Source organism: Brevundimonas sp. BAL450 (assembly GCF_015767455.1).
GTDB lineage: Bacteria > Pseudomonadota > Alphaproteobacteria > Caulobacterales > Caulobacteraceae > Brevundimonas > Brevundimonas abyssalis.
In genome coordinates this window covers 112,822-224,992 of sequence record NZ_JADWOW010000052.1, presented here as the reverse complement: position 1 = coordinate 224,992, position 112,171 = coordinate 112,822, and the positions used below count along the sequence as shown (strand labels likewise).

Genomic DNA, 112,171 nt, shown 5'->3' with positions numbered 1-112,171 from the left:
GAACTTCTTCGAGCTCGCCGTCGCCGTGGCCATCGGCCTGTTCGGCCTCAACTCCATCGCGGCGCTGGTCACCGTGGTGGGGGTGCTGGTCGAGGTGCCGGTGATGCTGTCGCTGGTCTGGTTCGCCAACCGCACCGCCCACTGGTTCCCGGCCGAGGAGACCGCGATCCGCGCCCCCAGGCCCAGGGCGCGCGACTGAGACCGTGTCCGGATTTCGGACTCCGGACTCAGAAAAACAGGGTGCGAATTGTCCGAAATCAGTCTGAAACCGGCCCCGCACAAGGGCTGGATTTCGGACTCCGGCCTCCGGAAAAACAGGGTCTGAATCGTATCAAGAGTATCAAACCGGCCTGACCCGCCCGGGGCGGAGGGCTGGATTTCGGACTCCGGGGGCCGAAAAAAAACACCGTCTGAATTGTCTGAATTGTCTGAAATCGCCCTCCACGGCCTGATGCTCGCCGGGGCATTATAGGGGCGTGGGAGGCAGGGGGATGAAATCGTGCGGACGCCGCCGTGTTGACGGCCGGGCAGGCGCTTGCGCTGGAGATGGAGGGCCCAGGCCGGGTCCAGATCCAGATCGAACTGGGCCGCCGCCATGCGCGCGCTGGTCCGGTCCTCATGGAACAGGGCCTGCACCCGGGCGATGCGCGGATCCAGCGGCCGCGCGTGCACCCCGAATGGACGAAGGCCGGCCGCAGGTCGGCGTCCGTGGGCGGCTCCTGGCCATGGTCGATGGTCGTATCGTCCCGCATGGCCCCCTCGCCGCCGCCCTGACCCGATGTTCCACCCGCGCGCCGCCGGGGCAAGGGGACGGGACCTGACGGGGGGATGGGTTTCAGACTCCGGGGGGATCAAACAGTTAGTTTTTTTGAGCGCCCGCAAATCTTTGCGGCGCTATCGGAGTCAGCGCACCGAGCGCAGGCGTAGCCGCATTTTGAAAAGCTAGTCACAGCCTGTGGAAAAGAACTCAAGAACAAGCGTGCGACGCAGACAAATCGAATCATCGATCAACTCGCAAGATTCATTGCGAAGAAGATGGCGTGCGATTCAGTCTGTTGACTTGATTCGTCTTTTTCCCTAGCGAAATACCCCCTTGCGATCTGCCCTTAGTTGATTCAACATCTAGGGGTTCAATCCAAGGACACCACAACTTATGGACATCGTGGACCTACTCCAGAAATCGCTAGGTCTCCTTTTGATTCCCGTGGCGATAGCAGCTTGGTGGACCGGATTCCGCCTTCTAAAGGGCGATGACGCCACATTTGCGCAGATCAAAGCTACGTTCCCCCGATCTGTGGATATCTTGTTGGGGCGGGTGAATGAACATCCGGAGTCTCGCCCCGACGAGCCCACAAGCGATGGAGTCGTAAGCGTTCGGCGTCGTGGGAAAACCATTTGGATTCTCAACCGTAAGATGTCAGATGAGCAGTATGATCGGTTGACGCGCTGAAGTAGCCGGGGGGGCCATGCGCTACACGGGTTGGGTGCCCAACATCCTGGGCCATATGTCGTTCAGTATGATCGGCAAAGCCAACGGGACAGATGACCGCGATAAAAATCTCCTGAGCGCCCGCCGTTCGAGCGCTGGATTTTCACGGCTTATTGTGTGCCAGAGGGAGAGGAATCTCTCAGACAACCTGCTGTTTGCTCGCATGGATGGGTTAGTCTCGGATCTCGATCACTCTTTCCGATTTACCTTGACGGCCTACACCACCCGAGATTCAGACGATGATATGGGCGTCCTGACTGGTTGGGCTACCATGGCGCACTTGGATCAGCCGATCCCCTCGATTCCCACTCGTGAAGAGCTTCGCTTTGGCGGTAAACCTGTTCTCCGCTCGTATCAGCAGGCGCTCATCGAAGGTAGCAGGTTTGCCGTAGCATTTAGAATGCTCCGGTGTGGTCGCGTTAATTTTAGGATCACCCAACGCTTCAGAAGCCAAATTGTATTGATATCAGACGGAAAAAGAATTCGAAGGATAAATGGACTTCGGGCTCTCTCTGCGCAGTGATTCTATTTTATTCGAGATGTCAGCCACAATCACTATCACCACAGTAAGAATACGGACAACATTACATCCGTCTGGGAAGATCGGCATGGTCTTTCTCGAGGCCGGTGGGTTAGGGAAACGTTATACGAATTATACAAGCGTGTCCTTCTTCTAAGGTCCGTGAAGCATGCTAAAGCTCAAGAAAATGCTCTAGGAATACTGGCGTATGCCGACGCGTTTGAGAGAAATATTGCATCTAAGTTCAGGGGCCGATCAGGACACTCTTTTATCCCCGAATATGATGGCATAGACATAAGAAATTCTCTGAACGTCACTCTCGAAGCCAAGCGACGTCTGAGAATTCAACACAACGTAGCAGCAGCAGTTGTCCCAGCTGTAACCGTCGGTCTATTTGCTGCTGCGAATATTTTATACGGAAGTGCGCCGCAGGATTCTATAGTTGGCTTATCTATTGGGATCCTTAAGTCCAACATTGCTTATATAGGCGCCATGTGGATCGGAATGGTTTACTTTACACTCGCGGTAACTGGCATCATCCCGTCGCCAAGTCATCTTTGGCCCATAAAGCAAATTGCGCAGGTAGCGAGTGTGAAGGGGCGGAGAGGTTCTTCCGCTATTATGATATTAATCGCCGTTATCATTTCCGTGTATATATTTATTCTGATTAGGTAGGCTGGTAATTACGAGTAGTGGATATGTTAGTTTCTATTTATGGGCGTTTTAAAGCACGAAGTCTGCTGACAAGAGATGCATATTGATAGACTGCCTTAAGAAGTTCTTTGGCCAGCTCGATTGCTAGTTCAGCTTCGCTTTGGCCGATGTCATCATAAATTCTGGCTTCTATGTGCGCCGCATCGTTTCCCAAAAGCCTTAGTTCGTCTGCGGCTTCTAGGAGTTCCTGAGGAAGGACGATTGTTTGTGACAATGCGAGCAGCCGTTTTTTAAGGTCGCTTCCCTTTGCACCGCGGTCCGCGCAGAGTTCTTCGAGAAGCCTGCGAACCATCAATGTTGAAGCTCGATAGGCTCCATTTGAATGGCATTTAATCGCTTCTTCCAGAGACCGTAATATACTCTCGGGCAGCTCGGAGGAGTCAAAATCGATAGTCTCGGAAGGAAAGCTCGCGTAGAGTGTCTTCCTTTTTATAATGACAAAAACTAAACTTGAGCAGTCCGTGTTTGGGCACCGCCGTACCCCAGCAGACCAATCTACGCCAATTTTTCCGCCTCCAGGAACGCCACTCTGGTACTCAGAGGTTAGCCATTTTACATCATTGACCTTACTGAAACCTGGGAATACGCCGACATGGCGACAAAAAGGACAACGCAGACTTACGCCGTAGGCGGGTAGGCCCTCCGCATCCGGAGAAAGTCGATGGCTGATCATAGTCGTCTCCGGGCAAATCAAGTGGCCACCATCAGAACTTACTATCGATCAATTTTGAACCATAGATCGCAACTGTGGCGCGTTGGATTTCCATTTTGATTGCGGCGGTGACCACGTAAACGATCCGCTGGCCGCTCTTGGGACCCAACACGCCAAACCGCCGCTCACCCTCTCTCGTCGCCCCCCCCACATTGCTCCCCCCGCCCCGCCGCTGTATGGCGCCTCTGAACCAACCGGGGGTGATCCATGTCTGCTCAAGCCAATTCCATCGTCGAGGCGCGGTTCAGTCCGAAGCTGAAGGTGTATTTCTGGATCAGCGGGGCGTTGATCCTGATCGCGACGGTGGCGGGGATTCTGCTGTTGCCGTTCTGGGTGATCCTGGGGGGCTGGTGGGCCTCGCGGTATCACGCCTCGCTGTCGTGCCGGCTGACCGAGCGCAGCGTGGTGGTGGGCAAGGGGGTGTTCTTCAAGCAGGAGCTGACCATTCCCCTGGACAAGATCCAGGACATCTCCATCCGCGAGGGGCCGCTGCTGGGCGCCCTGGGGCTGCTGAGCCTGCGCATCGAGACGGCGGGGCAGCGCAGCGCGGCCACGGGCCAGTCCGAGGCGGACCTGATCGGGCTGATGGACGCGCGGCGGGTGCGCGACCAGATCCTGGAGCAGCGGGACCGGCTGGAAGAGCGGGGCTTTGCGGCGCCGGCGGCTGTGGCTGGGCCGGCGGCGGACGGGGCTGATGGGGAGCGGGCGGTGCTGGGGGAGATCCGGGATGCGCTGTTGCGGATCGAGGCGCGGTTGGGGGAGAAGGGTTGAGACCCTTAATCGAGCTGGATTGATCCGAAGATTCAATGATCCGTCACCCCCGGGCTTGTCCCGGGGGTCCACGGCGGATGCGGTTCCGGAACGCGCCCGGTCGAGCCGGCCGTTCAGTCCTTCTCAAGCTCGCGCCTGAGGCCGCAGTGGATCCCCGGGACAAGCCCGGGGATGACGGGGTTGTGGGAGCCGACCCTCACCCTGCGCGCGCCCCGGTCGCTTTCAGCGACCGGCCCCTCCACCGCTTCGCGGTCCCCCTCCCCTGCGACGCAGGGGAGGATTAAAAAAGGCCCCGGTGAGGGATCACCGGGGCCTTTTCTATTCAACGATCAGAAGGATCAGTCGCGACGGCGGCGGCCGCGGTCGCCGCCTCCGCGGTCGCCACCGCGATCGCCGTCACGCTTGGGACGGCCGCCGGTGTCGTCGGACAGGGGGGCTTCACCCCGTTCGGCGCGCTCGGCGTTGATCTTGTCGGTGATGTCCTCGCCGGTCTCCTGATCGACGACCTTCATCGACAGCTTGGTCTTGCCGCGATCGTCCATGCCCAGGAACTTGACCTTGACCTCTTGCCCCTCGGTGAGGACGTCGGCCGGGTTGGCGACGCGCTCCAGGGCGATCTGGCTGACGTGGACCAGGCCGTCCTTGGCGCCGAAGAAGTTCACGAAGGCGCCGAAGTCGACCAGCTTGACCACCTTGCCGGTGTAGATGGCGCCGGGCTCGGGCTCCGACGTGATGGACTGGATCCAGGCCTTGGCGGCGTCGATCTTGTCCTGCTCCGAGGCGGCGATCTTGACCGTGCCGTCGTCCTCGATGTTGATCTTGGCGCCGGTCTTCTCGACGATCTCGCGGATCACCTTGCCGCCCGTGCCGATCACTTCACGGATCTTGTCGACCGGGACCTTGATGGCCTCGATCTTGGGGGCGTAGGCGCCCAGCTCGCCGCGCGGGGCGTCCATGGCCTTGGCCATTTCCTGGAGGATGTGCAGACGACCGGCCGAAGCCTGGGTCAGGGCCTGCTTCATGATCTCCTCGGTGATGCCGGCGACCTTGATGTCCATCTGCAGGCTGGTGATGCCCACTTCGGTGCCCGCGACCTTGAAGTCCATGTCGCCCAGGTGGTCTTCGTCACCGAGGATGTCGGACAGGATGGCGAACTCGCCGGACGGCTCCAGGATCAGGCCCATGGCGATGCCCGAGACGGGACGGATCAGGGGCACGCCCGCGTCCATCAGCGCCAGGGAGCCGCCGCAGACGGTGGCCATGGAGGACGAGCCGTTGGACTCGGTGATCTCCGACACCAGACGGATGGTGTAGGGGAAGTCCTCGGCGGTCGGCAGCATGGGACGCAGGGCGCGCCATGCCAGCTTGCCGTGGCCGATTTCGCGACGGCCCGCGCCGCCCATGCGGCCGGTTTCACCCACCGAATAGGGGGGGAAGTTGTAGTGCAGGAGGAACTTCTCCTTGTAGGTGCCGGCCAGGGCGTCGACGTACTGTTCGTCCTCGCCGGTGCCCAGGGTGGCCACGACCATGGCCTGGGTCTCGCCGCGGGTGAACAGGGCCGAACCGTGGGTGCGCGGCAGGACGCCGACTTCCGAGACGATGGCGCGGACCTTGTCGAGGGCGCGGCCGTCGACGCGGTGGGCGTTCTCGATGATGTCGCGGCGCAGGACGTCGGCTTCACACTCCTTGAAGGCGGTGGAGAATTTGCCGGGCTCGACGCCGTCGGGGTTCTCGTCCGAGGCGACCAGGGCCTGGGCGGCCTTCTTCTTGGCGGTGTCGACGCCCGAGCGGCGGTCGTACTTGCCGGTGTGGGCGTAGGCGGCCTTGATGTCGTCGCCGACCAGCTTCTTGATGGAGGCGACCACGTCCGAGACGTCGTCGGCCTGGAAGTCGAAGGGCTCCTTGGCGGCGTGCTCGGCCAGCTCGATGATGGCGTCGATCACCGGCTGCATGCCGCGGTGGGCGAACATCAGGGCGTTGAGCATGATGTCTTCCGACAGCTCTTTCGCTTCGGATTCGACCATCATCAGGGCGTCCTGGGTGCCGGCGACGACCAGGTCCAGATCGGACGTGGGCAGCTGCTCCAGGGTCGGGTTGAGGACGTACTCGCCCTCGATGTAGCCGACGCGCGCGGCGCCGATGGGGCCCATGAAGGGCACGCCCGAGATGGTCAGGGCGGCGGAGGCGGCGACCATGCCGACGATGTCGGGGTCGTTCTCAAGGTCGTGCTGCAGCACGGTGATGACGACCTGGGTCTCGTTCTTGAAGCCCTTGACGAACAGGGGGCGGATCGGACGGTCGATGAGGCGCGAGACCAGGGTCTCCTTCTCGGTCGGCCGGCCTTCACGCTTGAAGTAGCCGCCCGGGATCTTGCCGGCGGCGAAGGTCTTTTCCTGGTAGTTCACGGTCAGGGGGAAGAAATCCAGGCCCGGCTTGGGGGCGCGGCCGTAGACCACGGTGGCCAGCACGACCGTCTCGCCATAGGTGGCCAGCACGGCGCCGTCGGCCTGGCGGGCGATGCGGCCCGTTTCCAGGGTCAGCGGGCGCCCGGCCCAGTCGATGGTCTTGCGTTTGATGTCGAACATTTTTTCTCTTTCGTGTCCCGCGGGCGAATTCCGGCGGGGGCGGAGCGTCAGGCTTTGTTTCAGTCCTTCGGTCCCGAAAACCCGGCCAGCGACGTCGCGGACCGGGCGGGTTGAGTGAGGACCGGCATGGCCCTCGCGTCATGGAGGCGTTCAGCCCCCGGCCGCCTTGCGGCGGATAAGAGAAAGGGCCCGCACGCGGGCCCTTCCGTCACCTGAACCCTAGCGGCGCAGGCCCAGCTTTTCGATGAGGGCGGCGTAGCGGCCTTCGTCGGTCTTCTTGAGGTGGTCCAGAAGGCCACGACGTTGCGACACCAGCTTGAGCAGGCCGCGACGGGAGTGGTTGTCCTTCTTGTGGGTCTTGAAGTGGTCGGTCAGGTTGGCGATGCGTTCCGTGAGGATCGCGACCTGGACCTCGGCCGAACCGGTGTCGCCCTCGCCGCGGGCGTTCTCGGAAATGACCTCGGCCTTGCGTTGCGCCGTAATCGACATCGTAGTCCCTTTCTTTGCCCTATCGCTCGGCCTGCGAGGCCTCGCTGCTTGAGGGCGTGGGGTGTCTTTCTGCGCCGCCGTGGCGGGGCTTCAGGACAGATTGAAAACGCGGTCGGGTTCGAGTCGACCGGCCCGCATCTGACAGAGGGCGACCAGGGTTCCGTCCTCGAACGCCGAAACGGTTCGCGAACCGGACTTGAGCCGGTCCTTGAGCGTTTCGACCTGTCGGGGAAGCAGAACGATCGGCCGTCCCTGCCGAAGCGAGAAGGCGTCCGATCCAGTCACGGCCAGGTCCGGGATGTCGTCCAGAGCGGTCGCGACCGGAAGTAGACCTTCCAGGGCGGCGCCCCTATACGCCAAATCCTCCAGCATTTCCAGCGTCACGGCGTTTTCCGCGGCAAACGGCCCCACCCGTTCGCGGCGCAGGGCCGAGACATGGCCCTCGGCGCCCAGCATGACCGCCAGATCGCGGGCCAGGGAGCGCACATAGACGCCCTTGCCGGTGCGGGCGGTGATCTCGACGTGGTCGGCGTCGGGGGCGTCGGAGACGGCGATCTCGTGGATGGTGACGGGGCGGGCCTTGAGCTCCACCTCGACGCCCTCGCGGGCCAGATCATAGGCCCGCTGGCCGTACACGCGGATGGCGGAGAAGATGGGCGGGACCTGCTGGATCTCGCCGGAGAAGGCGGGCAGGGCGGCCTTTACGGCCTCCACCGAGGGCCGCACGTCCGAGCGGGCCGTCACCGCGCCCTCGCGGTCCACGGAGGCGGTGGAGACGCCCCAGCGGATGGTGAAGCGATAGACCTTCTCCGCGTCCATCAGGAACGGCACGGTCTTGGTGGCTTCGCCGAGCGCAATGGGCAGGACGCCGGAGGCCAGCGGGTCCAGAGTGCCCGCATGGCCGGCCTTCTGGGCGTTGAACAGGCGGCGGATGCGGCTGACCGCCTCGGTGGAGCCCAGCTCGATCGGCTTGTCCAGATTGACCCAGCCGTGGACCGGATCGCCTCTCTTTTTCCGCGCCATCAGTCTCTGGGGCCTGCCGCGCCGTCGTCCTCATCGTCAGACGCTTCGATGTCCGCGCGGACCTTCGGGTCGGCGAACAGCTGCTCCATGTGGCTGGCGGCGTCGAAGCTCTCGTCGTGGCGGAAGCGCAGGTCGGGGGTGAACTTCATGTCGATGCGGCGGCCCAGCACGCCGCGCAGGAATTTGGCGTGGGTGTTGAGGGCGTCGATGATCTCGGTCACGTGGCCCGCCGTGGGGGCCGCGTCGACGCCGGCGCCGAGGGGTTCGACGAAGCAGGTGGCGTGCTTCAAGTCCGGCGACATGCGCACCTCGGTCACGGTGACCGAGACGCCGGTGAGCGCCGTGTCGTGGATGTCTTCCTCGCGCAGCACCTCGACCAGGGCGTGACGGATCAGCTCGCCCGCGCGCAGCTGGCGCTGGCTTGGTCCCTGGGGGGTGGCGTTGCGGGTGTGTTGCTTGCGGCCCATGAGCGCCTCCTTGACGCGCTTGCCGGGGATCGAACCCGGCGGGGGTAACGGGAGGGGGCGCGGTCTAGTCCCCTGAGGCCCTGATGTCCAGTTCCGAGGCCCGGCGGGCGGCGCCCATGACCTCGGCCGAAAAGAATGTCCGGGCGGGCCGGACGGACACGCCGCCTGCATTCAGCACCTCGGCGGACCAGTGATTGCACAGGCGCAGGACCGAGAAGGTCTCGTGGCTGGCCAGGAAGACCGCGTCGTCGCCGGGACGCCCCGCGGCGATGCGGGCGCGTCCGTTCTCCAGCGCCAGGGACGCCTCGATGCGGTCGGCCAGGGCGTCGAAGGCGCGGGGGGACAGGGTCAGGCTCTGGCGGCGGTCCTCGCCCCACGCCACGGCCGGGTCACGACGGTAGGGGTCCAGCATGACCACCGACGGGTTGCCGGGCCGCAGGAAGGCGCGGGCGCCGTCGGGCAGGCGGTGATGGATGGGGCGCTGGTCCACATAGAAGCGGGCGTCGCCCCAGCCCACCAGCACCCATTGGCCGGGCGGCAGGGCGCGCACCGCCTCGGCCAGGGGCCCGCCGCGCGCCTCGAGCCAAGCGCGGGGCAGGGCGATGTCGGTGTGAAAGCCGTTGTCGAGAATGTGGAGGACGGCCCCTTGCCCCGGCGCGGCGGGGGACAGGGTCGGGTCGCCCGGCCGGGTCCAGGTCAGGAGCGCGGCGATAAGGCCGATCAGGGCGGCGAGGGCGACGCCGCGCATGGCCTATTGCGGACGCGGGGCGCTGGAGGCGTCGCTGTCCGCCGGGGGAGCGTCGGTTCCGGCCCATTCGCCCCGGAATTCATAACGCAGCGGCGCGCAGTGCCGGAAGCGGCCGTCGGCCCAGCGGCCCACGGCGTGCAGGGTCAGGGCGCGGGGGCCGCGGATGCGGCTGGAGACGAACCAGGTTTCCTGGGACCCCGGGCACAGGGCGTTGGCCAGGGCGCGGCCGTCGCCCTCGGGCACGATGCGATAGACGGTGCGTTCGCCCGCGCCCTCGGGCAGGGCGTCGATGACGCCGCCGGGGCCGCCCCGCTCCAGGGCCGCCGAGCCGCGCCCGGCGGTGGAGAACAGTCGCCGGATGCTGATCCCGCCCAGGAAGCCGCGCTCCATCTCCAGCGTGATGCCTCGCGTCAGGCTGAGGGTCAGGGGATCGGCGGGGTCATAGGCGTAGAACAGGGTCTCGGCGCGCGCCGGAGCGGCGGCGGCGAGCAGGGCCAGGGCGGCGAGGGCGGCGACGCGTTTCATGGCTTTCAACATCCTCGACCCTTGTGGCGGGAACAGGACCATAGCCGCTCATCCCGGCAACCCGGGATGAGCGGCCTTGAAACCCTACTCCAGCGTGCGCTGGATGGCCTCGACGGTGAAGCACTCGATGAGGTCGCCTTCCTTGATGTCCTGGAAGCCCTGGAAGTGCATGCCGCACTCCTGGCCCGACGGGACTTCATTGACCTCGTCCTTGAAGCGCTTGAGCGTCGTGAGGGTGCCCAGCTCCAGCACCACCACGTCGTCGCGGATGATGCGGACCTTGGCGCCCTTGCGGACCACGCCTTCGGCCACCCGGCAGCCGGCGATCTTGCCGGTCTTGGAGATGTCGAACACCTGCAGCACCTTGGCGTTGCCAAGCCAGGTCTCGCGCTGGATCGGCGCGAGCATGCCGGACAGCACGCCCTTCAGGTCGTCGAGCAGGTCGTAGATGATCGCATAGTAGCGGATCTCCACGCCTTCCTTCTCGGCCAGGTCGCGGGCCTGTTTCGATGCACGGACATTGAAGCCGATGACCGGCGCGCCGGCCGACTTGGCCAGGGTCACGTCGCTCTCGGTGATGCCGCCTGCGCCGGCGTGGACGATGCGCGCACGCACCTCCTCGTTGCCCATCTTCTCCAGCGAGCCGACGATGGCCTCGGCCGAGCCCTGCACGTCCGCCTTGATGAGGACGGGCAGCTCGGAGACCTTCTTGTCCTGAAGCTTGGACATCATGTCGGCCAGGGAGACGGCGGCCGGAACGGTGGCCTTCTCGCGCTTCTTGCGGGAGCGGAACTCGGTGATCTCGCGGGCGCGGGCCTCGCTCTCGACCACGGCGAAGGGCTCGCCGGGATCCGGCGCCTCGTCCAGGCCGAGGATCTCGACCGGGGTGGAGGGGCCGGCCTCGGCCAGCTGTTCGTTGCGCTCGTTGAGCAGGGCGCGGACCTTGCCCCAGGCGGAGCCGGCCACGACGATGTCGCCGCGACGCAGGGTGCCGCGCTTGACCAGAACCGTGCCCACGGGGCCGCGGCCCTTGTCCAGCTTGGCCTCGATGACCACGCCTTCGGAGCGGTGCTCGGGGTCGGCCTTCAGGTCCATCAGTTCGGCCTGAAGCAGGACGGCGTCCATCAGGCCGTCCAGATTGGTGCGGTTCTTGGCGGAGATCTCCACCACCTGGGTGTCGCCGCCCAGGCTTTCGGCCACGATCTCGTGCTGCAGCAGCTCGTTGACCACCTTCTGCGCATTGGCGTCGGGCTTGTCGATCTTGTTGACCGCCACGATGATCGGCGAGCCGGCCGCCCTGGCGTGGCTGATGGCCTCCGCCGTCTGGGGCATGACGCCGTCGTCGGCGGCCACCACCAGGATGACGATGTCGGTGACATTGGCGCCGCGGGCCCGCATGGCCGAGAAGGCGGCGTGGCCCGGGGTGTCCAGGAAGGTGACGCGCTGGTCGTCCTTCAGGCGGACCTGATAGGCGCCGATGTGCTGGGTGATGCCGCCGGCCTCGCCGCCCGCCACGTCGGTGGTGCGCAGGGCGTCCAGCAGGCTGGTCTTGCCGTGGTCGACGTGGCCCATGATGGCCACCACCGGCGCGCGGGGCGTGGTGGCGTCCTTGTCGGCTTCGTCGGACAGGAAGCCCGTCTCCACGTCGGAGTCCGAAACCCGGCGCACGGCCATGCCGAACTCGTCGGCCACCAGCTCGGCGGTGTCGGAATCGATCACGTCGGTGATCTTCATCATCAGACCCTGACGCATCAGGAATTTGATGATGTCGACGCCGCGCACGGCCATCCGGTTGGACAGCTCCTGCACGGTGATGATGTCGGGGATGACCACTTCGCGCGGACGATTGGGGGCATCGGTGGAGCCGCCCTTGCGCTTTTCCTTCTCGCGTTCGCGAGCCCGGCGGACCGAGGCCAGCGAGCGGATGCGCTCGGCCGCGTCCTCATCGCCTCCGGCCAGGGCCTGGATGGTCAGGCGGCCTTCGCGACGCTTGGGCTCGCCCTTGCCGCGCGACACCGGCTTGGTGTCGCGGCGATCCCGGTCGTCCTCACGGGCGCGGCCGAAACCGGCGCCGGGGGCGCGGCTGGGCCGGGCCACTTCGGGCGTGGCGGGGGGCTGGTTCGGGGCGCCGCGCGCGGCGGGGGCGCCACGGCCCTCGGAGCGGTTTGCGCCGGGCGCCGGCCTGGGCGCCAGGGCGGAATAGCGGACGGTCTTGGTCGGCGCCGAGGACGGCGCGGCGGACGCGGGGGCGTCCGGGCGGCCGCTCATGGCGGCTTCGCGCGCGGACTGGCCGCCGAAGGCCGGCGGCTGGGGCCGTTCGCGCGGTGCGTCCTTGCGGGGCGCGCGCTGGCCGAAATTCACCTTGGGCGCGCGCTTGGGCGGCGCCGACAGGTCGGGCTTGGGCGCGGCCGGGGCGGCGGCGGGAGCCGGGGTCGGAGCCGGAGCCGCTTCGGTCTTCGCTTCAGCCTTGGGCGCGGCAGGCGCGGGCACGGCCTTCGCTTCGACCGGAGGGGCCTCGGCGGCCTTGGGCGCGGGCGCCTCGACCGGCTTGGCGATGGGCGCTTCGGCGGCGGCTTTCGCCGCGGCCTCGGCGTCCTTGCGGGCGGCGGCGTCGCGGGCGGCCTTCTCCTGCTCGGCGCGGGCCTGGGCCTCACGCTCGGCGCGTTCACGATTGGCCAGCTCGATGGCGCGGCGACGGGCCTCCATCTCCTCGGCGGACAGACCGCCGGGGCCCTCGGCGCGGGGCGCGGAAGGCGGCGCCGACGGCGCGGCGGGCGCGGGCCGGTTGCGGGCCACGTCGAAGCCCTGCGGACGCTGGACGCCCGGCGAGGCGCCCACACGGCGCTTGGTCTCGACGACCACGGTCTTGGACCGGCCGTGGCTGAAGCTCTGCTTCACCGTGCCGGTGGACACGGAGCCCGCCTGGCGCGGCCGCAGGCTCAGCGGCGCGCGCGGTCCCGTCGTGGAGGGGGTTCCGCCTTGCGGCTTGCCGTCGGTCTTGTTGTCGTTCTCGTCGCTCATCCGGTCGCTTTTACTCGCGGCGGTCACCCGCCCATTGGTTCAAAAAACACAAACAGCCGTGCGTGGTCTCGCTTCCCTCTCAGGAAACGGAACCGCGCCCGTCGAAGGCTCCCGCTGGCCCGCTCTCAGTCGCAGCGTCGGGCCGGTCCGAAGACCCGGCCTGACGCCAGTCCTGGGGTCGGAGCGGTCGAAATCCCGCCAGTCGCCCGACCTCCTGGGTCCAGCGATCAGCCCGCCCGCCCGCAAGCAGGACGCTATGTATCGCATTTTCCAGCCCCAGGGCCAAACCCAAATCTTCGACCGTGAAGGCGCCGCAGACTTCCGGGGGCCTGGGCTGGCGCGCGGCCAGGGCCAGAATCTTGCCGCGGCCGTCCGCCGCGCCGTCCGACGCCTCGATCACCCAGGCGGCCTGGCCGCCCCGGATCGCCGCCGCAGACTTCTCGAAGCCCGAGATAAGCGCGCCTTCGCGCCGCGCAAGACCCAGCTGGTCCAGACAGCGCCGCACCAGCAGCCGTTCGATCTGGTCGGCCAGGTCGGGCGCGGCCTTGAGGGGCGCCTTGGCGGCCCGGGCGAACAGGCCCTTGGCGGCGGCGGTGGAGACCGAAGCGCGGTCCGCCGCCACCCACAGGCCCCGGCCCGGCAGCTTGCGCGCCAGGTCGGGCACCACCGCGCCGTCCGGCCCGGCCACGAAGCGGATCAGGCGTGATTCATCCATGACCTCGCGGGTGACGAGGTCGCGGCGTTCACGCTCCGATGTGGCTGCGGCGAGACCCATGGACGGCTGCGGCTCCCATCACGCGTCGCGGGGTTGTTCGGGGTCTTCGGCGAAGACCTCCGCGTCGCCCTCGGCCGGCTCGGCCTGTTCGACACCCTCGTCGCCCTCGGCTTCGCCAGCGTCGTCGGCCTCGCCCACGGGAGCCTGGCTTTCGCCGCCGAACACGGCCTCGGCCTCGTCATAGGCTTCTTCCTCGTCGGCCTCGGGCTCCGGCTCGGGCTGGGGCAGCTCGGAGGCGTCGATCCAGCCGGCGGCCACGCGGGCCTGCAGGATCAGCATTTCGGCGTCTTCCTGCGGCAGGCTGAAGCTTTCCAGCACGCCCGGCACGCGCACGCGCTCGCCGTTCTTCACCTCGAAGCCGCCGCGGATCTCGTCGGTGGCCAGATCGGCCAGATCCTCGACCGTCTTGACGCCGCCTTCGCCCAGGGCGACGGCGATGGGCAGGGTCACGCCGGGGACTTCCAGCACGCCGTCCTCGACGCCAAGCTCCTTGCGCTTGTTGTCCAGCTCCGCAGCCTGGCGGCTCAGGTAATCGTTGGCGCGGGCCTGCAGCTCCTCGGCGGTCTCCTCGTCGAAGCCCTCGATGTCGGAGATTTCGTAGGCCTCCACGAAGGCCACGTCCTCGACGGTGGCGAAGCCTTCGGTGACCAGCAGCTGGGCGATGACCTCGTCCACGTCCAGGGCGTCCTGGAACAGCTGGGTGCGTTCGGCGAACTCGCGCTGGCGGCGTTCGGAGTCCTGGCTCTCGGTGATGATGTCGATCTGCCAGCCGGTCAGCTGGGAGGCCAGACGCACGTTCTGGCCGCGACGGCCGATGGCCAGCGACAGCTGCTCGTCGGGCACGACCACTTCCACGCGGCCGGCTTCCTCGTCGAGGACCACCTTGGCCACTTCAGCGGGGGCCAGGGCGTTGACGATGAAGGTGGGCTCGTCGGGGTTCCACTGGATGATGTCGATCTTCTCGCCCTGCAGCTCGGCGACCACGGCCTGCACGCGCGAGCCGCGCATGCCGACGCAGGCGCCGACGGGGTCGATGGAGCTGTCGTTGGAGAGCACGGCCATCTTGGCGCGCGAGCCGGAGTCGCGGGCGGCGGCGCGGATCTCGATGACGCCGTCGTAGACCTCTGGCACTTCCTGGGCGAACAGCTTGGCCATGAAGCCCGGATGGGCGCGGCTCAGCATGATCTGCGGGCCCTTCACCTCGGGGCGCACGTCATAGATGTAGGTGCGGATGCGGTCGCCGATGTTGAACACCTCGCGCGGGATGGACTGGTCGCGGCGCATGACGCCCTCGCCCCGGCCCAGATCGACGATGGTGTTGCCGTATTCCACGCGCTTGACCGTGCCGTTGACGATCTCGCCCACGCGGTCCTTGAACTCTTCGTACTGGTTGGCGCGCTCGGCCTCGCGGACCTTGCCCATGACCACCTGGCGGGCCATCTGGGTCTGCACCCGGCCGAAGTCGAAGGGCGGCAGCTCCTCGACATATTCCTTGCCCACCTCGGCCTCGGGGTCGCGCTTCTGCGCGTCCGTCAGGCGGACCATGGCGGAGTCGTTGAACTCCTCCAGCTCGTCCTCGGGCTGCCAGTCGTCCTCGACCACGGTCACGTGACGGGTCAGGGCCAGTTCACCGGTCTTGGGATCGATCTTGGCGCGGATATCGTGGTGCGCCCCGTAGCGCGACTTGGCGCCCTTCTGGATCGCTTCCTCGATCGCCTCGATGACGATCTCCTTGTCGATGTTCTTCTCCATGGCCACGGCGTTGGCGATGGAGAGCAGCTCCATGCGGTTGGCGGAGATTCCGGTGACAGCCATCAGGCTTCGTCCTCTGTTTGGTCAGGTTCGGGTTCGCCGCGAGCGCGGCGGATTTCCTCGCCCCGCTTGAGCAGGGCGTCGGTCAGGATGAGCTTGGCCTCGGACAGCCAGGCGAAGGGCAGAAGGGCGGTGTCGTCCTCGTTCTCGAGATCGACGGCCACCAGGGGATTGGCGCTGTCGGCGTCCTCGACCCCGGCCAGCAGGCCGCGGAAACGACGACGACCCTCGACCATGCGGTCGGTTTCGAGCCGGGCCTCGTGGCCTTCGAACAGCTGGAAGTCGATCAGGCGGGTCAGCGGCCGGTCGATGCCCGGCGAGGAGACCTCAAGCAGGTACTCGCCGGCGATGGGATCGGCGGCGTCCAGCACCTCGCTGATGGCCCGGCTGAGCCGCGCGCATTCCTCGACCGAGATGTCGTGGTCGCTGGGCCGTTCGGCCATGACCTGCAGCCGACGCCGCAGTGTCCCGCCCATCAGGCGCACCCGCACGACGTCCAGCCCCAGCGTTTCCGCGATGGGGTCCAGAAGCTCGATCAGCATGCGGTCTTCGGCCGTCTTCGCCCGCAAGGCCATGCACTCCAATAAAAAAGCGGCGGACCCTGCGGCCGCCGCTCCGAGAAGCGTCGTCCGACGCCCGTCGATAACGATGTGAGCGGCCGTATAGGCCAGTCCCGGGCGGTTGTCACCCCCACCGGCCGGTCCCGAACAGGGGAGTGATGCATCGCCGTCCGCCTGTGCTAGATTTTTCCCGGGAGGCGGCGCGGACGCCGCACAGGGACTGGAGAGCGTGTCATGCGCATGATGATTCTCGCGGCCGTCGGGCTGTCGGCCGTGGCGACCGGGGCGGTGACCCAGGAATGGACGCCGCATCAGGGCGAGGGCCTGAGCGCGGCGGCCCAGGCGCGCTGGCCGTCCGGCGCGATCCTGTTCGCCCGCTGCGATGCGGGCCAGCTGGCCCTGCTGGCGCCGCTGGCCGCGCCGATCGAGGGTGATCTGGTCCGCGTCGAATACGGCTTCGACGGCGCCGATCCGGTCGGGGAGAGCTGGTCCGTCTCGGGCGACGGCCGCACCGTCTTCGCCCGCAACCCGGGCCGCTTCGCCCGGGCCCTGATGGGCGCCTCCAGCCTGTCCCTGCATGTGGCCGGCGACAGCGGGCCGAGCCAGAGGTTCAATCTCGACCTGTCCGATCAGGCCGAACCCCTGGCGCGGACGCTCACGGCCTGCGGCGAGCGGCTGCAGGACCCCAGCGATGCGCTTCCGTTGATCACCAACCCCCAATGGGCCCAGCGCCCCAACGCGGCGATCATCCGCAATCTCTATCCGCTCGAGGCCGCCGCCGCGGGGCAGAGCGGTGTGGCGCACGCCGCCTGCGTCGCCCGCTGGGATGGGGTGCTGGAGGACTGCCGGCTGCTGTCCGAAACGCCCCGGGCCCTGGGCTTCGGCGAGGCCACCCTGGGCGCCGCCCGTCATCACCGGCTCGAGCCGGTCGCCCCCCAGGGATCGGACCCCCGGCGCGGCCTGGTGCACCTGTCGATCCGCTGGCAGGTGGGCTGACCACGAAGAAAGCAGATGCGCGTCCGGCTCTGTTCCGCTAGAGGAACCGCCGGACGCGGGCGTGGCGGAATTGGCAGACGCGCCGGACTCAAAAAGCGGTTTCTCTACCCTGCGGCAGCCTGCCGCACGTGGTTCGGTTTTCCGCCGACGGCACGAGGGTGTGGGGACACTGCTCTGTGGCTGTCCGAAGGCGGTTGAAACAATTCTAGGTGCGCTATAGGAGCAGAGCGCGCTAACGCCTGTGCGGGTGTGGTGGAATTGGTAGACGCGCTGGACTCAAAATCCAGTTCCGAGAGGAGTGCCGGTTCGACCCCGGCCACCCGCACCATCGCTACTTCGGCAGACCGCCCGCCTGGCAGTTCAACCATTGTGGTGGGGTACCAATGCCGACTCGCCGAAAGGTCACCAAGACCGATCTGGATCAGTCGGTCATCCTGCTCCTTGGGTTCCTTGAACGAAACCGAGGCGAGGGAATTTTCAAATACCCTTTCGGATATTCCTACCCGAAAAACTGCTGCGAGAGCGTAGCTTTGATCCTCACTTACCTGCTTGAGGAGAAATACCGACTCGACAATGTTCGCATCATCAGGGGATCGAAACCCTGTGGTTACGAGCATCATTTTTGGGTCATGGCTGGCGACTGGATCTATGATCTTACCGCGCAACAGTTTGCTGGTCAGCAGCCAATCGTAGGCGTTCTCTCCCATCCCTTTCTATTGGACGAATTTCCTGAGTGGGCCCTGGCGACGGATCGAAGCTTCGTTGAGCGAGATGAGGTAATCTCGTTGTTTCGATACGGCATCATCCCGTTCTAGTTTACCATGCCGATGGACCGGACGGGTCGCATTGGATCCCACATCAAGGCAGCTAGCCGGTCGGGAGTGTGCTTATCGGGAAGGGATGGCCGTGATCCGGATGACGAGCCTCTTGCTGGTTGAAGAACGCCTGCTCGAAGCAGACTATTTCGCTGGTCGCCTCGCTCGACAAAAGGACAGCGCGCGCTACGGCTACGAACTGAACGCGTTCCTCTCCGCTGCGCGAAGTGTCACGTTCCTGCTTCAAAAGGAATTCTCGAAGGTAGAAGGGTTCCAGGCTTGGTGGGCTGGCCAGCGCGACCTGTTGGCAAAGGACCCCGCCGCAAGGTTCTTCCTGGAGCTTAGAAACTTTTCCCAGAAGCAAGGTCGCGTCTCGGTCATCGGCGGCGGTATGCGGCGGGCGGGTCGGACGCACTGGACTTGGCGTTTTGCCGGGACGGTCGATCCCGTCCCGCCCAATCTGCTCCATCGCGATGTCGTGGACTGCTGTCGGGAACATCTGGCGAAACTGGCGACGATCGTCTTGAGGTGCGTGGAAGCATTTCCTTGGCATGCCTGTCCGACATTGGCCCTGACGCCCGAAGGCGTCGATGCGCTCGGCATCTCTCCGGACGAGATCGACGAAGCATTGGGCCTGCCGCGCGGTTGGACAGAGATCAGCTCGTTGACACCCGACGAACGAATTCGGCTCTTGCGGGATCAAGTCGATGGGCTCGATCTTGGGGCGCTGCGAAAACTCGCAAACTGGAAGCCCCGGCCATCGACGATCGAAGGCGGCGCCAGCGCTGTTCTGGGTGATAAACTTCTGGTGACGCTGGTGGAGCGATTAGAAAACCACGGGACTGATCTTGGCACCGACGCCGGTTCTGCGAAGCTTAGTCGCCCAGATCGTCGCGCATGACCCACAGCCTTGGTCCCGACCGCACCGGCAAGACCACGTCGGAATTTACGCTGGCGGGTGGGTTCGCCCGCCGGGGACGGCGCAAGCCCCTATTCTGTCTCTACTGCGGCCGCCCAGCGGACACCTATGACCATGTCCCGCCCAAAGTGCTGCTGGAGACGCCCTATCCGCCGAACCTCAGGATGGTTCCGGCCTGCCAGCCGTGCAACGGGGGCTGGTCGTCCGACGAGGACTATGTAGTCACCGTACTCGCCTACATAGGAGCGACCTCACGGCTACAGGCAAAGGCAATGGAGGGCGGCAAAGTAGATCGGTCTCTTGTCGGCGCTCCCCTGTTTGAGGATCGCTTGATCCGGTCGCTCTCGGTGACTTCGGATGGAGAAGTGGCAATCAGCGTGGAAATGGACCGGATCGCGACCGTTACCGAAAAAATCGTCATGGGGCTGCACGCCTTGAGGTACGGTCGCGGTCCTGAGCCCGAGGCTTTCTCGTGCATTGCTGTCGTTGGCCCCGGAAGGGAGCCGCCTCCGGCGCTTCGGGCCGCCCTAGGGAATTGGCCGGGCATGAAGCCCAAGCGCTGGACGACGGTTCAGGCTGGCGTCTTCGGTTTCGTGTTCGTGAGAGCCCCGAGCGGCGACGCACCTCTCTGGTGCGTCATCAACCTGCACGAGACCCTAGTCGTCGTCGTTCGGTGCCCAGCCCCGGTTGTCCGCACGGGCGGCCGGCTTGCGAGCCCGCCATGGTGAGGGCACGCGCACCGAGACGACGGGGGCCGGTCGCTGCGAAGTTGCGGCCCGCATCGACCATGGCCAGTATTCAAGCCGCCCTCGGTCGCCTGGAACACGCGATCGCGGCTGGCCACCATCAAACTCGTTGCCTTCGTCGGTGGAGTGAGTTCATCCGCGAGCGGGATGACCATCGTTGCGTCGACTGTCATTCGACCGAGAATCTTTCCGCCCACCACATTTGCCGCAAGACCTTCCTGCCCGAGGCTGCTCTTGAGACCGGGAACGGCATCACCCTTTGCCGTGACTGTCATCGGGAGGTCCACCGGGGCTTCAACGGACGGCCCGACATGCAGGAGCCGATGGACGCCCAAGGCGGCGAAAAGCTGCCGGCCATGGAACGGCTCTACTGCATCCTCGATCAGGACGCGGTCGAGCGGAACACCTTGGACCCTGCCCTTTACCAGTTGAGCGATACCGTTCTCGGTCGCTTCAAGCGTCTTCAGGGCTTCGCCTCAAACACCGATTTCCCGGGACCTCCAGTTCGCCAAGCGTATCTGATCTGGGCCCAAGCCAGCCCCGGGGTGCGGGAGGCCGTAGCCAGAGCCAACGGGCTGACGCTGCCCAAGGAGCCGCTCCTGCCTGGCGATATTTATGTCGAGCGTATAGACGAAGAGGGCGAGCGTACTGGTGGCACGATCCTGCAAAACCCGCGCTGGCGATGACAGGGTTACCGGCGTTCTGTGCCGACAACGGCACGTTGAAAGAAGGTGATTGTTTACCGATCCTTCTCACTCCACAGTGCGTGTCGTGGCCAAGCTTGAACGAAGCTTGAGATTACAATCCGTCTCGGACCTGCATGATCGACCAGATTTCCTTCCAAACAGCGGCCAGGACCGTCGATCACCTCGGGCGTGAGCAGATCGCGGACACGCCGACCGCCGTCTCCGAGCTTTGGAAGAACGCGTACGACGCTTATGCGCGGGACGTAGAACTCAACATCTACGACGGCGAGACTCCCGTCGCATCGATCCTCGACAATGGCCACGGGATGAATAAGGCCGAGTTCGTCGGTCGATGGTTGGTCGTCGGGACCGAGTCTAAGGCTACTGGTACCGCAACACGGCTGGAGGACAGGCACGGGCTCAGGGAACGTCCTCGTCAAGGGCAGAAGGGCATCGGCCGACTTTCGTGCGCCAACCTCGGGCCAATCCTGCTCTTCACTTTCGAAGCGATCCAGCGGTGATTTCGTCGCTTCCCTGATCGACTGGCGACTGTTCGAAAATCCCTTTCTTACGCTTTCCGATATTCGACTTCCGGTCGTTGAATTCGCCAAGCGTGGTGATCTCCTGCCGCTCCTTCCAGGGCTCGCGACGCAGCTTCTCGAAAACTTGAATGGCGGCGCGGACGCGGACCATCGGGCGAGGGTGGTCGAGGCTTGGAAGTCGTTCGACGCGCTTTACGTCGAAGAGGCCCGACTGCAGACCGCTTCACGCGTCGAAGCGCCTTCGAAGTCCATCATTGACGCCCTCAAGAGACTCCCATTTGAGGAACGTCACCTTTCCCGGTGGGAGGTTTGGTCGGGCGCCAGCCCGCACGGAACGGCGCTGCTTGTTTCAGGCCTGAACTTCGATCTCCGGGTGCAGGTTGCGGATCGCGTGCTGGACTCAGCGGCCCGGGGCGCGAAGGATCGACTTTACGAGACACTGTCCGGCTTCGTAGATCCTTTTGCGGACCCGGAGCACCCCGAACTCAACGCCGTCAAACCTGAGTTCAGCTATGCCGTGAGAACTTGGCGAGGTGATCGCGACTCTTTCGTGTTGGGAACGGAGAAGCACTTCGATCGAAAGACGATCGAACCACTTGAGCACCATATCGAAGGGCGTATCGACAGCGACGGTATATTCAGGGGGCGCGTGAAAGCCTTCGGCGAGTGGCTTGGGGACGCCTGCGTCATCGAGCCGCCAGCAGACCTGTCAATCGGAACGCGAGCGGACACCTTGGTCGGCCCTTTCGATCTGTTCATCGCTTCAATGGAATTCACCAGCGCGAACACGACGCACGCGCCAGCTCAGTTCCAACTTTTCCGTGACTTGGCGGAGAGGTCGGCGGGCTTCTTGATGTACCGCGATGGCCTGAGGGTGATGCCCTACGGTCGTCCCGACAATGACTTCTTCGAAATCGAATCCCGCAGGTCACGAAGCGCAGGTCGGGAGTTCTGGAATCACCGTCAGATGTTCGGACGCTTGGCGATCAGCCGCGCGCGCAATCCCAACCTGAAGGACAAGGCCGGCCGCGAAGGTCTGCTGGATAACCGGGCGGCCAAGACGCTTAAGGAAATTGTGTCAAATATCCTGATGGTGTCCGCCCGTCGCTATTTCGGGTCGGCGTCGGAAATCCGGAAGGACTTACTCCCCGAAATTCGGGACGTGAACGCTCGCCAGAAGGCCGCCGAGGCTAGGGAAAAGCTCCGAAAGAAGCACCACGCAGCGTTCCGGACGAAGCTCCTGCAGTCCGTGAAGGAGGCTCCGGTTCTGGGCGCGGACGTTCACCGTTTCGCGGTGAACCTGAATCTCGACCGCGAACAGAGCGTCATCAACGCCCAAGCCGCTCTAGAAACCTTCCAGAATCGGTTCCTAAAGCTTCAGCTGGTCGAAGCGCCTCGCCCCTTGGGTTCGCTGGAGGACAGCTATAAGCGCTATCGCGAGGAAATGGGCGTCATTCACGCTGAGCTAACGGTGCTTGCGGACCGCCTCCAAGACTACCTGGCGAGCGTCAAGTTGGACGAGCCGGAACTGGTGCTGAAACGCCAGATCGACAGAAACTACCTGTTGGTGAAGGAGAGAATCGATGTCTGGCAGTCCGAAATCAAATCCCTTCAAACGGCGGAGCATAACCGCATCGGGGAGATCATCGCTCGGCGCAGGGGCGCATTCTCGGAACTCGCATCGCCGCTGTTGCACCGCCTGAAAACTGGCGACCTATCGCTCGCAGAGGCGACGGATTTCGTCGAGAAGCTGAAAACTAGGCTCGATCGCGAGAACTCGGAGATTCTCGTCCCCTACATTGGTGCATTGGAGAGCCTGCGGGACAGCATCGACCTTCACAACCTAGCGACCGCCGGCATAGAAGAACTGTCCGAACTGCGTGTCGAGCTAGATAGACTCAACAGCTTGGCTCAATTGGGGATTGCAGTTGAAATCGTCGGCCACGAACTACAGGCGTTCGACGAAATCATCGCGACCGGACTGAGGAACCTGCCCGAGGAAATCCGCACCTCCCGCGCGGCGAAAGACATAGAGTTTGGGCACGAAGGCCTGACCGACCAGCTGCGGTTCCTATCGCCCCTCCGTCTTGCTGGACAACGAGTGGACCGCTGGATCAGCGGCGCGGAAATTCGCGACTACATCTCCGAGTTCTTCAGCCTCACGCTTACGCGCAACAAAATCCGGTTGGTATCGACTGACGCATTTTCGGCGTTCCGGGTTTTCGACCAGCAGTCCAGGTTGTTCCCGGTGTTCATCAACCTCGTGAATAACGCCATTTACTGGGCATCCCTTGGCTCTGAAGAGAGCAGCAGGGAAATTTTACTGAGCGTCGTCGATGGACGGATCGTGGTGTCAGAGAGCGGACCCGGCGTCACTCCGGAGGATGTCCAACACCTTTTCAGTCTCTTCTTCACCAAACGTGCCCGAGGCGGCCGGGGTGTCGGGCTATATCTCAGCCGGGCCAACTTGGCCGCTGGCGGGCACCGGATTTCCTATGCCACCGATGCCCACTTCAAAGTCCTTCAAGGGGCGAATTTCGTGATCGAGCTTCGTGGGGCCGAATTCGCATGAGGACTAGCGAATATCAGGGGTTCATCCGCAAAGCATTCGTGGACCCTCTGCGTTCAGTGCTGATTATAGACGACGACTATCCAACCTATGAGGAGGTCTTGGCCCCTCCAAATGCGGCTGAAAAGGCGGTGGCGGCGGCGGCTGGGCTGTCAAAGAAATGGGAAACGCAGCCCGAGAAAATCCGCAAAGTTCTGAAGCGGTTTCGGCGATCGACGCCTCCACTTATCGTAGACATCCATGACGGCTCGAACGTGAAGGCGGAGGGCGACAATGAAGTCGTCCTCCATCTGCATCAGTCGGACCTGCTCGTACTCGACTATGAGCTGGACAAGACTGCAAAGGGCGACGGCACGAAGGCGATCGAGATAGTTCGCAACGTGCTGAAGAACCAGCAGTTCAACCTCGTGGTGCTCCACACCAGCGAGACGCTCGGGAGTGTGTTTGAGGAAATTCGGGCGGGCCTTCTTCACCCCCTCCCGGGCTTGATGACGCCTGACGTTGAAGCCGCCGTCCTAGAAAAGATCAGCCTCGCTGAAGTCGACACTCCCGATATTCTGGATCAGCTTAGCAGGACGCTGACCGAAGCTCATTACCTCTACTTCCGGCTCGGCGGAGGCGCGTGGCCGCTGAAAGAAAGACTGGAGCGTCCCCCAGTCGAGCCGTTTGAGAACTTGGCGACGCAGGCGGGGTTCATCGACCCAGGACACGTAGCCGAGCTCGCGCGATACATCTTCAAGCAGCGAGAAAACGAACTCCTGCCTAAGATGTTCGACACGCGCCTGCCGAACATGGAGTGGTCCCTAGGGGAGCGCCCGTGGATACGAACTGATACGGGGTTCATTGCCTTCTCGGCTAAGCAGCAGGAGGAGGATCTGATAGAAGAACTCGTGCTTGCCTTAGCCGACTGGGGACCTCCCCCCTCTCGTCTTTTTCTGGCCAAGCTGCGCGCCAAGATGGATCAGGCTGGCGTGCTTGCCGAAACGAAGGCCCTAGGGAACAAGGACGTTCTGGCGCACTGGTACAAGCGTCTTCTCGACGCGGAGGAACACGAGCGGGCGTTTCTGATCGGGGAGGCCGTCGGTCGCCATTCCGATCTTCTAATGGCTGACCTATTGCCCAGCGTCACCAAATTCGCTGCCCAAATGATCAAAGCAGACGCGAAATCGAAACGAGCCAACGCGTTGTGCCGCGAATATTTCGACGTAGACCTGAGCAACAACGCTGCAGTGGTAAAAGCACGCGCGGAGCACAACGCCTTCGTTTGCAGCAAGGCGGTCGAGGGCAATCATCTGGCCACCGGCCATGTCTTTGAGGCGGAAAACCGCCTTTGGGTCTGCCTCACTCCCCTTTGTGATCTCGTACCGCGTGACCGTAAGGATCGCTTCGGGAAGATTGGCGACCGGATGCCCTTCGTCGCAGTCCGGCTAGAAGAGGTCGTCGGACGTACTCCCAAAAGAATCCAGTCGAACCGGTTCGTGGCCCTGAAACTTGATGGGGAGGTGCGGTTCTTCTGCATCGGGAACGAGAGCGACGAGTCATCCACGCCCCACTGGTTCAACCTGTTTGCATTCGATGGCGGCAGGTTCACTGGGAGTCGCAGATTTCGATATCAGCGCGTTGAGATGAACGCTAAGCAAGAGCTCGTAGCGAAGGTCCATAGGGCAAAGCTGGTGTCCCAGCTGCGCTACGAGTACGCACTGAACTTCATGCATAAGCTCGGATCATCGATGACTCGGGTCGGGTTAGACTTCGCCGGATGAGCAAGCGGTTTGTCATGCAGGCTGAAGCGCAAATAGTCTCGAACTAATGCGTCTCTAGTTCGAGGCCCGCTCCCGCGCCTTCGCCGCCTGGATCGCTGCGGCGATCGGCTTTAGCAGCACTACCGCCAGATCGACAGGAACCGCATTGCCGATTTGCTGACCGGCGGCCGTCAATCCACCGACGAAGGTGTAGTTTTCTGGAAAAGTCTGAATGCGCGCCGCTTGTCGTGCCGTGATCCCATGGTTTTCGGTCGGATGGACGAAGCGCCCCTTGGACGGGTTGATGCAGGCGGTCGTCATAGTCGGAGCTGGCTTGGCGGGATTGATGCGGCCGTAGACATCCTTATGCCCACTATGCGCTGTGTGGCACGGCAGCACCCGGTTGGACTGCGACCGACTTCCGCCGTTTGCGGGCGTAGACTCGAAAACGCTGGTCAGTGCAGGGCCCGACTTCATGTGAATGTCTAGGGCATCGCCTTTGTCTGCTGGAGCGAACGCATCTTTGCAGTCGCGCCATGGCAGCCGGCCGTTGCGGAGGGCGTCGGGCGTGGTGGGCGCGCAGTGCGTCGGAGCGGGGGGCCAGGAGAGCGTCAATGGACGCCCTCGGTCGATGCCCAAAATAAAAACCCGCTTGCGCGACTGAGGCACTCCATAGTCGGCAGCGTTCAGGACGACTGGCGGCTGGACGGCGTAGTCAGCCTTTTCCGCGAGGTCGAGAAATCCTTGTAGGAAGTCGCGATGCCGGGACCAAGTAAGTCCGGGAACGTTCTCCACAAGGAACACTCGGGGGCGAACTTCCCCGACGTACTCGAAATAGCGGGCGAGCAACTCGTTGCGGGGGTCGCCGACTCCGGCATCCTTGATGCGGTGTGTCGAGAAGCCCTGACACGGCGGCCCACCAATGATGAGATCGCACCCACCTGGGTCCAGTTTCCAACGCGTCAGCGCTGTTGCCGGAGAAACTGTCCGAATGTCCTCGTCGATAACCTCGACCGCCGCCCCGTCCGGCCGCTGGATATTAGCTCGGTATGTCGCCGCCGCGTGTTTGTTGAACTCCAGCGCACCGCCGATAGATATTCCAGCGCCGACGGCGCCAGCGGAAAATCCTCCGGCACCAGCGAACAAATCAATGGCTACTATTTCAGGGAGGATGACCGAGGCAGTGCCATCCGGTCGATCAATCTCCAAATCCGGCAGGTAACCTGACGGCGCTGAGCTGTCTCCAGCGTACATTCGCCCTCCGCCCCGAATCGATTGGCTCGATTAGACACACACGTCGGCGATTGCAACCAGTGAGGAAATGTCACCTTGGATTCGCAGCGCTGGCGATTGAGGACATCGATCGAAGCTAAATGACTGGTTGATCGAAAAGAGACGCAGGAGATCAGCGCAAGAGCGAGGAAGGATCACTGCTCTCGGGCAGGAGCGTCCAAGCCTCAAGGTCGTGGCGAGTATAAAGGACTGTACCGCCTGCTCGGCGGAACGCTGGCCCGGAGCCCCGGCTGCGATGTTTCTCAAGCGTCCTGGGAGAGATGCGCAGGAGCGCCGCGGCCTCGGGTGTCCGCAGGAAGTGAATTTGCTCTGAAAGGCGATCGGACACGGGCTGGCGCTCCTGCACCCACAACCTGCATCAACGCCAGAAATCCTGAGACCCGCGCCTCTCCCACCGCAAGATTCCGGACCGGAGTTGAACTGACCGCAGTGGCTGGCGATCTCCCCAATCGGAGTTTGTCAGACAATGCTGGCGCAAAGCCTATCCTGCCCTAGACCCTCACCAACGTTCAGGAGCGGGTAGTCGCGCGGCCATCGACCGCCCGGCACAGCTGCACGAGCGCCGCCGCGAGGCGAGCTTCAGCCACCTCTCGGTCGAGGCCTAGATGCTCGACGATCTGGTCCAGGGACATTCCGGTGAAGCGCTTGAGCACGAAAATGTCGCGGCACTCGGGCGGCAGTTCCACGATCGCTCGAACGAGAGCCCGGCGCTCCCGTGCTTTGGGGTCTCGCCCCAAACGCCGCCAGAATCGAAGCGCCCGGTTTCTCACAAGTCCTCCGCTCCTTTCTCCATCCCCATCGCGGCCTCGACCGCGTCCAGAAGCTCGCAGATGACGCCATCAGCAGCATCGGGAGAGAGCGGCAGGTCCGGCGTGACCGAGCCTGCTCGAAGAGCGCCTGAGGCGTACAGCGGCCCGAGGACGGCGGCGAGTTCGGCAATCCCATCCGGCACGCCCCGAAAGCCGACCATTCGGACGCACCTGAGCGCCTTGCTCAGGTCATGGCGAAGGTGGGTCCGGTTCCAGTCGTCGGACAGCCCGCGATGGAGGAGGAAGGCTTTGAGACCGAGTTCGATGGCGATGGCGGAGTGATAAGCTGATCTGGCGCCGACACGATCCTCATCGGTCCAGGCCATGGCGTGGAAGGCGCGGGCGTTACGGGCAAACGCCTGAGCAAGGCACCGGTCCGGTCGTCGGCGGCGAGAACGGTTGATGCTGAGCTTGCTCAGCCTGTCGAGGTCGCGCGCGGCTCTTTTGATGAGCTCGTGCACGATGCGGTTTTCTTCCGAGGGCAGGAGGCGCTCCGCCACCTGCAAGTTGGCCGCGACCTCGCCGAGGTCGCGGCTGGGGGTCTTAGGCAGACCCCGCAGCCATCGGCGCCGGCGTCGATCGATCACACGGAGCCGTGCCTCAAGCTCGGAAAGCCCGCTAGCCCGTTCCTCCTCGGCGCGAGCATCCTCGGATAGCGCAAACCAGCCCGGCTGACGTTCGAGTTGACGGTGGATTGTGGACCACGCGTCCCACTGGCGGCATCGCTCATCGTCAAGCGCCAGCCATCGTCGGTGCCAAGTACCTCCAGCCATGTGTTCATCTCCATGGAGAGGCCGCAGGCGCGCAGCATTCAGGCCAGCGTCAGGGCTTGGCTGCATGACTCGGCGCTCGGAGTGTGTATTAGTCTTTCAGTATCATGCATGACTCCTTTCGTCAAACTAAAAGAGTCGTCTGCGCTACTTTTGGTATCATACCATGCTAACGGCCGCCCAAATTCGTGCCGCCCGGGCCCTAGTCGATTGGAGCGGCCCTCGCCTCGCGTCAGAGGCTGGCGTGTCGCTGCCGACTATCCGCCGCATGGAAAGCGCGCTGGGCCCGGGCCGAAGCTCGGCGGAGAACGTCGCGGCCGTCCAGAGGGTTCTCGAGAGCGCGGGGGTGGTCTTTCTTACTGCCGACTCCCAAGGCGGACCCGGCGTCCGACTAAAGGCCTGACTCCTCAGCATTCCGACGCGTCCCCGTCATGACGGCGGCCGCCTCGGTGACCCGCGTCGATAAGTTCCGCTTCGGCATCGCCCGCGACGGTCAAGCCCTTACATCGTCCTGGCGCGCGGCTGCCCGCAAAAGCGACTTCTATGTCGGCGACAGTCGCCTGATGGCGCACTGCAAGATCAGCTTGCACGCTAGCGGATGGTGCCGGTTCGCGTTCGCTCCGGCTTTGGCCGAGAAGTTCACGCCGGAAGACGGAGTCGCTCCGGATCGCGCCAAAACCAAGTGGAAACGGCCGAGAACACCAGATGCTGGCGTTCTTCATGTGCTGTCCCTGCTATTTCCGACAGACCTGCTGGCTCCGATCGGCCCGATCCCGCCTCAAACGGCGACAAAACGAGTTCACTGGCTGCCTCCGGCACCCCCCGGCCAAGCGCTGGAACTAGGTTTTTTCTATACGCGCGAAGCTCCGGAACGCGCCATGATGCGGTTTCAGGGCGTCGCCATTCCGATTGTCACTACGGACCTGGGCAACGGTGAGCATGTCGTGATTGCGGCGCGCATGGCGCCGTTCAACGTCGCCCCTATCGCCGCCCTGCGGGCACGCCGGTTCCAGTCTCTGAGCCCTACGGTGGACCAATTGTCTCCTGGCGAAAGGCTCGACGATTTGGGCGCTTTTCTGGTCAACGATCCTGACGTTGACGGCCGACTCCAAATCGTAGTGGTCGGAGGCCTTTCATTGGTCCGAAACGAGGAGGCCAAATAGGGCGCGGCAGAGCTCATCGCGCAGCGACGGCGAAGCCCCCCTTGAAGCGACGCCGAAGGTCTGGCCCACTCTCATTTCACGTGAGGCCGCGCGGCCGCCTACCCGTTGCTTCGACTTAACCCCAGTCTCCACATGCCCGTTCTCTCGCGCCAAGCGCTCTACGACCTTGTCTGGAAAGAGCCAGTCCGTACGGTCTCCGCATCGCTCGGCCTTTCGGATACCGGCCTCAAGAAACACTGTGTGGCGGCAAACATCCCGGTTCCCGACCGGGGGTACTGGGCTAAGCTCAACGCAGGCAAGGCCGTTGTGCGCGTCCGGCTGCCCCTCCGGGCTCCCGGAAAGGCGGAGTTCATCCAGATCGGTGCGTCATCCCGATCCTGGCCTTACGACCCTGTGGCGGAGCTTGCCCAACCGCTCCCCGAAGTCCCGAATTTCGACGAATCGCTGGAGCACGTCCATGCGAGAGTTATCAAACAAGTCGGCAAGGTCCTCCGTGTCCGGGATCTCTCGTCGCCAACGGCTGTCGTACGCAAGCTGATCGACGCCGACGCGAAACGGCGCGTCAAATACCAAGCTTCCAGCTTTGGCTGGGACCTTCCGATCTTTGACTCGCCGTTCGAGCAACGCCGGCTGCGAGTGCTGGATGCGCTAGCCGCCGGGTTGTCGCGCCAGAGCGCGAAGATGGATGTCACCGGAAAAGCGGGTCGCGATCTCCGTGTGAAGGTCGGCGATCAATGGCTGCCGTTTAGCTTGGATCATCCAGCGGCCAAGCCGGATCGGTGGGGCGAACATCAGGTCCAGGCCGGTCCGGTCGGCCCTCTGAAGTTCGAACTGAAGCCGCGTTGGGACGAGGGCGTGCCCTGCCGGGTGTGGGCTGACGAAGAGGGCAGGAAGCTCGAAGATCAACTGACTGAGATTGTCGCCGCCGTCCTGCTCACCGGCGAAGCCGAATATCGCAACCTCGCGCGGGCCGAACACGCTTGGGCGATCCAACGACGCGCCCAGAACGAAGCTGAGATCATCAAGCGGCGCGCTGAAGCAGAACAGCGGGAGCGGGAGCGTCTGGAGCGCGAGGCCAAGGAGCGCAGGGAACTGCTATTCTCGCAGGCGCACGCCTGGCGCACCGCAATGGATATAAGAAGCTTTGTCGGTGCGGCTCTGGAGCAGGGTGCGTTGGAAGGCTCCGGTTCGCTCAACGAGTGGAGCGATTGGGCGTTAAGCGAAGCCGATCTTTTGGACCCCGTTAAGCAGGGAGTGCTTCTCGTCCCGGGTGATTTAACGCGTTAAATTGGTCGACGAGAATTTGCGGCGAAAAATCTCAATGATGCATTTTCCTAACGCCGAATCGGTTTGCGATTAAATGAGCAAAGCGCCGTAGCGTGGGATTTGACGACGTTCGTAGAGCGATCTTTGAGCTAGCTTTTAAATAGCCAATCGCTGCGTCACACGGATTAGCGATAAAATTGGAGATCGTTGGAAACGATCGCTTTTCCAACGCTGCGATCGTGCAATGCGTTGTGCGCTTAAATGGGCTTACGCCCAGAACGGCAAATAGCGCGCGTAACGACGAGATTCTCCGCCGGTCGCATCGAGCTTTATAAAGCCAGCCTCGATCGTAGCCGCGATAATTTGCGAGACAGTGGCCAACTTGGCTTCTCCCAAGCCAAACCGTTCGCGCAACGTTTGGTTGGTCATCCGCTGCGAGAGAACATATTTTAGCACGCAGTGCTGATAGCAGGCTCGGATGCGGCCCTCGCGATCCATCTCATCAAACGGCTTCTGCCCATAAATCGTTGCGACCGTTCTGCGATGCGCAGCTCTGAAATCAGGCGCCGGAAGTTGATACCGTTCTGCCAGGTCAACGACCCGATCAATGCCGCTACTGCGCTCTTCGCAGATCGACATACGCCGCATGAGGTCTGCCAGACGTTCATTGCGAGACTGATAGCCGTCGATAAATCGCTCGACCGGGACGACGGGCTCGCCGGGGTTCGAAATTTCTAGCCGGTTGGAATACACCTCGATCATCGGGGACATGCCGCTGATCGAAAGGTCTTGGTGCACAAGGGCGTTGGCGATCAGTTCACGAACGGCGTGTTCAGGGAGCAGTTTCACCTTTTCGCGTAGCGCATGCTCAATGACCTCGTTCTGGGGTAATTGAGCCATTACGAAATCGACGAGCCCTTGGAAGCCTACGGCGTAGCCACGCTGTCCAATCTGGTCGATCCGGGTATTTAGCTTCGAGGGTCCATCATAAACGAGGACTCTCGGTGCCTTCCTCGCGAGATCGGGAAACTGATCGAGTCGCTTCGCAAGCAGCAAACCGCCAAGGCGGCGGATCGACAAACCGCTAGGTTCGCGATCAATCAGGCGCTCCTGGACAAGCTTCTCCAGAACGCCTTCCTGCGATGTTGGATAGGGCAGTTTCAGCAGCTCAAAGAAGGTCTGGGTGTCGAGCAGCTCTACGACCTGCGCCGCATCCAATCCGGATAGCGAAGGTTGCTCGACCCAATCCGGTTGGCCCTCAGCGAAGATGGCTCTCAATCGATCGGGGGACATGGGCCGCAGGCTCTCGCCGGAACGCATGAGGTATTTGCCATCGACGTGGTGGGCGGACCCGCGAGGGCGGGGTGGGATAGCGAAGACGACAATCCTTCCATCTTCATGATCGACGACTTCGATCTCCACCCGGAAACCAACAGCCATGAAAAGTTTGTCTGCGGTGTCGACGATGTTGGGAAAGGCCTGACTGCCCACCACCGACCGGGGCTTGGCGTCGGAGACACCCAAGACAAGGTGACCCCCGCCCTCGTTGGCGATAGCGACGCAGTACTCCTTCAACCTCTCAAAGTTGAAGGAGGCCTTGGCTTCCTTGAACTCCAAGGCTTGGTGTTCGGTCGGCTCCTGCCGCCAAAGATCGATCTGCGCCGCCGTGATCGCCATATGCCTCTGATAGCGGAAGTCGCCCGATCGGCAATCTCCTATTGGTTCGCTCAATACAGCCTTCGAAGGTTACCCGCTGTCTGACCATGCCGGCACTGTGCGATCCATGCCTCCAGATCGGGGAGCGCGTAGCGAACCGCCTTCCCGAACTTGTAGAACGCCGGGCCGGTCCCCTTGGCGCGATAGCACTCCAGCGAATGCGGGCTGAGCGCAAGAAATCGCGCGGCCGTTTCTGTGGTCACGAACGGAATCGGCCCTAGATCATCGACCATGACGGCGCGCGAGATGATATCCGGAGAAGGCCAACGGCTTTTAGCCATGAGCGACTCCCGTCGAAGGATTGCGGGTGGACCGCAATTTTCCCGCGCGTCTGAGCGGCCGGTATGCGCCGAAGGCGGTCTTAGGCGGCGGTAGTGAAAGCGCGGGTCTCCTCAGGGATGTCATCTCACGGTCTTGGGTAGGCGTGGCTTGGCTGATGTCCCGACGAAGGTCGGCGACCTGGTCTGCTGCGGCCCGGATCGCTTCGTCCTCAGGATGGACGTAGCGCATGAACATCGCGACGGTCTTATGCGCCGTCAAAGCCATCCCGATCTTGGCGGGCACACCGGAATTAGCGATGTCGGTCGCGGCGCGATGGCGGATGGCGTGGGTGCCATAGTGCCGGACGCCCGCTCTTTGGAGGATGCGCGCCCAGCCGCCGGAATAAGTATGTTCCGGCATGGGCGCCTTTGGGTCGAAGATCGCCGGGATCACGAACGGACTGCCGGTCAGACGCGGAGCTCGATCGAACAACGCGATGGCTTCGCGGGTAAGCGGCTTGGACATGCCGCCTGTTTTGCTGTCGGGCCAGACCACCCGCTTGCGGTCGTAGTCGATCCATTCCCAGCGCAGGCCAAGAATCTCCGAGCGGCGAGCGGCGAAGGCGAATTGGAGCCGAATGGCGAGCAGGATGAAAGGATGCTCAAGTCCCTCTCGCTCGGCTTGGTTCATGTAGGCGAAGAGCCGACGCATTTCGTCGTCGGTGATGAAGGTGGTCCGGGCGCGCTCGGGATACCGCGGCACGTGTCGGCAGGGGTTTGATCCGTCCGGACGGTAGCCCCAGACCTCCGCCATGTTGAATATCTTCCGGAGTAGCGACAGCAGGAGATTGGCCGCTCCGGGGGTGGCCTGCATGGCGCCGATCAGGTGGGCGATGTCAGGTCGGGTGACATCCTGCACCTTCATGGAGCCGATCTTGGGATTGATGTGGCCCCGGATGCGCTGGCGATTGCCGCGGATCGTGCTCGGCCGGTTCCTGGGCTCGGAATATTCCCGCATGAAGCGTTCGCAGAGGTCCTCCACTGTCGGGGAGCGACGGTGTTGCATCCGCTCTCCACCTGGGTCTGCGCCTCTGCGCACATCGGCGAGCCAGTCGCGGGCGACCGCGCGCGCCTGCTCCACGGTCATCTCGCCGAAACGGCCGATGGCCGGCTTGCGCCTGCGCCCTTGGACGGTGGTATGGGCGAGCATAAACACCTTGCCACCGGCTGGCGTGACCTTCAGCAGGAAGCCGGGGGTCAGCGTGTCTCGAATCTCGTAATCCCGGTCTTGCGGCTTGGCCGCTTCAACGAGGGTTTTGGTGAGCTTGGCCTTGGACATCGGACCTCCATTCAGGTCCGTTCCAGGCGCTCGACAGGAGCGGCCAGAAAGCGAACCACATCGTAGAGAAGGCTGCGATCTCGCAAGGCGATGTTCCGGATTGTCTACCCGTAGCAGTCACTTGGCGTAGAATCGGCGGCGATCTCGTAGAGGTTCGTAGACGATTTCCGCTTGCTCAAAATCCGGTTCCGAAAGGAGTGTCGGTTCGACCCCGACCGCCCGCACCATCTATGCCCATAGGGCTTTTGTCAGTTCCGTCCCTGGAACGACCCGCGAACGTCGCGTGATCCTGTGTAAATCCTGTGTAGTGACGTTTCACGCCCTGTTGCGGGTCAGGGTCCGTTCAAGCGCGGTCATGGCGTCGTCAACGTGGGGATTGCTGACGTGGGTGTAGCGAAGCACCATTTGGATCGTCTTGTGGCCGCTGATCTGTTGAACCGTCGCCAGCGGCGCGCCCTGCTCAACCAGTCGGGTGATGGCCGTGTGACGCATGACATGGGGCGTGTAGACCTTCGGGTTGAGGCCAGCCGCGATGACGGCGCGCTGAAACGCCTTGCTGAATTTCACAGTGTGTTCCGATCTTGAACGGCTGTGTCGGGCAGGAAAAATCCATCCTTCCTTGTCGTCGCGCTCTTGCCTGACCTGCCTCAGTGTAGCGAGGAGGCTCGCGGTCAGCGGTTGATGCCGCATCCCCGCCTTTGCGTCCGGGATGAAGAGCCTGCGCGTCGTCCAGTCGATCTGATCGAACCTGGCTGAGGTGATCTCCGAATGTCGCATGGCGGTGTTCAGGCCGAACTCCACGAACAGCCAGAGGTCAGGGTGAGGGTCCAGTATTGCCGCCTGCCGGAGGGCAGCAATCTGATCGTCCTGAAGGGTCACGATCCGCCCTTGGGGCTCGTCCAGTTTCGGGATGCGGCACGGCACCTTCGCCAGGCGCTTCCGACGGACGGCAGTGGTCAACATGTGGCTAAGGGTGGCGAGGTCGCGGTTCACCGTTGCCGGGGATGAGCCCGCGTCCAGACGTGCACGGATGTATCGACCCACATGCTCCTCACTTAGGGTCTCGATGATTCGGTCCCCGAAGTAGGGCTTCAGGCGTTTCTTAATCTGGGGGCGCTTGCTCATCATGTTCTTGCCGTTCGTGTCCTCCATCTCCTGGAGATACCAGTCGGCGAGTTCGCTAAAGCGAAGCTGCGTTTTTCGCCCCGCAGGCAGTGACGAAGTCCCGAAGAGGATGTCGGCCTTCAAGGCTTCGATCCTGGCTTCGCACTTCTTGATCGTCCATCCTTCGCTGGAGAGGCCGAGGACGCGATGGATGCGCTTGCGATGGTGCATGAACTCCACTGTCCATCGCGTATCGCCTCGCAGCTTCTCTGCGACGATCCCATTCTCTCGGATAGATTGGCCGGGGGGCAGCTGGGCGATGGCTTGCGGCGTCAACTTTTGGAAGCGCCCTGCCATCAGATGGCGATTTCGCTGATCACGTCGCGGGTCGACTGGTTAGCTCCCAGCCGGGCGGCATTGATCGCGGACAACGCCGCTTGCCTTCTTTTGAGAACGGCGACCAACTCCCGGTCCAGCGCGTCCATGTCATCGGCGGGGATGTCGGCTTGGCGCTCAGCGTCGGTGCGGGCGTCAAGTCGTCGCGCGCCCGCCTGATCTTCACGCTCTCGCTTTATTCTGGCGATCTCGTCGTCCAGTTCTGCAACTTCTCGAAATTTCTCATCTCCGACGGGAACAGGGAGGACCTCCTGCGCCCATTCCAGCGCCTTGATGAGGCCGAAGTAGACAAAGGCGCTATCTTTGGTTCCCGCGCCGCCTTCAGCCTGTGAAAGGCGTCGCCCGATAGACAGCACGGTGTCCAGAACCGCCTCAAGATGGTGGAGTGAGCCGTCAGAGCCCTGCAGGCCCCTTACCAGCAGGAGTTCGGCCTCCTGACTAATGGACCGGCCAGCACGTTCCGCATGATCCTCCAGTGCGCGACGTGTCTCCACGGTGATGCGCGTCGTTAGGACTTCAGACTTGTCTGACAGTGGTCCTCTCCGCCGCCCTTTTCCCTTGTCCGCCATGCTCGCCTCCAGTTTATGACTTCATATTGAATACATGAGACTTGACTGCCGGGGCAACCCCTCGCATGATGGCTGCATGTTGAAGTCATGAAAGGAGGCGCGGTGAGCGGAGTAGGGTTTGAGCGGGCAGCCGTAAGGATGACCCCAGACGGGAGATTGACTCGTTCGGAAGCGGCCAAGTTCATTGGTGTAGCTGCACGGACCTTGGCCAACTGGCGGTCAAAGGGGGTCGGGCCGCGCCAAATTAAGGTTGGAGGACGGGTGTTTTATCGCCTCGACGACCTCCAGGTGTTCGTCGACGAATGCGGGGCGGCCTGACATGTTGCAACCAGTTGCAAAGGCTGGATGCTCGCGCACCATCGTCGGCACGGTCATGCCGTCGGTCCGGCCATTTGGGGCGAGACCTTCTTGCCGCTTAACGCCAATGGTCGAGGATCGAGCCGTCGATCTGGACGGTGATCTGCTCCAGCCCTTTGCACAGGAAGACCTTGGTGAAGGGTTTTCGTGCGTTGGAGCCACGAGACGCCTTGATGCGCCAGCCGCCCTTCACGTGCTCCCGGACCTTTACCACCATCGGGTGGGCCTCGAGGTCCAGACGCTTGACGACGTCCTCGTTCATCTTCAGCGCACCAGTCAGGCCGTCGAGGGAGGTGGGCTGGTTCTGCATCTCAGACACCAGCGACAGCGCCTGCGTGAAGAACGCCCGCAGGTGCGAAGGGTGGGTGCCCGTGATGTGCATGTAGGCCGCGCGATCCCGGAGGTCCTTGAACGCCTTGGAAGCAGGCGTAGACAGGATGCGTTCGATTTCCGCCCTAGAGGCGGGTTCTCTGTCTCGAACAGACGTCATGGTTCACCTCCGAGCACAGCGGCCACAAGAGGCGTGTTATTCACCGCCAGCACCTCCTCCGGCCAGAGCATGTCGGAACGACCTCGTGCGACGCGGCCGTCGTGGGTCAGAGCATGGCAAGTTAAGTCGCCTTCAGCGCCGACGGCCGCCACAACGGCCAAGTCACCTCGCATGAAGACGGGTTGGTCGGCGGAACACCTGTCCGAGTAACCAACAACCACCACGACCTGGCCGTCCCGCATCGCTTCATCCTCCATGCCCGTGACCATAGGGGGAGGAGACAGGCTTGTCAAAGCTGAATTCGGCTCAACTATTTGATAAATAAGGTGAAACATACACATGAAGGTGCCGAACGATATCCGTCTGGATGCGGAGAATGGAGGCTTGGACATTGAAGCCGTCCGCCGCGAGGCTCGTGACCGCCTCAAGCGGTTCCAGAACGAGATCGAGAACAGACTTGCGGCGGCCGACCTCAGAGGTGCGAGACACAAACTGCACAAAATGATGCAGAACCGGTCCGTGCGGCTTCAGGCTCTTATCCTGGCGAATGCGAGAGTGCCCGCGCCGGAGCGCCTCGACCTCGTCGATCTCAGAGGGCTCATTGACACAGTCAAACCGATGACGCGAACCGCGTCCCCGCAGGGCTTCGCCATTGAGAAATCTGATGGTGGCCGTCGTCCCGCATTCATGTTCGGGTTGGAGGATCGGGCCTGCGCCGTCCTGATCCGCGAAGCCCTCAAACCTTTCGCCCGCGCGCACCCTCGGTGGGCCTGTCATCCTGCACAGGTTCTGTTGAGCGGTGGGTTGCCCGCCGCGTGCGACCATCTCCGCCAGTCCTTGAACGCGGCCCCTTCCGGGGCAGTGTTCGTGCAGATCGACGCGAAACGGTTCTTCCCGTCAATCGCATGCGAAGGACTGGCGGGGATGACCGGACTTCCACCCGAAGTGATCCATCGGCATCTGTCGGTGAAGCACATGGATGTCCGGGGAAGACGCTCTCTCCAAAGTGCTCTCAGTGTGAATGAAGGCATTCAGAGGGGTGAGACACCCGCGCCATCTGGCGTGGGGCGTGAAGAAGGAGAGATGGCTCTGGGCGGTATCGCCACCGGCTCAGCGGCGTCTTCTCTCGTGGCCGAAATGGTGATGGGGCATATCCTGCGAGATGCGGGCAGCTTGCCGGGCCTCATCGCCTTGATCGTTTACTCCGACAACATCGGGGCGGTGGTCAGGTCACGGGAGGAGGCGCTTGCAGTTCAGGCAGCCGTCCTTGTTGCGTTCAATCGCTCCAGGGCAGGGCCATTCTCCGCCAGCAAGGTCTCGATCAAGGACGTTGCAACCGGTTTCAACTTCCTCGGCTACCGATGGCGACGACAGGAAGGCACGGTCCATGTTGAACCGTCTCGGCTGCGTCACGAGCGTTGGGAGATGGCATTCGGCAACGACCTCATGTTCGCGTTGTCGGGTGATGATGCTGCGGCCTTCGACCACCTTCGGAGTAGGCTTCAGGGCTACGCACACAGTAAGTCGGCTTGGGCCGGTCGGAGCAAGTTTGTGGCGCGGTGGGAGGGTCGCATCACCGACTACGAGAAGCTGGTTCGTAGACGGGTAAACACTTTGGGGTGGAGGACCGAGAGCTGCCTTTAGCAGCCTTTGAGGCTCGACGTGGCTGTTCTGCGACAGGCGGCCGCCCCCCCCGAATCCTACTGTTAGGCAAACTCGTCCGCAGAAAGCCTAGCCTGCTCCAGCACTAGTTCGATGGCATGAGGCTCCAGATCAGGCGGGTAGCCGAACTTGCGGAGCAACTGCTTCACCTGTCGCCGCATGTCCGCCCGGACACTCTCCTTCCGAGTCCAGTCGATGGTAACGCTGGCACGGATGCGCCTAGCGATCTCCTGAGCGAGCACGCGAAGCTGATCATTCCCTAGCAAATCCATCGCGCTCTTGTTCTCGGCGAGCGCGCAGTAGAACGCATACTCTTCATCGCTCAGCCCCAACGCCTGCCCCCGGCCCACCGCATCGCGCATCGACTTGGCCAAATCGATCAGTTCCTGGATCACCTGAAGGCTGTCCACGGCGCGGTTGTGATAGCGGGCCATGGAAGCTTCGAGCCGATCTGAGAAGCGGCGGGCCTCGGCAGCGTTCTTCCGTTCACGGCCCTTCACCTCGCCCGCTAGTAGTTTCCTAAGCGCCTCGATGGCGAGGTTCTTCTGGTCCATCTTCTGGACGTCGGCCAGGAACTCGTCGGACAGCAAGCTGATGTCGGCCCGGTCCATGCCCGCGACCCTAAAGACATCGAGAATGCCGTCAGCGACCACTGCGCGGGAGAGAAGCTGGTTCAGGTCGTGGTCGATCTCGGCCGCATCCTTACGACCTCCCGTATGCTTGATGAGGTTGGCCCGGATCGCGGTGAACAGTGCAATGTCGTCTCGCAGCCGGGCTGCTGTTTCGGTGCCCCCTGCCAGTGCAAAAGCCGTCACCATCCGAGCCGCCATGTCGAGATAGCGACGTCTGCCGTCTTTGACTGACAGGACGTAATCGATGCAGTCGCGCAGGACTTTCAACTTGCCCGCCGGTCCTTCAGTGAAGAAGGTCCGCCACCGCACGTCGTTGAGCATGGCGATGATCGCCTCATGCTCGGCCAGCAACAGCCGCGCCGCCGCATCCTGATCAACGCCAGCCTTCTGCTGATCGCGCGCGCTGAAGGTGGCCAGCGCAGCCTTCAACTCCGCGCCGATGCCGAGGTAATCGACGACGAGACCGCCCGGCTTGTCGCCGAAGACGCGGTTCACGCGCGAGATCGCCTGGATCAGCCCATGGCCGCGCATCGGCTTGTCCACGTAAAGGGTATGCAGGCTCGGCGCGTCGAACCCGGTCAGCCACATGTCTCGGACGATGACGAGATCGAACTCCGAGGACGGCTCCTTGAACCGGTCGGCCAGCTTGCGCAGACGTCCCTTGTTCCGGATGTGCGGCTGATACTCCGGCGGATCGCCCGCGCTGCCGGTCATGACGACCTTCAGCATCCCTGCCCCATCCTCTGATCCGGCCCAATCAGGGCGTAGCGCGACGATGGCCTCGAACAGAGCAACGCAGATGCGACGGCTCATGGCGACGATCATCGCCTTGCCGCCTCCCATCGCCTCTCGCCGCTGCTCGAAATGCTCGACAATGTCGGCTGCGATCAGATCCACTCGTTCGTGAGCCCCGACCAGAGCCTCAAGCCGGGACCATCGTCCCTTATGCTTCTCCGCCTCGGTGGTCTCCTCGGTTTCGAGCACCGTATCCGCGCCTTCGTCTAGTGCGGCCTTGGCCTCCTCGTTCAACCGAAGCTGGGCCAGCCGGGCCGTGTAGTAGATCGGGACCGTAGCTCCATCCTCGACGGACTGGGCGATGTCATAGGTGTCGATCTGATCGCCGAAGACGGTCTGTGTATTCCGGTCGGCGGTCTCGATCGGCGTGCCAGTGAAACCGATGAAGGTGGCGTGCGGCAGGGCGTCTCGGATGTGCTGGGCAAAGCCGCCGGAGGTCAGGACGGCGGTCTCTCCCCGCACCGTCACTCGCGACACGAAGCCATACTGGGTCCGGTGGGCTTCGTCAGCGACCACGATGATGTTCCGGCGGTCGGAGAGTTCAGGAAACGACGCCTCGCCCGCGACCAAGCCGAACTTCTGCATGGTCGTGAACACGATGCCGCCCGACGCTCGCCCAAGGGCAGTCCGGAGATCATCGCGGCCATCGACCGCCGACGGTGTGGTGGCGAACAGGTCCGGATGGGCGCAGAAAGTGTCGAACAGCTGGTCGTCCAGATCATTGCGATCCGTGACCATTACGACCGTCGGGTTCTCCAGTTCCGGCGCGCGCTCCAGGCGGCTGGCGTAGAGCGCCATGGTGAAACTCTTGCCCGACCCAGTGGAGTGCCAGACCACGCCAGCCTTGCGATCCCCGGTCGGGCGGGACGCCGCGATGGTCGCGGCCATGGCTTTTCTGACCGCGTGGAACTGGTGATAACCCGCGACCTTCTTGGCCTTCGCTGCGCCGTCCTTCACCTCATAGGTCTGCCCCAGCGCCGCGAGTTCGAGGAAGCGGGACTTGTCGAACACCCCCCGGATGAGGATATCCAGATCGAGACCGTCAGCGAGGTCTTCGCCGTCGATGGTCCGCCACGGCGTGTAGCGGTCCATTCCGGAGGTCAGAGCGCCGATCTTGGCGTCCAGTCCGTCGCTGATCACCATCACTGCGTTGAAGCGGAAAAGGGCCGGGATGCGCTCGCGGTAGGTCTGAAGCTGATTGAAGGCGCTGCGCATCGTCGCCTGATGGTTGGTCGGGTCCTTCAGTTCGACCACGCCCAACGGCAGACCGTTGACGAAGGCGAGGACGTCCGGACGCCGTTCGTCCTGTCCGACGATGGTGAACTGGTTCACCGCGAGGAAGTCGTTGCGCTCCGGATCGGCCAGATCGACGACCTGAACCTTCAGCGTCCGAGCGTCTGCGCCCTCGCGCACCTCGACGTCCACCCCGTCGCGCAACAGGCGCAGGAAACGTCGGTTGTTCTCCAGCGGGTCCTGACTGGCGTCGGCGGCAATGATCCGCGCGGCCTGGTCCAGCGCCTCGGGGGGCAGGTCTGGATTGATGACTTGAAGCGCCTGCCGGAGACGACCTTTCAGAACCACTTCGCGATGGTCCGCACGGCCGCCGGGCGCGTCCGGCGCGAGGTATGAACCGTGCATGACGGACCAGCCCAGATCGCCGAGCCATCCGAGCGCGGCCTGTTCGACATGATCTTCGTAGAACGCCTTGCCAGCGGACGAGGAGCCGGTCGGATAGACGAAGTCGCTCATGGTCTCCCCCTTGCCAGACCCGCCGCTATTCCGCCGCCGCCTCACCCAACGCGCCACTGACGGCAGTGGGGGGGCGTTCGACCTGCCAAACCTTGGCGGCCAAGTCGGTCAGCATTTTCGCTCGACGCTTCACGGCGTCGCGGTCCCACTTGTCGAATGGGGTGAACGTGGAAACGGCCCGGTCGATGGCAGTGTTCTTTCCAACCTCGACGACCTGCGAGATCGACCTGGTCAGCAGATGCTGGCTGCTCGGATAGACCTCACGCTTAAGGGGCCTCAAATGCATCAGGTCCCCGTCCGGAGCAGAGTAGGGCTTGTTCCCAAGAGAATGATTGATGGCCGCCTCGGCCAAGGCGAGGTTGCCGACCGACCAGATCACCTCCGGCTCGTCCGCCCCTGGTCCAAAGGCTGCGCGGACCTCATCGCGAGGCGTCTGAGGCGTGATGTGCTCGATATGGTTGGCGGCGCTGTCGCAATAGCGGCTCAACCACACGTGGCCCTGCGACGTCGCGCCGAACCCCGCCTGATCCACGGCCTGCGTCAGCCTTGCCACTAGGTATCGCTGTTGGAACTTCCGTAACCCGTTAACGCGCATAGCCGGAAACTCCCGATGGAACCGCTCGGCCAGTTCCTGCCGACGCTTGTTGAAGGTCGAGGCTGAGAAGGGTTCATACGCCTCAAGCGTCTTGATTTCTGCGAGCCGTTGCGCCCAAGCGGGGAACAGAACCTCGAACTCACGGTAGTTTTGTCCCGTGACGAGGAAGGCGAACATCAGGTTCTCCGCATCGCGACAGACTGCCGAGAATACTTCATCAGGCAGATCGCGCGCGGCGAGCAGCAAGATCATATGCTGCCGCGTCGCTTTTCCGGCCAATAGCTGCACCGCTTCCATGGCGGGATGAGGTTTGCCGTTCACATCCCGCCCGCTCATGAAGTTGAGATAAGCGGTGGCGGCCTCATTCAGGCTGTCTACAAATCCTGCAGGGTCCGCCGCATAACCGACCTTGCCTTCGTTCTTCAGCAGCCAGGAATAGAGTTCGTCCTCACGTAGCTTTTGCTCGCCATAGGCAGAAAGAATGACGTAGCGGAGGAAGCGGAGAGGCTTTTCACCTGCCCCGTGCAGGGCATCGATCAGCGTCTTCCAGCCGACCTTCAAGGCGTCGAACTCCGACTTCTGGGCCTTCATGAAGAGAAGGTTCTTCAAGAGGTCCATGGCGTCGAGACCGACACCACGATCATTGATTGTCTCGAAAATTTTCAACGCCCGCGCCAGACTGTCGGTCCGCACGCGGATCAGCTTCACCCGGTTATTGAGATAGCCGAAGAACTTGCGCAGCTCGATCACGTCGTCTTTGAACTCCTTCTCGTAGAAGGCAGTCGCCGTGTCGTAGGCGGTCATGATGTTGGCCATCGAACGGGTCCAGGTCTTTGGCTCCGGGACCTTGCGCTCCACCAGACCCGCCAGCAGTTTGCCCGCGTCCTTGTATTGGAGGTCGAGCCGGACCTCGAATGTCTCCCGGCCTTGATCATCTACCTTCTGCGTGGCCAGCAAGGCGTCAACGGCGGCATGTTGCGTTTCCCCGAGGGCCTGAAGGCGATCCCGATAGGCGCACAGGATCACGAACAGCGTCGTCATCCGTTGCTGCCCGTCGATCAGATCGAGACGACCTGCCGCTCCAGTGCAAGTGACGATGGACCCGACGAAATAGTCGGTGTCGGGGGCGTCAGCCTGTTCCGCTCGAACATCATCCAGAAGCTGCCTGATCTGGTCTTCTTCCCACACATATTCCCGCTGGTAGTCGGGGACTGCATAGAAGTCCTTGAGCGCATCACCGACGCTGAGGTCATTGCTCTCGATAGTCGCCATCTCTTCGGCCCCTCACGACGCTCTGTCTTGGCTCGCATCCCGCGTCGGCTGAATGTGGCGTGCGCTTCCTTGACCCGGAGTGAAGCTGGCGTTGCAACCGGTTGCAACTTCACGTGTGGGTTTTTGGCTCACCGATTCACGCCTAACCGACTTGTGGATCACATTTCACTTTTTGTGAGAAACAAGCCGCGTTGTATAGCGTGGGTGATCCTCAAAACGCCGGACGCCCCTCGGCGAGATTGAGGAGTTCGGAGAAGGCGAACACCGCCGCCCGGCGGCCAGCGGCGGGACGCACTTCCCGCAATAGCCCGTTGTCACGCACGATACGCAGGATGCGGGTCGCCGTGGGGCGGGGAATATCGGCGCTTTCCACGAAGTCAGAGGACTTGAAGATCGGACGCGAAAACATCCAGTCCAGCGCGCGAACCGCATATTGCGAATGGGTGACGTCGGCGATCCAGTCCTTCCGGACCCGGTAAAGGTCCAAGATCGCGGTCGCCTTGGTCTGGTTGGTCTCGGCCTGGGTGATCAGCCCGCGCAGGAAAAACTCGCACCAGCCGGTCCAGTCGCCGTCGCGAGAAATCGCCAGCAGACGGTCGTAATACTCGTCCCGATGGCTCTCCAGATATTCGCTGAGATAGAAGTTCGGGCGCGTCAGCAGCCCCTCGCTGAACAGGAACAGCGGCACGATGAGGCGACCCAGCCGCCCGTTCCCATCAAGGAAGGGGTGGATCGCTTCGAACTCGGCGTGGAGCACGGCCAGTTGGACCAGCTTGTCCGGGATGGCCGGGGCCTCAGCGTGCAAATAGGCTTCCCACGCGTCCATGGCCTCCGCCAGTTGATCGGCCCCCACCGGAACGAACCGCGCGGTCTCGACCGCGCATCCCTCTGGACCGATCCAATTCGGGATGCGGCGATACTCGCCGGGGTCCTTGTTGCGTCCCCGCACGCCCTGCATCAGCACCTCATGGGTGCGCTTGATCAGCCGCTGTGACAGGGGCAACTCGTCCATCAGCCGCGTCGCCTCGGCCAAGGCCGCGCGGTAGTTCAGCACTTCGCGGATGTCGGCCTTCTTCGGCGTGCTCTCGTCCGCCGCACCGTCTTCGGCCTCGAACTCCAGCACCTCGCCGAGCGTCGCCTGCGTGCCTTCGATCCGGCTGGACAGAACGGCTTCCTGCGTCGTCAGGGGAGACAGCAGGACATTGGGATTGGGAACGCCATGCAACACGCCTTCGTAACGAGCGATGGCGGCGTTGGCCGGACCGATCAGGGGCAGCAGCCGGGGCCAGTCCAGATCGGGTGGGGGAAAGCCTCCCTGGTGATAGAGCACGGGCATCAGGCGACCTCCTCCAGCATCGCCTCTGCGTCCTTCACCCGGATCGCGCCGGACATCAGCTTCGGAAGTAGAAGGTCACGAAGCGCCGCCAGAGTGCGCGACTGTTCTCGGAGGCTGGTATGAAGTTCCCGCATGGGAGACAACACAGACGCTAGTTCATGCTGGGATGCCGGAAAGACTGGCATCGACATTCGTCGTTGGTCTTTCAACGACACATACGGAGCCATATCCGTTTGACCAGAAACCAGGTCAATCTGCACCAGCAGGTCGCGGCTACACATCCAATGAAACAGGATCAGGGGGTGAACGGCGACATGATCCAATGAACGCCAGAAACACACCTGCGGCGAATATATGAACGAAGGGGTTGTGGATTCGACCCTGGCGAAACGCCCCACCGTTCCTTTGGAAGTAAACGCAACGTCACCCGCCATAGACCTCTTTCGTCCCGCCTTCCTAACCGCCTCGGCTCCCAACATCTCAGCGGACCCGACGTCAAATCCCCCATTCAACTGAGCGGCTCTAAGGAACGGCAGGCCGTCGGGACCGAAGTCTCGTGATTGCGCACGAAATCCATCTCCAATTTCGACCATCGACCGCCCTTCGAGATCGGCGATCAAGGCCCGAGAGCCACCCACCAGATTTGCCTTTGCCCACTCGTCGAAGAGGCTTTGAGCCAACTGACTAATGGTTCCGTTGGTGCGGCTGTTGGCTTCGATTTTGTTGTCGATAGCGCCGAGCAGGCCCGAGATCGCCTTTTGCTCCTCCAACGAGGGAAGAGGGAGTGGAAACGACGGAAAGTCCTTCAACGCGAGGCGGTCCACCGTCGCGCCGGGGATCGTTCGACTCCGCAGTAACTCCTGAAAGGCCGGAGACAGATAGGTATAGAGAAAGAAGCGCGGATCGAGGCGTGAGCGGTCGGCTCGAACCAGGCCCATCCGCCGTCCCAGGCAACAATTCAACCCGTCCGGTATAAGCGCGGCTTGGCCCAGTCGCGTCTCATAGGAAAACACGACATCGCCCGGCTCCGGCTTGACCCTTCGGGTCCATTTCTCGAACACCTCTGGCGTCACGTGCCGTGTTTCAGAGAGGACAATGCGACCCTCCTGAAGGGCGCTAATGCCGAGAAAAATCGGGCCCGTATCGACTGTCTCGGGGGTTGCGTGAGGACCGTCAAAGACCTTCGCAACCTCGCCAATTGTTACGCTTGGCCAGCTATGCATTGTCGTTCAACCGCTCAAGCTGGCGTAAGATGTCCCCCGATAGCCGTTCCGCCTCAGCGAACTGCCGCGTGAGATCGCCCTTCAGGTTCATGAAGCTAAAATCGAACGGCTCAGATGGCTGTTCATTCTGGGCCGTTCCGACATATCGACTGGGCGTAAGCACAAAGCTGCTATCCGCGATCTCTTGGTTAGGCACTGAACGACAGAAACCCGCCTGATCGCGGTAGTCGTCTCGTCCTTCACGCCACGCGTGATAGGTTTCGGCCACCTTTCCTATGTCTGACTCATTGAAAACCCGCAGCACGCGCCCTTCCATCTGGCCAAGTTGACGGGCGTCGATGAAGAGAGTTTCGCCGCGTCGATCTCGCAGTTTCAGGTCTTTGAGGATGCCGTTGGACTTGTCCCTTGCCAAGAACCACAGACAGACGGGTATCTGCGTCGTGTAGAAGAGCTGATTGGGAAGGGCCACCATACAGTCGATCAGGTCGGCCTCGATCAGCGCCCGCCGAATTTCGCCCTCGCCAGACTGGCTTGCGCTCATCGAGCCGTTTGCCATGACGAAGCCCGCCAGGCCATGAGGGGCCAAATGGTGAATGAAGTGCTGTATCCAGGCGTAGTTAGCGTTGCTGGTCGGGGGTGGTGGACCATACTTCCAGCGTAAATCGTTTCTGCGCCGTTCGCCGCCCCAGTCGCTATCGTTGAAAGGCGGATTGGCCAGGACGAAGTCAGCCTTCAGGTCGGGGAACAGGTCGTCGTGGAAGCTATCGGCGTTGCGGGCACCCAAGTTCGCGTCGATGCCCCGGATGGCGAGGTTCATCTTGGCCAGTCGCCAAGTCGTGGGATTGCTCTCCTGACCATAGATCGAGATGTCGCCCAGACGCCCGCCGTGGGCTTCTACGAACCGTTCCGACTGCACGAACATGCCGCCTGATCCACAGCAGGGGTCGTAGACCCGGCCCTTAAAAGGTTGGAGCATCTCGACCAGCACATTGACCACGCAGGCGGGGGTATAGAACTGTCCTCCGCTCTTACCCTCCGCCGCCGCGAAGCGACCGAGGAAATACTCGTAGACCCGGCCCAGGACGTCCTGACCGCCGTTGGCTTCGGGCAGTGTGTCGATGTCGGCCAGCAGGTTGATGACCCCGGCCAGGCTGGTCTTGTTCAGATCGGCGCGGGCGTAGTTCTTCGGCAGGACGTCCTTCAGCGAGGCGTTTTCCCGCTCTATGGCATACATGGCGTCATCAACGATCTGGCCGATCTGCGGCTGGGGGGCGTTTGCCTGAACGTGCGCCCAGCGCGCCTCCTTGGGCACCCAGAAGACGTTGTCGGCCAGATACTCGTCGCGATCCTCCGGATCGGCGTGAGGCGTCTCCAGAACCTTGGCCCGCTGACGCTCGAAGCGGTCGGAGATGAACTTCAGGAAGATCAGGCCGAGGACAACGTGCTTGTATTCCGCCGCGTCCATGTTCGAGCGCAGTTTGTCCGCCGCCGCGAACAGCGTGGCCTCGAACCCCAGTTTGGTCTTGTTGGACTTCTCGCCCCCGTCCTTGCGCGGCCTGCCCCGAGCCATCGTCTTATCCCCCGTCACGCGAAATGCACTGGCCGGTGGTTTGCAGGCGGCCGACCCCGGTGGTCAAGGACAGACCGTGCCTTGGCTCATTCGGGTGCAGGCACCGGCGTGAAGGTCGAGCCGACCCAGTAGCCGATTTCGGCGTCATCGGGCGTCTCCAGCGTGTAGTAGGTGTATTCGCTGCCCCGATACCACTCATATTGAGAGCGCCGAAAACGCATCGGGGAGAGCACAGGGCGGACGCTCTCCTCGAACCGAGCGATGTTTCGGTTCGCGGCGAATATCCCCGCGATGAAGCGGATCGTGCGATTGCCACCGCCTTGGACGATGATGTCCATGTCGTTCTCCCAGACCGCTTGATCCTTGATCGCTCCATAGCCCGCGCGCATCGCCGGGAAGGCTGCGGTCTGCTTCTGAACCATTGTCCGCCGCAACTCCGCCATGGCCTCACGAACCTGCGGGTCAGAGGCGAACGCCTCGCCATCGCGCAGCAGGCGCGCGGCAGTGTTCAGCGTCTCCAAATTCAGGTTGATGACCAGTTCGGTCTCGGGCCTGCCTGTGAACACCGCCTCGACCATCGGAAGGGTCTCGTTCAGCCGCGCGATGTAGCCGTTGATCTCGCCCCTTACCCTCGCGTCCTCGGCGGCGGCGGTCGCGCGGTCAAACAGGGGACGGAGAGAACCTCCCTCCGCAACGTCTTCGCGTAAGCGTCTGTCGTCGAGTTTGCGCAGCGCGGAACGAGTGCTTTCGACCGTTCCTTCACTGATCAGTCCTTCGATCTCAGCGACCTGTTCGGCGCGGTCCTCGGCACTATCAGCACCACGAGATTCGGTCTCTGTCCCGGCACCTGATCCTGTCTCAGCAGGTAATCCGACGGAGGTGCCTATTACCGCGAACACGAATGCAACCACGAACGAGGTCACGGGCGGAACCCACATTGGCATGTAGAAAGTGGCCCTACGCCGGATCAGGCTGACGACAGGAGGCAGCACGGCCAACCCCGCAATCGCGAGACCGATCCCCAAGATGGGAGAGCCGCCCGACGGGTCAGAGACAGCCCCGACCAAGCCAATCAGGATCAGCAACACCCCGATGATCCATGACAAGACGCGCGCGGCCTTACGACCTGGCCCGACTTTCTCAGGTGCTGCGTGTGACATCGACTTCCCCCCAGAAGCAAAATAAGCGGCGCTAGACAAACACATCAACTATCGAGCGCAAACCGAAAGTTGGTACCAGGCCAGCACTACCCGGCGGGGCTGTGCTTGGCCTCAGCGCGCTGCGGCGTCGGATGTCTCTCGCGCCGGGGGTTGTGAAGCGAACACGTGGCTGCAACCGGGTGCAAAGACTTAGTGCCGGGCCTCGGGCAGGGCTCTCTGTGTAAATCCTGTGGAACCGCGTCCGTGATTTCACGTGACGACGAAGTTCCGACCGGGTCGCTCAGTGACATCACGCCGGAGCAGGACCCTTGCGCCACAGGGGTTGGATGGGGTTGGCGGGAATGCCGGTGATCATCCGGTAACCCCGCTCCACGGCACTCAAAATCCGGTTCCGAAAGGAGTGTCGGTTCGACCCCGACCGCCCGCACCACTTGTTATCGATCACCCATCCCGGCTTCGGCGGCATCGCCGCGCCCGTGACTTCCGAAACGGGCTTATGGGTTTTGCCGGGCGGTGATGATCGTCCTCTTCAGAACCAGGCCTTGATCCCGACCACCACCCGCGTGTGTTCGGGATCGCCGCCGAGGGCGCGGGTCAGGTCAGCGGTGTCGCCCAGGTCGCGGCTCCACTCCACCCCGACATAGGGCGCGAACTCCCTGGCGATCTCGTAGCGCAGCCGCACCCCCGCCTCCACGTGGGTCAGGCCCGACCCCAGGCCCAGCTCGGGAATGTCGGAGGCCGAGGCCTCGAGCTCGAACCGGGGCTGCAGGATCAGGCGCTGGGTGATGCGCTGGTCGTATTCAGCCTCGACGCGCGCGGTCAGATCGCCCTCGGTCGACAGGAAGGCGGCGGCGTCGACCTCCCACCAGTAGGGGGCCAGGCCCTGAACGCCGAGCACCAGATGGGTGGGGTTTTCACCGCCCTCGCGGAAATCCTGGCGCACCCCGGCCTGGACGTCCCAGAAGGGGGCGACGGCGCGACTGTACAGCGCCTGCACCTCGCCCTCGATCTCCCCGTCGAAATCACCTTCGCCCTCGGACTTCCACCAGAAGCGGTTGATGTCGCCGCCGGACCAGCCGCCCGCGTCCCAGAGCCAGCTTTCCTCCCCATCACCAAATCCGGCCTCAAGCCGATCGATCACAACGGCGGTCGTGCGTATGTCGCCGTTCTCGCGCAGCAGGATTCCCCGCGCCTGCCGCATCGCCGCCTCGCCCCAGACGGCGTCGGCCGCGTGAGCGGGGCCGGACAGTGCGGCGGGAGGGGGCGGCGCCTCCGGCGGCCTGCCGGGACTGTCAGCGCTCGTCATCACATCGGGCGGTCCCATGTCATGGCCGGCGTGAGGATCGGCCGGCTGGCCCATGTCGTGCCCGGCGTGAGGATCAGCAGGCGGTCCCATGTCGTGCCCGGCGTGCGGGTCGGCAGGCGGCCCCATATCGTGCCCGGCGTGGGGGTCCGGCTGCGGCTCGGCGCTCATGTCGTGACCCGTATGGGGATCCTCCGCCGGCGGCGGCGGCGGTGCGTGATGGTGATCATGATCCTGGGCGGCGGCCATGCCCGCGACGGCCACAAGCGGTGCAAGGCAGATCAGCAGACGGCTCATGCGGCGTCTCCATCGAGGGGGCGCACGGTCACCACATTGAACATGCCGGCGTGCATGTGCATCAGCATGTGACAGTGGAACGCCCAGTCGCCCGGCGCGTCCGCCGTCAGATCGAAGGTGACCGTGGAGCCCGGCGCCACATTGACCGTGTGCTTCAGCGGCTGATGGCCTGAGGGACCACCCGTCACCAACTCGAAAAAGTGGCCGTGCAGATGGATTGGATGGGCCATCATGGTGTCATTGACCAGGGTGACCCGGACCCGCTCGTCACGCTCGAAGCGGATCGGCTCGACGATCTCCGAGAATTTCCGCCCATCGAAGCCCCACATGAACCGCTCCATGTTGCCGGTCAGGTGAATCTCCATGGTCCGCGAGGGCGGCCGTTGATCCTTGTTGGGCGCCAGTGAGGCGAGGTCTGTGTAGACGAGAACCCGGTGCGGGACGTCCTCCAGCCCCATGGGACGCTCGCCCAGGCGATTGGCGGGCGCGGGCGAAATCATGTCGACCCCCACTCCGACCGCCATGTCGGGCGGGGCGTTTTCGGGATTTCGCATGTCATGGTCCATGCCGCCGTGATCCACCGGCGCGGCCGCGGCGCCATGGCCCATGGCGGCGTGATCCATCCCCTCGTGGCCCATGGCCCCGTGGTCCATGCCGCCCATCCCCATGTCGCGCATGGTCAGGGTGGGCACCTCGCGCAGCGGCGGAACCTCGGCCGCCATGCCCGGCCGCGGGGCCAGGGTCGCGCGGCCCATGCCCGATCGATCCACCGACTCGGCCACGACCGTGTAGGCCCGATCGTCGGTCGGGCGGACGATCACGTCATAGGTCTCGGCCACCGAGATCTGGAACTCGTCAATCTCGACGGGCCGGACGTTCTCGCCGTCGGCGTTGACCACCGTCATGGCCAGACCCGGTATGCGCACATTGAAGATCGACATGGCCGAGGCGTTGATGATCCTGAGCCTCACCCGCTCGCCGGGACGGAACAGGCCCGTCCAGTTCTCCTCGGGCCCATGGCCGTTGATCAGATAGGTGTAGGTCGTGCCGTTGACGTCGGCGATGTCGCGCGGGTCCATGCGCATGGACCCCCACATGCGCCGTTCCTCCAGGTCCATGCCGTCTTCGCCGGAGATCAGGCCCGACAGGGTGGTGCGCGACTGGTTGAAGTAGCCGGGGCTCTTCTTCAGCTTGTCGAGGATGGTGTGCGGATGCAGGAAGCTCCAGTCCGACAGCACCAGCACATGTTCGCGGTCATAAGCCACCGGATCGGCGCCGGCCGGGTCGATGATCAGGGGACCGTAGTGGCCCATGGCCTCCTGAAGGTTGGAGTGCGAGTGGTACCAGAAGGTGCCCGACTGGATGACCGGGAACTCGTAGACGAAGGTCTCCTGCGGCCGGATGCCCGGAAAGCTGATCCCCGGCACCCCGTCCATGTGAAACGGCAACAGCAGGCCATGCCAGTGGATCGAGGTGTCCTCGTCCAGGGTGTTGGTCACCGACAGCCGCACGTTCTGACCCTCGCGCAGCCTGACGAGCGGGGCCGGCAGGGCGCCGTTGACGGTGATGGCGTGACCGGTCCGTCCGCCGACGGTGAAGGGCGAATGACCGACGCTCAGCGCCACATCCGGGCCGTTCAGGGTCGGCAGGTCGGCCCGCAGGCCCGGCGATCCGCTCTGCGCCCAGGCGGGCAGCAGTCCCTGCGCCGCGAACAGGCCGGCGCCGCCCAGGGCGCCGCCCAGCAGCCGTCGTCGATCCACCGCCATCAGCGTCATGTCGTTTGCGTCCTTGATCGTGCCCGGGTGATACCGGGCCTTACGCGGGCGACGGCGGCGTCCCTCGCGACAGACCGCCGCAGGGTCAGTCGGCGCCGGGACTGGCTTCCAGCATGCGCGCCAGGGTTCTGCGCGCCCGGGCGATCCGAAGCTCGACCGCCTTGGGCGTCAGGCGGAGGATGCCGGCGATGTCGTCGTGGGACCGGTGTTCGAGCACAGCGAGCAGCAGGGGCGCCTTCTGGGCGTCAGGAAGGCGGTCGAGCGCGATCTGGACACGACGCAGCAGGATGCGGTCGTGGGTCTGGTCGTCGGGGCCGGCGGCCGGATCGCCGACGGCCATGGCGGCGGGCTCGTCCAGGCCCATGACGCCGCGCACCATGCGCCGCACCCGACGCCGCCGGCTCCAGTCCCGACACTTGTTCAGGGCGATGACCCGCACCCATGCCCCGAACGGCCGGTCCGGATCATAGCGGCCGATCGCCAGCCAGGCCGCCACATAGGTCTCCTGAACCAGATCCATCGCCTCCTCGGCATCGCCCACATAGCGAGCGACAAACCGGTGCAGGTCATCCCGGGTCGCCGCCATGAGACGCGAGAAGGCCCTGCGGTCCCGGCGCGCCGCCAGCGTCTGATCCGACGGCGTGACCGGCGACACCGGTCAGCCGGCGTCGGACTGAAGCGTATCGACCACGGCGCGGTCAAAGACCTCGGCCTGCTCCGGCGTCAGCACCGCCCGCATCTCGAACACATGGGCGATGGTCGCTTTCTGAAGCTCGCCCATGGCGCTGTGGAAATGGTCCACGGCCGCCTGAACCTGCGGCGTGTCGCCCCGGCTTTGGGCGATGGCGTCCGAAAGCTCCCGGTTTGCCGTGCGGACCTCGGCCTCGAGTCTTGTCCGTTCGACCGCGAAACGGGCCTCGATCTCATCCAGCCGCCGCGCCTGGGCCGCCGTCAGGTCCATCTGATCGTGAACCACCTGATGAAGGCTCGGCGCGCTCGTCTCCCGCCCGGTCCAGGTCAGCACGCCCCAGGCGCAGGCGGCGCCGACGACGGCGGCCAGGATCGCCGTGACCAGCGTTGAACGCCAGTCGCTCATCCCAGGGTCGCTCCGACGAACAGGGCGGAGGCCGAAGGGCTGAAGACGGCCAGCTCCGACCGGGTCGAGGCGCGCTCCGGGGCGGCCAGGCCGCTCAGCCCGCCCACCATCGCCGCGACCGTCAGCGCCGCCATCCTGACGCGAGCCGAGCGGGACCGGGCGCCGATCGCCTCCACCTCGCGCCATACCCGCTGCTCCAGCGTATCGAATGCCGGCCTCGCCGCAGCGGGGGTCCGGGAAATCAGACTGTCGAGATCCATCATGATTGTATCCGTCCATGCTCCCAGACATCATACGCAGGATGACCGTCGGCCCCTCGCGAGGGAAAGGCCACTCCACAGCGTAGGCCATGATAGCCGTCATCAGTCCACAGAGGGGACCCACATGCTCCGCTTCACCCTGGCCGCCATCCTGGCTCTCGCTGTCTCGCCCGCTCTGGCGCACGATCCGGCGTCCCCTGCGTCGGCGCACGCCGTGTCCGTGCCGGAAGCCGCCCAGCCGGCGGTGCTGGCGGTGGATGCGTTTCACGCCGCGCTTGACGCCGGCGACAGGGACGCCGCCCTGGCGCTGTTGACCCCTGACGTGATCGTTCTGGAAGAGGGCGGCGCGGAACGCTCACGGGAGCAATACGCCGGGCATCATCTGCCGGCGGACATGGCCTTTGCGGGGGCGACGCGGAGCGAGGTGGCGCGTCGGGCCGCTGTGGTCGAAGGCGACGTGGCCTGGGTGATGACGGAAGGGCGCACCACCGGACGGTTCAACGACCGCGCGGTTGATCGCCTGACCGCCGAGACCATGGTGCTGACGCGGGGCGCCGACGGGTGGCGCATCCGCCATATCCACTGGTCGTCCCGGGCCCCGAACTGACCTCACATGGCGACGGGCGGCATCTGGACGCCCAGGGCCGCCACCAGGCCGAGCAGAGCGACGCCTGCCCCCAGCTCCAAAAGGACGCTGGACCGGAGCCGGCTCAACGCCGCCCCGGCGTCATGCCCGGCGGAGACGGCCCGGTTCAGGGCGGGCGTGAGCACGAACCGGTTCCGGGCGGCCATGGCCAGCATGGCGAGAAAGACCGCCACCTTGGCTGAGAGAAGGAGGCCATAGGCGTTCGTCCCCAAGGCGGCCAGATTGGACGGTCCGATGAGAAAGACGGCGTTGATGATCCCCGTCACCGTGAGGATCACGACCGCGCCGGCGCCTGTAGCCGCGAACCCGCCCAGAGCCCTCGCGAGGGCTCGCGGGTCGGCGCCGCTGGAACGCCTCAACAGCAGGCCGAAGGCGATCAGCGCGCCGAGCCAAAGGGCCGCAGCCCACGCATGAACGATGTCCGCCGCCAGATGGAGAAGGCCCGATCCGCCTTCGGTTGAAGCGCCGTGCCCGCTCCAGGCGAAACTGGCGACGGCGCCCAACAACAGGGCCACGGCGATCCACCGGGCAACCCCGCCGCCCCGACCGGCGATGAGCACAAGCGCCGCCGCAAACGCCAGACCGGCCCTCGCGATGTGAGCCCGGCCAAGCTCCGTGGACTGCGCCACATAGGCGACCGCGGTCGGGTCGAGCGCCGCTGTGGCGACGCCCGCCATCATGGCCGTCTGCAGCAGGAGCCCCGCCCCCGCGGACAGCGCCAGGACCAGGATCGAGACCAGCACGACCCGCCCTATGGAGCCGGCTGCGTGCGGCAGGGTGGGCGGGGCGTACAGGATGAACAGCGGCAGGCCCAGCGCCGCCGTCGCCGACAGGAACTGAACCCAGCGCAGGACGACGACGCCGGCCTCGATCATCGGGTCAGCGGGCCGTGAAGGTGTAGGAGCCGGTCATGCGATGGCCGTCGGAGGCCGCGATCGCCCAGGTCACGCGGTACACGCCGGCCGACAGCGGCGTCTCGAGTCGGCCGGACAGGGTCTTGCCGTCGGACGAAACGCTGCTGCGAAGCGGCACGGCGCGCCCCTGGGCGTCTTCGAGTTCGATGCTGGAGAACGGCGCCGCGAACCGCTCGCTGAAGGTCAGGCTGACCGACCGGACGGCGGACGCGGTTTGCCCGTCTCCCGGCGTCGCGCTGACGAGCCGGGCGTGGGCCCAGGCTGGTTGAGCCGAAACAACAACGGCAGCGGCGACGGCGAGGGCGAGGGGAACGCGAAACATGATGGACAGACCCTGTGGAGAAGCGTGGTGCGCACCCTCGCCTTACGCATGAGGCGCCCTGATCCCTCGCCGTGAGGCGTACTTCGCCGGGCGCGGATGCGACGGCAGGGTCAGAACTCGCGCCAGCTGGCGCCGCCTCGACCGACCGCACCCTCTTTCCTGAAATCTAGCCGTCTTCCTCGCCCGTGATCTCGCGGGTGTTGAGGGCGTCGGCGAGGCGGACGGTGGCGGAGCCCCGGCGGGCGGGTTTGGGCTGGCTGGCGTGGGGCGCCCAGCCGGTCAGATGGATGATCTCGAAGGTGGCGCGGATGCGGCCGTCCGGGTCGGCGTGGCGTTCGGCGTAGAGCGCGGCGGCGCGGGCCAGAACGTCACGACGGATGGGGCGCGCGGGCCCGGCCAGGGCGCTGGTCTCGCCCATGGCGCGCAGGTCGTGGATCAGGGCGGGCAGGCCCGAATAGCGCACGGTGATGCGGTCCACATCCACGGCGGGCAGGGCGAAGCCGGCCCGCTGGAGCAGGGCCGCGCCGTCGAATCCGTCTGCAAACGGCGAGACGCGGGCCTGGGCGCCGCCGGTGAGCTCCAGTTCGGCCTCGGTCAGCACCCCGCGCAGCTCGTTCAGGGTCGTCCCGCCGAAAAGGGCGCCCAGGAAGAGGCCGTCGGGCTTCAGGGCGCGGCGGATCTGGGCCAGGGCGCCGGGCAGGTCGTCGGCCCAGTGCAGCGACAGGACCGAAACGATCAGGTCCGCCGTGCTGTCCGCAACCGGCAGGGGCATGGAGGCGGGTTGGGCGCGGACCGCTGCGTCCTCGATCACCGCCACGGCGCCGAGGCGCGCGACGCCTTCCTCCCGCGCCACGGCCTCGAACAGGCCGGGGTGGGCCGAGACGTCGACGGCGGCGGCAAAGTCGCGCAGGATGAATTCCAGATCCTGGGCCATGTGCCCGGCGGCCCGGCGGTGGAGGAAGTCGGCGTCGGAAAACCGGCGCGCGGCGCGGGCCAGACGGGCGGCGCGGCGGCGGGGGTCGAACAGGCGCGGGGGCGCCGAAGGGGAAGCGGGGGCGGACATGAACCTCCTAGATGGCGGCTGGCGGCGGCGATGGGAAGAGACCCGTTTGCCCGAACTGGGCGGCGCAGCCCGGCGCATGGCCGTGACAATGGGTCGGACGGCGGCGGACGCCCTGTTTCCGCCGGTGGCCTGGGACGCCGCAGAGCCCGCCGGCAGTTCGGGTCTGACGGCGGACGGGTTCAGCCGGGCGACCTTTCTGGAGGCGCCGGTGTGCGACGGCTGCGGGGCGGGGTTCGAGTTCGACGGCGGGGCGTTTGCCGCGGACCGCTGCGCGGCGTGTCTGGCCAAGCCCTATGCGTTCCAGCGGGCGCGGGCGGCCTGTGTGTATGACGACGCCTCGCGGGACCTGATCCTGAAGTTCAAGCACGGCGACCGCCACGAGCACGCGCCCCTGTTCGCCCGCTGGATCAGCCGGGCGGCGGCGGACCTGATCGCAGAGGCCGATGCGGTGGCGCCGGTGCCGCTGCACCCCTTTCGCCTGATCTCGCGCCGGTTCAATCAGGCCGCCGAGATCGCCCGGCCGCTGGCCCGCATGAGCGGGCTGGCCTATCTGCCCGACGCCCTGGTGCGGGCGAGGCGCACCGACAGCCAGGGCGGCAAGAGCGCGAGGGGGCGGCGGCTGAACGTGCGCGCGGCCTTTTCGGTGACGGAGGCGGGGCGAAAAGACGTGAAGGGCCGCCGCATCCTGCTGATCGACGATGTGCTGACCACCGGGGCCACGGCGGAGGCCTGCACGAAGGCCCTGATGGCGGCCGGGGCGCGGGCGGTGGACCTGGCGGTGGTGGCCCGTGTGCGCACGGCGCGAACCCTGTCGTGATTGAGGCGCTTAACTCCGACGCGCCGACACCCTAGATATGGCGCCAGAAGGAGTTGCGAATTGGCCAAGGTCGTCATCTACACCAAACCCTATTGCCCCTATTGCGTGCGCGCCCTGGCGCTGCTCGAGCGCAAGGGCGCGGACTTCGAGGAGGTCGAGGCCGCCTTTGATCCCGAGAAGAAGGCGGAGATGATCCAGCGCGCGAACGGCGCCCGGACCTTCCCGCAGGTCTTCATCGGCGACACCCATGTGGGCGGCAGCGACGAATTGCATGCGCTGGACGCCCGCGGCGGGCTGGACGCGCTTCTGGCCGCCTGATGACCCTGCGCGTCGCCCTGATCCAGACCCGTACGCCCGCGACGCAAGAGGCGGCGCTGGCGCATGTGGCGCCGCTGATCCGTCAGGCGGCGAAGGACGGGGCCAGGCTGATCCTGACGCCCGAGGGCGTGAATCTGCTGGAGCAGCGGCGCGAGCGCCGCGAACAGGCGGTGACGGATCAGGACGCGGACGCGGCGGTGACGGGTCTGCGCGCTCTGGCCCGCGAGCTGGGCGTCTGGCTGCTGATCGGCTCGGCCATCGTCAGGTCCGGCCGCGAGGGCGACGGGCGGGCGGCGAACCGGTCGCTGCTGATCGACGACGGCGGCGAGACGGTCGCGGCCTATGACAAGCTGCACGTGTTCGACGTGACCCTGCCGGACGGCGAGAGCTGGAAGGAATCCTCGGTCATCCGGCCCGGCGACGGGGCGGTGGTCGCCGCTACGCCGTGGGGAGGGCTGGGGATGACGGTCTGCTACGACGTGCGGTTCCCGCACCTGTATCGGCAACTTGCGAAGGCGGGGGCGGTGATGATCGCGATTCCGGCCGCCTTCACCCGGCCCACCGGCGAGGCGCACTGGGAGACCCTGCTGCGGGCCCGGGCCATCGAGACCGGATGCTTCATCCTGGCCCCGGCGCAGGGCGGCGAGCACGAGGACGGCAGAAAGACCTGGGGCCGGTCCATGATCGTGGGGCCCTGGGGCGAGGTGCTGGCTCGCGCGGAGGGCGACGCGCCTTGCGTGCTGACGGCCGATCTGGACATGGAAGCGGTGGACCGCGCCCGGCGCGCGGTGCCGCAGCTGACCCACGACCGCGACTTCGATCCGCCCGCATCACGCCCATGATCCGCTACGCGCTTTCCTGCGAGAATGACCACGGCTTCGAGGCCTGGTTCGGCTCGTCTGCCGACTATGACGATCAGGCGGCGCGCGGGCTGGTGGAGTGCCCGTTCTGCGCCTCGCGCCAGGTGGCCAAGCAGATCATGGCCCCGGCGGTGGCGGGAACGAAGCGATCGGCGCCCGATCCTGAAACGGCGAAAAAGGTGCAGGCCATGATGATGGAGGCCGCCGGTCAGGTGCGCGCCCATGTGGAGGCCAATTTCGACAATGTGGGCGACGCCTTCGCCAGAGAGGCGCGCGCCATTCACGAGGGGAAATCCGAGGAGCGTGGCATCTACGGCCACGCCACCCCCGCCGAGGTCCGGGCGCTGAAAGAGGACGGGGTGCCGTGTGCGCCCCTGCCGCCCGCGCCGATCGATCCGAAAAAGGCCAACTGATGGGCGGCCTGACCTGGCGGCCCATGACAGAGGCCGATCTGGACGGGGTGGTCGCGGTGGCGGCCGGGGCCTTTCCCGATCATCCGGAGGACCGGGCCTGTTTCGCCAACCGGCTGGCGCTGCATCCGGCCGGGTGCAAGGTGCTGGCCGACGCGAGGGGCGGCGTGGCCGGCTATCTGGTGGCCTATCCCTGGCGGGCGGACGATGCGCCGGCGCTGAACACGCTTTTGCCCGGCCTGCCCGAGGCGCCCGAGGCCTATTATCTGCATGATCTGGCCCTGACCCCGACCGCGCGGGGCGGCGGACACGCGGCGGCGGGCGTGGATCTGGCGGTGCAGGCGGCCCGGGACGCGGGCCTGTCCACGGTCACCCTGACCGCCGTGAACGGCGCGGCGCCGTTCTGGGTGCGACAGGGCTTCGCGCCCCGTCACAGCCCGGCCATGGCGGCGAAACTGGCCGGCTATGGCGCGGACGCGGTCTACATGATCCGGACCGTCTGACCGATCAGGGGATCGCCGGCGGATCGGGCAGGCGGGCGCGGCAGTCGTCGGCGCGGGCCTGGACCTGCTCCAGCGACAAGGGCTCCAGCGTCTGGGCCTCGCGCGCCCGGATGGTTTCGGCCTGCTCCAGGCGGGCGAAGTCGAAACGCTCGCCCATGCTGCCGATCAGGGACATGGCCAGGTCGTCGTACTCGACCGCCCGGTCGTCATGGCCGGCGGCCGTGTCCTGAACGTGAGCGGCGAAGCTTTTCGAGGCGGCGGTTTCGAAGGCGGCCAGACACCGCACCGCCTCGCGCCAGTCGGTGATGCGCTCGGCGGGCTGGGCGGCGTTCAAGGATACGGCGGCGAAGACTGAAACAAGCACCAACATGACTCCTCCCCAGAAGTTGTTGAAACTATTATATTTCAAGCGTCAGTCGCGGGTGGCGACCATCATGTAGTTCACGTCCGCGTCCACGCCCTGCGACCACTGATCAGACAGCGGATCATACGCGATCCCGTACGGGCCTTCCACCGCCACCGGCTCATGGGACAGCATCAGGCGGATTTCGTCAGGCTTGAGGAACTGGCGCCAGTCGTGGGTGCCGGCGGGCACCCAGCGCAGGACGTACTCGGCGGCCACCTTGCCCAGGGCCAGGGACTTGAGGGTGCGGTTGAGGGTGGCCACGATCATCAGACCGCCGGGGGCCACCAGCCGCGAGCAGGTGCGGATGAAGGCTTCCGGATCGCGCACATGCTCGATCACCTCCATGGTCAGGACCACGTCGAAGGGCCCTGCGCCCTCGGCCTCCAGCTGTTCGACCGTGGCGGCCCGGTAGGTGATGGGCAGGCCCTGCGGCTCGGCGTGGGCGCGGGCGGTGCCGATGTTCTCGGCCGAGGCGTCGACGGCGGTGACGGAAAAGCCCAGCCGGCTCATGGGCTCGGCGATCAGCCCGCCGCCGCAGCCCACGTCCAGCAGGGACAGGCCCTGGAACGGCTTGCGGGCGCGGACGTCGCGGCCGAAGCGGGCGGCGGCCTGATCGCGCACGAAGGCCAGCCGGGCCGGATTGAACTTGTGCAGGGGCGCGAAAGGCCCTTTGGCGTCCCACCATTCCGCCGCCTGGGCCGAGAAGCGCGCCACGTCGGCCGGGTCGATGGAAGCGCCGCTGGCGCCCTCGGCGAGGATTTCTTGCGGCGGCGGGGCTTCTCGCGCCGGGCGGGTGTGACTAGAAGCGGCCATGGCTCAAGGGATGAACGCCCGGGCCGCGGTTTGCAACGGGGGATTCGCGCCACGATGACGCGGCTGGTGATGAAGTTCGGCGGCACCTCCATGGGGGACCTGGAGCGCATCCGCCGCGCCGCGCGCATCGTCGCCGCGGAGGTCAAGGCCGGGCGCAAGGTGGCGGTGGTGGTCTCGGCCATGGCGGGCAAGACCAATGAGCTGGTGGCCTGGACCGACGGGGCGGGCAAGCCGGGAGCGGGCGTGGCCCTGTCCGACGACGAATACGACGTGGTGGTGGCCTCGGGCGAACAGGTGACGGCGGGTCTGCTGGCCCTGACCCTGCGCAATCTGGGTCTGGACGCCCGCAGCTGGATGGGCTGGCAGATCCCCATCCTCACCGACGACGCCCACGGCCGGGCGCGCATCGAGGACATTCCCGGCGCGGTGCTGGGCGCGGCGGTGGACTCCGGACAGGTGGCGGTGGTGCCGGGCTTTCAGGGCGTGACCCGCGATGGCCGCATCACGACCCTGGGCCGGGGCGGCTCGGACACCTCGGCGGTGGCGGTGGCCGCGGCGCTGGAATGCCCGTGCGACATCTACACCGACGTGGACGGGGTCTATACGACCGACCCCCGCATCGAACAGAAGGCGCGCCGGCTGGAGCGGGTGTCCTACGAAGAGATGCTGGAGATGGCGTCGCTGGGGGCCAAGGTGCTGCAGACCCGCTCGGTGGAGCTGGCCATGGCGAAGCAGGTGCCCGTGCGGGTGCTGTCCAGCTTCATCGAACCGGACGAGAACGGAAACCTGCCCGAGAAGTCGGGCACCCTGATCTGTGAAGAGGACGAGATCGTGGAAAAGCGCATCGTGTCGGGCGTGACCATGAGCCGCGACGAGGCTCGCATCACCCTGCTGGGCCTGCCGGACCGGATCGAGACCACGGCGCGGCTGTTCACCCTGCTGGCCGAGGCCAATGTGAACGTGGACATGATCGTCCAGTCCCGGGCCCGCACGCCTGAGACCGTGAACCTGACCTTCACCACCGGCCGCCGCGACGCCTCGCGCGCCGCCGACCTGACCCGCGCCGCCCAGGGCGAGCTGGGCTTCGAGGAAGTGGCGGTGGACGAGGACGTGGCCAAGGTCTCGGTCATCGGCGTCGGCATGCGCAGCCATGCAGGCGTGGCCCAGACCATGTTCCAGGCCCTGGCCGACAAGGGCGTGAAGATCCAGGCCATCTCCACCTCCGAGATCAAGATCAGCGTGCTGATCGACGCCGCCTACGCCGAACTGGCGGTGCGGGCGCTGCACGGCGCCTATGGTCTGGAAGCTGCGTAAACCACAGCGGTCACGATTGAAGCTTGAGCGCCTCAGGGGCTATGCCGTGGGCGCGCCCGCCGTTAAGACAGCGCCATCATGATCGAGCTGAAATTTCCCGACGGCGCCGCGCGCCAGTACCCTGCAGGTGTGACGGGCCGCGAGGTGGCCGCGTCCATTTCGCCGTCGCTGGCCAAGAGAGCCGCGCTGGTCGAGCTGAACGGCGCCCAGCTGGACCTGGACCGCACCCTTGAGACCAGCGGCGACTTCCGCCTGCTGATGCGCGAGGACCCGGCGGCCCTGGCCACCATCCGCCACGACGCCGCGCACGTCATGGCCGAGGCGGTGCAGAGCCTGTTCCCCGGCACCCAGGTCACCATCGGCCCGGCCATCGAGGACGGATTCTACTACGACTTCGCCCGCGACGAGCCCTTCTCCACCGACGACTTCGCCGCCATCGAGAAGAAGATGGCCGAGATCATCGACAAGGGCGCGCGGCTGGAGCGCGAGGTCTGGGACCGCGACGAGGCGATCAAATATTTCGAGGGCATCGGCGAGGCCTACAAGGCCGAGATCATCCGCGACCTGCCCGAAGCCGAGACCATCACCGTCTATCGTCAGGGCGAGTGGCTGGACCTGTGCCGGGGCCCGCACTTCCCGTCGACGAAGTTCGTGGGCAAGGCCTTCAAGCTGACCAAGCTGGCGGGCGCCTACTGGCGCGGCGACCACCGCAACGCCCAGCTGCAGCGCATCTACGGCACCGCCTGGGCCACGAAAGAGGATCTGGACGCCCACCTGCAGCGCCTCGAGGAGGCCGAGAAGCGCGACCACCGCAAGGTCGGCCGCGCCATGGAGCTCTTCCACATGCAGGAAGAGGGCCGGGGCATGGTGTTCTGGCACCCCAAGGGCTGGGTGCTGTGGCGGGTGATCGAGGACTACATGCGTCGCCGCCTGGACGCGGCCGGCTATGTGGAGGTCAAGACGCCCCAGGTGCTGGACCGGAAGTTCTGGGAGGCCTCGGGCCACTGGGAGAAATACCGGCCCAACATGTTCGTGTGCGAGACGGTGGAGGGCGAGACCCTCAGCCTGAAGCCCATGAACTGCCCCGGCCACGTGCAGATCTTCGATCAGGGCCAGCGGTCGTACCGCGAACTGCCCCTGCGCATGGCCGAGTTCGGGGCCTGCCACCGCTATGAGCCCTCCGGCGCCCTGCACGGCCTGATGCGGGTGCGCGGCTTCACCCAGGACGACGCCCACATCTTCTGCCGCGAGGACCAGATCGTCGCCGAGACCTCGGCCTTCATCGAACTGGCGCGCAGCGTCCACGCCGATCTGGGCATGGAGACCGCCTACATCAGCCTGGGCACGCGGCCCGAGGTGCGGGCCGGGTCCGACGAGTTCTGGGACAAGGCCGAGGCCCTGATGGCCGAGTCCGCCCGCGCGGCGGGCACCGAACCGGTGGTCACCGAGGGCGACGGCGCCTTCTACGCGCCCAAGCTGGACTTCATCGTCAAGGACGCCATCGGGCGGGAATGGACCTGCGGCACCATCCAGCTGGACTATGTGCTGCCCGAGCGTCTGGACGCCTCCTACATCGCCGAGGACGGCCAGAAGCACCGGCCGGTGATGCTGCACCGGGCGATCCTGGGGTCGTTCGAGCGCTTCATCGGCATCATGATCGAGAACTACGCCGGGGCCTTCCCCCTGTGGCTGGCCCCGGTGCAGGCGGTGGTGGCGACGATCACCTCCGACGCCGACGGCTATGCCGAGGAAGTGGCCGCGAAGTTCAAGGCCGCCGGCCTGCGGGTCGAGACGGACCTGAGGAACGAGAAGGTCGGCTACAAGGTGCGCGAGCACTCTGTGGGCAAGGTTCCGGTGATCGCCGTGGTGGGCCGCAACGAAGCCGCAGAGGGCAAGGTGGCCCTGCGCCGCCTCGGCTCCCAGGCCCAGGAGATCCTGACGGTTGAGGAGGCCATCCGCGTCCTCACCGACGAGGCCACGCCGCCGGACCTGAAGCGGGCGAACTCATAAGGGGCGCAGGGCGCCCTGCCGGACAGCAGACGCCCCGAACCGTTGCAGCGGGTGGGAAGCAGAGATCGACCCGATCCTCCCTGATCAGGGTGTCAGAGACCCCCAGCAGTCGATCAAGGTGAAACGGCGTCGTGCCGCCATTGGGTATAAGCATTGCCGCCTGCGGTCTCGACCATGGCGTAGAAACCATTTCAGGGACGTAGCACCCGCTGCCGTGAACGATAACGACAACAAAGCTGCCGCCGATACATTCTTTATGGTACGATGCCACCTATGGTAGCGCTTCGTCAAGCTAGGGTTGTGGGTTGATTTCTGTTCTGATCTTTTCCTCCACCCTGCTAGTGGCGGGCGTTCAGCCCGGCGCCCCCATTCAATTGGCTGCGCAGGACGGCCCAACTGAGGTAGAGGAAGTGGTCGTCGTCGGTGAGCGCGCCCGAGAGGCGGCTGAAGCCTTCGTCAGTTCGGTGGCCGCGCCGATCCCCGGTCGCAAGGCGGCGTTATGGCGCGAGTCAGTCTGCGTCGGTGTACTCGGCATGCAGGCGGAAGCCTCCCGTTTCATGGCCGACCGCGTGTCCGACTGGGCGTACAGTGTCGGTCTCGAGATCGAAGAGCCGGGCTGTCGCCCCAGCATCATCGTCACGGCGACCGAGGACGGGAATGCGACTGCGCGCGAACTGGTCGCTTCCCATCCCCGCGAGTTTCGTCTCGGCGCTTCCGGCTCCGACCGGGGCCGCGCGGCCCTGGATGCGTTTCAGAACACTCCCCGCCTGGTACGATGGTGGCACGTCAGCCTGCCCGTGAACGATGACACCGGCCTTCCGGTGGTGCGGCTTCCAGGGCAACCCCCATTTGCCGCACAGCAAATAAGGTCGCCAGCCGATCTGGGCCCCTACGGCAGGACTGTAGCCGGTTCATCTGTGATGGACCACACGCGGGACGACCTGATGCAGGTGATCATCGTGCTGGATGTGGCGGCGCTCGAACAGGCCGATTTCATCCAGATCACCGACTATGTGGCCATGATCGCCCTGGCCCAGATAGATCCGGATGTTGACCCAGCGTACCCGTCAATTCTCGACCTGTTCAGCGAGGAGGGCACGCAGGAGCCGGTTATGACCCGTTGGGATCGCGCCTATTTGCAAGCCCTTTATGGGGCGCCCCAGACCGCCTCCACAACCGGCGCAAACCTTTCCTCCATCGCCCTCAATCTCGCGCGGGAGCTTGGCTTGAGCGAAGAGGAAGAAACACTCGGCCCTACGGATTAGGGCGCATAGAGCACACGCCCTGGATCAGGCTTTCGGGAACGGGCCGGCGCGGCTGAGGCTGGAGGGGGGCGTCTTGCCGAGGCGCTGGCCGACCCAGCGGGCCGTCTCGATCAGGGCGTCCAGATCATAGCCGGTCTCGAAGCCGCCCCGGTGCAGCATGTACACGAGGTCCTCGGTTCCGATGTTGCCGGTGGCGCCGGGCGCGAAGGGACAGCCGCCGATGCCGCCCACCGAGGCGTCCAGAATGTCCACGCCCGCCTCGACCCCCGCATAGGCGTTGGCCAGTCCCGTGTTGCGCGTATCGTGGAAGTGCAGGCGCAGCTTCGCGTCCGGCGCGGCCTTGCGCGCGGCCTCGACCTTCTTCGTCACGGCCCAGGGATCGCCGGCGCCGATGGTGTCGGCCAGGGCGATCTCGTCCACGCCCAGGGCGCCGATGCGGCCGACGAGATCGGCGATCTGATCCACCGACACCTCGCCGTCGAAGGGACAGCCCCAGACGCACGAAATGGTCACCGACAGGGACGGCGCCGCATCGCCCGGGGCGGCGTTGTGACGGCGGGCCACGATGTCGGCCAGCATGGCCGCCTGACCCTTCAGGTCCAGACCCTGGTTCTTCAGGCCGAAGCCGTCGGTGGCGGCCACCGAGACATTGACCTCGTCCACCCCGGTTGTGAGGGCGCGGTCATAGCCCTTGGCGTTCAGCACCAGGCCGATGCGGCTGCGCCCGGTCGCCGGGGGCAGGTCGGCCATGACCTCTTCGGCCCCGGCCATCTGGGGCACATATTTGGGATGCACGAAGCTGACCGCCTCGATGCGGCGCGCGCCGGCCGCCTCCAGCCGCCGCACGAACCCGGCGCGCACGGCGGGCTCCAGCACGGCGGCCTCGTTCTGGAGGCCGTCGCGGGGACCGACCTCGACGATCTGGATGAAGCGGCTCACTGGTCGGGCTCGGGTTCAGGCTCTGGCTCGGGCGAGGCCACGGGCGTGTCCGGATCTTCGGCGGGCGTCGCCGTGTCGGTCGCGGGATCAGCAGCGGTCGCATCCGGATCGAGCAGGGTCGGGTCTTCGGTCCCCGGTTCGGCGTCGGGATCCAGCAGCGCCGGTTCAGGATCAACCTCTGGCCGCGTGGGGCGGCGCGCGGGGGCGGGCCGGGGCGCGGGGCGATAGAGGATCAGCTCGACCCGGTCGCCGTTGGCGTAGTTGACGCCCTCGACCCGGTCCTCGGCGCGGGCCTCGGCGCCCAGGCGGTTGAGGGCGGCGCGGAAGTTCGCATCCTGCCGCGCCTCGACCACGGCGGGACGGCCCGCGGCGATGGCGGCGGCGGCCCCGGCCTCGTCGGTGATGCGCGCGGCCGAGCCGAACAGGAACAGCACGCTGGGCTGGCTGTAGCCGGTCACCGCCACCGGCCCGGGCAGGCGCCCCTCGACCGGGTGCAGGCCGGTCTCGATCATGGCGGCCTTGAGGCGCGGCGAGACCCACAGGGGCTCCAGATTGCGCATCAGGCCCGCAAGGCTGGCGTGGGCGAGGATGCCGAGGGCCAGCGAGATCAGGACCGCCGCCACCCCCATGCGGTGATACAGCAGGAAGCCGCCGATGGCCGCCGCCGCCAGGGTCAGGCCGATGGTGGGCGTGGCCCAGGCCTGGGACGCCTCGCCGCCGAACTCGGACAGGGCGTAGAGGGCCGCGCCCAGCACATAGACCCCGCCCAGAACCGCCAGCGCCGTGCCGGCCCAGCGCGAGACCCGGCTGAGAGGACGGGTCAGGGACGCGGCCGCCAGCCAGGTCACGGCGCCGTACAGCGGCAAGGTCTGGTGCCACATGGGGTCGGGCGCCAGTTCGAACAGCAGCCAGGCCGGAACCAGCCAGGCCACGGCGAAGCGCACCCCCGGCTCGGCCCGGCGGGTCAGGCCGGTCTCCAGGGCCGCGGGCAGCATCAGGGTCAGGGGGAACAGCAGCAGGGGCGCCAGCAGCAGATGCCGCCCGGGCAGGCCCCAGTCCGCCTCGCCGCGGATGATCCGGGCCAGGATGTTGTCGTTCAGGGCGTGGCGCCAGACCTCGCCGTCTGTGGAGACGGTGGCGGCGATGGCCCAGGGGCCGAGGATGAGCGCCAGCAGGGGCAGGCCGCTCAGCCAGCCCAGCCGTCGCATCCAGGCCCAGCGCCGATCCATCAGGCCCAGGGTGACCAGCGCCAGGCCGACCACCAGCGGGGCGGTCAGGCCGCCCACCAGTATCGCGCCGCCCAGCGCGCCCCAGACGACCAGCTTCAGGGGCCGGGGCAGGCGGGGCGGCGGCCCGCCGCTGGCCGAGGCCTCCGCCTCGCCCTCGCGGGCCAGCACATACAGGCGCGCCAAAGCCGCCATCATCAAAGTGATCAGACCGGCCAGCAGGGCGTTGGCCTGGGCTACGCCCGCCAGGGTGGACATCAGGAAGGCGCCGCCCAGCAGGGCCCCGGCCAGGAACCCGGCGCGGGCGCCGAACAGCACGGACGCCCCCCAGGCGCAGGCCCAGGCCGCCAGCATCGCTCCCAGCAGGGACGGCAGGCGGTAGGGGCGGATGTCGCGGTCCTGGACGTCGGAGGTCAGGGCGGTGGCGGCGGCCTGAAACCAGTGCAGGCCGACGGCGGTGCGGATGCGGTCCTGGTCGTCGGCGCGGGTGTCGATCCAGTCGCCCCGCTCCAGCATGCGGGCGCTGACCTGGGCCGTGCGCGCCTCGGTGCGGTCCAGCACGGGGGTCATGATCAGGCCCGGCAGACCCGCGATCAGAGCGATCAGGGCCGCCAGCGCCGGGCCGCGCCAGCCGAGGATCAGGCGGTCAAGGTCGGGTCGCTGCATCGTCGTTCCTGTATCACGCCCGCGCCCGCCGTCTCCAGAAATCCTTTCCTCGCGTCACAAGCGAAGCCGTGGCGAAACGGATCGAACGGCGGTATTAACCCTTATGAACGGGCGCCGCCGCGCCTGACCTGAAACGATCCGAGGGGGACGACCATGCTGATCGCCTTGCCGCTGCTGGCCATTCCGGTGCTGCTTTACACCCTGATCGTGATCTTCGGCATGGATGGAGGATTCACCGCCGCCGGCGCCGACGCCGCGCTCAGGGACTCGCTGTTCACCATTCCCATGACCTCGGGCGCCACCTGGACCGTCGGGCCTGGGGATCTGCTGATCCTGTTCTCGCTGATCCTGCTGTTCTTCGAGCTGCTGAAATCCACGTCCAGCCAGAAGATCGCGATCATCAATCACGCCCTGTCGATGATCCTGTTCGTGGTCTGCCTGATCGCGTTCCTGCTGCTGCGCGGATTCGCGACCTCGACCTTCTTCCTGATCACGGTGATGGTGCTGCTGGACGTGCTGGCCGGGTTCATCGTGACCATCATCAGCGCGCGCAAGGACTTCGACATCGGCACGGCTGCGGGCTGATCCCGGCTCAGCCGAAGGCCAGGAAAACCAGGGCCACGGCGAGAACGTCAAAGGCGCGGGCGGCGAGGGCGGTCATGGTCGGCAGTCCCTGAAGGCGGAGGTCTCCGTTCAGGACTGCAAGGACCGGGCCAGACCGGGCGTTGGATCAGATGTCGGTGCGGGTGGTCTTTCCGGGTTTCGGGCGCCGGTCGCCGGACCCAGAATATTCGGTCCCGAGATAGCTGCCGCGCGCGGCGTCCAGCACCGGCGGACCCCCCTTGAGGCCTTTGCGGGCCCCGGTCTGGCCGATCATCTGGGCGGCGAAGACCGAAGGCTGGACCGGGTTCGGCGGCTTTGGCGCGGGCGCGGGCTCGTCGGCGGGCGCGGGTTGGTCATCTGAGGGCACAAGGGCGCGCGCGGGGCGCGGCTCGCCGTCGCGCCGTTCGTCCCCCTGACGGCGGTCGCCGGTGCGGCGCTGGGGGCCGCGCGGCTCAACCGGGCCGACAGGGCGCACCGGACCGGTCATTTCCTGCCGGGCTCCCCGGTCTGGGCCCCGGCCAGACGGTCCAGCTGGGCGCGCATCTCCTCCATCTGGCGTCGCATCTCGTTCAGGGCGGCGTCGCCGGCGGCGGGCGCGGCTTCGGCGGGCTTCTCAGGCTCGACCTTGGGCGCATAGGCCATGGGGGTGAACATCTTCATGGCCCGCTCGAACATGGCGATGTTCTGTTTCACCTGCTCGTCGAACATGCCCACACCCGGCGTCGCCCCGAAGGCGCGCGAGAACTGGGAGCGGAACTGCTCCTGCTGGCGCACGAAATTATCGAGAGACAGCTCCAGATAGCTGGGCAGGACCGACTGCATCTGGCCGCCGTAGAAGCCGATCAGCTGGCGCAGGAACTGGACCGGCAGCAGGGCCTCGCCCCGGCTTTCCTCCTCGAAGATGATCTGGGTCAGGACCTGACGGGTCAGGTCGTCGCTGGTCTTGGCGTCATAGACCACGAAGTCGACGCCCTCGCGGACCATGGCCGCCAGATCCTCGAGCGTCACATAGGCGCTGGTGGCGGTGTTGTAGAGACGCCGGTTGGCGTATTTCTTGATGACGACGGTGTCGCCCCCAGACCTGTCGCCCTTGCCGGTCTGGGCCTTGCTGGATTTCTTGCCGACTTCCGGTTGGGTGTCCGCCACGCTGTCACCGTCTGTTGTTTTTCGAACGGGGCATTATCCCGCAGCGCGGCGCCGGACGCCAGTGCATTGCGAAATGGCTCAGACGGGCGCCAGAACGACACCCACGAGGATCGCGGCCCAGTGGGTTCCGGCCCCGGCCACCACGAAGCCGTGCCAGATGGCGCGGCGGAACTTGACGCGCTGGTTGATGAAGATGAAGACCCCGGCGGTGTAGATCAGCCCGCCCGCCACCAGCAGGGTCAGGGCCACGGGGTGGACGGTCTCGATCATCGGCTTGAGCGCGAACACCGCCAGCCAGCCGAACAGCACATAGACCCCGCTCCAGAAGGCGTCGGAGATGCGCGGCGCAAGCATCTTGGCGAACACCCCGGCCAGGGCGAAACCCCACACCAGGAGCGTGAAGCCGATGGACCAGGCGCCCTCGAACCGCAGGACGGTGAAGGGGGTGTAGCTGCCGGCGATCATCAGGAAGATGGCCGCCTCATCCATGCGCCGCAGCACCGGGCGCGCGGCGCAGGGGTGGGTCAGGTTGTAGACGGTCGAGCAGGTCAGCATGGCGATCAGGCACAGGGCGTAGATCGCCGTGGCCATAGCCGTGCCGACTCCGCCGTAAACCGCCGACAGCACCGCCAGGATGACTCCGCCGACGGCCGCCAGGGCCAGGCCGACGATGTGCACCCACTTGTCCGCCAGCCGCTCGGCGCGCGTGCGGTAATGCTCCGCCATGTCCTGCTCGTCGGGCGTGCGGATGTGCGTGGCGAAGCGGCGGAACAACATGAGCATGACCTTTTCAAGCGGCGAAACGCGCCTATTGTTCCCGCCCAGCATGGCCCTGACATGGTGACGATCCGCTGAATCGACGGCTTTCGGGTGACGAAACGCTCCCGTTGAGGCAGAACCGCCACACTGAAATTCCTCCCGGAGTGAAATCCCATGTCCGACATCGTCATCGTCTCGGCCGCCCGCACCCCCGTCGGCTCCTTCCTCGGCGCACTGTCCTCCCTGCCGGCCCATGAACTGGGCGCCGTGGCCATCAAGGCGGCGCTGGAGCGCGCGGGCGTGAAGCCCGAAGAGGTGGACGAGGTGATCATGGGCCAGGTGCTGCAGGCCGGCGCCGGTCAGGGCCCGGCCCGTCAGGCCGCTGTGGCGGCGGGCGTGCCGGTGGAGTCGCCGGCGTGGAGCCTGAACCAGCTGTGCGGCTCGGGCCTGCGCGCGGTGGCCCTGGGCCTGCAGCAGATCACGGCGGGCGACGCGAAGATCGTGGTGGCCGGCGGGCAGGAGAGCATGAGCCAGGCGCCCCACGCGGCCAATCTGCGCAACGGCCAGAAGATGGGGGACCTGTCGTTCACCGACACCATGATCAAGGACGGTCTGTGGGACGCCTTCAACGGCTATCACATGGGCCAGACCGCCGAGAACATCGCCGACAAGTGGTCCATCGCCCGCGCCGACCAGGACGCCTTCGCCGTGGCCAGCCAGAACAAGGCCGAGGCCGCCCAGAAGGCCGGCAAATTCGACGACGAGATCGCGCCGGTGACGATCTCGACCCGCAAGGGGGACGTGGTGGTCGACAAGGACGAGTACATCCGCCACGGCGCCACCATCGAGGCCATGGAGAAGCTTCGCCCCGCCTTCGCCAAGGACGGGTCGGTGACCGCCGCCAACGCCTCGGGCCTGAACGACGGCGCCGCCGCGGTGGTGCTGATGACGGCGGACGAGGCGGCCAAGCGCGGGCTGAAGCCGCTGGCGCGCATCGCATCGTGGGCCACGGCGGGCGTGGATCCGGCCATCATGGGCACGGGCCCGATCCCGGCGTCGAGGAAGGCGCTGGCCAACGCGGGCTGGTCCGTGGGCGATCTGGACCTGATCGAATCCAACGAAGCCTTCGCCGCCCAGTCCCTGTGCGTGGTGAAGGAGTTGGGCCTGGACACCGCCAGGGTGAACGTGAACGGCGGCGCCATCGCCATCGGCCATCCCATCGGCGCCTCGGGCGCGCGGGTGCTGACCACCCTGCTGCACGAGATGAAGCGGTCCGGCGCGAAGAAGGGCCTGGCCACCCTGTGCATCGGCGGCGGCATGGGCGTGGCCATGTGCGTGGAGGCGGTCTAGCGCCTAGCGGTCGATCGAGGCCCGGAGCACGGGGGCGGCGTCAGGCTCGTCCAGCAGGGCGGGCAGGACGGCGCCGCCCGCGCCGATGACCAGGGCGGCGACGATGAAGGCGGAGACCACGGCCACGCCGGTCAGGCGAAAGCCCTCCCAGACATCGTCGTCATCGTTGTGGTGATCCATGCCGCCTCCGGGCTCGCCCATGGGCGAACGCTGGATTCAGAACAGCATGAGCGCGGGCTGCTTCGCAAGCGCAACCAAAGGAAAAGGCGGCGGTTTCCCGCCGCCTTCGCCATTTTCACGCAACTGTGTTGATCAGTTCGCCGTCAGCGGCCGGATCAGGATCTCGACGCGACGGTTCTGGCTGCGGCCGTCCACGGTGTCATTGGACGCGATCGGATTGCGCGAGCTGGCGCCCGCCACGTACAGGCGCTCGCGCATCACGCCTTCGCTGATCAGGAACTGGGCCACCGATGCCGCGCGCCGTTCCGACAGGGGCTGGTTGATGTGGTCGCCGCCCGTGGAGTCGGTGTGGCCGATGATGTCCACCACCGAGCGGTCATACTCGTTCATGACCCGCGCCACGTCCGCCAGGACGGGATGGAAGCGCTGGTTGATGTCGGCGCTGTTGGTGGGGAAGGTCACGTCGCCGGGCATGCGCAGCACCAGGTTGTCCCCCTGACGCGCCACGCCGACGCCGGAGCCGGACAGTTCAGCCTCCATGGCGCGCTGCTGGCGGTCCATGTACTGGCCGATGGCCGCGCCGCCCAGGGCGCCGACGCCGGCGCCGATCAGGGCGTTCTTGCGGCCCTCTTCGGAATTGTTGGTGTTGGTCAGATAGCCCAGCACGGCGCCGCCCAGCGCGCCGGCGATGGCGCCCGTCGCGGTGTTGTTGCGCGGCGCGTCGGTGCGATAGGGGTCGGTGGTGGTGCAGGCGGCGGCCAGCAGGGCCGCGACGCTGACGCCGGCGATCATCTTGATGTTCATGAGGGTAGTCCTTCCAGGGTTTCTTGAGTGACCCAGCCACTGGAACGCCTGGCGAAAGGCCAAGGTTCCGGTGCGGCCGCTTGAAGCGAAGCCATAACGACCTTTTGCCATCGGGATGATGAACGGCGTAAGACGGCCTTCGTTCACCTCCGCGAGATTTCCCGTGACCGACAGCGCCATCATTCCCGTCTCCATGACCCGCTTCGATGCGGAATTTCAGGGCTTTGCCGACGACCTGGGGGCGTCCTTCGCCCGCTACGGCTTCGCCGTGGTGGCGGACCACGGGCTGGACGAGGCGGTGATCGGGGCGGCGCTGGACGACGCCAAGGCCTTCTTCGCCCTGCCCGACGGGGTCAAGCGGGCCTATCACCAGCCCGGCACCGGCGGGGCGCGCGGCTACACGCCCTTCGGCGTCGAGGCGGCCAAGGACGCCAAGGCCGTGGACCTGAAGGAATTCTGGCACGCCGGGCGCGAACTGCCTGAAGGGCACCCCTACCGCAAATACATGCGGGACAACGTCTGGCCCGCCGAGGTCCCGACCTTCGAGGCCCACGTCTACGGGATGTTCCAGGCGCTGGACGCCCTGGGCGGCAAGCTGCTGCGGGCCATCGCGCGGTACCTCGAACTTCCCGACGACTTCTTCGCCGACAAGGTGGCGCTGGGCAATTCGGTGCTGCGCCTGCTGCACTATCCGCCGGTGCCAGCCGACGCGCCGGGCGTGCGGGCCGGAGCCCACGAGGACATCAACGTCATCACCCTGTTGCTGGGCGCCGAGGAGGCGGGGCTGCAACTGCTGGACCGGGACGGACGGTGGCTGTCCATCGCGCCGCCGCCGGGCGCCCTGGTGGTCAACATCGGCGACATGCTGCAGCGCCTGACCAACCATGTGCTGCCGTCCACCACCCATCGGGTGGTCAATCCGGCGCCGGAGCGGCGCGGCTTCTCGCGCTACTCCACCCCGTTCTTCCTGCATTTCGAGCCGGAATACGAAATCCGCACCCTGGACAGCTGCGTCTCGGCCGACAATCCGGATCGCTATCCGGAAGGGATCACGGCCGAGGACTATCTGCTGCAGCGCCTGCGCGAGATCCGGCTGCTCTAGACCGAAATCGGTTCAGTCGGACGCCTTCCGACCGGGCTCAGATTTCGGTCCCGTTCAAAGGCTCTAGCGGGCGATGCGCAGGTCCGAAATGCTGCGGGCGATGGCGCGGAAGGCCTCGCGCAGGTCGGTGTCGCCGCTGGGCAGATAGACGTGATCCGCGCTGGTGGCGCAGGACTCGATGACCTCACGGGCGGTGTCCACCACATTGGGGGTGTCGTCGTTCGCGTTGGCGACGTCCAGACCCACCGTATAGATGATGATGTCCTCATCCTTCATGGCGTCGCACAGCTCCACCGCCTGCTGGAAGGGGCTGCCGTTCTGGGCGTCACAGCGGTTGTGCCAGTTGGTGTCGCCGCTGCCGGCCCCGGCGTTCTGGGCGATGACGCCGTCGCAGTAGGGCGTGTTGAACTCGCCGTCGGTCATCATCACCACGACCTTGAGCAGGTTGTTGGAGCCGTAAGCTGCGGCGCGGTTCATGGTGCTGGGCCACAGGCTGTTGAAGTTGGGGGAAACCGCGTACCAGCCCCAGGCCAGCCCCACCTGTCCGGCGGTGGAGCCGCCCGCCGTAAGCTGGCCGATCTGCTGGGTCAGATAGGTGCGGTCGCTGGTCAGGGGGACCAGGGCGTTGGACGGGCAGTTGTTGCCGGGAATCGGATAGTTGGCCCCCACACGCGCCTCGGCGGGCGAGCGGTCGGTGTAGGCGTCGGCCCCGGTCCGTTCGCTGACGCAGGTGCTGATCTGGCTGGTCCGCTCCGCGCCCCATCGACCGGTGTAGGTGAAGTACTGGCAGCCATAATCCGCGCACCACGCCGTGCCGCCGGACGAATAGCTCTGGCCGCGCGGGTTCGAGCCGGACAGCACGAAGGTGTTGGCCGTGCGGTCGGCCACGACGTAGGTCGTGTCGTTCAGGGTGTTCAGGCCGTTCACATTGAAGATGCGGACCTGGCCGCCGTTCTGGAACCCGTGGTTGTTCGAGGTGATGGTGACGGCGCAGTCGTTGCGCTGGCACTCCACAACCCGGCCGTTGCCCCAGTAATTTCCGTAGGAATAGGGATTGATGTCCTGGCCGGACGCGGTCTGCAGGCGGAAGGTGTTGGTGTTCACGCGCCGGACCCGGAACGCCTGATCATTGATCTGGGTCATGCCGCCCACGTCCCAGACATAGACGAAGTCGCCGGTCTGGAAGCCGTGGCCGTTGGAGGTGACCGTGATGCGGCTGTTGCTCTTCGAGATCGCGGAGATCGTCCGGGTGGATCCGGTGGACCAGGCGGCGCCTGTGATGTTGCGGCTGGACGGCGGTGTTCCGCGCGCGGCGTTGGCCATGGAGCCGAGGTTCACGCCCATGGCATACGGAATGATCGCCGCCTTGGAGTAGTAGGGCGTCTGCTGGGTTTGCACGACCAGCTCCACCAGCTCGGTGGCGGAGTCGCGCAGGGTGGCGATGCGGCTGCCGGCCATGGACCCGGTGATGTCCAGCACCAGGGCCACCTCAAGATTGGTGGACGAACGGAGCACCTCGGATTCCACGCCCACCTGCACCTGATCCTCCAGGACCTGGCCGTAGGGGGGCAGGAAGATGTTGGCCACCAGGGTGTCCACGTCCACCTTGGAGTTCGCGATCACCGCGCCGTCTTCGGTCAGGTGGAAGGTTGTAAGGTCCTCGCGCAGGGCGATCTGGGGATAGGCCTGAAGGTTGGCGCGCAGGGCGGCCATGCCTACGGTCGTGATGCCGGCGTCGTCCATGTGGGATGACCGGGCGGCCGCCAGGGCCGCGGCGTCCAGAGCGTCCTGTAGATTGGCGCGCACGGTGGAGATGCGGTGCACGTCCACGCCCACCAGGGCGGTCATGGCCAGCACCGGCAGGGCCAGGGCGAACATCATCGCCACGCCGCCGTGCCGGGCGCGCGCGAAGCTGCGCATCAAACGCGTGAAACCGCCCAGCCGCGTCGCCATGCGCCGGAACCCCCGCATCCGTGGCGGACCTCATGTCCGCGTCAGACGCCGAGAATGGACGATCCAGGTAAAGAAAAGGCTCAACGGGCTGGGTTAACGCCCGTCACCCATCCCGAAAAAAAGGGTGTCCCGTCCGCCCGGGCGAAGGCGGACGGGATGATCCGTCAGGCCTCCCAGCCGCAGTCCTGGCCGCGGTTCTGTTCGGTCAGCCAGGTGTCCAGCGGGGCGAAATACTGGGCCACCGCCGTGGCGTCGTTCTCGGGCGAGCCGGTGAAGGCTTCCATGGCCCGGGGCCAGGGCTGGGACATGCCCATCTCCATCATGGCGTTGAAGCGCCGACCCACTTCCTCGTTCCCGTAGACCGAGCAGCGGTGCAGCGGCCCGTCCCAGCCGGCGATGTCGCAGGCCGCGCGGTGGAACTGGAACTGGTAGATGTGGGCCAGGAAGTAGCGTGTGTAGGGCACGTTGCCGGGCACATGGTACTTGGCGCCGGGGTCGAAGGCGTTGTCCGGGCGCGGTCCGGGCGGGACCAGGCCCTGATAACGCAGCATATTGGCCGACCAGGCATCGTTGTATTGCGCCGGCGTCGTCGCGCCCGACTGCACGTCCCAGCGCCAGCGATCGACCATCAGGCCGAACGGCATGAAGGCGATCTTGTCCATGGCCATGCGCAGCAGGAAGGTGATGTCCTCCTCCTCGCCGGGGACGGTGTCCAGCAGGTCGATCTGGCTCAGATAGGTGGGCGTGGCCGCCGACAGGGCCGCGAAATCGCCGATCGCCTCGTGGAAGCCGTCGTTGGCGCCGTTGCGGAACAGGAAGGGCTGCTGGTTGTAGGCGCGCTGGTAATAGTTGTGGCCCAGCTCGTGGTGCATGGTCTGGAAGTCTTCGGCGTTGACCCGCGTGCACATCTTGATGCGCAGGTCGTCCACATTGTCCAGGTTCCAGGCCGAGGCGTGGCACACCACCTCGCGCCCCTCGGGTCGCGTGATCTGCGACCGCTCCCAGAAGGTGTCGGGCAACGGGTCCAGGCCGATGGAGGTGTAGAACCGCTCGGATGTGCGGGCGATCTGCTCGGCGTCATAGTCCGCCGCCACCAGCAGCTCGGTCAGGTCGACGGTGGATTCCGGCAGGTTGGCGGGCGCCACCACGTCATAGATGTTGCCCCACTGCTGGGACCACATGTTGCCCAGAAGATCGGCGCGGATCGGGCCTGTGGCGGGCTGGACCTCGTCGCCGTAACGCTCGTTCAGGCGGGCGCGCACATAGCAGTGCAGGTTCTCGTAGAACGGCTGGACCTGGGCCCACAGCCGATCGGTCTCGGCGGCGAAGGCGTCCGGGTCCATGTCATAGCCCGAGCGCCACATGGCGCCGGTGTCGGCGTAGCCCAGCTCGCGCGCGCCCTCATTGGCGACCTCCACCAGCCGGGCGTAGTCCTCGGCCATGCCGGGAGAGATGGTGCGCCAGCCCTCGTACATGGCGCGGGTCACTTCCGGATCGCGGGATTCGGCGATGATCTCCTCGGCCTCGTTCAGGGTCAGCTGGCGGCCCTGGTATTCGAAGCGGCCTGTGGCGTAGGTGGAGTCCAGGCGCGTGGCGATCTCGGCCAGTTCAGCCGCCGCGCCGGGGCGGTTGGGGGCCGGCATGGTCAGGCCCTGGCGCAGGATGTCCAGCTTGCGGCGGGTCTCGGGATCGGCGTCCACATCGTTGAAGTGGGCCGCGGCGTTGGCCAGCTCGACGCCCAGCTCGGTGTATTCGGTGTTGGCCCGGGCCTCCAGCCACATGGTGTCGTGGATGATGTAGGTGTTGCGCACCCAGGCCACGCGCGCGGCGTATTCGGCCACGTCCGTGAGGCGGGCTTCTGCGTCCAGCACGAAGGCGCGCGCGCCCTCCGGCGTGGCGGGGAAGGCGCTGGTCGCGGCGGTCGGGGCGGGCGCCGGGCCTTGCGCCTGGGCCTCCATGCTCGCGCAGGCGACGAGGCCCGTGGTGAGGGCGCAGGCCGCCGTCGCGGCCATCAGCAGGCGTTTCATCTTGATCTCCTTCATGGAGCCCTGAGCCGGCCCCTTTGATGGCGCGCATGGGAAGCGCCGCCGTGCGTCCCGTCAAGCCTCGGCCGTCAGGGTCTCAATCCAGAACGCAGTTCGCCAGACCATCGTTGCGGACGGTGCCCATGGCGGCCTGAATCTGGCTTGCGCGACGACGCACATAGGGGCCGGGACTGGCGGCCTGATAGCGGCGCGGACTGGGCAGGATGGCCGCCAGCCGCGCCGCCTGGGAGGCGCTGAGATCGGCCGCCGAAACGCCGAACCAGTGCCGGGCCGCCGCCTCGGCGCCGTAGACCCCGGGCGCCCACTCGGCCACGTTCAGATAGACCTCCATGATGCGGCGCTTGGGCCAGACCGTCTCGATCAGCACGGTGTAGCCCGCCTCAAGTCCTTTCCGCACCCAGCTGCGCTGGGGCCACAGGAAGACGTTCTTGGCGGTCTGCTGACTGATGGTGGAGCCGCCGCGCACCTGACCGCCGCGCCGGTTGCGCTCCAGCGCCTGTTCGATGGCCTCCATGTCGAAGCCCCGGTGCGAACAGAAGCGCGAATCCTCGGCCGCGATCACCGCCCGCACCAGATGGGGCGAGATGTGGTTCAGGGAGCGCCAGCGATAGTCGACGCCCTCGCCCTCGATCACCCGCGTCAGCATCAGCAGGGTGGTCGGGGGCGGCGCCACGGCGTGCATCAGCACCCCGCCCAGCGGCAGCAGCAGAATGATCAGGGCCAGGATCAGAAGAGGCCGCCCCCGCCGCCCCTCTCGTTCTTTTGTCATGGGGCATTGATACGCGAGCCGCGCCGGGCGGCAAGCGTCAGTCGAACACCCGCGCCGCCTCGTCCGGCGCCAGCAGCCGCCACTGACCCGGCTCAAGATCGTCGGGCAGGGTCAGGCCGCCGACGCGCTCACGGTGCAGGGCCTCCACATGGTTGCCCACGGCGGCGAACATGCGCCGCACCTGATGATAGCGGCCCTCGGTCACCGTCAGCCGCGCTTCGGTGGGTGTGATGATTTCCAGCTCCGCCGGGGCCAGCGGCTTGGCCTCGCCCTCCAGCATCAGTTCGCCCGAGGCGAACAGGGCGCCTTCGGTCCCCGCCAGCGGCCGGGCCAGCGTCGCGCGATAGACCTTGGCCACATGGCGCCGGGGCGAAATCACACGGTGCAGGAAGTCCCCGTCGTCGGTCAGCAGCAGCAGGCCCGAGGTGTCCTTGTCCAGTCGCCCGATGGTGGATATGGCCGGGTCGCGCCGGCGCCAGCGGTCGGGCAGGACGTCGTGGACGAGGGCCCCGTCTTCCTTGTGGGAACAGGTCATGCCCAGCGGCTTGTTCAGCAGCAGCACCAGACCCGGCGGCGGGTCCAGCGGCGCCCCATCGATCTGCATGCGCTGCGACAGGTCAGGGGTCACGGGGATGCGTTTCGACACATCCGCCACGTCCACGCCGTCCAGCACGATGCCGCCCGCCTGCGCCAGCCGCCCGATCTCGGTGCGCGACCCGTAGCCCATGTTGGACAGCAGCTTGTCGATACGGGACGTCTGGGTCTTGCTCACTTCACCGCCTCGAACACCTTGTAGCCGCCCTTGTCCGCCACGGGCCGGACCCTTGCGAAGGCGGCGTTCAGTTCGGCCTCGTAAGGCAGGTGGCGGTTGGCCACCATCCACAGCACGCCGCCCTTTTTCAGCATGGCCGCCGCCTTTCGGATGAAGGCCTGACCCAGCGCCTTGTCCTCGGCCCCGCCGTCGTGGAACGGCGGGTTCATGACCACGAAGTTCAGCTCCGTCAGGTCCATTGTCCGGGCGTCGGCCCAGTGCAGACGTACGCGAGGGTCCTCCACATTGCGCCGCGCGCACTCAACCGCCCGCCGGTCCAGATCGATCATGTCCAGGCTGGTCACGGCGGGCGAGGCCAGCGCCACGGTGGACAGGGCGCCGAAACCGCAGCCCAGGTCCGCACCCGCGCCCTTCAGAGCCGGGAGGCTGGCGGCCAGCAGGGCCGTGCCGCCGTCGATGCGGTCCCATCCGAACACGCCCGGCTGGGACCAGGCGTCCAGCCCGGGCACACGGCGCGCCGCCCCGGCCTCGATGGCGGCGTCCAGCCCGGTGACGTCCCGGGGCCGCACCAGCTCACAGCGCCGGTGGTGGGCCTTGGCGCTCTCGACGGGCTCCAGCCCGAACTCGCGCAGCTCCTTGCCCAGGCGCGACCCGCCCTTGAGCTTGGGCGCCATGACGTCCAGCCGCCCGCCCGGCTTCAGCGCCTGCAGGGCCAGCGCCAGCACATACCGCCGTTCCAGCACGCCGGGGGGCGCGAGGATGGTGGCGGCATCCAGCGATCCGGCCGAAACCTCCGCCAGATCGGCCGAGCCGGGGATCAGGGGCGAGGTCTGGACGGCGTCGGCGGGCGGATCGAACACCGCCGGGGGGCGGCCATAGAGAATGCTGGTCATGGCCGCGCTATAGCCGGTCCGCCGCCGCCTGCGAAGCGATGGGGATGATCCGTCCCGCCGCCGTGACACCCCCGCCCGCATCGGGCACAAGCGCTCCATGCTCGCCGAATCCCCCCCGCCCGCCGCCGCGCCCGACATGGCGCGCGCCCGCGAGACTCTGGAACGGGTCTGGGGCCACGCGGATTTCCGCGGGCTACAGGCCTCCGTGGTGGAGCAGGTTCTGGCCGGGCGCGACGTGCTGGCGGTGCTGCCCACCGGCGGCGGCAAGAGCGTCTGCTATCAGATCCCCGCCATGCTGCGCCCCGGTCTGGGCCTTGTCGTCTCGCCCCTGATCGCCCTGATGACCGATCAGGTGGAGGCGCTGAAGCAGCAGGGCGTGCGCGCCGCGCGACTGGATTCCGGCGTGTCGCTGACGGACCGCTCGGCCATCTGGGATGCGGCGCGGGCGGGCGAGCTGGATCTGCTCTATGTGTCGCCCGAAGGTCTGGCCCAGCCCCACATGATCGATCGGCTGGCCAGCCTGCCGCTGGCCCTGATCGCCATCGACGAGGCGCACTGCGTGTCCCAATGGGGCCATGACTTTCGCCCCGATTACCGGGATCTGGGGCGGCTGGCCGGGATGTTCCCCGGCGTGCCCCGCATCGCAGTCACCGCCACCGCCGATGCGCGGACCCGCGACGACATCCTGGCCTCCCTGCGCCTGTCCGACGCCGCCGTTTTCGTGGACAGTTTCGACCGGCCCAATCTGCAGCTGATCGCCGAGCGCAAGGTCAACGGCTCGCGGGCCCGCACCGACGCGCGGGTGGTGGAGCTGGTGGGCGAGCGAAGCGGCAAGTCGGGGGTGGTCTATTGCGGCTCGCGCGACGGCTGCGAGCGGCTGGCGGACCAGCTGAGACAGACGGGCGTGCACGCCATCGCCTATCACGCGGGCATGGCGCCGGCCGAGCGCGACAAACGGCTGGAGCGGTTCCTGGCCGAGGACGGGGCGGTGATGGTGGCCACCATCGCCTTCGGCATGGGGGTGGACAAGCCGGACGTGCGCTTCGTCATCCACGCCGATCCGCCGGGCAGCCTCGAGGCCTACTGGCAGGAGATCGGCCGGGCGGGCCGCGACGGCGAACCGGCCGAGGGCGTCACCCTGTACGGCCCCTCCGACATCGCCTGGGCCCTGCGCCGCCTCGACGGCCGGCCCATGGACGAGACGGTCAAGCAGGTGCAGGTGCGCAAGGTGCGCCAGCTGTTCGCCATGCTGGACGGCGCCGCCTGCCGGCCCCAGGCGGTGCGCCGCTACTTCGGCGAGACCGACGCGAAACCCTGCGGCCAGTGCGACGTCTGCCTCGATCCGCCCCAGACCCATGACGCCACCGTGCAGGCGCAAAAGGCCCTGGCGGCGGTCCAGCGGCTGGACCAGCGCTTCGGCCGGGGCCGGGTCATCGACCATCTGACCGGCCGCACCAAGGATGTGCAGGGCTGGGAGACCGCCCTGTCCACCTGGGGCGTGGGCGCCGACATCTCGCCGAACGGCTGGCGCGAGGTGATCGACCATCTGCTGTTCGAGGGCCTGCTGGAGGAAGATCCCAACGAGGGCAAGCCGCTCCTGCGGCTGGGCGATCCCGAGGCGGTGCGCGGGGTGTATCGGGGCGAGCGCACGGTGGAGGTGGCCCGCGTGCCCCTGCGCCACGATCCCACCACCCGTTCGGGCAATCCGCGCCAGAGGGGTGCGGGGGGTGGCCGTCAGAGCCGCGCTGCGGTGCTGGAGACCCTGCCGGCCGATGTGCGCGAGCGGTTCGAGGTGCTGCGCGCCTGGCGCCGCGACCGGGCCGCGGAACAGCACGTGCCGCCCTATGTCATCTTTCAGGACCGCACCCTGCTGGAGATCGCCATGACCGAGCCCGGCTCGCTGGACGCCCTGTCGCGGGTGTCCGGGGTGGGGCAGGGCAAGCTGGACCGCTACGGGCGGGCGGTGCTGGACGTGCTGGCCGCAGGCTGAGCAAGGAACCGCTCCACCGCCGCCATGAACTGTCGGGGGCGGTCGATCATGACCATGTGCTGGGCGCCCTCTATGCGCACGAAGCGGGCGGCGCGCCGCAGACGCAGGAAGCCCTGACGAAAGCCCTGGTCCACCTGATGGCGCGGGCTGTCGGTGGCGTCGCTCCAGCCATAGACCACGGTGACCGGAGCGATGACGCGGGCCAGGTCGGCGCGCAGATCGGTGGTCATGACCTCATAGATGCCCTGGGCCAGCACGCGCCGGTCGCCGCCCTGCCAGCCCATGGCGTGCACCACCGCGTCGGTCGCCCCGCCCAGACGCTCGCCCACCGCGCCAGCCTGTTGCCGTAACACCTGGTCGCCCAGGAACAGCACGGCGGTGCGCGCCACCTCGGCGATGGGCGCCACATCGGCTGCGGTGGCCCGGGCGTTGATCAGGGAGGGGAAGAAGGGCGAAGCGTCGACCACCATCACCCGGCCCACGCGGCCGGGCGCGTCGGCGGCCATCTTCAGGGCGATCTGGCCGCCCATGGAGTGGCCGATGACAGCGGGGCGCTCCAGCTCCTGCTCGGCCATGTAGCGGCGCAGCTCATCGGCGATGGCGGCGGTCAGCGGGCCGCGGGCATTGGCGCCCGGCGCGGTGTCGCCGAAACCGTTCACCGCCACCACATGCACCCGGTAGCGGTTCTGCAGCGCCCGCGCGGTGTCATCCCAGACGGCGGGGGTGGAGGCCAGGCCGGGGATCAGGATGACGTCGGGACCGGCGCCCCTTGCGGTCACGGCGATGCGCTCGGACTGGAAGGCCTGGGCGGAGGCGGGCGCGGCGAAGGCGAGGATCAGAAGGGTCAGGATGAGACGGGCCATGACCGTCCCTAACGTCCGATCACGGCGAACGGGTGACGAAGCGGTGTCAGGCCAAGAACCGCAGCACCAGCGGCAGGCCCATAAGCAGGGCCACCAGCAGGACGATGGCCAGGGGCGCGAAGCGGCGGCGCACCGAGACGCTGCGCCGGGCGCCCAGCATGCCCGCCGCCGCCCAGGGTGCGGCCAGCACGCCCAGCGCCAGTCCCAGGTCCCGCGCCGGGAGGTCGCCGGTCCCGGGAAGATCGTCGGGCTCGCCTGAGATGAACTCGCCCGACTGAACCCTGGCCAGAATGGCGCGGGCGTCCAAGGCTTCGTCCTCGGGCGCCATGACGCGAAGACCGCCGACAGCGCGCTGCATGAGCGGGTCCATGCCGATCAGGTGATGATCCGCCACCTCGGCCCGGATGCCGGCCGAGCGCAGCAGGCCCGCGGCCAGTTCGGCCTCGTGCAGATCATGGAAGCGGCCGACCTCGATGGACATGGCCTCAGGATAGCACACCCATCCACCACAGGCCCACGGCCAGAACCGCAAGGGCGGCGTAGAACCCCACCACGATGATGGCCCCGTCGCGGTTCCTGACGTCCTCCGGGTGGCTGGCCGGATAGAACCGCTCGGACCACAGGCAGAATGCGCCCTGTTCGATCACCACCATCACGGCGATCAGCGCACCCCAACGGTTGGAAAGAACCAGGCCCAGCGCCGCAGTGGCCAGCAGCAGGGCGTCCAGATGCAGCCAGGCGCTCACGACACGCTCGATGCGCGGAACGGGTTTGAGGGTGATGCCCGCCAGGGCCCGGTCCATCAGGGCGTTCATGCGCGCGCGTCGCCAGCCGGCCAAACCGGCCAGTCCATAGACCGCCCCCAGCATCCACGCCGCCCACTGCATGGGGCGACGCTAGGTGGGCGGGCTCAGCGCGGCGACTGACGGAATCTGTCGGGGATCAGAGGTCCAGCAGGAAGCGCTGGGGATCCTCGAGGTTTTCCCTGATGCGCACCAGGAAGGTCACGGCTTCCTTGCCGTCCACGATGCGGTGATCGTAGCTGAGGGCGAGGTACATCATCGGGCGGATCTTCACCTCGCCGTTCACCGCCACCGGGCGCTGGACGATGTTGTGCATGCCCAGGATGCCGGACTGGGGCATGTTCAGGATCGGCGTCGACATCAGCGAGCCGTAGATGCCGCCGTTGGTGATGGTGAAGGTGCCGCCCTGCAGCTGGTCCAGGGTCAGGTCGCCGTCGCGGGCGGCCTTGCCCAGGCCGGCGATGCCCTTTTCAATTTCAGCCAGGGAGAGCTGGTCGACGTCGCGCAGCACAGGCACCACGAGGCCCTTCTCGGTGCCCACGGCCACGCCGATGTCATAGTGGTTCTTGTAGATGATGTCCGTGCCGTCGATCTCGGCGTTGACCGCCGGGATTTCCTTCAGGGCCGCGACCACGGCCTTGGCGAACAGGCTCATGAAGCCGAGCTTGACGCCGTGACGCTTCTCGAAGCTGTCCTTGTAGGCGCTGCGCAGGGCCATGACCGCGCTCATGTCCACCTCGTTGAAGGTGGTCAGCTGGGCGGCGGTGTTCTGGGATTCCTTCAGGCGCCGGGCGATCGTCTGGCGCAGGCGGGTCATCTTGACCCGCTCCTCGCGCGGGCCCGTGGCGCGGGGCGCGGACGGGGCGGCGGGGGCCGGAGCAGCAGCAGCGGGCGCGGCTTTCGGGGCGTCGGCGGCGGCCAGGGCGTCGCCCTTGAGGATCCGGCCGTCCTTGCCCGACCCATCGATGGCCTTGGGATCCAGATTCTTCTCGGTCACGATGCGCTGCACCGAGGGCGACAGGTGGGGGGCGTCCCCGCCCTTGTCGGTCACCTGGGCGCTGCCGGCGTTGGCGGCGGGCGCCGAGGGGGCAGCGGCAGCGCCTTCGCCGGCGGCCACCTTGCCGATCACCTGACCGGGGGTGACGGTGGCGCCCTGTTCGGCGGTGATCTCGGCCAGCACGCCGTCGGCGGGGGAGGAGACCTCCACGGCCACCTTGTCGGTCTCGATCTCGACCAGGACCTCGTCCTTCTTCACCGCGTCGCCGGCCTTCTTGAGCCAGGCGCCCATGGTTCCTTCGGCCACGCTCTCGCCCATGGTGGGGGTGGTCAGGTCGATGGTTTCGGTCTTGCCGGCGGCCTTGGCAGGCTTGGCCTCAGCTTTGGCTTCCGCCTTGGGGGCGTCTTTGGCGGGCGCGTCCTTGGCAGGTGCAACCGCGCCGCCCTCGGTGACCTTGCCCAGCACGGCGCCAGCGGTGACCGTGTCGCCTTCACCGGCGGTGATTTCGGCCAGCACGCCGTCGGCGGGGGCCACGACCTCCAGCGAGACCTTGTCGGTCTCCAGCTCCACCAGCAGTTCATCCTTCTTCACCGCGTCGCCGGCCTTCTTGGTCCACTTGGCGACGGTCGCCTCGGAGACGGATTCGCCGAGGGTGGGGGTGAGGATGTCGGCCATGGGAAGGTCCAGTATCTTTCGTGATCAGTCGGGCGAGGTCGGGCGGGCGAAATGGGTCGGGCAGGCGAAGTCGGGCGGGCGGTTCAGGCGAGGGCTTCGGAGAGGAAGGTCTCCAGCTCCTTGAGGTGTCGGCTCATCAGGCCTGCGGCGGTGGAGGCCGAGGCGGGACGGCCCACATATCGGGCGCGCCGGGCCTTGATGTCCAGCTTGTCGAGGGTCAGCTCCAGCCACGGATCGACGAAAGTCCAGCCGCCCATGTTCTTGGGCTCTTCCTGGCACCACACCAGTTCGGCGTCGGGGAAGCGGGCCAGCTCGGTCATCAGCGACTTCATGGGCCACGGATAGAACTGCTCCAGACGCATCAGATAGATGTCGTCGACGCCCTTGCCATCCTTTGCCGCCGTCTCGCGGGCTTCCAGCAGGTCGTAATAGACCTTGCCCGAGCACAGCACCACGCGGCGGATGTCCTTGTCGGCCTTGAGCTTGACGTCCGTCGTTTCGGGCCGGGTCTGGGCATCGTCGTGCAGCACCCGGTGGAAGGTCGAGCCCTCGGCCAGTTCGTGCAGGGGCGACACCGCCTTCTTGTGACGCAGCAGCGACTTGGGCGTCATGATGATCAGCGGCTTGCGGAACGGCCGGTGCATCTGGCGGCGCAGGATGTGGAAATAGTTGGCCGGGGTGGTGCAGTTGGCCACCTGGATGTTGTCCTCGGCGCAGGCCTGAAGGAACCGCTCCAGACGGGCGGAGGAGTGCTCGGGTCCCTGGCCTTCGTAGCCGTGGGGCAGCAGCATGGTCAGGCCGCACATGCGCAGCCATTTGCGCTCGCCGGAGGTGATGAACTGGTCGATCACCACCTGGGCGCCGTTCACGAAGTCGCCGAACTGGGCCTCCCAGAGGACCAGGGTATTGGGGTCCGACAGGGCGTAGCCGTACTCGAAGCCCAGCACCGCTTCCTCGGACAGGGCCGAGTCGATGACCTCGAACTGGGCCTGGCCTTCGCGCAGGTTGTTGAGGGGGACGTAGCGTTCCTCGGTGGTCTGGTCGATGACGCCCGAGTGACGCTGGCTGAAGGTGCCGCGCACCGAGTCCTGGCCGGACAGGCGCACCGGGAAGCCCTCGTCCAGCAGACCGGCGAAGGCCAGGCTTTCGGCCGTGGACCAGTCGATGTTCTCGCCGGACTCGATCATCTGGCGGCGGCCGTCCATGACGCGCTTCAGCGTCTTGTGGATGTCCACATCGTTGGGAACGGTGGTCAGGCGGTGGCCATACTCGCGCAGTTTCTCAGCGGGGATGCCGGTTTCGCCGCGCCGCTCGTCGCCCTCGGGCAGGCCCAGGCCCTTCCACTGGCCGTCCAGCCAGTCGGCCTTGGAGGCCTTGTAGTCCTTGCCGGCCTCGAACTGCTCATCGAGGAATTTCTCGAAGGCGGCGATCTCGGCGTCCACGTCTTCCTGGGTCAGCACACCCTCGTCGATCAGGCGCTGGGCGTAGATTTCGCGCGTCGACGGCTGGGCCCTGATCTTCGAATACATCAGGGGCTGGGTGAAGGTGGGATCGTCGCCCTCGTTGTGGCCGAAGCGGCGGTAGCAGAACATGTCCACCACCACGTCCTTCTTGAAGATCTGGCGGAACTCCGCGGCCACCTTGGCGGCGAAGACCACGGCCTCGGGATCGTCCCCGTTGACGTGGAAGATCGGCGCCTGGACCATCAGGGCCACGTCCGAGGGATAGGGCGAGGAGCGGCTGTTCCGCGGGCTGGTGGTGAAGCCGATCTGGTTGTTGATGATGAAGTGGATGGTGCCGCCGGTGCGGTAGCCCTTCAGCCCCATCAGGGCGAAGCATTCGGCCACCACGCCCTGGCCGGCGAAGGCCGCATCGCCGTGGATCAGCAGGGGCATGACCTTGGAACGGTCCAGCGCCCATTCGGCCTCGGCCTTGCCGGCGTTGGCCTCGCGGATGTCGTGGGCCTGCTTGGCGCGCGCCTTGCCCAGCACCACCGGATTGACGATCTCCAGGTGCGACGGGTTGGCGGTCAGCGACAGGTGCACGGTGTTGCCGTCGAACTCGCGGTCCGACGAGGCGCCCATGTGGTATTTGACGTCGCCCGAGCCCTCGATGTCGGACGGCATGGAGCTGCCGCCCTGGAACTCGTGGAATATGACTTCGTAGGGCTTGCCCATGACGGCGGCCAGCACGTTCAGACGGCCCCGGTGGGCCATGCCCAGCACGATTTCATCGACGCCCATGGCGCCGCCGCGCTTGATGACCTGCTCCAGCGCCGGGACCATGGCCTCGCCGCCGTCCAGGCCGAAGCGCTTGGTGCCGGGGAAGCGCTTGTGCAGGAAGCGCTCGAAGGTCTCGGCCTCGATCAGCTTGGACAGGATGGCGCGCTTGCCGTTGGCGGTGAAGGTGATCTCGCGATCATTGCCTTCCTTGTCGCGGCCCTCGATGCGCTCCTGCAGCCAGGCCTTCTCCTCCGGCTCGGCGATGTGCATGTACTGGATGCCGAGATTGCCGCAGTAGGTCCGGCGCAGGATGGCGATGATCTCGCGCAGGGTGGCGTTCTCCATCCCCAGCACATTGGCGATGAAGATCGGCCGGTCCATGTCGGCCTCGGTGAAGCCCCAGAACTCGGGCGTCAGCTCGGGGTTCTGGATCGGCGGCTCGATGCCCAGCGGGTCCAGATTGGCCTGAAGGTGGCCGCGGATGCGGTAGGCCCGGATCAGCATCAGGGCGCGGATGGAGTCGTGGGCGGCGGCGCGGATTTCGTCGCCGGTGACCGAAGGGGCGGTGGCGGAGGGGGCGGCGGCCTTGGCTGCGGGCGTCTTCGGATCCGCCTTGGGCGCGGGCCAGCGGCCGTCCATGGCGCCCAGTTCGTCGGTGGGCTCGGTCACGGGCTTGCGGCCCCACGACCCGGCCCCGGCGGCTTCCTTCACCAGATCGGCGCGATCGCGCAGCTGATCGAAGAAGGCGCGCCATTCGCCCGAGACCGAAGCGGGATTGTCGGCCCACTTCGCATGAAGTTCTTCAATGAACCCGGCGTTGGCGCCGTAAAGGAAGGAGGTCTCGGCAAAGACCTGGTTCAGCCGACCCGCATCGTCCGCCATCGTATCGCTTCTCGTCCCTTCGGACGCATCCCTTCAAGGCCCGGATCGCACGTCTGCGCATGGGGAGGGGCGTCGGGGGTCATATAACCGCTGTTTCCTTACGGGTCATGACCGCAAGGTGGCGAGACGCGGATATTTTTCGTTTTGCCGGACAAAAACGCCCCCGGCTTGCGGCCGGGGGCGTCCTAGGGCGGAGTCCCGCAAGGAAATCAGCCCTTGAGGACTTCCATCAGGGTCGAGCCGAGGCGGGCCGGGGAGGGGGAGACGCGGATGCCCGCCGCCTCCATGGCCGAAATCTTGGACCCGGCGTCGCCCTTGCCGCCCGACACGACCGCGCCGGCGTGGCCCATGGTGCGGCCCTCCGGGGCGGTGCGTCCGGCGATGAAGCCGACCATGGGCTTCTTGCGGCCCTTCCTGGCTTCGTCGATCAGGAACTGGGCGGCGTCCTCTTCCGCGGCGCCGCCGATTTCGCCGATCATGACGATGGACTTGGTCTCGTCGTCGGCCAGGAACATCTCCAGCACGTCGATGAACTCGGTGCCCTTGACCGGGTCGCCGCCGATGCCGACGGCCGTGGTCTGGCCCAGACCCTCGTTGGTGGTCTGGAACACCGCCTCATAGGTCAGGGTGCCCGAGCGCGAGACGATGCCCACATTGCCCTTCTGGAAGATCTGGCCCGGCATGATGCCGATCTTGCATTCCTCGGGGGTCAGCACGCCGGGGCAGTTGGGGCCCAGCAGGCGGGACTTCGACTTTTCCAGCCGCGCCTTGACCCGCACCATGTCCAGCACCGGGATGCCCTCGGTGATGCAGGTGATGAAGGGGATTTCGGCCTCAATGGCCTCGATGATGGCGTCCGCCGCGCCCGCCGGGGGCACATAGATCACGCTGGCGTCGGCGCCGGTGCGCTCCTTCGCCTCGGCCACGCTGGCGTAGATGGGCAGGGTCTCCTCCTCGGAGCCGTGCCAGGTCTCGCCGCCCTTCTTGGGATGCACCCCGGCGACCATTTTCGTGCCGTAGTAGCGCAGCGCCTGTTCCGTATGGAAGGTGCCGGTCTTGCCGGTCAGGCCCTGGACGATGACCTTGGTGTTCTTGTCGACGAGGATGGACATTGGGGAGCGGTCTCTGAAATGGGGGTCAGTCGGCGGACGATTACGGAGAGGGGCTAGCCCACCGCCGCGACGATCTTCTGGGCGGCGTCGTCCAGGTCGTCGGCGGCGGTGATGGCCAGGCCGGATTCGTTCAGGATTGTCTTGCCCAGCTCAACATTGGTGCCTTCCAGACGCACCACCAGCGGCACCTTCAGACCGACTTCCTTCACCGCGGCGACCACGCCCTCGGCGATGACGTCGCAGCGCATGATGCCGCCGAAGATGTTGACCAGGATGCCCTTCACATTGGGATCGGCGGTGATGATCTTGAAGGCCGCGGTGACCTTTTCCTTGGAGGCGCCGCCGCCCACGTCGAGGAAGTTGGCGGGCTCTTTGCCGTACAGCTTGATGATGTCCATGGTCGCCATGGCCAGGCCGGCGCCGTTGACCATGCAGCCGATGTCGCCGTCCAGGGCCACATAGGCCAGGTCATGTTTGGACGCCTCGATCTCCTTGGCGTCCTCTTCCGATTCGTCGCGCAGCGCGAAGATGTCGGGATGGCGGAACAGGGCGTTGCCGTCGAAGCTGACCTTGGCGTCCAGCACGCGCAGACGGCCGTTCTCCATGACGATCAGAGGATTGATCTCCAGCATGGACATGTCCTTGTCCACGAACGCCCGGTACAGCGTCGGGAACAGGGTCTCGCCGTCCTGGGCCGCGGCGCCCTCCAGCTTCAGGGCCGCATTGAGGGTCGCCACGTCGGCCTCGGTGACGCCGGTGGTCGGGTCGATGACGATGGTCTGGATCTTCTCGGGCGTGTCGTGGGCGACGGCCTCGATGTCCATGCCGCCCTCGGTGGAGACCACGAAGGCGATGCGGCCGTGCTGGCGGTCCACCAGCAGCGAGCAGTACAGCTCGCGGGCGATGTCGGCGCCGTCCTCGATGTACAGACGGTTGACCTGCTTGCCGGCCTCGCCGGTCTGGGCGGTGACCAGGGTGTTGCCGAGCATGTCCTTCGCGTGGGCGACCACTTCCTCGATGGACTTGGCCAGGCGCACGCCGCCCTTGGCGTCCGGGCCCAGCTCCTTGAACTTGCCCTTGCCGCGTCCGCCGGCGTGGATCTGGGACTTCACGACATACAGCGGGCCGGGCAGCTGACGGGCGGCGGCCTCGGCCTCGTCCGCCGAGGTGATGGCGACGCCCGAGGCGACGGGAGCCCCGAAGCCCTTCAGAACCTGCTTGGCCTGGTATTCGTGAATGTTCATGGAGAGGACCGCTGACGCTGGGGAGGAAGGTTGAGGCGCTTATAAAGGCCCCCCCTTCGCAGGCGCAACAGGCGATCCCCTCCGATCAGTCCACCCAGTCGCGCTTCAGGGTGCGCGAGGCCCCGATCAGAAGCACCGAGGCCAGCAGATAGAAGCCCATGCCGGTGTAGATGGCCCAGCGCAGGCTCTCGTCCCCGAAGCGGGGCGCCAGCAGGTCGCTCATCCAGCCGAAATAGTAGAAGCCCACGGCGATGCCGAGCAGGTTGTTGATCAGCAGGAACAGGGCCGAGGCGGTGGAGCGCATGGGCGCGGGGACCAGATGCTGGATCGCCGCGGTGATCGGTCCCAGCCAGGCCAGATTCAACCCCGTGGGGATCAGGAAAATCAGGAAGGCCAGAGTCAGCTGCTGCACCGCGCTGCCGCCGCCGGGCAGCACAAGGCCGATGATCCAGGGCGAGTTCATGGCCGCGATGAACAGGGGCGCCGAGATCAGGAAGGCGATGGCCGGCGTCAGGGGATAGGCGCCCTTGCCGCGCTTCGCCAGCTTGTCGGCGATGGCGCCGCCCATCCAGATGCCCAAGGTGCCGCCGATCAGGGCGATGCCCGCATAGTACCAGCTGGTCTGCAGCAGGGTCAGGTCGAAGCTGCGCATGAAGAACAGCGGCAGCCAGCCGGCGATGCCGTAGCCGCACACCGACGACGACGCCGCGCCCAGCGCCAGCAGCCAGAAGCTCTTCTTGGGGAAGACATAGGAGGCGGTGATCCTGGCGACCCAGAAGGACACGCCGATGACCGTCGACAGCCCGCCCGCGAAGGCCAGCACCAGCGGATTGCCGACAGGCACGCCGCCGAACTGGGCCAGGCCCGCGAGGGCGAAGGCGACTGCGCCGGCCACCAGCATCAGACGCGAAGCGTTGAGCCCCACGCGGTTCGGCGCGGCGGCGACAGCTGGGGCGGCGGCCTGAACCGCCGCAGGCTGAACCGGGGCCGCATCCACGACGGCCGGCCGGGCGATGTCTGTGGCGCCGCGCTTCGGATCCCGCACGGTCAGGCGCAGCACCGGCGCCAGGAGCAGACCCAGCAGACCCACCACGATGAAGGCGGTGCGCCAGCCGTACTGGGCCGCCAGCACGCCGCCCACGAGGGTGCCCGCCGCGGTGCCCAGGGGAATGCCGAAGGCGAACACGGCCAGGGCGCGGGCCCGCTGGTGGGGCGGGAAATAGTCGGCCACCAGGGAATAGGCCGGGGCCACCCCGCCGGATTCACCGACGCCCACGCCCATGCGGAACAGGAACAGCTGGCCGAAGGAGCCCGCCACGCCGCACAGGGCGGTGAAACCGGACCACACGGCCAGGGCGCCGGTCATGATCCAGACCCGGCTGAACCGGTCCGCCAGCCAGGCCAGGGGAATGGCCAGGGTGGAGTAGACCGAGGCGAAGGCGATGCCGCCCAGCAGGCCGAACTGACTGTCGGACAGGCCGAACTCGGCCTTCAGCGGCGCGGCCAGGATGCCGATGATCTGCCGGTCCAGAAAGTTCAGCATGTAGACCAGCACCAGGATCGCCAGGACGTAGTAGCGATATCCCGGCTTCTCGATGCGCGCTTCGGCCTGTGCGGTCATCGGCGTCTCCCCTCGACTTTATCGTTGGCCGGAACGGTAGCGCCGTCCCCGCACCATGCAAAAGAAAAAGGCGGCGGACCGAAGCCCGCCGCCTGTGTCAGTCTTCGTTCAGACGATCAGAAGCGCATCTGCAGCGCTGCGGTCCAGGTGCGCGGCGGGCCGTAGAAGGCGCTGATGGAGTTGTCGAACAGCGCGCCCGGGAAGTTGTAGCCGCCCGTGCGGTACTCCTCGTCGGTCAGGTTCTTGCCGTGCAGGGCGAGCTGCCAGCGCTGGTCCGGCGTGGTCCACACCACCGACAGGTCCACCAGGGCGTAGCCCTCCTGGTCCAGGATCGGGTTGGGGAACTCGAACTGGCTGAAATCGTCGCGGTAGGACACCGACGGGGTGATCGCCAGTTGGCCGTCCAGCAGGTCGTTCGTCCAGGTGACGCCCAGGTAGCCGCTCCAGCGCGGGGAGTTCTGCACCACCACCAGGTCCGAGATGTCCTCGTACTGCATGGTGGTGAGGTTGTAGCGGATGAACTCCTCGAACTCGGCGCGCAGGTAACCGACGGCGAAGTTGGCGGTCAGGAAGTCCGTCAGCCACAGCGAGCCTTCGAACTCGGCGCCGTAGATGGTGGAGGCGCCCACGTTGTCCACGAAGCTGGCGATGCCCGTGGCGGTGGGCACCTGGGTGGTGACCTGCTGGTCCTGATAGTCGGAATAGAACAGGGCCGAGCTGAAGGTCAGGCGCCGGTCGAAGGCGTAGCCCTTCAGGCCCAGCTCGTAGCTGTCCACCGTCTCCGGGTCATAGCCGTCCACCGTGTCCGGCGTGGCCAGAGCGTCGCCGCGCATGTCGAAGCCGCCGGACTTGAAGCCCTGGCTGAAGGCCGCATAGCCGGTCAGGTCGTCGTTCAGGTCGTAGGAGACCGAGATGCGCGGCGTGAACTCGCTGAACGAACGGCTGTTCGTATACAGGGTGTTCTGAACCAGCGGGGTCGCCGCCGGGCCGCCCGTCAGCGGGGTCTGGCCCGCGCCCAGATAGGTGGCGCGGTTCACGAAGCCGGTCTTGTCGTCCTCGGTGTAGCGGGCGCCGACGGCCACGCGCAGACGGTCCGACAGATCGAAGTTGAAGTCGGCGAACACCGCATAGCTTTCGGTGTCCACGAAGCCGCCGGTGCCGATGCTGACGCCCAGGTTTCCGAGGACGGTGTCGAAGGCGCCCTCGGCGTGGCTGTCCAGATAGTAGACGCCGGCCACGCCTTGCCAGCGCGCGCCGTTGAACAGCAGCTGGAACTCCTGGGTGAACTGGTCGTCGGCGTAATAGGCCGGGATGTCCAGGGTCGGCGACGGGGTGCCGTCGAAGTCGATGACCGTGTCGGTGTATCCATCGCGGCGGGCCGTGATCGACTTGAAGGTCAGCATGTCGTTGATCGTCCACTCGGCGGTCAGCGACAGGCCTTCGGTCTCCACATAGTTGTCGTCGCCCAGACCCGAGCGGGTGTCATAGATGCCGGGCAGGACGTCGGCGCCGGGGGCCGCGCCCGCGACCTCGCGGTGGCCGTGGCGGGCGTTGGAGTTGTCCTCGACCCGATCCCAGGCGAAGCGGAAGAACAGGTTGGAGGTCGGCGCCAGTTCGGCGCTGACCCGGGCCGCGGTGACGTCCTTGTCATAGTGGTCGGCGCCGGTGGTGAGGTTCTGGCCGAAGCCGTCGCGATTGTAGCTGGCCACGGCGCCGCCGATGCGCAGATAGTCGCCGACCGGAAGCGAGCCAGAGGCGATCATGTCCAGCTGTCCGTCGGAGCCCACGGCGCCGCGCAGCATCAGTTCAGGCTCGGGGGCCAGGCGCGAGGTCACATACTTGATGGCGCCGCCGATGGTGTTGCGGCCGTACAGCGTGCCCTGCGGTCCACGCAGGACCTCGATGCGCTCGATGTCGAAGATGTCCAGCACCGCGCCCTGGGGGCGGGCCACATAGACGTCGTCCACATACAGGCCAACGCCCGGATCGAAGCCCCACAGGGGATCCTGCTGGCCCACGCCGCGAATGAACGAGATCAGGGTCGAGTTGGAGCCCCGGGCCACCTGGACCGTGGCGTTGGGGGTCTGCTGCTGCAGCACGGTCACGTCGGCCGCGCCGGTCAGCGCCAGCCGTTCGCTGCTCAGCGCGGTGACGGCCACCGGCACCTCACGCAGGGATTCCTCGCGGCGCCGCGCGGTGACGATGACCTCTTCCACCTGTGTGGCGGCGGGTTGTTCCGAGACCTCCTGGGCCTGGGCCACGACAGCCGGAGCGGTGAGGGCGCTGATGGCAGCACCCGTCAGAAGAGCGGATTTGACGAACTTGTTCATGGGTAGCCCCAACCTGTGTTTCCGATGACGACGCCATTTATTCAGCGTTCAATGATTTTCCGGGAACCTGATCGTCTTTTCCCGGTCTGTCAAATGGGGAAAGCGGCGGCGATGTGTTGAAACTCTGTCCTGTGGCGCCCGCGCCATGCGCCTTGGCGATTGCCGCGCCCGCATCTCCGGACTAGCGTCATGGCATGACCCGCGCCGCGACCGTCGCCACCCCCAAGACCGCATCCGTCAAATCCGCCCCCGCCCGGCGGGGCCGCCCGCCCAAGGACAAGCCGGGCGGCGAGACCCGGGCGCTGATCCTGGACGCGGCCGAAGACCTGTTCTCCAAGCACGGATTCTACGGCGTCACCATCCGCGAGGTGGCGCGCGAGGCGGGCGTGGATACCGCCCTGATCCACTATTATTTCGGCGCCAAGCGCGGCCTGTTCGACGCGGTCTTCATCCGCCGGGCCGAGGTCTGGAACAACGAGCGGGTGGAGGCCATCAACCGCTACGCCGCCGAGGCGGGCGAGGCCATGACCCTGGAAGGGGTGCTTGAGGCGTTCCTGCGCCCGCCGTTCGAATGGTCGTTGAAAGGTGGGCCGGGGTGGAAACACTATGCGGCGCTGGTGGCGCAGACCAACGCCAACCCGACTTTCGGGGGGGAGACCATGGCGCGCTATTTCGACCCGGCCATCCACCGCCTGATCGAGGCGGTGCGGCTGGTCCTGCCCGGCGCGCGGGACGTGGACCTCTACTGGGCCTGGCACAATCTGTCCGGCGCCCTGACCCTGACCCTGGGCGAGACCGGCCGCATCGACCGGTTGTCGGGCGGCCAGTGCCGGTCCGGCGATCTGGAGACCGCGTGCGACTATATGGTCCGCTTCGCCGCCGCCGGTTTCCGGGCGGTGTGCAGTCACTGAATCCCGTCAGACCCGAATCAGACTGTTTCTGCATTGCCCGCGCAACAACGGCCGTCGGGTCTGGACAGACGGCGCCGGCCCCGGCCTGAATGGGGGCGGGGGAATCGCATGTCCACACGCCTGAAACGCCTGATCACCGGGGACCCCGCCAAGGGGGTAGGGATCGCCGTGGCGGCCGGGGTCTTCCTGGCCCTGACCAACGCCTTCGGCTCGACGACGGGTCTGGGGCTGCGCCTGGCCTACTGGGTCGTGCTGATGATCGTGGCCGGACTCTGGGCCGAATTCTGCATGCGCACGATCCGGCGCCTGCCGGGCATGGAACGCTCCTGGCTGATCCGGTTCGTCGTTTCGGTGCTGGTCATCGGCCTGCCCCTGACCGTGGTCGTCTGGGGCGTGACCGGCTGGATATTCTACGGCCAGGCCTATGGTCCGGACATGTTCCCGGGGCTCGTCTGGCGGGTGCTGCTGATCACCGCGGTGATGACCGCCATCGGCATGGCCATGGAGCCGAAGACGGCGACCACCCATGCGGGCGAGGGGCCGCCGCGCTTCCTTGACCGCCTGCCGCCCCGGCTGCGCGGCGCCGTGATCCACGCTGTCCAGGCCGAGGACCATTATCTGCGCATCCACACCGACCGCGGCTCGGACCTGATCCTGATGCGCCTGTCCGACGCTGTCGCCGAGCTGGAAGGGCTGGAGGGCGCCCAGACCCACCGCAGCTGGTGGGTCGCCAGAGACGCCGTGCAGGACGTCAAGCGCGGCGATGGGCGCGCAACCCTGACGCTGGAGGGCGGCCTGATCGTCCCCGTCAGCCGCCGCCACGCCCGCGCCCTGCGCCAGGCCGGCTGGTATTAGGTCGCGACCCAGTTGCCGTGGAAGGCGGCGGGCATGGCCACGTCGGCGCGCCAGGTGCAGACCGGGCCGTCCTCCACACGCGCCATGTCCAGCACGTGCAGTTCGGTGACGCCCTCGCGCAGGTTGATGGTGGGGCCCACCAGCCAGGCATCCGCCTCGCCGCTCAGGCCCGGCTTGGGCACATGGACCATCTCGTCCACCACATGGCCGGCGCCGAAGTCATAGCCGTGGGTGCGGCCCTGATCCCAGTCGGTGACGCCCACCGCCGTGGCGAGGGGCCGGTCCGGCTCCTCGCCCAGTGTGTGCAGGCTGTAGCGCCGCCGCTGGCCCGCCCGGCGCGCATCCCCACGGGGGAACTCGGCCGCCGCCCCGGCGTGCTCCAGCCGCCCCTGACCGTCCGGCGACAGGGTCATCATGGCCAGCCGCGCCGGCGCGGCGCCCAGCGGCACGCCGTTCAGGATGTCCTGGGCGCCGTGGGCCGCGAAGTCCATGTCGGCATGGGTGCAGACGTCGAAGCGGATGATCCCGTCACCCTCCTCCCAGGCGTCGCCCAGATGGAAGAAGCCGAAGGCCGGCGCTTCGAACACCCGCCGGGCGTCCAGATCGTCCTTGTCGATCACCAGCACCTGGGTCCCCTGATCCGGCAGCCAGTCGTAGGCGGTGGAGACCGGCATGACGTTGCGCGCATGCACCCACGGCTGCAGCACGATCACCAGATGCCGGGCCGTGGCGGTGAAGTCGTGGATGTAGCTGGCGCGGGGCAGCGGGATCACGCGTGCGTCCTCCAGGGCCCCATCCGCCGCCAGACGCCAGACCACGGCCTGGTTTCCGTTCACGCCCAGATTCCAGATGCGGCCGTCCGGCTCGATGCGCGGGTGGGCCAGGAACGGCATGGACTTGAGGTCCGGGCGCAGGGTGACGAAGCCGCGCGTCTCCAGGGTGTCGGGATCCATGGCCATGGGCGAGCCCGCTTCCCACAGAGCCCACAGGGCGTCGCCCACCTTGTGCACCGAAGTGTTGGCCGGATTGACGTCGTCCACCGAACCGATCTCTGCGCGCGGGTCCGCCGCCGTGCCGAAACCCGGCATGACCATGGCGTCCAGCCGCGTCTCCTGACGCCGTTTGGGCGTGTCGGCGAAGCGGGCGGCCAGGGTGGCCTGACCGTCGTGGATGCCGAAGCGGCGGATCAGGCCGTCGCCGTCGAACCAGTGCTGGGACGACCCGCCGGGCCGCCGGAACTTGGCGGGCCCGTTGCGGTACAGCGCCCCGGACAGCCCCTCGGGAACGCGCCCGTGGACCCGCTGCAGAACGCGCGGGGCGATGTCGCCCTCCACGTCGGCGGTGGCCAGGGACCAGTCGGACGCGACCCGCATGGCGCGGGCGGCGAAGGCCGTGTCGGGCGTGATGGCCAGGGCCGCGGCGGCGGTCAGGAATGTGCGGCGCGAGGGGGTCATGGTGTCAGCTCCCGGTCCGGTTTCAGCGCAGGGTGATGGTCTGGCGGGTCTCGCCCGAGACGGCGAAGTGCGCACGCGCCCACGACGCCGGGCCCATGTTGCCAACCGCATTGTTGGAGAAACCGAAGGGCTCGGTCGGCATGCCGAAGGGATTGGTGTTCATCTCGCCGTCGCCGTTCACATCGTGAAAGGCGCGCAGGGCGTAATCGCCGGGGGGCAGGCCCTCGAACCGCGCGATGCGCTCGCCGCCGGCGATGTCGATCCGCACGCCGCGCACGGCCGGTCCCCCGCCGTCATAGGCCTCCTCGCTGTCGAACAGGGCGGCCATGACCACGCCCTCCGGGGCGCCGATGTCGAAGGTGATCTCGACGACGCTGGTCTCTGCGGGCTGAAGCGTCAGGGCGGCGGCCAGAATGAGGGCGGGGATGGAAAACATGATCGGGCTCCTGTGATGAAGACCCGTTCCCGGGCCTCCGATGGCCCTGTCATTCCGTGTGGAGCGCGGCGCCGCCACCGCCGATGCGTTCCCGGCCGCGCAGCCTTCGCCAACGACCACGCCCGTCCGTTCGCGAAGCGCGGATGAACGGCTCAGAACATTTGAAGGGGAGCCTGATTCACGGCATCGACGGGATCGCGACGCGATCCCGTCTCAACCGATCAGGCTCCTGCTGCGGTCCTCAGCACGCTCAGATACCCCGGGGCCGTCTCCATGCGCGCGGCCTCGGGGCGGGTGTGCAGCAGCCGGTGCAGCCGTGGCAGGCGCCAGCAGGGCACATGCATGAACAGGTGGTGCTCGGCGTGATAGTTGACCCAGTAGGGGGCGATCAGGGCTCGCTCGATCCAGCCCGCGCGGGTGGTGCGCGCGGCGCGGAAGGCGTCGTCGGACGATCCCTCGACACACGCGTGCTCGGCGATGTTGCGCAGGCGCGTGACCAGCGGAAACCAGGTGGCCATGGGCAGCAGCCACAGCACGAAATACGCCCACCAGACGCCCGCCAGGGTCATCGCCAGGAGCATCCCCGCATTGACCATCAGGAACGACGCCACCGACTTGCCGGTGACCACCGCGCCCTCGGCCATGTCTTCGTCGCGCTGATTGCGGAACGCGCCGATCAGCAGCATCACGCGCTGCTTGAAGAAGGTCTGGCCGGTCAGGTCGCGGATGATCTTGCGCCGCAGGGAGGCGCCGGTGACCGGGAACGGCTCGGACAGCACCAGATCCGGGTCCTCCGGCTGCTGGGCGAATTTGTGATGGGACAGGTGATAGGGGCGATAGGCGGCCAGGCTGGCCCCGATGGGCACGGCGCACAGCCAGTGGCCCAGGACGTCATTGAGCTTCAGATTCTTCGCCAGCGCCCCGTGGGCGGCCTCGTGCATCAGGATGGCTAGACCCAGCTGGCGCGCACCGATGATCATGATGGAGATCGGGATCAGCACCGGCCATATCACTCCGGCCGCCACGGCCAGGGCGATCACCGCCCAAGCGTGCAGCACCAGCAGCGGACCCCGCCAGTGACTGCGCGCCTGAAACGGCGCCCACTCGTCGGGCGTGAACAATCGGGTCGGGGAAATGCGCGGCGCGGCGGGCATGGGGTGATCATAGCGCGTTTTCCAAAAGGACGCGATAAGTCAGGCAATCCTGACGAAATGTCGTGTTGACCTGACATTTCCCGTGTGTCATGTAGACCTTACATCTGGTCAGGAGGACATGACATGACTGACACCGTCGCCGCCCACAAACGCTACCTGTTCCGAACCGCCGCCTTCATGGGCGGCTATGTGGCCATCAACCTCGCGGCCATCTTCGACGCGTTCGACGACGCGGCCGGTTGGGGCGCCTATGCGCTGGGGCTGGCGGTGGCCGCGCCGGTGGCGGGCCAGATCTGGGCCACCCTGATGCTGATGCGCGAGTCCGACGAGTTCGTGCGCGGTCTGACCGCCAAGCGCTTCATCATCTCGGCGGGCCTGGCCATGGCCCTGTTCACCGGCTGGGGCTTCATGGAGACGTACGGCGGCGCGCCCCACGCGCCCGGCTGGATGATCTATCCGCTGTTCTGGGGCCTGTACGGCCTGGTCACCCCCTTCGTCCGGGACTCGCACTGATGAAGAACCGCCTGAGAGTGCTGCGCGCCGAGAAAGGCTGGAGCCAGGCCGAGCTGGCGGACCGGATCGGGGTTTCGCGCCAGGCCATCAACGCCCTGGAGACCGAGAAACACGATCCGTCGCTGGATCTGGCCTACCGCATCGCCGCCCAGTTCGGGGCCGCGGTGGAAGACATCTTCGACAATCCGCACGGCTGACGCCGGCGGTTCATTCCCAAGGAGAAAACTGATGTTCAACGTACGCTCATGGAGCGGGCGGCTGGCCGCCTGCGCGCTGGTCGCCCTGTCGGTCGGCGCCGCTGCCGCCCTGCCCGGACGGGCCGAGGCCCAGATCGCCGACCCCGCGCCCGGGTTCACGTCCGACCGCATCAGCGTGGAGGTGACCGGAATCGGCCCCGACGTGGTCCTGATCCCCGGCATGGCCTCCTCGCGGGAGGTGTGGCGGGCCACCGCCGAGGCGCTGGCCGGGAATTACCGGCTGCATCTGGTGCAGCTGTCCGGTTTCGCGGGGCAGCCGTGGACGCATGGCGAGGGCGACTTCTGGCGCCCGGCCGTGGCCGAGATCGCGCGCTACATCGAGACGGCGGGACTGGAGCGGCCGGCGATCATCGGCCATTCCATGGGCGGCGCGTCGGGCGTGCTGCTGGCGCAGGAGCGGCCCGACCTGGTCGGCCGGGTGATGAGCGTGGACTCCCTGCCTTACTTCGGCGCGCTTTACGGCCCGTCCGTCACCCCTGAGACCGCCGCGCCCATGGCCGAACAGGCGGTCCGCGCCGTGCTCGCCTCGGACGACGACGCCTTTCGCGCAGGCCAGGAGGCCCTGGCCCGGGGCATGAGTCGCGATGAGACGACGCGGGCCGCCATGGTCGCGTGGTCCATGGCGTCCGATCGTCAGGCCATGGGCGCGGCCATGCGCGACCTGATGACGACCGACCTGCGGCCGGGTCTGGCGGCCATGACCACGCCGGTGTGGGCCGTCTATGCTGCTGACGCTGACGGCGGCGCGCCCGCCGCCATGGCCGACGCCATGTGGGCGCGGGAGTACGCCGACCTGCCCGACGTGCGGCTGGAGCGGGTGGACGGCGCGCGCCACTTCATCATGGCCGACCAGCCGGAGGCGTTCATGGCGCTGGTGCGGGCGTTCCTGAGCGAGTGATCCGACGGCGCCTTCGGTCATTCCTGAAAGCCTGTTTCACGGCATCGGTGGCACCGCAGCGCGGTGCCACCTCAACCGATCAGGCTTTATCGAGGCTTGATGTCGTGCGGCATGCGGATGCGCCGCCAGCGGGCCTCGACCAGGGCGAAGGCGCCGAAGGCCATGATGCCCACGGCCGTGAAGCCCACGATCCAGGAGCCGAAGGGCTGGGCCTCCAGCACCTCCAGCGAAGCGCCGAAACTGCGCGCCTCCTCGGCCCGTGTGCGCCATCCGGCCAGCACCACGAACATGCCCATGGGCAGATAGGCGAAGCCGCGCGCCGCATAGCCGGCCCGCGCCAGGGGCACGACCCGCCGGCAGGTCTTGCGGTCGCAGGCCAGTGAGGATGCGAAGTCGCTCTTCAGCCCCTTGATGATGTTGCCCACGCCCATGCCGAGAATGAACAGGCCGACACCGATCAGCAGCCAGTCGCCCCAGGGCATGTCCATGACGGTGTAGGCCTGCTGTTGGGCCTCGGCGCCGCCGTCGTCGGCCTGGACCTCGCCCACCTCGTCCATCAGCTCGAAGACCGAGGACGCCAGAATGCCGTAGAACACGCCACTGAGCGCCTGGCCGGCGCGCATGCCGATGGCCTTCGGGGACCAGCCTTCATGGTCCGCATCGGCCACCGACTGCAGCACGCGCCACAGGACGAACATCCAGAGACCGACCCCCAGCAGGGTCAGCCAGACCCGGCCGAAAGGCTGTTCGGCGGTCAGTTCGATGATCCCGCCCGCGCCCAGGCTGTCGCCGGTCAGGTTCATGGCGGCCAGCAAGGCGACCAGCCCCACATTGAAATAGACGAAACCGCGCGCGCCGTAGCCGATGCGCGCGGCCCATTCCAGCAGGGTCTGGATCGAGGGCAGGGACCGGCCTGTCAGGCGTTCGACGTGGCGTCCCAGGCGGCGTCCAGCGCGCGCGCCGAAGCGGCGGCTCTGTGCGATCGCCTGGGTCAGGGTCATGGGTGTTCGTCCTCCGTGCGCGGAGGCAAACGCCTGAGGCTTGCAAACGGCTCCGCCTATTCGGCGGCCTGAGCGGCGCCCGCGCGTTCGGCGTCGAGCTCGGCGGCCTTCTTCTCCACCAGCTCGACGATGTGCTCGACCATGCCGGCGTTGTCCTGCTTGTGGGTCATCTTGCCGGCCAGATAGACCATGCCCGCGCCCTTGCCGCCGCCGGTGAAGCCCACGTCGGTGTAGAGCGCCTCGCCCGGCCCGTTCACGACGCAGCCGATGATGGACAGGCTCATGGGGGTGGTGATGTGGGCCAGCCGCTCTTCCAGCACGCCCACGGTCTCGATGACGTTGAAGCCCTGACGGGCGCAGGACGGGCAGGCGATGATGTTGACGCCCCGGTGGCGCAGGCCCAGCGACTTGAGGATGTCGAAACCGACCTTGATCTCCTCGACCGGATCGGCGGCCAGGCTGACCCGGATGGTGTCGCCGATGCCGGCCCACAGCATGGAGCCCAGGCCGATGGCGGACTTGATGGTGCCAGTGCGTAGGGGGCCCGCCTCGGTCACGCCCAGATGCAGCGGGCAGTCGATGGCGTCGGCCAGCTGCTGGTAGGCGGCCACGGTCAGGAACGGGTCGGAGGCCTTAACGGAGATCTTGAACTCGTGGAAGTCCTCGTCCTGCAGGATGCGGGCGTGGTTCAGCGCGCTTTCCACCATCGCATCGGGGCAGGGCTCGCCGTACTTCTCCAGCAGTTCGCGCTCAAGCGAGCCGGCGTTGACGCCGATGCGCATGGAGCAGCCGTGGTCCCGCGCGGCCTGGATCACCTCGCGCACCCGGTCGCGCGAGCCGATGTTGCCGGGATTGATGCGCAGGCAGGCGGCGCCGGCCTCGGCCGCCTCAATGCCCCGGCGGTAGTGGAAATGGATGTCGGCCACCAGCGGGACGCGGGACTCCCGCGCGATGGTGCGGAAGGCGGCGGTGGACTCTTCATCGGGGCAGGACACCCGCACGATGTCGGCCCCGGCCTCCTCCAGCTGACGGATCTGCTCCAGCGTCGCCGCCGCGTCGGCGGTCGGCGTATTGGTCATGGACTGGACGCTGATGGGCGCGTCGCCGCCCACGGCCACGGACCCCACGCGGATCTGGCGGCTCTTGCGGCGCTCGATGTGGCGCCAGGGGCGGATGTGGCCCAGCTGGTCGGCGGCGTTGGACATGATACGCCCTAGATAGGCGATCGGGCGGCGCTATTCCACGACGGAAAGATGTCAGCCCGCAGGCTGTATCGTCGCGGCGGCGGCTGAGGCGGTCGCCTGCTCGGCCCGTTCGGCCGCAGCCTGGACCGCCCGCTCGGTTCGCGCGGCCGCCTCGGCGGCGGTGCGGCGGGCGGCGGCCTGGGCTCGGCTGTTGAGTTGGGACAGTGGGGTCAGGGCGGCGCCCAGGGGGCCGTCGTACTCGCCGTTCATATAGACCGCGAAGGCGTCGGGCTCGGAGACGTCCACGGTCGCGGACACCTCCAGCGGCGCGCGCCAGGCCTCACCCGCGGCAAGCTGCCGGGCGAAAAGGACGCGGCCGTCGCCCATGCGGACCACCAGGCTGGCGGCGCGCCGGGCCTGGATCACGACGTTGGAAGCGGTGGGCGCCGCGCCATAGGTGGCGCCGCGTGGATTGAAGGCGGCCTGGACCGGCGCGTCGGTGCGCGCCGCCTGGACGGCGGCTTGATCCTCAGGATCGATCCCTGTCAGCTCGGCCTCGAGGCCCGGCGTGATGTAGAGCGCGGGCACGGTCTGGTCCGGCGGCGCGGCGCGGGGCGCGCCCAGACGCACCACGCCGGGGGCCGAGCCCAGGGACCACGTCTCGGGCGTGTCGGAGATGGCGGGCGGCGTCGGCGCCTGCATCAGGCTGACCCGCTGGAATACGTTCCAGCCGACCACGGCGAAAACCAGCACGGCGGCGGCGGCGATCAGGCGCGGCGACCGGCGCCGGGCGTCGGTGACGTCCACACCCGTCGGAGGCTGCAGGCCCACCGGCGCATGCGGACTTTCGCGCTTGAAGCGTTCGGCCGCCAGCTGTTCGTCCAGTCCCAGGGCGGCGGCGTAGGCCCGTACATAGCCGAGGGCGAAGACCTGCGACGGCAGGGCGGTGAAGTCGCCTTGCTCGAGAGCGCGGATATAGCGGATATGGACGCGCGTGGCGGCGGATAGGTCCTCGATGGACCGGGCTGAATGCTCACGCGCCCGGCGCAGAGCTTCCCCCAGCGTGGCGGACTCGGTCAGAATCCGGTGCGGGTCGTTCCACTCCGCCTCGTCGTGTCGCTCGTCAGGGTCGAACCCTGCATCCAGCGGCATGTCGCCCGCCCCCATACTCGTACTGTTGATCGGTGGATGATCGAAACGCCACGTTCCCCGCGGCGCCCGATCGTGATCTCCCCCCGGAGACCCCCCGAACTCGTCCTGTGGATAACCCATTGACAGTCCCGGATCAACGTCTGGTTAACCGATTCGCGCACGGCGCGAGCGGCTTTCTCACAGAGCGACGTTCAACTTCCGGGCCAGAGCCTCCACCTCATTGCGGACCGAGGCCGAGGGCGCGCCGAGGAGACCCGCCACACCGCGCCGCGCCGCCGCCAGATCCAGCGACAGGATCATGCGCTTGACCGGTCCCACCCCGCCCGCCGGGGCGGAAAGCCTTGTATATCCAAGGGCCAGCAGCACCATGGCCTCAAGCGGGCGCCCGGCCAGTTCGCCGCAGACCGATACCGGCGTTTCGGTTTCCGCGCACTGGCGCTGGATGTCCTGCAGGGCGCGCAGGGTGGGCGGCGACAGCGGGTCGTACCGATCCGAGACCAGCGGATTGGTCCGGTCCGCCGCGTACATGTACTGAAACAGATCATTGGTGCCGATGGAGACGAAGTCGGTCAGCGGCAGCAGGGCGTCCAGGTGCCAGAGCAGGCTGGGCGCCTCGATCATGGCGCCGACCCGCAGGGACGCGGGCAGGGTCTTGCCACGGCGCTCGGCCCATTCGCATTCGGCGTCCATCAGGGCGCGGGCCGCGCGGAACTCGTCCACGGTGGCGATCATGGGAAACATGACCCGCAGCTCGCGCCCGGCGGCCGCGCTCAGCAGGGCGCGCAACTGCAGTCGCAGCAGGCCCGGCCGGTCCAGCCCCAGACGGATGGCGCGACGGCCGAGCGCCGGGTTCTCCTCGCGCTCCACCTCCAGATAGGGCAGCACCTTGTCGCCGCCCACATCCAGGGTGCGGAAGGTGACCGGGCGCCCTCCCGCCGCGTCCAGCACCCGGCGATAGAGATCGGTCTGGGCCTGAAGGCGCGGCAGTTCCTCGGAAACCATGAACTGGAACTCGGTGCGGAACAGGCCGATGCCCTCCGCGCCGGTCTCGTCCAGGGTGTCCAGGTCCACCACCAGGCCGGCGTTGGCCAGCACCGTAACGCGCACCCCGTCGCGGGTGATGGCCGGGGTGTCGCGCAGGGCCACGAATTCGGCGTGGCGCTGGGCCCGCAGCTGCATGCGCGCCTGCACCGCATCCAGCATCTCGGGGCGGGGGCGCAGGAAGGCCTCGCCTGACTCGCCGTCGGCGATGACCAGGTCGCCTTCGGAGAGGCGGTCACGCAGGCCGGCGAGGCGGCCGACACACGGAATCTGGAGCGCGCGGGCGACGATGCCCGCGTGACTGGCGGCCGAACCTTCCTCGAGCAGAAGGCCGCGCAGCTTGTCGCGTGGATACTCCAACAGGTCCGCCGGCCCCAGGTTGCGCGCCACCAGAATGGTGTCGTCCGGCAGCTCGCGCTGGCCCGGCTGGTCGCCCGCCAGCACCCGCAGCAGACGGTTGGCCAGATCCTCGAGGTCGTGCAGACGTTCGCGGATATAAGGGTCGCGCGCCTTGGCGAAGCGGGCGCGGTGCTCGTTCCTGACCCGGTCCACCGCCGCCTCGGCGGTCAGGCCGCCGCGCACCGCTTCCTCCAGCGACCTGTTCCAGCCCCGGTCGTCGGCGAACATGCGGTAGGTTTCCAGCACCTCGTAAGACGGACCCGCCAGACCCTGACCGCCCTCCAGCATGGAATCGATGTTGGCCTTCAGCGCCGTCAGGCCCAGCTTCAGCCGTCCCTCCTCGGCCACCGGATCGTCGGCCAGCAGCCGTTCGGGCGCCACCGGGGCCTCGTGCAGAACGGCATGGCCGATGGCCAGACCCTCCGCGAAGCGCTGGCCCTTGATGCGTTCAGGACGGTGGGGGGCGACCTCCACATCGCGCAGTTCGTCCAGACCCAGCAATTCACCAGAGGCGACGGTCTCGGCCAGGACCATGGCGATGGTCTGGATGTCCTCGACCTCGTCCTCGTCATAGCGGCGGGCGGCCTGGTTCTGGACCACCAGCACGCCGATGGAGCGGCCGCCGCGGAGCAGGGGGGCGCCGAGGAAGGCATGGTACGGGTCCTCGCCCGTCTCCGGGCGATAGGAAAAGCTGGGGTGGCTGGGCGCGTCGGACAGGCTGATGGGCTCGTTCAGCCGCGCCACCTCGCCCACCAGACCCTCGCCGGGCCGCAGACGGGTGTTGTGGACAGCTTCAGGGTTCAGGCCCTCGGTGGCGAACAGCTCCAGTTCGCCGGTGGAGCGGCGCAGATAGATGGAGCACACCTCGGCCACCATGGACGAGGCGATGGTCTTGACCACCTTGTCGAGACGCTCCTGCGCCGGGCCGCCGCCGGCCATGGCCTCACGGATCTGGCGCAGGAGGTTTCTGGGCCCCCTCGTCGTCAATCCGCCGCCCATGGGCATCACGCGCCTGCTCCCGCCATCCGATTCCGCCATAGCATATACAGAAGCTTCCCCGACGCGCACCCCGGCTAGTCCGGGGCGGATGGCGCCGGCGGCACCGGATCGTACCCCGAGCCGCCGAAAGGATGGCAGCGACAGAACCTTTTCATGGCCAGCCATCCGCCGCGCGCGGGACCGTGGGTGATCAGGGCCTCGGCCGCATAGTCCGAACAGGTGGGCAGGAACCGGCACTGCTGGCCGATCAACGGTGACAGGGTGACCTTGTAGCCCCGGTGCGCCAGACGGACGCCGCGCTCGTACAGGCTGGGGTCCACCTCTAGGCCGCGCCCGAAATGCGGGCGCGCTCGGCCTCGCGCACCGCGTCCAGAGCCGCTTCCACCGCCACCAGGGTCGAGGCGTGGCGGGCGGGATAGGCCGCCACCTGTTTCAGCATGCGCAGTTCGGCGAAGCGGCCTTCTGGGCCTTGTCCCCCTGACTTCAGCATGGCCAGCAGGGCGTCGCGGGCCTGTTCGATCTCGTCGCCGGTGGCGCCGATCACATGCTCGCCCAGCACCCCGGCCGCCGCCTGACCCAGGGCGCAGGCTTTCACGGCCTGGGCGTAGTCCGCCACGCGGCCGGCCTCGTCCAGAACCACGTCGACGGTCGCCGTCGAGCCGCATAGTTTGGCGACCCTCTGGCCCGTGCCCTGGGGCGCGGTCAGCCGCCCCGAGCGCGGCATGTTTGCCGCCAGCGTCAGGATGCGCGCGCTGTAGAGATCGTCGATCATGGCCGACAGATAGGCGCTCATCGTTCTTGCGAGAAGGGTGAAAGACTTGCCGCCGGGAGCAGACTTCATGGGCATCCTACTCACCCATGGAGCCGTCATGATCCCCCGTCCTGCCTTTTCCGCCTGTCTTCTGGCCACCGCCGCGCTCGCCCTCGCGCCCGCCGCCCATGCCGAACCCGACGTCTATCTGGGCCTGAACCTGGTCGATCCGCAGACCGAAACGATCCAGCCCGACGCCTATGTGGTGGTGGAGGACGGCCGCATCGTCGAGATCGGGCAGGGGCGCCCCGAGACCGGTCAAGGCCGGATGCACGATTTCACCGGCCTGTTCGCCCTGCCCGGCCTGATCGACACCCACGCCCACGTCAGTCTGGGGGCTATCCGCCTGGGCACGGACGAGGACGGCGCGCCCTATCTGGCCGCAGATCATCGCCCCGACATCGTGGCGCACAACGCGCGGCGCCTGCTGGCCTATGGGGTCACCACGGTGCGCAATCCCGGCGGCGACATGGCAGCGAGCCGCGCCTACGATGAAGCGCGCGCAGCGGGGCTGCCGGGACCCGAAGCGCTGCAGGCCGGCGAAGTCATCGACCGCTCGCCCTTTCCCGTCATCGGTCTGGCGGACCGGCCGTCGGAGACGCGGGGCGTCGCCGCCATCGTCGCTGAACAGGCGCAAGGCGGCGCGCGCTACATCAAGCTCTATGAGTCCCTGAGCGAGGCTGACCTGATCGAGGGAATCGCCGAGGCCCGGCGCCACGGCCTGCCCGTGATCGCCCACCTGTCGGACGTCAGCTGGACCCGCGCCGCCGACCTGGGCGTGGACGCCCTGGTGCACATGATGCCGGTCAGCCCCGACCTGCTGCCGCCGGATCGCCGCGAGGCCTATGTGGCGAGCCGCAGGCAGGGCGCGTTCGCCTTCTTCGAATGGTACGAGGCCGTCGATCTGGACGCACCGGAAATCGAAACCATGATCCGGACGTTGGCGCGTGAACAGGTTCATGTTGACGCCACGCTGGTGGCTTTTGAAGCGGCCTTCCGGGGTGACGATGCGGCCTTCCTCGCCCGGGACGCAGACCTGTTCCATCCGGACATGCAGGCGAACTGGAGCGAGGTCTTCCGCTTTGATCTGGGCTGGACCGCCGAGGACTATGCGCGCGCCCGGGCGGTGTGGCCCAAGGTGCTGGAGCTGACCCGCCGCATGCACGAGGCGGGCGTGCCGCTGACCCTGGGCACGGACATGGCCAATCCCTTCATCGCGCCGGGACGGAGCATGGCGCGCGAGGCGGTCCTGCATCACGCGGCGGGAATTCCCGCCTGGGACATCCTGCGCATGGCCACCTCGAATGCGGCGCGCACGTTGGGCATCGCGGACCGCACCGGCGCCCTGGCCGTGGGTCAGGAAGCGGACATCGTGTTCCTCTCAGCCGACCCGGCGACGGACCTGAACGCCCTGATACAGGTGCGTGCGGTGCTCTCGGACGGTGCGCTCCATGATCCGGAGACGCTGCTGGCCGATCAGTAGCCGCCGAAGCTGCCCGCCGCGCCGGGGAACACCACGGGGCTTTCCGCCCCGTTGTCCGCCACCGCCGCCACGCCGAAGAAATAGTTGTCGATGACTACGTTCTCCAGCGTGAACTCGGTCACGTCCCCGACCCAGCGGCTGTGGGTCCACTGGGGCTCTGTGGTCAGCCGCCAGTAGATGCGGTAGCCGGCCAGCTCGGGGGCCTGGGCGTCGGTCGGACGGGTCCACCGCAGGGTGGTGTCCGGGCTGACCGCGCCCTCGATCTGGACGTCTGCGGGCGGTGGCGGGGCCCAGGCCATGCCGGCCAGGGCCACGGCGTTCAGGCCGGTCAGCTTGGCGGCGTAGTCGAAGTCCACATACGCCAGGGTGTCGCCGTAGTGGCGGCCGTCCTCATTCCTCAGGTCCTGGTGCTGACGGTCATAGTGCTCGTTGGTCTCCATGATCCGCACGCCGGGGTATCCCAGATCATTGAACGGACGGTGGTGACCGCCGCGCCCGAAGCGGTCCAGACGATAGACCATCATCACGTCCAGGTTGGGCACATACTGCTCGCCAATCCGCTCGATGTAGCGGGCCAGGTTGCGCGAGGGGCTGTCCACCTCGCCGCCGGTGAAGCGACGCTGGGTCGCTTCCTGGGCGGTTTCGGTCATGCGGGTGCCTTCGGCGAAGACCCGGGCGGTGGTGTTGTCCACCACCCCGTTGATGCCCGCCGAATTGCCGATCATGTCGTTGTTCAGCACCGCCTGTAGCCGCCAGCCCTCGCGCTGGGCGTGGGCCGCCAGGATCTGGCCGCCGAACAGGCCCTGCTCCTCGCCGGCCAGAGCGGCATAGACGATGGTGGCGGGGAAGCGGTGTCGGGTCAGAACCCGTGCGGCCTCCAGCGTGCCGGCCACGCCCGAGGCGTTGTCGTTGGCGCCGGGAGAGTCGTCCGTGGCGTTCAGTACGTCGGTGACGCGGCTGTCGATGTCGCCGCTCATCAGCACATAGCGGTTCGGGTCGGCGGTCCCGCGCTGGATGGCGATGACGCTGACCACCTCGGCAGGCTCGGGGATGCGGGCGCCCGTGACCGTGTCTGAGACATACATCACCTCAAGACAGCCGCCGCAGGCCGCCGAGATGCGTTCGAACTCCGCATGGATCCAGCGCCGGGCCGCGCCGATGCCGCGTGTATCCGACTCCGTTTCCGACAGGGTGTGCCGGGTGCCGAAGCCGACCAGGGTGGCGATGTCGGCCTCAATGCGTTCCGGCGAGGGCGCCACGGCGATGTCATGGAGGGCGGGGATTTCCGCGGGCGGCGGCGTCTGGGCCATGGCGGCGGTCGGCAGGGCCGCGATCGCCAAGGCGGTGAACAGTGCGCGCATCAGCGTTTCTCCTTCGTTTTCAGGCGTCTTGCGTTGGCGCTAACGGTGCTGTGCACTGGTGCCAGGACATAGGTCTGCATCCGCGCCCAGTCGGCGTTCAGCGTCAGGGCTCTTTCGGTCGCGCGTGTCCAGCATCCAAGCGCCCACTGGGTCTGGATGACCGCCGCCTGCGCCGCGTCCGGCGCCGTCATGACCTGCTCCATGGCGCGAGAGGCGGCGTCGGTCTCGACCGCCCAGGCGTCGGCCACTCGCCCCGCCACGACCCCCGCGCCGGCCGTTGCGCGCTCGGAGACGGCCTGAAAGGCGGCGAGCTTCTCGTCGCTCATCAGGGCCAATTCGGTCAGGTCGGCGCCGGCGGGGTCGCACACGGCCTCGGCCATGATCTCCAGCCGCCGGTGGATCACGCTCCCCGCCTCGCGCATCATGCGGTCGTTCATGTCGGAGGGGCTCGGGGGGGTTCTGGATTTCATGCCCGCAAGCCTAGACCGACGCCGCCGCCATGCAAGCGGCGGCTCAGGGCGCCACCTCGCCGGAGAACGCCTTCACATCGGCCAGCAGAGCCGGGACCGCCGCATCGATGATGCGCTGGCCCTTCTCGGGCGACGCCTGGGCCGGGTCCGAGCCAATGCGGCCGTCCGGGAACCGCGCCCGATAATCCAGGGCGTCGCGGATCGGCCCCACGGGCGCGATCTGCGGCGAATAATCCGCCGTCTTGATGCGGTCGGGATAGGCGGCCTGGGTCACGGCGATCTCCGACGGGGTGGCGTGCATGCCGTGCCCCTTGGGGAAGATCTCGGTGCACAGCCGGTGCACCCCCGGCAGATCCCACCAGTTGACCAGCTTCAGGGCGAAGGGCGGGCGCTCCTCCACGAACGACCATTCGGCGTAGATCTCGGAGAAGGTCGCCTCGATGGTGGCGACGTTGCCGCCGTGGCCGTTCAGGAAATAGATGCGCTCAAAGCCGTGCCGCGTCAGCGACGAGACCCAGTCGGTGATGGCCGCCATGAAGGTGGAGGGCCGCAGGGATATGGTGCCCGCGAACGCCAGGTGGTGCTGGGCCATGCCGATGTTGAAGGTGGGCGCCACCACCAGGCCGTCGTCCTGGGTCTCCGCCGCATGGGCGATGATCTCGGGGCACAGCCAGTCGGTGCCCAACAGGCCCGTGGGCCCGT

The 112,171-nt window shown here is 66.5% G+C and carries 106 protein-coding genes and 1 tRNA gene (2 of these 107 running past the window's edge); 36 read left to right on the top strand and 71 right to left on the bottom strand.

Translation table 11 applies throughout. The features are described 5' to 3' along the window. From arsB to IWC96_RS10100, 3 genes are all read left to right on the top strand, one after another. Positions 1-199, top strand: the final stretch of a protein-coding gene (gene arsB, locus IWC96_RS10110; protein WP_021697793.1) for an ACR3 family arsenite efflux transporter. Its footprint begins 878 nt before the window's first position; only the last 199 of its 1,077 coding nucleotides appear in the window; its start codon lies beyond the left edge, outside the window; its stop codon occupies positions 197-199. Between the two features lie 314 nt (positions 200-513). After that, positions 514-774, top strand: coding sequence for a hypothetical protein (locus IWC96_RS10105; protein WP_045319150.1), 261 nt, complete (start codon positions 514-516; stop codon positions 772-774). A 692-nt stretch (positions 775-1,466) separates the two neighbouring features. Beyond that, complete coding sequence (locus IWC96_RS10100; RefSeq protein ID WP_196838848.1) at positions 1,467-2,012, top strand: hypothetical protein; 546 nt, start codon at positions 1,467-1,469, stop codon at positions 2,010-2,012. A 709-nt stretch (positions 2,013-2,721) separates the two neighbouring features. On the opposite strand, the gene IWC96_RS10095 is transcribed toward IWC96_RS10100, so the two are convergent. Continuing rightward, positions 2,722-3,396: a DUF4145 domain-containing protein gene (locus IWC96_RS10095; RefSeq protein WP_081703481.1), complete on the bottom strand. Its 675-nt coding sequence runs from the start codon at positions 3,394-3,396 to the stop codon at positions 2,722-2,724. Positions 3,397-3,642: 246 nt separating this feature from the next. Between IWC96_RS10095 and IWC96_RS10090 the strand changes: the two genes are divergently transcribed. Next, positions 3,643-4,206, top strand: a complete 564-nt coding sequence (locus tag IWC96_RS10090; RefSeq protein ID WP_196838847.1) for a PH domain-containing protein — start codon at positions 3,643-3,645, stop codon at positions 4,204-4,206. Between the two features lie 338 nt (positions 4,207-4,544). Here IWC96_RS10090 and pnp read toward each other — a convergent pair whose 3' ends face one another. The 10 genes from pnp to rimP form a co-directional block, all read right to left on the bottom strand. Then, a complete protein-coding gene (gene pnp / locus IWC96_RS10085) occupies positions 4,545-6,791 on the bottom strand; it encodes a polyribonucleotide nucleotidyltransferase (protein WP_196838846.1) in 2,247 nt (748 codons plus the stop codon). 219 nt (positions 6,792-7,010) lie between these two features. Then, entirely contained in the window at positions 7,011-7,280 is a 270-nt protein-coding gene (gene rpsO / locus IWC96_RS10080; protein ID WP_196838845.1) for a 30S ribosomal protein S15, read from the bottom strand. A 90-nt stretch (positions 7,281-7,370) separates the two neighbouring features. After that, the gene (truB, locus tag IWC96_RS10075) at positions 7,371-8,303 is read right to left on the bottom strand and encodes a tRNA pseudouridine(55) synthase TruB (RefSeq protein ID WP_196838844.1); all 933 of its coding nucleotides are present in this window, start codon (positions 8,301-8,303) and stop codon (positions 7,371-7,373) included. After that, positions 8,303-8,770 carry a 30S ribosome-binding factor RbfA gene (rbfA, locus tag IWC96_RS10070; protein WP_196838843.1) on the bottom strand — a complete coding sequence of 156 codons (468 nt, stop codon included), beginning with the start codon at positions 8,768-8,770 and terminating at the stop codon, positions 8,303-8,305. The genes truB and rbfA overlap by 1 nt, the downstream gene beginning before the upstream one ends. Positions 8,771-8,834: 64 nt before the next feature. After that, entirely contained in the window at positions 8,835-9,518 is a 684-nt protein-coding gene (locus IWC96_RS10065) for a DUF2459 domain-containing protein (protein ID WP_196838842.1), read from the bottom strand. A gap of 3 nt (positions 9,519-9,521) precedes the next feature. Continuing rightward, positions 9,522-10,043, bottom strand: a complete 522-nt coding sequence (locus IWC96_RS10060; RefSeq protein ID WP_196838841.1) for a hypothetical protein — start codon at positions 10,041-10,043, stop codon at positions 9,522-9,524. 84 nt (positions 10,044-10,127) lie between these two features. After that, positions 10,128-13,064, bottom strand: coding sequence for a translation initiation factor IF-2 (gene infB, locus IWC96_RS10055; protein ID WP_196838840.1), 2,937 nt, complete (start codon positions 13,062-13,064; stop codon positions 10,128-10,130). A gap of 79 nt (positions 13,065-13,143) precedes the next feature. Further along, the gene (locus IWC96_RS10050; protein WP_021698716.1) at positions 13,144-13,839 is read right to left on the bottom strand and encodes an RNA-binding protein; all 696 of its coding nucleotides are present in this window, start codon (positions 13,837-13,839) and stop codon (positions 13,144-13,146) included. Positions 13,840-13,857: 18 nt separating this feature from the next. After that, positions 13,858-15,654, bottom strand: a complete 1,797-nt coding sequence (gene nusA / locus IWC96_RS10045) for a transcription termination factor NusA (protein WP_021698715.1) — start codon at positions 15,652-15,654, stop codon at positions 13,858-13,860. Further along, positions 15,654-16,220 carry a ribosome maturation factor RimP gene (gene rimP, locus IWC96_RS10040; RefSeq protein ID WP_045319454.1) on the bottom strand — a complete coding sequence of 189 codons (567 nt, stop codon included), beginning with the start codon at positions 16,218-16,220 and terminating at the stop codon, positions 15,654-15,656. The genes nusA and rimP overlap by 1 nt, the downstream gene beginning before the upstream one ends. A gap of 225 nt (positions 16,221-16,445) precedes the next feature. Here rimP and IWC96_RS10035 point away from each other — a divergent pair, with 225 nt between their 5' ends. The 7 genes from IWC96_RS10035 to IWC96_RS10005 all read left to right on the top strand — a co-directional run bounded on the left by IWC96_RS10035 (position 16,446) and on the right by IWC96_RS10005 (position 20,894). Then, on the top strand, positions 16,446-17,207 hold the full coding sequence (locus IWC96_RS10035; protein WP_021698712.1) for an energy transducer TonB: 762 nt from the start codon (positions 16,446-16,448) through the stop codon (positions 17,205-17,207). A 243-nt stretch (positions 17,208-17,450) separates the two neighbouring features. Further along, a tRNA-Leu gene (locus tag IWC96_RS10030) sits at positions 17,451-17,535 on the top strand. Between the two features lie 55 nt (positions 17,536-17,590). Further along, entirely contained in the window at positions 17,591-18,022 is a 432-nt protein-coding gene (locus tag IWC96_RS10025; RefSeq protein ID WP_196838839.1) for a hypothetical protein, read from the top strand. Between the two features lie 91 nt (positions 18,023-18,113). Beyond that, on the top strand, positions 18,114-18,923 hold the full coding sequence (locus IWC96_RS10020) for a hypothetical protein (protein WP_196838838.1): 810 nt from the start codon (positions 18,114-18,116) through the stop codon (positions 18,921-18,923). After that, a complete protein-coding gene (locus tag IWC96_RS10015; protein ID WP_196838837.1) occupies positions 18,920-19,669 on the top strand; it encodes a hypothetical protein in 750 nt (249 codons plus the stop codon). Before IWC96_RS10020 ends, IWC96_RS10015 begins: the two co-directional genes overlap by 4 nt. A gap of 59 nt (positions 19,670-19,728) precedes the next feature. Further along, the gene (locus IWC96_RS10010) at positions 19,729-20,373 is read left to right on the top strand and encodes an HNH endonuclease (protein ID WP_196838836.1); all 645 of its coding nucleotides are present in this window, start codon (positions 19,729-19,731) and stop codon (positions 20,371-20,373) included. Positions 20,374-20,507: 134 nt separating this feature from the next. After that, complete coding sequence (locus tag IWC96_RS10005) at positions 20,508-20,894, top strand: ATP-binding protein (RefSeq protein WP_196838835.1); 387 nt, start codon at positions 20,508-20,510, stop codon at positions 20,892-20,894. Here IWC96_RS10005 and IWC96_RS10000 read toward each other — a convergent pair. Continuing rightward, positions 20,869-21,066, bottom strand: a complete 198-nt coding sequence (locus tag IWC96_RS10000) for a hypothetical protein (RefSeq protein WP_196838834.1) — start codon at positions 21,064-21,066, stop codon at positions 20,869-20,871. The genes IWC96_RS10005 and IWC96_RS10000 overlap by 26 nt on opposite strands. 9 nt (positions 21,067-21,075) lie before the next feature. On the opposite strand from IWC96_RS10000, the gene IWC96_RS16235 reads away from it, so the two are divergent. Beyond that, positions 21,076-23,487: an ATP-binding protein gene (locus IWC96_RS16235; protein ID WP_196838833.1), complete on the top strand. Its 2,412-nt coding sequence runs from the start codon at positions 21,076-21,078 to the stop codon at positions 23,485-23,487. 56 nt (positions 23,488-23,543) lie between these two features. Further along, positions 23,544-25,247, top strand: coding sequence for a response regulator receiver domain (locus tag IWC96_RS09990; RefSeq protein WP_196838832.1), 1,704 nt, complete (start codon positions 23,544-23,546; stop codon positions 25,245-25,247). A 54-nt stretch (positions 25,248-25,301) separates the two neighbouring features. Here the strand turns inward: IWC96_RS09990 and IWC96_RS09985 are convergent, their stop codons facing one another. From IWC96_RS09985 to IWC96_RS09970, 4 genes are all read right to left on the bottom strand, one after another. Next, a complete protein-coding gene (locus IWC96_RS09985) occupies positions 25,302-26,480 on the bottom strand; it encodes a DNA cytosine methyltransferase (protein WP_196838831.1) in 1,179 nt (392 codons plus the stop codon). Positions 26,481-26,631: 151 nt separating this feature from the next. Continuing rightward, a complete protein-coding gene (locus IWC96_RS09980; protein ID WP_196838830.1) occupies positions 26,632-26,847 on the bottom strand; it encodes a helix-turn-helix domain-containing protein in 216 nt (71 codons plus the stop codon). A 181-nt stretch (positions 26,848-27,028) separates the two neighbouring features. Continuing rightward, entirely contained in the window at positions 27,029-27,289 is a 261-nt protein-coding gene (locus tag IWC96_RS09975; RefSeq protein WP_370541126.1) for a sigma factor-like helix-turn-helix DNA-binding protein, read from the bottom strand. Next, positions 27,286-28,101: a hypothetical protein gene (locus tag IWC96_RS09970; protein WP_196838828.1), complete on the bottom strand. Its 816-nt coding sequence runs from the start codon at positions 28,099-28,101 to the stop codon at positions 27,286-27,288. The genes IWC96_RS09975 and IWC96_RS09970 overlap by 4 nt, the downstream gene beginning before the upstream one ends. A gap of 428 nt (positions 28,102-28,529) precedes the next feature. Here IWC96_RS09970 and IWC96_RS09965 point away from each other — a divergent pair, with 428 nt between their 5' ends. Further along, positions 28,530-29,261 (top strand): hypothetical protein, encoded by a 732-nt coding sequence (locus IWC96_RS09965; protein ID WP_196838827.1) that lies wholly within the window; start codon positions 28,530-28,532, stop codon positions 29,259-29,261. 132 nt (positions 29,262-29,393) lie between these two features. Then, a complete protein-coding gene (locus IWC96_RS09960) occupies positions 29,394-30,548 on the top strand; it encodes a hypothetical protein (RefSeq protein ID WP_196838826.1) in 1,155 nt (384 codons plus the stop codon). A 246-nt stretch (positions 30,549-30,794) separates the two neighbouring features. On the opposite strand, the gene IWC96_RS09955 is transcribed toward IWC96_RS09960, so the two are convergent. The 5 genes from IWC96_RS09955 to IWC96_RS09935 form a co-directional block, all read right to left on the bottom strand. Continuing rightward, positions 30,795-32,204, bottom strand: a complete 1,410-nt coding sequence (locus IWC96_RS09955; RefSeq protein WP_196838825.1) for an ATP-binding protein — start codon at positions 32,202-32,204, stop codon at positions 30,795-30,797. Positions 32,205-32,254: 50 nt separating this feature from the next. After that, positions 32,255-32,524 (bottom strand): AlpA family transcriptional regulator, encoded by a 270-nt coding sequence (locus tag IWC96_RS09950; RefSeq protein WP_196838824.1) that lies wholly within the window; start codon positions 32,522-32,524, stop codon positions 32,255-32,257. Next, on the bottom strand, positions 32,517-33,842 hold the full coding sequence (locus IWC96_RS09945; protein ID WP_196838823.1) for a site-specific integrase: 1,326 nt from the start codon (positions 33,840-33,842) through the stop codon (positions 32,517-32,519). The genes IWC96_RS09950 and IWC96_RS09945 overlap by 8 nt, the downstream gene beginning before the upstream one ends. A 315-nt stretch (positions 33,843-34,157) precedes the next feature. Continuing rightward, positions 34,158-35,177: a site-specific integrase gene (locus IWC96_RS09940; protein ID WP_196838822.1), complete on the bottom strand. Its 1,020-nt coding sequence runs from the start codon at positions 35,175-35,177 to the stop codon at positions 34,158-34,160. A 125-nt stretch (positions 35,178-35,302) separates the two neighbouring features. Continuing rightward, the gene (locus tag IWC96_RS09935; RefSeq protein WP_148291552.1) at positions 35,303-35,911 is read right to left on the bottom strand and encodes a hypothetical protein; all 609 of its coding nucleotides are present in this window, start codon (positions 35,909-35,911) and stop codon (positions 35,303-35,305) included. An 87-nt stretch (positions 35,912-35,998) separates the two neighbouring features. Between IWC96_RS09935 and IWC96_RS16230 the strand changes: the two genes are divergently transcribed. Further along, a complete protein-coding gene (locus tag IWC96_RS16230) occupies positions 35,999-36,229 on the top strand; it encodes a helix-turn-helix domain-containing protein (RefSeq protein WP_081703533.1) in 231 nt (76 codons plus the stop codon). 97 nt (positions 36,230-36,326) lie between these two features. On the opposite strand, the gene IWC96_RS09925 is transcribed toward IWC96_RS16230, so the two are convergent. Then, positions 36,327-36,758 carry a hypothetical protein gene (locus tag IWC96_RS09925; RefSeq protein WP_148291553.1) on the bottom strand — a complete coding sequence of 144 codons (432 nt, stop codon included), beginning with the start codon at positions 36,756-36,758 and terminating at the stop codon, positions 36,327-36,329. Between the two features lie 339 nt (positions 36,759-37,097). Between IWC96_RS09925 and IWC96_RS09920 the strand changes: the two genes are divergently transcribed. Further along, positions 37,098-38,402 carry a hypothetical protein gene (locus IWC96_RS09920; RefSeq protein WP_196838820.1) on the top strand — a complete coding sequence of 435 codons (1,305 nt, stop codon included), beginning with the start codon at positions 37,098-37,100 and terminating at the stop codon, positions 38,400-38,402. Positions 38,403-38,464: 62 nt separating this feature from the next. Here the strand turns inward: IWC96_RS09920 and IWC96_RS09915 are convergent, their stop codons facing one another. The 11 genes from IWC96_RS09915 to IWC96_RS09865 all read right to left on the bottom strand — a co-directional run bounded on the left by IWC96_RS09915 (position 38,465) and on the right by IWC96_RS09865 (position 53,486). After that, positions 38,465-41,596: a type I restriction endonuclease subunit R gene (locus tag IWC96_RS09915; RefSeq protein ID WP_021698406.1), complete on the bottom strand. Its 3,132-nt coding sequence runs from the start codon at positions 41,594-41,596 to the stop codon at positions 38,465-38,467. 25 nt (positions 41,597-41,621) lie between these two features. Then, entirely contained in the window at positions 41,622-43,463 is a 1,842-nt protein-coding gene (locus tag IWC96_RS09910; protein WP_021698407.1) for a DUF262 domain-containing protein, read from the bottom strand. Between the two features lie 211 nt (positions 43,464-43,674). Continuing rightward, entirely contained in the window at positions 43,675-44,799 is a 1,125-nt protein-coding gene (locus IWC96_RS09905; protein ID WP_021698408.1) for a Fic family protein, read from the bottom strand. Continuing rightward, positions 44,799-46,022: a restriction endonuclease subunit S gene (locus IWC96_RS09900; protein ID WP_081703534.1), complete on the bottom strand. Its 1,224-nt coding sequence runs from the start codon at positions 46,020-46,022 to the stop codon at positions 44,799-44,801. Before IWC96_RS09900 ends, IWC96_RS09905 begins: the two co-directional genes overlap by 1 nt. Beyond that, entirely contained in the window at positions 46,015-47,592 is a 1,578-nt protein-coding gene (locus IWC96_RS09895) for a class I SAM-dependent DNA methyltransferase (protein ID WP_021698410.1), read from the bottom strand. Before IWC96_RS09895 ends, IWC96_RS09900 begins: the two co-directional genes overlap by 8 nt. A gap of 86 nt (positions 47,593-47,678) precedes the next feature. Further along, positions 47,679-48,680, bottom strand: a complete 1,002-nt coding sequence (locus IWC96_RS09890) for a hypothetical protein (RefSeq protein ID WP_045319354.1) — start codon at positions 48,678-48,680, stop codon at positions 47,679-47,681. A 601-nt stretch (positions 48,681-49,281) separates the two neighbouring features. Beyond that, on the bottom strand, positions 49,282-50,352 hold the full coding sequence (locus IWC96_RS09885) for a copper resistance protein B (RefSeq protein ID WP_196838819.1): 1,071 nt from the start codon (positions 50,350-50,352) through the stop codon (positions 49,282-49,284). Next, positions 50,349-52,118, bottom strand: coding sequence for a copper resistance system multicopper oxidase (locus tag IWC96_RS09880; RefSeq protein WP_370541129.1), 1,770 nt, complete (start codon positions 52,116-52,118; stop codon positions 50,349-50,351). Before IWC96_RS09880 ends, IWC96_RS09885 begins: the two co-directional genes overlap by 4 nt. A gap of 94 nt (positions 52,119-52,212) precedes the next feature. Then, positions 52,213-52,782: an RNA polymerase sigma factor gene (locus tag IWC96_RS09875; protein ID WP_262423544.1), complete on the bottom strand. Its 570-nt coding sequence runs from the start codon at positions 52,780-52,782 to the stop codon at positions 52,213-52,215. Between the two features lie 3 nt (positions 52,783-52,785). Next, positions 52,786-53,223: a Spy/CpxP family protein refolding chaperone gene (locus tag IWC96_RS09870; RefSeq protein ID WP_196838817.1), complete on the bottom strand. Its 438-nt coding sequence runs from the start codon at positions 53,221-53,223 to the stop codon at positions 52,786-52,788. Beyond that, the gene (locus IWC96_RS09865) at positions 53,220-53,486 is read right to left on the bottom strand and encodes a hypothetical protein (protein ID WP_021698729.1); all 267 of its coding nucleotides are present in this window, start codon (positions 53,484-53,486) and stop codon (positions 53,220-53,222) included. Before IWC96_RS09865 ends, IWC96_RS09870 begins: the two co-directional genes overlap by 4 nt. Positions 53,487-53,607: 121 nt before the next feature. Between IWC96_RS09865 and IWC96_RS09860 the strand changes: the two genes are divergently transcribed. Next, entirely contained in the window at positions 53,608-54,090 is a 483-nt protein-coding gene (locus IWC96_RS09860; protein ID WP_021698730.1) for a nuclear transport factor 2 family protein, read from the top strand. Positions 54,091-54,092: 2 nt separating this feature from the next. Here the strand turns inward: IWC96_RS09860 and copD are convergent, their stop codons facing one another. The 3 genes from copD to IWC96_RS09845 all read right to left on the bottom strand — a co-directional run bounded on the left by copD (position 54,093) and on the right by IWC96_RS09845 (position 56,428). Beyond that, entirely contained in the window at positions 54,093-55,004 is a 912-nt protein-coding gene (gene copD, locus IWC96_RS09855; protein ID WP_196838816.1) for a copper homeostasis membrane protein CopD, read from the bottom strand. A gap of 4 nt (positions 55,005-55,008) precedes the next feature. Next, positions 55,009-55,365: a copper homeostasis periplasmic binding protein CopC gene (copC, locus tag IWC96_RS09850; RefSeq protein WP_021698571.1), complete on the bottom strand. Its 357-nt coding sequence runs from the start codon at positions 55,363-55,365 to the stop codon at positions 55,009-55,011. A 166-nt stretch (positions 55,366-55,531) separates the two neighbouring features. Beyond that, complete coding sequence (locus IWC96_RS09845; RefSeq protein WP_021698570.1) at positions 55,532-56,428, bottom strand: methyltransferase domain-containing protein; 897 nt, start codon at positions 56,426-56,428, stop codon at positions 55,532-55,534. Between the two features lie 76 nt (positions 56,429-56,504). On the opposite strand from IWC96_RS09845, the gene IWC96_RS09840 reads away from it, so the two are divergent. Genes IWC96_RS09840 through IWC96_RS09820 form a run of 5 tightly spaced genes read left to right on the top strand, consistent with a single transcriptional unit; the run spans position 56,505 to position 59,336 of the window. Then, positions 56,505-57,245 carry a ComF family protein gene (locus IWC96_RS09840; protein WP_370541128.1) on the top strand — a complete coding sequence of 247 codons (741 nt, stop codon included), beginning with the start codon at positions 56,505-56,507 and terminating at the stop codon, positions 57,243-57,245. A gap of 60 nt (positions 57,246-57,305) precedes the next feature. After that, on the top strand, positions 57,306-57,563 hold the full coding sequence (grxC, locus tag IWC96_RS09835) for a glutaredoxin 3 (protein WP_021698568.1): 258 nt from the start codon (positions 57,306-57,308) through the stop codon (positions 57,561-57,563). Next, a complete protein-coding gene (locus IWC96_RS09830) occupies positions 57,563-58,405 on the top strand; it encodes a carbon-nitrogen hydrolase family protein (RefSeq protein ID WP_021698567.1) in 843 nt (280 codons plus the stop codon). The genes grxC and IWC96_RS09830 overlap by 1 nt, the downstream gene beginning before the upstream one ends. Further along, the gene (locus IWC96_RS09825) at positions 58,402-58,836 is read left to right on the top strand and encodes a DUF1178 family protein (protein ID WP_021698566.1); all 435 of its coding nucleotides are present in this window, start codon (positions 58,402-58,404) and stop codon (positions 58,834-58,836) included. Before IWC96_RS09830 ends, IWC96_RS09825 begins: the two co-directional genes overlap by 4 nt. Beyond that, complete coding sequence (locus IWC96_RS09820; RefSeq protein ID WP_021698565.1) at positions 58,836-59,336, top strand: GNAT family N-acetyltransferase; 501 nt, start codon at positions 58,836-58,838, stop codon at positions 59,334-59,336. The genes IWC96_RS09825 and IWC96_RS09820 overlap by 1 nt, the downstream gene beginning before the upstream one ends. A 4-nt stretch (positions 59,337-59,340) precedes the next feature. Here IWC96_RS09820 and IWC96_RS09815 read toward each other — a convergent pair whose 3' ends face one another. Further along, on the bottom strand, positions 59,341-59,700 hold the full coding sequence (locus IWC96_RS09815) for a hypothetical protein (RefSeq protein WP_021698564.1): 360 nt from the start codon (positions 59,698-59,700) through the stop codon (positions 59,341-59,343). A 48-nt stretch (positions 59,701-59,748) separates the two neighbouring features. Then, on the bottom strand, positions 59,749-60,555 hold the full coding sequence (ubiG, locus tag IWC96_RS09810) for a bifunctional 2-polyprenyl-6-hydroxyphenol methylase/3-demethylubiquinol 3-O-methyltransferase UbiG (protein WP_021698563.1): 807 nt from the start codon (positions 60,553-60,555) through the stop codon (positions 59,749-59,751). Between the two features lie 54 nt (positions 60,556-60,609). Here ubiG and IWC96_RS09805 point away from each other — a divergent pair, with 54 nt between their 5' ends. From IWC96_RS09805 to IWC96_RS09795, 3 genes are all read left to right on the top strand, one after another. Then, complete coding sequence (locus IWC96_RS09805; RefSeq protein ID WP_021698562.1) at positions 60,610-61,869, top strand: aspartate kinase; 1,260 nt, start codon at positions 60,610-60,612, stop codon at positions 61,867-61,869. 78 nt (positions 61,870-61,947) lie between these two features. After that, positions 61,948-63,879: a threonine--tRNA ligase gene (gene thrS, locus IWC96_RS09800; protein WP_021698561.1), complete on the top strand. Its 1,932-nt coding sequence runs from the start codon at positions 61,948-61,950 to the stop codon at positions 63,877-63,879. 305 nt (positions 63,880-64,184) lie between these two features. Beyond that, positions 64,185-65,144: a hypothetical protein gene (locus tag IWC96_RS09795; RefSeq protein ID WP_045319394.1), complete on the top strand. Its 960-nt coding sequence runs from the start codon at positions 64,185-64,187 to the stop codon at positions 65,142-65,144. A gap of 24 nt (positions 65,145-65,168) precedes the next feature. Here IWC96_RS09795 and IWC96_RS09790 read toward each other — a convergent pair whose 3' ends face one another. Further along, positions 65,169-66,083, bottom strand: a complete 915-nt coding sequence (locus IWC96_RS09790; RefSeq protein ID WP_196838814.1) for a hydroxymethylglutaryl-CoA lyase — start codon at positions 66,081-66,083, stop codon at positions 65,169-65,171. Next, positions 66,080-67,975 carry a glycosyltransferase family 39 protein gene (locus tag IWC96_RS09785; protein WP_196838813.1) on the bottom strand — a complete coding sequence of 632 codons (1,896 nt, stop codon included), beginning with the start codon at positions 67,973-67,975 and terminating at the stop codon, positions 66,080-66,082. Before IWC96_RS09785 ends, IWC96_RS09790 begins: the two co-directional genes overlap by 4 nt. A gap of 153 nt (positions 67,976-68,128) precedes the next feature. Between IWC96_RS09785 and IWC96_RS09780 the strand changes: the two genes are divergently transcribed. Further along, a complete protein-coding gene (locus tag IWC96_RS09780; protein ID WP_021698028.1) occupies positions 68,129-68,560 on the top strand; it encodes a hypothetical protein in 432 nt (143 codons plus the stop codon). Between the two features lie 145 nt (positions 68,561-68,705). On the opposite strand, the gene IWC96_RS09775 is transcribed toward IWC96_RS09780, so the two are convergent. From IWC96_RS09775 to IWC96_RS09765, 3 genes are all read right to left on the bottom strand, one after another. Then, positions 68,706-69,065, bottom strand: a complete 360-nt coding sequence (locus IWC96_RS09775; protein WP_021698029.1) for a hypothetical protein — start codon at positions 69,063-69,065, stop codon at positions 68,706-68,708. After that, entirely contained in the window at positions 69,062-69,724 is a 663-nt protein-coding gene (gene phaR, locus IWC96_RS09770) for a polyhydroxyalkanoate synthesis repressor PhaR (RefSeq protein WP_021698030.1), read from the bottom strand. The genes IWC96_RS09775 and phaR overlap by 4 nt, the downstream gene beginning before the upstream one ends. 78 nt (positions 69,725-69,802) lie before the next feature. Beyond that, positions 69,803-70,501 (bottom strand): hemolysin III family protein, encoded by a 699-nt coding sequence (locus tag IWC96_RS09765; protein WP_021698031.1) that lies wholly within the window; start codon positions 70,499-70,501, stop codon positions 69,803-69,805. A gap of 156 nt (positions 70,502-70,657) precedes the next feature. Here IWC96_RS09765 and IWC96_RS09760 point away from each other — a divergent pair, with 156 nt between their 5' ends. Beyond that, the gene (locus tag IWC96_RS09760; RefSeq protein ID WP_021698032.1) at positions 70,658-71,833 is read left to right on the top strand and encodes an acetyl-CoA C-acetyltransferase; all 1,176 of its coding nucleotides are present in this window, start codon (positions 70,658-70,660) and stop codon (positions 71,831-71,833) included. A gap of 3 nt (positions 71,834-71,836) precedes the next feature. Here the strand turns inward: IWC96_RS09760 and IWC96_RS09755 are convergent, their stop codons facing one another. Together IWC96_RS09755 and IWC96_RS09750 are read right to left on the bottom strand one after the other, a co-directional pair. Then, positions 71,837-72,013: a hypothetical protein gene (locus IWC96_RS09755; protein WP_021698033.1), complete on the bottom strand. Its 177-nt coding sequence runs from the start codon at positions 72,011-72,013 to the stop codon at positions 71,837-71,839. 132 nt (positions 72,014-72,145) lie between these two features. Continuing rightward, positions 72,146-72,817 (bottom strand): OmpA family protein, encoded by a 672-nt coding sequence (locus tag IWC96_RS09750; protein ID WP_045319219.1) that lies wholly within the window; start codon positions 72,815-72,817, stop codon positions 72,146-72,148. A 163-nt stretch (positions 72,818-72,980) separates the two neighbouring features. Here IWC96_RS09750 and IWC96_RS09745 point away from each other — a divergent pair, with 163 nt between their 5' ends. Continuing rightward, complete coding sequence (locus tag IWC96_RS09745; RefSeq protein ID WP_262423502.1) at positions 72,981-73,919, top strand: isopenicillin N synthase family oxygenase; 939 nt, start codon at positions 72,981-72,983, stop codon at positions 73,917-73,919. Positions 73,920-73,982: 63 nt separating this feature from the next. Here IWC96_RS09745 and IWC96_RS09740 read toward each other — a convergent pair whose 3' ends face one another. From IWC96_RS09740 to IWC96_RS09720, 5 genes are all read right to left on the bottom strand, one after another. After that, positions 73,983-75,872, bottom strand: coding sequence for a ubiquitin-activating E1 FCCH domain-containing protein (locus IWC96_RS09740; protein ID WP_196838811.1), 1,890 nt, complete (start codon positions 75,870-75,872; stop codon positions 73,983-73,985). 164 nt (positions 75,873-76,036) lie between these two features. After that, entirely contained in the window at positions 76,037-77,899 is a 1,863-nt protein-coding gene (locus tag IWC96_RS09735; protein ID WP_045319223.1) for a M2 family metallopeptidase, read from the bottom strand. Between the two features lie 94 nt (positions 77,900-77,993). Next, entirely contained in the window at positions 77,994-78,686 is a 693-nt protein-coding gene (gene mtgA / locus IWC96_RS09730; RefSeq protein WP_021698040.1) for a monofunctional biosynthetic peptidoglycan transglycosylase, read from the bottom strand. A 37-nt stretch (positions 78,687-78,723) separates the two neighbouring features. Beyond that, positions 78,724-79,458 carry a pseudouridine synthase gene (locus tag IWC96_RS09725; protein ID WP_021698041.1) on the bottom strand — a complete coding sequence of 245 codons (735 nt, stop codon included), beginning with the start codon at positions 79,456-79,458 and terminating at the stop codon, positions 78,724-78,726. Continuing rightward, positions 79,455-80,351, bottom strand: coding sequence for a class I SAM-dependent methyltransferase (locus IWC96_RS09720; RefSeq protein WP_021698042.1), 897 nt, complete (start codon positions 80,349-80,351; stop codon positions 79,455-79,457). The genes IWC96_RS09725 and IWC96_RS09720 overlap by 4 nt, the downstream gene beginning before the upstream one ends. Before the next feature lie 97 nt (positions 80,352-80,448). Between IWC96_RS09720 and recQ the strand changes: the two genes are divergently transcribed. Continuing rightward, a complete protein-coding gene (gene recQ, locus IWC96_RS09715; protein WP_196838810.1) occupies positions 80,449-82,341 on the top strand; it encodes a DNA helicase RecQ in 1,893 nt (630 codons plus the stop codon). On the opposite strand, the gene IWC96_RS09710 is transcribed toward recQ, so the two are convergent. The 9 genes from IWC96_RS09710 to IWC96_RS09670 form a co-directional block, all read right to left on the bottom strand. After that, positions 82,302-83,204, bottom strand: a complete 903-nt coding sequence (locus tag IWC96_RS09710) for an alpha/beta fold hydrolase (protein WP_021698044.1) — start codon at positions 83,202-83,204, stop codon at positions 82,302-82,304. The two genes, recQ and IWC96_RS09710, sit on opposite strands and share 40 nt — an antisense overlap. A gap of 46 nt (positions 83,205-83,250) precedes the next feature. Beyond that, entirely contained in the window at positions 83,251-83,685 is a 435-nt protein-coding gene (locus IWC96_RS09705; RefSeq protein ID WP_196838809.1) for a putative signal transducing protein, read from the bottom strand. A gap of 4 nt (positions 83,686-83,689) precedes the next feature. After that, positions 83,690-84,091: a hypothetical protein gene (locus IWC96_RS09700; protein ID WP_148291511.1), complete on the bottom strand. Its 402-nt coding sequence runs from the start codon at positions 84,089-84,091 to the stop codon at positions 83,690-83,692. A gap of 55 nt (positions 84,092-84,146) precedes the next feature. Next, the gene (gene odhB / locus IWC96_RS09695; RefSeq protein ID WP_021698047.1) at positions 84,147-85,679 is read right to left on the bottom strand and encodes a 2-oxoglutarate dehydrogenase complex dihydrolipoyllysine-residue succinyltransferase; all 1,533 of its coding nucleotides are present in this window, start codon (positions 85,677-85,679) and stop codon (positions 84,147-84,149) included. Positions 85,680-85,762: 83 nt separating this feature from the next. Further along, positions 85,763-88,783, bottom strand: coding sequence for a 2-oxoglutarate dehydrogenase E1 component (locus IWC96_RS09690; RefSeq protein ID WP_196838808.1), 3,021 nt, complete (start codon positions 88,781-88,783; stop codon positions 85,763-85,765). Between the two features lie 209 nt (positions 88,784-88,992). Further along, entirely contained in the window at positions 88,993-89,895 is a 903-nt protein-coding gene (sucD, locus tag IWC96_RS09685) for a succinate--CoA ligase subunit alpha (protein ID WP_021698049.1), read from the bottom strand. 53 nt (positions 89,896-89,948) lie between these two features. Further along, on the bottom strand, positions 89,949-91,139 hold the full coding sequence (gene sucC, locus IWC96_RS09680; protein ID WP_196838807.1) for an ADP-forming succinate--CoA ligase subunit beta: 1,191 nt from the start codon (positions 91,137-91,139) through the stop codon (positions 89,949-89,951). Positions 91,140-91,224: 85 nt separating this feature from the next. Beyond that, positions 91,225-92,760 (bottom strand): MFS transporter, encoded by a 1,536-nt coding sequence (locus IWC96_RS09675; RefSeq protein ID WP_021698628.1) that lies wholly within the window; start codon positions 92,758-92,760, stop codon positions 91,225-91,227. Positions 92,761-92,876: 116 nt separating this feature from the next. Continuing rightward, positions 92,877-95,090, bottom strand: a complete 2,214-nt coding sequence (locus tag IWC96_RS09670) for a TonB-dependent receptor (RefSeq protein ID WP_196838806.1) — start codon at positions 95,088-95,090, stop codon at positions 92,877-92,879. Positions 95,091-95,284: 194 nt separating this feature from the next. Here IWC96_RS09670 and IWC96_RS09665 point away from each other — a divergent pair, with 194 nt between their 5' ends. Both IWC96_RS09665 and IWC96_RS09660 read left to right on the top strand, forming a co-directional pair. Further along, positions 95,285-96,001, top strand: a complete 717-nt coding sequence (locus tag IWC96_RS09665; RefSeq protein WP_021698625.1) for a TetR/AcrR family transcriptional regulator — start codon at positions 95,285-95,287, stop codon at positions 95,999-96,001. Positions 96,002-96,109: 108 nt separating this feature from the next. Continuing rightward, entirely contained in the window at positions 96,110-96,856 is a 747-nt protein-coding gene (locus IWC96_RS09660) for a LytTR family DNA-binding domain-containing protein (protein ID WP_021698624.1), read from the top strand. Here IWC96_RS09660 and IWC96_RS09655 read toward each other — a convergent pair. The 3 genes from IWC96_RS09655 to IWC96_RS09645 form a co-directional block, all read right to left on the bottom strand. Next, a complete protein-coding gene (locus tag IWC96_RS09655) occupies positions 96,853-98,310 on the bottom strand; it encodes a carotenoid oxygenase family protein (protein ID WP_021698623.1) in 1,458 nt (485 codons plus the stop codon). The two genes, IWC96_RS09660 and IWC96_RS09655, sit on opposite strands and share 4 nt — an antisense overlap. 22 nt (positions 98,311-98,332) lie before the next feature. Continuing rightward, positions 98,333-98,746: a DUF2141 domain-containing protein gene (locus IWC96_RS09650; protein ID WP_021698622.1), complete on the bottom strand. Its 414-nt coding sequence runs from the start codon at positions 98,744-98,746 to the stop codon at positions 98,333-98,335. A 221-nt stretch (positions 98,747-98,967) separates the two neighbouring features. Beyond that, entirely contained in the window at positions 98,968-99,900 is a 933-nt protein-coding gene (locus tag IWC96_RS09645) for a fatty acid desaturase family protein (protein WP_021698621.1), read from the bottom strand. A gap of 123 nt (positions 99,901-100,023) precedes the next feature. Here IWC96_RS09645 and IWC96_RS09640 point away from each other — a divergent pair, with 123 nt between their 5' ends. The 3 genes from IWC96_RS09640 to IWC96_RS09630 are packed head-to-tail and all read left to right on the top strand — an operon-like array spanning position 100,024 to position 101,568. Continuing rightward, positions 100,024-100,413 (top strand): hypothetical protein, encoded by a 390-nt coding sequence (locus IWC96_RS09640; RefSeq protein WP_021698534.1) that lies wholly within the window; start codon positions 100,024-100,026, stop codon positions 100,411-100,413. Then, a complete protein-coding gene (locus tag IWC96_RS09635; protein ID WP_045319386.1) occupies positions 100,413-100,610 on the top strand; it encodes a helix-turn-helix transcriptional regulator in 198 nt (65 codons plus the stop codon). The genes IWC96_RS09640 and IWC96_RS09635 overlap by 1 nt, the downstream gene beginning before the upstream one ends. Positions 100,611-100,641: 31 nt before the next feature. Beyond that, entirely contained in the window at positions 100,642-101,568 is a 927-nt protein-coding gene (locus tag IWC96_RS09630; protein ID WP_021698532.1) for an alpha/beta fold hydrolase, read from the top strand. A gap of 86 nt (positions 101,569-101,654) precedes the next feature. Here IWC96_RS09630 and IWC96_RS09625 read toward each other — a convergent pair whose 3' ends face one another. The 6 genes from IWC96_RS09625 to IWC96_RS09600 form a co-directional block, all read right to left on the bottom strand. Then, positions 101,655-102,569, bottom strand: coding sequence for a DUF1206 domain-containing protein (locus tag IWC96_RS09625; RefSeq protein WP_021698531.1), 915 nt, complete (start codon positions 102,567-102,569; stop codon positions 101,655-101,657). A 56-nt stretch (positions 102,570-102,625) separates the two neighbouring features. Further along, the gene (gene ispG, locus IWC96_RS09620) at positions 102,626-103,774 is read right to left on the bottom strand and encodes a flavodoxin-dependent (E)-4-hydroxy-3-methylbut-2-enyl-diphosphate synthase (protein WP_021698530.1); all 1,149 of its coding nucleotides are present in this window, start codon (positions 103,772-103,774) and stop codon (positions 102,626-102,628) included. Between the two features lie 51 nt (positions 103,775-103,825). Then, complete coding sequence (locus IWC96_RS09615) at positions 103,826-104,905, bottom strand: helix-turn-helix domain-containing protein (protein ID WP_231378996.1); 1,080 nt, start codon at positions 104,903-104,905, stop codon at positions 103,826-103,828. A 177-nt stretch (positions 104,906-105,082) separates the two neighbouring features. Further along, positions 105,083-107,344 carry a phosphoenolpyruvate--protein phosphotransferase gene (gene ptsP / locus IWC96_RS09610; protein WP_231379005.1) on the bottom strand — a complete coding sequence of 754 codons (2,262 nt, stop codon included), beginning with the start codon at positions 107,342-107,344 and terminating at the stop codon, positions 105,083-105,085. Between the two features lie 74 nt (positions 107,345-107,418). Next, positions 107,419-107,664 carry a membrane protein insertion efficiency factor YidD gene (gene yidD, locus IWC96_RS09605; RefSeq protein ID WP_196838805.1) on the bottom strand — a complete coding sequence of 82 codons (246 nt, stop codon included), beginning with the start codon at positions 107,662-107,664 and terminating at the stop codon, positions 107,419-107,421. A 2-nt stretch (positions 107,665-107,666) separates the two neighbouring features. Then, a complete protein-coding gene (locus IWC96_RS09600; protein WP_045319388.1) occupies positions 107,667-108,116 on the bottom strand; it encodes an iron-sulfur cluster assembly scaffold protein in 450 nt (149 codons plus the stop codon). Between the two features lie 97 nt (positions 108,117-108,213). On the opposite strand from IWC96_RS09600, the gene IWC96_RS09595 reads away from it, so the two are divergent. After that, on the top strand, positions 108,214-109,638 hold the full coding sequence (locus IWC96_RS09595; RefSeq protein WP_196838804.1) for an amidohydrolase family protein: 1,425 nt from the start codon (positions 108,214-108,216) through the stop codon (positions 109,636-109,638). Here IWC96_RS09595 and IWC96_RS09590 read toward each other — a convergent pair. The 3 genes in view from IWC96_RS09590 to IWC96_RS09580 are tightly spaced (at most 43 nt apart) and all read right to left on the bottom strand, a layout consistent with a single transcriptional unit that may run on beyond the window. Then, positions 109,632-110,999, bottom strand: coding sequence for a M28 family metallopeptidase (locus IWC96_RS09590; RefSeq protein ID WP_196838803.1), 1,368 nt, complete (start codon positions 110,997-110,999; stop codon positions 109,632-109,634). The two genes, IWC96_RS09595 and IWC96_RS09590, sit on opposite strands and share 7 nt — an antisense overlap. Continuing rightward, positions 110,999-111,469, bottom strand: coding sequence for a phasin (locus IWC96_RS09585; RefSeq protein WP_196838802.1), 471 nt, complete (start codon positions 111,467-111,469; stop codon positions 110,999-111,001). Before IWC96_RS09585 ends, IWC96_RS09590 begins: the two co-directional genes overlap by 1 nt. A 43-nt stretch (positions 111,470-111,512) precedes the next feature. Further along, on the bottom strand, positions 111,513-112,171 hold the 3' portion of the coding sequence (locus tag IWC96_RS09580; RefSeq protein ID WP_021696092.1) for a creatininase family protein. It continues 91 nt past the right edge of the window; 659 of the gene's 750 nt are visible here — the last part of the coding sequence; its start codon lies off the right edge, out of view; it ends in the stop codon at positions 111,513-111,515.

Excerpts from the sequence above, each read along its gene's own strand:
- IWC96_RS10100 (WP_196838848.1), top strand. The coding sequence starts at position 1,467 with ATGCGCTACACGGGTTGGGTGCCCAACATCCTGGGCCATATGTCGTTC.
- IWC96_RS10095 (WP_081703481.1), bottom strand. The coding sequence starts at position 3,396 with ATGATCAGCCATCGACTTTCTCCGGATGCGGAGGGCCTACCCGCCTAC.
- IWC96_RS10090 (WP_196838847.1), top strand. The coding sequence starts at position 3,643 with ATGTCTGCTCAAGCCAATTCCATCGTCGAGGCGCGGTTCAGTCCGAAG.
- pnp (WP_196838846.1), bottom strand. The coding sequence starts at position 6,791 with ATGTTCGACATCAAACGCAAGACCATCGACTGGGCCGGGCGCCCGCTG.
- rpsO (WP_196838845.1), bottom strand. The coding sequence starts at position 7,280 with ATGTCGATTACGGCGCAACGCAAGGCCGAGGTCATTTCCGAGAACGCC.
- truB (WP_196838844.1), bottom strand. The coding sequence starts at position 8,303 with ATGGCGCGGAAAAAGAGAGGCGATCCGGTCCACGGCTGGGTCAATCTG.
- rbfA (WP_196838843.1), bottom strand. The coding sequence starts at position 8,770 with ATGGGCCGCAAGCAACACACCCGCAACGCCACCCCCCAGGGACCAAGC.
- IWC96_RS10065 (WP_196838842.1), bottom strand. The coding sequence starts at position 9,518 with ATGCGCGGCGTCGCCCTCGCCGCCCTGATCGGCCTTATCGCCGCGCTC.
- IWC96_RS10060 (WP_196838841.1), bottom strand. The coding sequence starts at position 10,043 with ATGAAACGCGTCGCCGCCCTCGCCGCCCTGGCCCTGCTCGCCGCCGCC.
- infB (WP_196838840.1), bottom strand. The coding sequence starts at position 13,064 with ATGAGCGACGAGAACGACAACAAGACCGACGGCAAGCCGCAAGGCGGA.
- IWC96_RS10050 (WP_021698716.1), bottom strand. The coding sequence starts at position 13,839 with ATGGGTCTCGCCGCAGCCACATCGGAGCGTGAACGCCGCGACCTCGTC.
- nusA (WP_021698715.1), bottom strand. The coding sequence starts at position 15,654 with ATGGCTGTCACCGGAATCTCCGCCAACCGCATGGAGCTGCTCTCCATC.
- IWC96_RS10035 (WP_021698712.1), top strand. The coding sequence starts at position 16,446 with ATGCGCATGATGATTCTCGCGGCCGTCGGGCTGTCGGCCGTGGCGACC.
- IWC96_RS10025 (WP_196838839.1), top strand. The coding sequence starts at position 17,591 with ATGCCGACTCGCCGAAAGGTCACCAAGACCGATCTGGATCAGTCGGTC.
- IWC96_RS10015 (WP_196838837.1), top strand. The coding sequence starts at position 18,920 with ATGACCCACAGCCTTGGTCCCGACCGCACCGGCAAGACCACGTCGGAA.
- IWC96_RS10010 (WP_196838836.1), top strand. The coding sequence starts at position 19,729 with ATGGCCAGTATTCAAGCCGCCCTCGGTCGCCTGGAACACGCGATCGCG.
- IWC96_RS10005 (WP_196838835.1), top strand. The coding sequence starts at position 20,508 with ATGATCGACCAGATTTCCTTCCAAACAGCGGCCAGGACCGTCGATCAC.
- IWC96_RS10000 (WP_196838834.1), bottom strand. The coding sequence starts at position 21,066 with ATGGTCCGCGTCCGCGCCGCCATTCAAGTTTTCGAGAAGCTGCGTCGC.
- IWC96_RS09985 (WP_196838831.1), bottom strand. The coding sequence starts at position 26,480 with ATGTACGCTGGAGACAGCTCAGCGCCGTCAGGTTACCTGCCGGATTTG.
- IWC96_RS09970 (WP_196838828.1), bottom strand. The coding sequence starts at position 28,101 with ATGGCTGGAGGTACTTGGCACCGACGATGGCTGGCGCTTGACGATGAG.
- IWC96_RS09965 (WP_196838827.1), top strand. The coding sequence starts at position 28,530 with ATGACGGCGGCCGCCTCGGTGACCCGCGTCGATAAGTTCCGCTTCGGC.
- IWC96_RS09960 (WP_196838826.1), top strand. The coding sequence starts at position 29,394 with ATGCCCGTTCTCTCGCGCCAAGCGCTCTACGACCTTGTCTGGAAAGAG.
- IWC96_RS09955 (WP_196838825.1), bottom strand. The coding sequence starts at position 32,204 with ATGGCGATCACGGCGGCGCAGATCGATCTTTGGCGGCAGGAGCCGACC.
- IWC96_RS09950 (WP_196838824.1), bottom strand. The coding sequence starts at position 32,524 with ATGGCTAAAAGCCGTTGGCCTTCTCCGGATATCATCTCGCGCGCCGTC.
- IWC96_RS09945 (WP_196838823.1), bottom strand. The coding sequence starts at position 33,842 with ATGTCCAAGGCCAAGCTCACCAAAACCCTCGTTGAAGCGGCCAAGCCG.
- IWC96_RS09940 (WP_196838822.1), bottom strand. The coding sequence starts at position 35,177 with ATGCACCATCGCAAGCGCATCCATCGCGTCCTCGGCCTCTCCAGCGAA.
- IWC96_RS09935 (WP_148291552.1), bottom strand. The coding sequence starts at position 35,911 with ATGGCGGACAAGGGAAAAGGGCGGCGGAGAGGACCACTGTCAGACAAG.
- IWC96_RS16230 (WP_081703533.1), top strand. The coding sequence starts at position 35,999 with ATGAAAGGAGGCGCGGTGAGCGGAGTAGGGTTTGAGCGGGCAGCCGTA.
- IWC96_RS09925 (WP_148291553.1), bottom strand. The coding sequence starts at position 36,758 with ATGACGTCTGTTCGAGACAGAGAACCCGCCTCTAGGGCGGAAATCGAA.
- IWC96_RS09920 (WP_196838820.1), top strand. The coding sequence starts at position 37,098 with ATGAAGGTGCCGAACGATATCCGTCTGGATGCGGAGAATGGAGGCTTG.
- IWC96_RS09915 (WP_021698406.1), bottom strand. The coding sequence starts at position 41,596 with ATGAGCGACTTCGTCTATCCGACCGGCTCCTCGTCCGCTGGCAAGGCG.
- IWC96_RS09910 (WP_021698407.1), bottom strand. The coding sequence starts at position 43,463 with ATGGCGACTATCGAGAGCAATGACCTCAGCGTCGGTGATGCGCTCAAG.
- IWC96_RS09905 (WP_021698408.1), bottom strand. The coding sequence starts at position 44,799 with ATGCCCGTGCTCTATCACCAGGGAGGCTTTCCCCCACCCGATCTGGAC.
- IWC96_RS09900 (WP_081703534.1), bottom strand. The coding sequence starts at position 46,022 with ATGCATAGCTGGCCAAGCGTAACAATTGGCGAGGTTGCGAAGGTCTTT.
- IWC96_RS09895 (WP_021698410.1), bottom strand. The coding sequence starts at position 47,592 with ATGGCTCGGGGCAGGCCGCGCAAGGACGGGGGCGAGAAGTCCAACAAG.
- IWC96_RS09885 (WP_196838819.1), bottom strand. The coding sequence starts at position 50,352 with ATGAGCCGTCTGCTGATCTGCCTTGCACCGCTTGTGGCCGTCGCGGGC.
- IWC96_RS09880 (WP_370541129.1), bottom strand. The coding sequence starts at position 52,118 with ATGGCGGTGGATCGACGACGGCTGCTGGGCGGCGCCCTGGGCGGCGCC.
- IWC96_RS09870 (WP_196838817.1), bottom strand. The coding sequence starts at position 53,223 with ATGAGCGACTGGCGTTCAACGCTGGTCACGGCGATCCTGGCCGCCGTC.
- IWC96_RS09865 (WP_021698729.1), bottom strand. The coding sequence starts at position 53,486 with ATGATGGATCTCGACAGTCTGATTTCCCGGACCCCCGCTGCGGCGAGG.
- IWC96_RS09860 (WP_021698730.1), top strand. The coding sequence starts at position 53,608 with ATGCTCCGCTTCACCCTGGCCGCCATCCTGGCTCTCGCTGTCTCGCCC.
- copD (WP_196838816.1), bottom strand. The coding sequence starts at position 55,004 with ATGATCGAGGCCGGCGTCGTCGTCCTGCGCTGGGTTCAGTTCCTGTCG.
- copC (WP_021698571.1), bottom strand. The coding sequence starts at position 55,365 with ATGTTTCGCGTTCCCCTCGCCCTCGCCGTCGCCGCTGCCGTTGTTGTT.
- IWC96_RS09845 (WP_021698570.1), bottom strand. The coding sequence starts at position 56,428 with ATGTCCGCCCCCGCTTCCCCTTCGGCGCCCCCGCGCCTGTTCGACCCC.
- IWC96_RS09840 (WP_370541128.1), top strand. The coding sequence starts at position 56,505 with ATGGCCGTGACAATGGGTCGGACGGCGGCGGACGCCCTGTTTCCGCCG.
- IWC96_RS09830 (WP_021698567.1), top strand. The coding sequence starts at position 57,563 with ATGACCCTGCGCGTCGCCCTGATCCAGACCCGTACGCCCGCGACGCAA.
- IWC96_RS09825 (WP_021698566.1), top strand. The coding sequence starts at position 58,402 with ATGATCCGCTACGCGCTTTCCTGCGAGAATGACCACGGCTTCGAGGCC.
- IWC96_RS09820 (WP_021698565.1), top strand. The coding sequence starts at position 58,836 with ATGGGCGGCCTGACCTGGCGGCCCATGACAGAGGCCGATCTGGACGGG.
- ubiG (WP_021698563.1), bottom strand. The coding sequence starts at position 60,555 with ATGGCCGCTTCTAGTCACACCCGCCCGGCGCGAGAAGCCCCGCCGCCG.
- IWC96_RS09805 (WP_021698562.1), top strand. The coding sequence starts at position 60,610 with ATGACGCGGCTGGTGATGAAGTTCGGCGGCACCTCCATGGGGGACCTG.
- thrS (WP_021698561.1), top strand. The coding sequence starts at position 61,948 with ATGATCGAGCTGAAATTTCCCGACGGCGCCGCGCGCCAGTACCCTGCA.
- IWC96_RS09785 (WP_196838813.1), bottom strand. The coding sequence starts at position 67,975 with ATGCAGCGACCCGACCTTGACCGCCTGATCCTCGGCTGGCGCGGCCCG.
- IWC96_RS09780 (WP_021698028.1), top strand. The coding sequence starts at position 68,129 with ATGCTGATCGCCTTGCCGCTGCTGGCCATTCCGGTGCTGCTTTACACC.
- IWC96_RS09775 (WP_021698029.1), bottom strand. The coding sequence starts at position 69,065 with ATGACCGGTCCGGTGCGCCCTGTCGGCCCGGTTGAGCCGCGCGGCCCC.
- IWC96_RS09765 (WP_021698031.1), bottom strand. The coding sequence starts at position 70,501 with ATGTTGTTCCGCCGCTTCGCCACGCACATCCGCACGCCCGACGAGCAG.
- IWC96_RS09760 (WP_021698032.1), top strand. The coding sequence starts at position 70,658 with ATGTCCGACATCGTCATCGTCTCGGCCGCCCGCACCCCCGTCGGCTCC.
- IWC96_RS09755 (WP_021698033.1), bottom strand. The coding sequence starts at position 72,013 with ATGGATCACCACAACGATGACGACGATGTCTGGGAGGGCTTTCGCCTG.
- IWC96_RS09750 (WP_045319219.1), bottom strand. The coding sequence starts at position 72,817 with ATGAACATCAAGATGATCGCCGGCGTCAGCGTCGCGGCCCTGCTGGCC.
- IWC96_RS09740 (WP_196838811.1), bottom strand. The coding sequence starts at position 75,872 with ATGGCGACGCGGCTGGGCGGTTTCACGCGTTTGATGCGCAGCTTCGCG.
- IWC96_RS09735 (WP_045319223.1), bottom strand. The coding sequence starts at position 77,899 with ATGAAACGCCTGCTGATGGCCGCGACGGCGGCCTGCGCCCTCACCACG.
- mtgA (WP_021698040.1), bottom strand. The coding sequence starts at position 78,686 with ATGACAAAAGAACGAGAGGGGCGGCGGGGGCGGCCTCTTCTGATCCTG.
- IWC96_RS09720 (WP_021698042.1), bottom strand. The coding sequence starts at position 80,351 with ATGACCAGCATTCTCTATGGCCGCCCCCCGGCGGTGTTCGATCCGCCC.
- recQ (WP_196838810.1), top strand. The coding sequence starts at position 80,449 with ATGCTCGCCGAATCCCCCCCGCCCGCCGCCGCGCCCGACATGGCGCGC.
- IWC96_RS09710 (WP_021698044.1), bottom strand. The coding sequence starts at position 83,204 with ATGGCCCGTCTCATCCTGACCCTTCTGATCCTCGCCTTCGCCGCGCCC.
- IWC96_RS09705 (WP_196838809.1), bottom strand. The coding sequence starts at position 83,685 with ATGTCCATCGAGGTCGGCCGCTTCCATGATCTGCACGAGGCCGAACTG.
- IWC96_RS09700 (WP_148291511.1), bottom strand. The coding sequence starts at position 84,091 with ATGCAGTGGGCGGCGTGGATGCTGGGGGCGGTCTATGGACTGGCCGGT.
- odhB (WP_021698047.1), bottom strand. The coding sequence starts at position 85,679 with ATGGCCGACATCCTCACCCCCACCCTCGGCGAATCCGTCTCCGAGGCG.
- IWC96_RS09690 (WP_196838808.1), bottom strand. The coding sequence starts at position 88,783 with ATGGCGGACGATGCGGGTCGGCTGAACCAGGTCTTTGCCGAGACCTCC.
- sucD (WP_021698049.1), bottom strand. The coding sequence starts at position 89,895 with ATGTCCATCCTCGTCGACAAGAACACCAAGGTCATCGTCCAGGGCCTG.
- sucC (WP_196838807.1), bottom strand. The coding sequence starts at position 91,139 with ATGAACATTCACGAATACCAGGCCAAGCAGGTTCTGAAGGGCTTCGGG.
- IWC96_RS09675 (WP_021698628.1), bottom strand. The coding sequence starts at position 92,760 with ATGACCGCACAGGCCGAAGCGCGCATCGAGAAGCCGGGATATCGCTAC.
- IWC96_RS09670 (WP_196838806.1), bottom strand. The coding sequence starts at position 95,090 with ATGAACAAGTTCGTCAAATCCGCTCTTCTGACGGGTGCTGCCATCAGC.
- IWC96_RS09665 (WP_021698625.1), top strand. The coding sequence starts at position 95,285 with ATGACCCGCGCCGCGACCGTCGCCACCCCCAAGACCGCATCCGTCAAA.
- IWC96_RS09660 (WP_021698624.1), top strand. The coding sequence starts at position 96,110 with ATGTCCACACGCCTGAAACGCCTGATCACCGGGGACCCCGCCAAGGGG.
- IWC96_RS09655 (WP_021698623.1), bottom strand. The coding sequence starts at position 98,310 with ATGACCCCCTCGCGCCGCACATTCCTGACCGCCGCCGCGGCCCTGGCC.
- IWC96_RS09650 (WP_021698622.1), bottom strand. The coding sequence starts at position 98,746 with ATGTTTTCCATCCCCGCCCTCATTCTGGCCGCCGCCCTGACGCTTCAG.
- IWC96_RS09645 (WP_021698621.1), bottom strand. The coding sequence starts at position 99,900 with ATGCCCGCCGCGCCGCGCATTTCCCCGACCCGATTGTTCACGCCCGAC.
- IWC96_RS09640 (WP_021698534.1), top strand. The coding sequence starts at position 100,024 with ATGACTGACACCGTCGCCGCCCACAAACGCTACCTGTTCCGAACCGCC.
- IWC96_RS09635 (WP_045319386.1), top strand. The coding sequence starts at position 100,413 with ATGAAGAACCGCCTGAGAGTGCTGCGCGCCGAGAAAGGCTGGAGCCAG.
- IWC96_RS09630 (WP_021698532.1), top strand. The coding sequence starts at position 100,642 with ATGTTCAACGTACGCTCATGGAGCGGGCGGCTGGCCGCCTGCGCGCTG.
- IWC96_RS09625 (WP_021698531.1), bottom strand. The coding sequence starts at position 102,569 with ATGACCCTGACCCAGGCGATCGCACAGAGCCGCCGCTTCGGCGCGCGC.
- ispG (WP_021698530.1), bottom strand. The coding sequence starts at position 103,774 with ATGTCCAACGCCGCCGACCAGCTGGGCCACATCCGCCCCTGGCGCCAC.
- IWC96_RS09615 (WP_231378996.1), bottom strand. The coding sequence starts at position 104,905 with ATGCCGCTGGATGCAGGGTTCGACCCTGACGAGCGACACGACGAGGCG.
- ptsP (WP_231379005.1), bottom strand. The coding sequence starts at position 107,344 with ATGGGCGGCGGATTGACGACGAGGGGGCCCAGAAACCTCCTGCGCCAG.
- IWC96_RS09600 (WP_045319388.1), bottom strand. The coding sequence starts at position 108,116 with ATGATCGACGATCTCTACAGCGCGCGCATCCTGACGCTGGCGGCAAAC.
- IWC96_RS09595 (WP_196838804.1), top strand. The coding sequence starts at position 108,214 with ATGATCCCCCGTCCTGCCTTTTCCGCCTGTCTTCTGGCCACCGCCGCG.
- IWC96_RS09590 (WP_196838803.1), bottom strand. The coding sequence starts at position 110,999 with ATGCGCGCACTGTTCACCGCCTTGGCGATCGCGGCCCTGCCGACCGCC.
- IWC96_RS09585 (WP_196838802.1), bottom strand. The coding sequence starts at position 111,469 with ATGAAATCCAGAACCCCCCCGAGCCCCTCCGACATGAACGACCGCATG.